Source organism: Serratia sp. 22278 (genome assembly GCF_052045405.1).
Classification (GTDB): domain Bacteria; phylum Pseudomonadota; class Gammaproteobacteria; order Enterobacterales; family Enterobacteriaceae; genus Serratia; species Serratia marcescens.
The window spans coordinates 171,054-278,602 of sequence record NZ_JBQEOW010000006.1; the positions used below are offsets into that span (position 1 = coordinate 171,054).

Annotated in this window: 98 protein-coding genes and 1 pseudogene (1 of these 99 only partly in view); 40 read left to right on the plus strand and 59 right to left on the minus strand. The window is 60.0% G+C overall.

All coding sequences use genetic code 11. From position 1 onward, the window contains the following. On the plus strand, nt 1–121 hold the 3' portion of the coding sequence (locus tag ACTJJ6_RS13720) for an MFS transporter (RefSeq protein WP_004934040.1). It extends 1,127 nt beyond the left edge of the window; the window shows 121 of its 1,248 coding nt (coding positions 1,128–1,248); its start codon lies off the left edge, out of view; it ends in the stop codon at nt 119–121. A 53-nt stretch (nt 122–174) separates the two neighbouring features. Here the strand turns inward: ACTJJ6_RS13720 and ACTJJ6_RS13725 are convergent, their stop codons facing one another. Continuing rightward, a complete protein-coding gene (locus tag ACTJJ6_RS13725) occupies nt 175–801 on the minus strand; it encodes a LysE family translocator (RefSeq protein WP_143778366.1) in 627 nt (208 codons plus the stop codon). Between the two features lie 121 nt (nt 802–922). Here ACTJJ6_RS13725 and ACTJJ6_RS13730 point away from each other — a divergent pair, with 121 nt between their 5' ends. Beyond that, nucleotides 923–1,834, plus strand: a complete 912-nt coding sequence (locus ACTJJ6_RS13730; protein ID WP_049299611.1) for a LysR family transcriptional regulator — start codon at nt 923–925, stop codon at nt 1,832–1,834. Here ACTJJ6_RS13730 and selB read toward each other — a convergent pair. The 8 genes from selB to fdnG all read right to left on the minus strand — a co-directional run bounded on the left by selB (nt 1,824) and on the right by fdnG (nt 12,068). Beyond that, on the minus strand, nt 1,824–3,680 hold the full coding sequence (selB, locus tag ACTJJ6_RS13735; protein WP_440804172.1) for a selenocysteine-specific translation elongation factor: 1,857 nt from the start codon (nt 3,678–3,680) through the stop codon (nt 1,824–1,826). The two genes, ACTJJ6_RS13730 and selB, sit on opposite strands and share 11 nt — an antisense overlap. Further along, nucleotides 3,677–5,071 (minus strand): L-seryl-tRNA(Sec) selenium transferase, encoded by a 1,395-nt coding sequence (gene selA / locus ACTJJ6_RS13740; RefSeq protein WP_016929563.1) that lies wholly within the window; start codon nt 5,069–5,071, stop codon nt 3,677–3,679. Before selA ends, selB begins: the two co-directional genes overlap by 4 nt. Nucleotides 5,072–5,138: 67 nt before the next feature. Then, nucleotides 5,139–5,744: a glutathione S-transferase gene (locus ACTJJ6_RS13745; protein ID WP_004934025.1), complete on the minus strand. Its 606-nt coding sequence runs from the start codon at nt 5,742–5,744 to the stop codon at nt 5,139–5,141. Nucleotides 5,745–5,779: 35 nt separating this feature from the next. Next, nucleotides 5,780–6,430: a DcrB-related protein gene (locus tag ACTJJ6_RS13750; protein ID WP_049299613.1), complete on the minus strand. Its 651-nt coding sequence runs from the start codon at nt 6,428–6,430 to the stop codon at nt 5,780–5,782. Between the two features lie 114 nt (nt 6,431–6,544). Continuing rightward, the gene (fdhE, locus tag ACTJJ6_RS13755; protein ID WP_033639080.1) at nt 6,545–7,474 is read right to left on the minus strand and encodes a formate dehydrogenase accessory protein FdhE; all 930 of its coding nucleotides are present in this window, start codon (nt 7,472–7,474) and stop codon (nt 6,545–6,547) included. Beyond that, nucleotides 7,474–8,109 carry a formate dehydrogenase cytochrome b556 subunit gene (gene fdoI, locus ACTJJ6_RS13760; RefSeq protein ID WP_004934017.1) on the minus strand — a complete coding sequence of 212 codons (636 nt, stop codon included), beginning with the start codon at nt 8,107–8,109 and terminating at the stop codon, nt 7,474–7,476. The genes fdhE and fdoI overlap by 1 nt, the downstream gene beginning before the upstream one ends. Continuing rightward, nucleotides 8,106–9,008: a formate dehydrogenase subunit beta gene (gene fdxH / locus ACTJJ6_RS13765; protein ID WP_004934014.1), complete on the minus strand. Its 903-nt coding sequence runs from the start codon at nt 9,006–9,008 to the stop codon at nt 8,106–8,108. Before fdxH ends, fdoI begins: the two co-directional genes overlap by 4 nt. Nucleotides 9,009–9,020: 12 nt before the next feature. Next, a complete protein-coding gene (gene fdnG, locus ACTJJ6_RS13770) occupies nt 9,021–12,068 on the minus strand; it encodes a formate dehydrogenase-N subunit alpha (RefSeq protein ID WP_086013585.1) in 3,048 nt (1,015 codons plus the stop codon). Nucleotides 12,069–12,484: 416 nt separating this feature from the next. On the opposite strand from fdnG, the gene sodA reads away from it, so the two are divergent. After that, entirely contained in the window at nt 12,485–13,105 is a 621-nt protein-coding gene (sodA, locus tag ACTJJ6_RS13775) for a superoxide dismutase [Mn] (RefSeq protein WP_004934003.1), read from the plus strand. 125 nt (nt 13,106–13,230) lie between these two features. Next, on the plus strand, nt 13,231–15,159 hold the full coding sequence (locus tag ACTJJ6_RS13780) for a methyl-accepting chemotaxis protein (protein ID WP_440804179.1): 1,929 nt from the start codon (nt 13,231–13,233) through the stop codon (nt 15,157–15,159). A 32-nt stretch (nt 15,160–15,191) separates the two neighbouring features. Here ACTJJ6_RS13780 and ACTJJ6_RS13785 read toward each other — a convergent pair whose 3' ends face one another. Next, the gene (locus ACTJJ6_RS13785; protein ID WP_028128060.1) at nt 15,192–15,806 is read right to left on the minus strand and encodes a histidine phosphatase family protein; all 615 of its coding nucleotides are present in this window, start codon (nt 15,804–15,806) and stop codon (nt 15,192–15,194) included. 131 nt (nt 15,807–15,937) lie between these two features. Between ACTJJ6_RS13785 and yiiM the strand changes: the two genes are divergently transcribed. Continuing rightward, nucleotides 15,938–16,609 (plus strand): 6-hydroxyaminopurine reductase, encoded by a 672-nt coding sequence (gene yiiM / locus ACTJJ6_RS13790; protein WP_016929571.1) that lies wholly within the window; start codon nt 15,938–15,940, stop codon nt 16,607–16,609. Nucleotides 16,610–16,712: 103 nt separating this feature from the next. Further along, on the plus strand, nt 16,713–17,492 hold the full coding sequence (locus ACTJJ6_RS13795) for a class I SAM-dependent methyltransferase (protein ID WP_049299615.1): 780 nt from the start codon (nt 16,713–16,715) through the stop codon (nt 17,490–17,492). Nucleotides 17,493–17,503: 11 nt separating this feature from the next. Here ACTJJ6_RS13795 and ACTJJ6_RS13800 read toward each other — a convergent pair whose 3' ends face one another. Both ACTJJ6_RS13800 and ACTJJ6_RS13805 read right to left on the minus strand, forming a co-directional pair. Then, complete coding sequence (locus ACTJJ6_RS13800; protein WP_004933989.1) at nt 17,504–17,866, minus strand: YibL family ribosome-associated protein; 363 nt, start codon at nt 17,864–17,866, stop codon at nt 17,504–17,506. Nucleotides 17,867–17,939: 73 nt separating this feature from the next. Continuing rightward, nucleotides 17,940–19,406 (minus strand): aminotransferase-like domain-containing protein, encoded by a 1,467-nt coding sequence (locus ACTJJ6_RS13805; protein WP_033639085.1) that lies wholly within the window; start codon nt 19,404–19,406, stop codon nt 17,940–17,942. 141 nt (nt 19,407–19,547) lie between these two features. Here ACTJJ6_RS13805 and ACTJJ6_RS13810 point away from each other — a divergent pair, with 141 nt between their 5' ends. Next, nucleotides 19,548–20,156 (plus strand): LysE family translocator, encoded by a 609-nt coding sequence (locus ACTJJ6_RS13810; RefSeq protein WP_016929574.1) that lies wholly within the window; start codon nt 19,548–19,550, stop codon nt 20,154–20,156. Here ACTJJ6_RS13810 and ACTJJ6_RS13815 read toward each other — a convergent pair. From ACTJJ6_RS13815 to ACTJJ6_RS13845, 7 genes are all read right to left on the minus strand, one after another. After that, complete coding sequence (locus tag ACTJJ6_RS13815; RefSeq protein WP_016929575.1) at nt 20,153–20,704, minus strand: MltR family transcriptional regulator; 552 nt, start codon at nt 20,702–20,704, stop codon at nt 20,153–20,155. The two genes, ACTJJ6_RS13810 and ACTJJ6_RS13815, sit on opposite strands and share 4 nt — an antisense overlap. A gap of 94 nt (nt 20,705–20,798) precedes the next feature. Next, nucleotides 20,799–21,944 (minus strand): mannitol-1-phosphate 5-dehydrogenase, encoded by a 1,146-nt coding sequence (locus ACTJJ6_RS13820; protein WP_049299616.1) that lies wholly within the window; start codon nt 21,942–21,944, stop codon nt 20,799–20,801. Between the two features lie 58 nt (nt 21,945–22,002). Beyond that, on the minus strand, nt 22,003–23,913 hold the full coding sequence (locus ACTJJ6_RS13825; protein WP_440804187.1) for a PTS mannitol transporter subunit IICBA: 1,911 nt from the start codon (nt 23,911–23,913) through the stop codon (nt 22,003–22,005). Nucleotides 23,914–24,454: 541 nt separating this feature from the next. Then, nucleotides 24,455–25,174, minus strand: coding sequence for a DUF3053 domain-containing protein (locus tag ACTJJ6_RS13830; RefSeq protein ID WP_016929578.1), 720 nt, complete (start codon nt 25,172–25,174; stop codon nt 24,455–24,457). A gap of 309 nt (nt 25,175–25,483) precedes the next feature. Further along, nucleotides 25,484–27,553, minus strand: coding sequence for a glycine--tRNA ligase subunit beta (glyS, locus tag ACTJJ6_RS13835; RefSeq protein ID WP_016929579.1), 2,070 nt, complete (start codon nt 27,551–27,553; stop codon nt 25,484–25,486). A 9-nt stretch (nt 27,554–27,562) separates the two neighbouring features. Continuing rightward, entirely contained in the window at nt 27,563–28,480 is a 918-nt protein-coding gene (gene glyQ / locus ACTJJ6_RS13840; protein ID WP_004933966.1) for a glycine--tRNA ligase subunit alpha, read from the minus strand. 723 nt (nt 28,481–29,203) lie between these two features. Then, nucleotides 29,204–31,192: an autotransporter outer membrane beta-barrel domain-containing protein gene (locus ACTJJ6_RS13845; RefSeq protein ID WP_143778361.1), complete on the minus strand. Its 1,989-nt coding sequence runs from the start codon at nt 31,190–31,192 to the stop codon at nt 29,204–29,206. A 196-nt stretch (nt 31,193–31,388) separates the two neighbouring features. On the opposite strand from ACTJJ6_RS13845, the gene ACTJJ6_RS13850 reads away from it, so the two are divergent. The 8 genes from ACTJJ6_RS13850 to ghrB all read left to right on the plus strand — a co-directional run bounded on the left by ACTJJ6_RS13850 (nt 31,389) and on the right by ghrB (nt 38,823). Then, nucleotides 31,389–31,955 carry a DNA-3-methyladenine glycosylase I gene (locus ACTJJ6_RS13850; RefSeq protein WP_016929581.1) on the plus strand — a complete coding sequence of 189 codons (567 nt, stop codon included), beginning with the start codon at nt 31,389–31,391 and terminating at the stop codon, nt 31,953–31,955. Beyond that, nucleotides 31,952–32,404: an N-acetyltransferase gene (locus ACTJJ6_RS13855; RefSeq protein ID WP_028128062.1), complete on the plus strand. Its 453-nt coding sequence runs from the start codon at nt 31,952–31,954 to the stop codon at nt 32,402–32,404. The genes ACTJJ6_RS13850 and ACTJJ6_RS13855 overlap by 4 nt, the downstream gene beginning before the upstream one ends. A gap of 246 nt (nt 32,405–32,650) precedes the next feature. Further along, a complete protein-coding gene (locus ACTJJ6_RS13860; protein ID WP_016929583.1) occupies nt 32,651–33,313 on the plus strand; it encodes an OmpA family lipoprotein in 663 nt (220 codons plus the stop codon). 124 nt (nt 33,314–33,437) lie between these two features. Next, on the plus strand, nt 33,438–34,472 hold the full coding sequence (locus tag ACTJJ6_RS13865) for a LacI family DNA-binding transcriptional regulator (RefSeq protein ID WP_016929584.1): 1,035 nt from the start codon (nt 33,438–33,440) through the stop codon (nt 34,470–34,472). 165 nt (nt 34,473–34,637) lie between these two features. Further along, nucleotides 34,638–35,390, plus strand: a complete 753-nt coding sequence (locus tag ACTJJ6_RS13870; RefSeq protein WP_440804195.1) for a sugar phosphate isomerase/epimerase family protein — start codon at nt 34,638–34,640, stop codon at nt 35,388–35,390. Nucleotides 35,391–35,397: 7 nt separating this feature from the next. Continuing rightward, complete coding sequence (locus ACTJJ6_RS13875; RefSeq protein ID WP_049299634.1) at nt 35,398–36,363, plus strand: sugar kinase; 966 nt, start codon at nt 35,398–35,400, stop codon at nt 36,361–36,363. 140 nt (nt 36,364–36,503) lie between these two features. Continuing rightward, nucleotides 36,504–37,772, plus strand: coding sequence for an MFS transporter (locus tag ACTJJ6_RS13880; RefSeq protein ID WP_049278444.1), 1,269 nt, complete (start codon nt 36,504–36,506; stop codon nt 37,770–37,772). Between the two features lie 73 nt (nt 37,773–37,845). After that, nucleotides 37,846–38,823, plus strand: coding sequence for a glyoxylate/hydroxypyruvate reductase GhrB (gene ghrB, locus ACTJJ6_RS13885; protein ID WP_016929588.1), 978 nt, complete (start codon nt 37,846–37,848; stop codon nt 38,821–38,823). 1 nt (nt 38,824) lies between these two features. Here ghrB and ACTJJ6_RS13890 read toward each other — a convergent pair whose 3' ends face one another. Continuing rightward, nucleotides 38,825–38,977: a hypothetical protein gene (locus ACTJJ6_RS13890; RefSeq protein ID WP_019455508.1), complete on the minus strand. Its 153-nt coding sequence runs from the start codon at nt 38,975–38,977 to the stop codon at nt 38,825–38,827. A gap of 195 nt (nt 38,978–39,172) precedes the next feature. Between ACTJJ6_RS13890 and ACTJJ6_RS13895 the strand changes: the two genes are divergently transcribed. Further along, nucleotides 39,173–41,236, plus strand: a complete 2,064-nt coding sequence (locus ACTJJ6_RS13895; protein ID WP_049299619.1) for an alpha-amylase — start codon at nt 39,173–39,175, stop codon at nt 41,234–41,236. Nucleotides 41,237–41,371: 135 nt separating this feature from the next. Then, nucleotides 41,372–42,625 (plus strand): valine--pyruvate transaminase, encoded by a 1,254-nt coding sequence (locus ACTJJ6_RS13900; protein ID WP_016929591.1) that lies wholly within the window; start codon nt 41,372–41,374, stop codon nt 42,623–42,625. Nucleotides 42,626–42,667: 42 nt separating this feature from the next. Here the strand turns inward: ACTJJ6_RS13900 and ACTJJ6_RS13905 are convergent, their stop codons facing one another. The 3 genes from ACTJJ6_RS13905 to ibpA all read right to left on the minus strand — a co-directional run bounded on the left by ACTJJ6_RS13905 (nt 42,668) and on the right by ibpA (nt 45,446). Continuing rightward, nucleotides 42,668–44,326 (minus strand): putative transporter, encoded by a 1,659-nt coding sequence (locus ACTJJ6_RS13905; protein WP_016929592.1) that lies wholly within the window; start codon nt 44,324–44,326, stop codon nt 42,668–42,670. Nucleotides 44,327–44,496: 170 nt separating this feature from the next. Continuing rightward, nucleotides 44,497–44,925 carry a small heat shock chaperone IbpB gene (ibpB, locus tag ACTJJ6_RS13910; protein ID WP_004933922.1) on the minus strand — a complete coding sequence of 143 codons (429 nt, stop codon included), beginning with the start codon at nt 44,923–44,925 and terminating at the stop codon, nt 44,497–44,499. A 107-nt stretch (nt 44,926–45,032) separates the two neighbouring features. Then, entirely contained in the window at nt 45,033–45,446 is a 414-nt protein-coding gene (gene ibpA / locus ACTJJ6_RS13915) for a small heat shock chaperone IbpA (RefSeq protein ID WP_004933919.1), read from the minus strand. A gap of 310 nt (nt 45,447–45,756) precedes the next feature. Between ibpA and ACTJJ6_RS13920 the strand changes: the two genes are divergently transcribed. Further along, nucleotides 45,757–46,104, plus strand: a complete 348-nt coding sequence (locus ACTJJ6_RS13920) for a YceK/YidQ family lipoprotein (protein WP_049299620.1) — start codon at nt 45,757–45,759, stop codon at nt 46,102–46,104. Between the two features lie 30 nt (nt 46,105–46,134). On the opposite strand, the gene ACTJJ6_RS13925 is transcribed toward ACTJJ6_RS13920, so the two are convergent. Further along, nucleotides 46,135–47,415 carry a DUF3748 domain-containing protein gene (locus ACTJJ6_RS13925; protein WP_440804202.1) on the minus strand — a complete coding sequence of 427 codons (1,281 nt, stop codon included), beginning with the start codon at nt 47,413–47,415 and terminating at the stop codon, nt 46,135–46,137. A gap of 489 nt (nt 47,416–47,904) precedes the next feature. On the opposite strand from ACTJJ6_RS13925, the gene ACTJJ6_RS13930 reads away from it, so the two are divergent. Continuing rightward, entirely contained in the window at nt 47,905–48,873 is a 969-nt protein-coding gene (locus tag ACTJJ6_RS13930; RefSeq protein ID WP_143778357.1) for a threonine/serine dehydratase, read from the plus strand. Next, nucleotides 48,860–49,801: an ornithine cyclodeaminase family protein gene (locus ACTJJ6_RS13935; RefSeq protein WP_440804205.1), complete on the plus strand. Its 942-nt coding sequence runs from the start codon at nt 48,860–48,862 to the stop codon at nt 49,799–49,801. Before ACTJJ6_RS13930 ends, ACTJJ6_RS13935 begins: the two co-directional genes overlap by 14 nt. 25 nt (nt 49,802–49,826) lie before the next feature. Here ACTJJ6_RS13935 and yidA read toward each other — a convergent pair whose 3' ends face one another. The 5 genes from yidA to dnaA all read right to left on the minus strand — a co-directional run bounded on the left by yidA (nt 49,827) and on the right by dnaA (nt 56,831). Then, the gene (gene yidA / locus ACTJJ6_RS13940) at nt 49,827–50,642 is read right to left on the minus strand and encodes a sugar-phosphatase (RefSeq protein ID WP_440804208.1); all 816 of its coding nucleotides are present in this window, start codon (nt 50,640–50,642) and stop codon (nt 49,827–49,829) included. A gap of 125 nt (nt 50,643–50,767) precedes the next feature. Next, complete coding sequence (gyrB, locus tag ACTJJ6_RS13945) at nt 50,768–53,182, minus strand: DNA topoisomerase (ATP-hydrolyzing) subunit B (RefSeq protein ID WP_019455494.1); 2,415 nt, start codon at nt 53,180–53,182, stop codon at nt 50,768–50,770. 18 nt (nt 53,183–53,200) lie between these two features. Further along, nucleotides 53,201–54,286, minus strand: a complete 1,086-nt coding sequence (recF, locus tag ACTJJ6_RS13950; RefSeq protein ID WP_004933895.1) for a DNA replication/repair protein RecF — start codon at nt 54,284–54,286, stop codon at nt 53,201–53,203. A gap of 45 nt (nt 54,287–54,331) precedes the next feature. Next, nucleotides 54,332–55,432 carry a DNA polymerase III subunit beta gene (dnaN, locus tag ACTJJ6_RS13955; protein ID WP_004933892.1) on the minus strand — a complete coding sequence of 367 codons (1,101 nt, stop codon included), beginning with the start codon at nt 55,430–55,432 and terminating at the stop codon, nt 54,332–54,334. 4 nt (nt 55,433–55,436) lie between these two features. Then, nucleotides 55,437–56,831, minus strand: coding sequence for a chromosomal replication initiator protein DnaA (dnaA, locus tag ACTJJ6_RS13960; RefSeq protein ID WP_004933889.1), 1,395 nt, complete (start codon nt 56,829–56,831; stop codon nt 55,437–55,439). Nucleotides 56,832–57,513: 682 nt separating this feature from the next. Here dnaA and rpmH point away from each other — a divergent pair. The 6 genes from rpmH (at nt 57,514) to ACTJJ6_RS13990 (ending at nt 62,301) form a co-directional block, all read left to right on the plus strand. Continuing rightward, on the plus strand, nt 57,514–57,654 hold the full coding sequence (gene rpmH, locus ACTJJ6_RS13965) for a 50S ribosomal protein L34 (RefSeq protein ID WP_000831330.1): 141 nt from the start codon (nt 57,514–57,516) through the stop codon (nt 57,652–57,654). Between the two features lie 17 nt (nt 57,655–57,671). Further along, entirely contained in the window at nt 57,672–58,031 is a 360-nt protein-coding gene (gene rnpA / locus ACTJJ6_RS13970) for a ribonuclease P protein component (RefSeq protein WP_004933883.1), read from the plus strand. Beyond that, the gene (gene yidD / locus ACTJJ6_RS13975; RefSeq protein ID WP_004933881.1) at nt 57,995–58,252 is read left to right on the plus strand and encodes a membrane protein insertion efficiency factor YidD; all 258 of its coding nucleotides are present in this window, start codon (nt 57,995–57,997) and stop codon (nt 58,250–58,252) included. The genes rnpA and yidD overlap by 37 nt, the downstream gene beginning before the upstream one ends. A gap of 2 nt (nt 58,253–58,254) precedes the next feature. After that, the gene (gene yidC / locus ACTJJ6_RS13980; protein ID WP_016929601.1) at nt 58,255–59,892 is read left to right on the plus strand and encodes a membrane protein insertase YidC; all 1,638 of its coding nucleotides are present in this window, start codon (nt 58,255–58,257) and stop codon (nt 59,890–59,892) included. Nucleotides 59,893–59,988: 96 nt separating this feature from the next. Continuing rightward, nucleotides 59,989–61,353: a tRNA uridine-5-carboxymethylaminomethyl(34) synthesis GTPase MnmE gene (gene mnmE / locus ACTJJ6_RS13985; RefSeq protein WP_016929602.1), complete on the plus strand. Its 1,365-nt coding sequence runs from the start codon at nt 59,989–59,991 to the stop codon at nt 61,351–61,353. A gap of 147 nt (nt 61,354–61,500) precedes the next feature. Then, complete coding sequence (locus ACTJJ6_RS13990; RefSeq protein WP_110147546.1) at nt 61,501–62,301, plus strand: MBL fold metallo-hydrolase; 801 nt, start codon at nt 61,501–61,503, stop codon at nt 62,299–62,301. A gap of 10 nt (nt 62,302–62,311) precedes the next feature. On the opposite strand, the gene ACTJJ6_RS13995 is transcribed toward ACTJJ6_RS13990, so the two are convergent. Next, the gene (locus ACTJJ6_RS13995) at nt 62,312–63,433 is read right to left on the minus strand and encodes a threonine/serine transporter (RefSeq protein ID WP_350024380.1); all 1,122 of its coding nucleotides are present in this window, start codon (nt 63,431–63,433) and stop codon (nt 62,312–62,314) included. Between the two features lie 56 nt (nt 63,434–63,489). Beyond that, a complete protein-coding gene (locus ACTJJ6_RS14000; protein WP_049299623.1) occupies nt 63,490–64,383 on the minus strand; it encodes a hypothetical protein in 894 nt (297 codons plus the stop codon). A gap of 193 nt (nt 64,384–64,576) precedes the next feature. Here ACTJJ6_RS14000 and ACTJJ6_RS14005 point away from each other — a divergent pair. The 4 genes and pseudogenes from ACTJJ6_RS14005 (at nt 64,577) to ACTJJ6_RS14020 (ending at nt 67,536) form a co-directional block, all read left to right on the plus strand. Next, nucleotides 64,577–64,678 (plus strand): annotated as a pseudogene (locus tag ACTJJ6_RS14005). 275 nt (nt 64,679–64,953) lie between these two features. Continuing rightward, nucleotides 64,954–65,679, plus strand: coding sequence for a 4'-phosphopantetheinyl transferase family protein (locus ACTJJ6_RS14010; protein ID WP_033639103.1), 726 nt, complete (start codon nt 64,954–64,956; stop codon nt 65,677–65,679). 161 nt (nt 65,680–65,840) lie between these two features. Further along, nucleotides 65,841–66,407: an NADPH-dependent FMN reductase gene (locus tag ACTJJ6_RS14015; protein ID WP_004933859.1), complete on the plus strand. Its 567-nt coding sequence runs from the start codon at nt 65,841–65,843 to the stop codon at nt 66,405–66,407. A gap of 76 nt (nt 66,408–66,483) precedes the next feature. Then, on the plus strand, nt 66,484–67,536 hold the full coding sequence (locus ACTJJ6_RS14020) for a hypothetical protein (protein ID WP_016929607.1): 1,053 nt from the start codon (nt 66,484–66,486) through the stop codon (nt 67,534–67,536). 35 nt (nt 67,537–67,571) lie between these two features. Here ACTJJ6_RS14020 and ACTJJ6_RS14025 read toward each other — a convergent pair whose 3' ends face one another. After that, nucleotides 67,572–68,909 (minus strand): NCS2 family permease, encoded by a 1,338-nt coding sequence (locus ACTJJ6_RS14025; RefSeq protein ID WP_004933851.1) that lies wholly within the window; start codon nt 68,907–68,909, stop codon nt 67,572–67,574. A gap of 231 nt (nt 68,910–69,140) precedes the next feature. On the opposite strand from ACTJJ6_RS14025, the gene ACTJJ6_RS14030 reads away from it, so the two are divergent. Together ACTJJ6_RS14030 and yieH are read left to right on the plus strand one after the other, a co-directional pair. Next, nucleotides 69,141–69,545, plus strand: a complete 405-nt coding sequence (locus tag ACTJJ6_RS14030) for an NUDIX hydrolase (RefSeq protein ID WP_079450354.1) — start codon at nt 69,141–69,143, stop codon at nt 69,543–69,545. Between the two features lie 46 nt (nt 69,546–69,591). Beyond that, complete coding sequence (yieH, locus tag ACTJJ6_RS14035) at nt 69,592–70,260, plus strand: 6-phosphogluconate phosphatase (protein ID WP_164053768.1); 669 nt, start codon at nt 69,592–69,594, stop codon at nt 70,258–70,260. Here the strand turns inward: yieH and ACTJJ6_RS14040 are convergent. From ACTJJ6_RS14040 to asnC, 23 genes are all read right to left on the minus strand, one after another. After that, complete coding sequence (locus tag ACTJJ6_RS14040) at nt 70,257–70,997, minus strand: amino acid ABC transporter permease (RefSeq protein WP_004933841.1); 741 nt, start codon at nt 70,995–70,997, stop codon at nt 70,257–70,259. The two genes, yieH and ACTJJ6_RS14040, sit on opposite strands and share 4 nt — an antisense overlap. A gap of 1 nt (nt 70,998) precedes the next feature. Further along, entirely contained in the window at nt 70,999–71,712 is a 714-nt protein-coding gene (locus ACTJJ6_RS14045) for an amino acid ABC transporter permease (RefSeq protein WP_016929611.1), read from the minus strand. An 81-nt stretch (nt 71,713–71,793) separates the two neighbouring features. Beyond that, nucleotides 71,794–72,633: an ABC transporter substrate-binding protein gene (locus tag ACTJJ6_RS14050; RefSeq protein ID WP_440804222.1), complete on the minus strand. Its 840-nt coding sequence runs from the start codon at nt 72,631–72,633 to the stop codon at nt 71,794–71,796. Between the two features lie 168 nt (nt 72,634–72,801). Then, a complete protein-coding gene (gene phoU / locus ACTJJ6_RS14055) occupies nt 72,802–73,536 on the minus strand; it encodes a phosphate signaling complex protein PhoU (protein ID WP_016929613.1) in 735 nt (244 codons plus the stop codon). A gap of 11 nt (nt 73,537–73,547) precedes the next feature. Continuing rightward, complete coding sequence (gene pstB / locus ACTJJ6_RS14060; RefSeq protein WP_016929614.1) at nt 73,548–74,318, minus strand: phosphate ABC transporter ATP-binding protein PstB; 771 nt, start codon at nt 74,316–74,318, stop codon at nt 73,548–73,550. A gap of 54 nt (nt 74,319–74,372) precedes the next feature. Beyond that, nucleotides 74,373–75,263, minus strand: coding sequence for a phosphate ABC transporter permease PstA (pstA, locus tag ACTJJ6_RS14065; protein ID WP_004933824.1), 891 nt, complete (start codon nt 75,261–75,263; stop codon nt 74,373–74,375). 1 nt (nt 75,264) lies between these two features. Further along, nucleotides 75,265–76,221 carry a phosphate ABC transporter permease PstC gene (gene pstC / locus ACTJJ6_RS14070; RefSeq protein ID WP_016929615.1) on the minus strand — a complete coding sequence of 319 codons (957 nt, stop codon included), beginning with the start codon at nt 76,219–76,221 and terminating at the stop codon, nt 75,265–75,267. 91 nt (nt 76,222–76,312) lie between these two features. Continuing rightward, complete coding sequence (gene pstS / locus ACTJJ6_RS14075) at nt 76,313–77,353, minus strand: phosphate ABC transporter substrate-binding protein PstS (protein ID WP_079450353.1); 1,041 nt, start codon at nt 77,351–77,353, stop codon at nt 76,313–76,315. A 335-nt stretch (nt 77,354–77,688) separates the two neighbouring features. Beyond that, nucleotides 77,689–79,518, minus strand: coding sequence for a glutamine--fructose-6-phosphate transaminase (isomerizing) (gene glmS / locus ACTJJ6_RS14080; RefSeq protein ID WP_028128067.1), 1,830 nt, complete (start codon nt 79,516–79,518; stop codon nt 77,689–77,691). A 152-nt stretch (nt 79,519–79,670) separates the two neighbouring features. Beyond that, a complete protein-coding gene (gene glmU / locus ACTJJ6_RS14085) occupies nt 79,671–81,044 on the minus strand; it encodes a bifunctional UDP-N-acetylglucosamine diphosphorylase/glucosamine-1-phosphate N-acetyltransferase GlmU (RefSeq protein ID WP_440804230.1) in 1,374 nt (457 codons plus the stop codon). A 290-nt stretch (nt 81,045–81,334) separates the two neighbouring features. Further along, nucleotides 81,335–81,754, minus strand: coding sequence for a F0F1 ATP synthase subunit epsilon (locus ACTJJ6_RS14090; protein ID WP_004933814.1), 420 nt, complete (start codon nt 81,752–81,754; stop codon nt 81,335–81,337). Between the two features lie 20 nt (nt 81,755–81,774). Continuing rightward, nucleotides 81,775–83,157, minus strand: a complete 1,383-nt coding sequence (atpD, locus tag ACTJJ6_RS14095) for a F0F1 ATP synthase subunit beta (RefSeq protein WP_004933813.1) — start codon at nt 83,155–83,157, stop codon at nt 81,775–81,777. Between the two features lie 32 nt (nt 83,158–83,189). After that, nucleotides 83,190–84,053, minus strand: a complete 864-nt coding sequence (atpG, locus tag ACTJJ6_RS14100) for a F0F1 ATP synthase subunit gamma (RefSeq protein WP_004933811.1) — start codon at nt 84,051–84,053, stop codon at nt 83,190–83,192. Between the two features lie 59 nt (nt 84,054–84,112). Then, nucleotides 84,113–85,654, minus strand: a complete 1,542-nt coding sequence (gene atpA / locus ACTJJ6_RS14105) for a F0F1 ATP synthase subunit alpha (RefSeq protein WP_016929618.1) — start codon at nt 85,652–85,654, stop codon at nt 84,113–84,115. 12 nt (nt 85,655–85,666) lie between these two features. After that, complete coding sequence (atpH, locus tag ACTJJ6_RS14110; RefSeq protein WP_015376133.1) at nt 85,667–86,200, minus strand: F0F1 ATP synthase subunit delta; 534 nt, start codon at nt 86,198–86,200, stop codon at nt 85,667–85,669. Between the two features lie 14 nt (nt 86,201–86,214). After that, nucleotides 86,215–86,685: a F0F1 ATP synthase subunit B gene (gene atpF / locus ACTJJ6_RS14115; protein WP_004933804.1), complete on the minus strand. Its 471-nt coding sequence runs from the start codon at nt 86,683–86,685 to the stop codon at nt 86,215–86,217. 57 nt (nt 86,686–86,742) lie between these two features. Next, nucleotides 86,743–86,982: a F0F1 ATP synthase subunit C gene (gene atpE, locus ACTJJ6_RS14120; RefSeq protein WP_004093904.1), complete on the minus strand. Its 240-nt coding sequence runs from the start codon at nt 86,980–86,982 to the stop codon at nt 86,743–86,745. Nucleotides 86,983–87,031: 49 nt separating this feature from the next. Further along, nucleotides 87,032–87,811 carry a F0F1 ATP synthase subunit A gene (gene atpB, locus ACTJJ6_RS14125; protein WP_015376132.1) on the minus strand — a complete coding sequence of 260 codons (780 nt, stop codon included), beginning with the start codon at nt 87,809–87,811 and terminating at the stop codon, nt 87,032–87,034. Nucleotides 87,812–87,833: 22 nt separating this feature from the next. Next, nucleotides 87,834–88,217, minus strand: coding sequence for a F0F1 ATP synthase subunit I (gene atpI, locus ACTJJ6_RS14130; protein ID WP_004933796.1), 384 nt, complete (start codon nt 88,215–88,217; stop codon nt 87,834–87,836). A gap of 639 nt (nt 88,218–88,856) precedes the next feature. Then, nucleotides 88,857–89,477: a 16S rRNA (guanine(527)-N(7))-methyltransferase RsmG gene (rsmG, locus tag ACTJJ6_RS14135; RefSeq protein ID WP_015379471.1), complete on the minus strand. Its 621-nt coding sequence runs from the start codon at nt 89,475–89,477 to the stop codon at nt 88,857–88,859. A 138-nt stretch (nt 89,478–89,615) separates the two neighbouring features. Further along, nucleotides 89,616–91,505 carry a tRNA uridine-5-carboxymethylaminomethyl(34) synthesis enzyme MnmG gene (mnmG, locus tag ACTJJ6_RS14140; protein ID WP_033639108.1) on the minus strand — a complete coding sequence of 630 codons (1,890 nt, stop codon included), beginning with the start codon at nt 91,503–91,505 and terminating at the stop codon, nt 89,616–89,618. Nucleotides 91,506–91,885: 380 nt separating this feature from the next. Further along, on the minus strand, nt 91,886–92,326 hold the full coding sequence (gene mioC, locus ACTJJ6_RS14145; protein ID WP_016929621.1) for an FMN-binding protein MioC: 441 nt from the start codon (nt 92,324–92,326) through the stop codon (nt 91,886–91,888). A gap of 100 nt (nt 92,327–92,426) precedes the next feature. Next, nucleotides 92,427–92,888 carry a transcriptional regulator AsnC gene (gene asnC / locus ACTJJ6_RS14150; protein ID WP_004933786.1) on the minus strand — a complete coding sequence of 154 codons (462 nt, stop codon included), beginning with the start codon at nt 92,886–92,888 and terminating at the stop codon, nt 92,427–92,429. Between the two features lie 155 nt (nt 92,889–93,043). Here asnC and asnA point away from each other — a divergent pair, with 155 nt between their 5' ends. Next, a complete protein-coding gene (gene asnA, locus ACTJJ6_RS14155; protein WP_016929623.1) occupies nt 93,044–94,036 on the plus strand; it encodes an aspartate--ammonia ligase in 993 nt (330 codons plus the stop codon). Nucleotides 94,037–94,040: 4 nt separating this feature from the next. Here asnA and viaA read toward each other — a convergent pair whose 3' ends face one another. Both viaA and ravA read right to left on the minus strand, forming a co-directional pair. Beyond that, on the minus strand, nt 94,041–95,504 hold the full coding sequence (viaA, locus tag ACTJJ6_RS14160) for an ATPase RavA stimulator ViaA (RefSeq protein WP_004933781.1): 1,464 nt from the start codon (nt 95,502–95,504) through the stop codon (nt 94,041–94,043). 2 nt (nt 95,505–95,506) lie between these two features. Continuing rightward, entirely contained in the window at nt 95,507–97,015 is a 1,509-nt protein-coding gene (gene ravA, locus ACTJJ6_RS14165) for an ATPase RavA (RefSeq protein ID WP_152903354.1), read from the minus strand. Nucleotides 97,016–97,298: 283 nt separating this feature from the next. On the opposite strand from ravA, the gene kup reads away from it, so the two are divergent. The 7 genes from kup to rbsR all read left to right on the plus strand — a co-directional run bounded on the left by kup (nt 97,299) and on the right by rbsR (nt 105,157). Further along, nucleotides 97,299–99,167, plus strand: a complete 1,869-nt coding sequence (gene kup, locus ACTJJ6_RS14170; RefSeq protein ID WP_015379467.1) for a low affinity potassium transporter Kup — start codon at nt 97,299–97,301, stop codon at nt 99,165–99,167. 170 nt (nt 99,168–99,337) lie between these two features. Further along, nucleotides 99,338–99,757 (plus strand): D-ribose pyranase, encoded by a 420-nt coding sequence (gene rbsD, locus ACTJJ6_RS14175; RefSeq protein ID WP_016929625.1) that lies wholly within the window; start codon nt 99,338–99,340, stop codon nt 99,755–99,757. Between the two features lie 7 nt (nt 99,758–99,764). Next, nucleotides 99,765–101,270: a ribose ABC transporter ATP-binding protein RbsA gene (gene rbsA / locus ACTJJ6_RS14180; protein ID WP_016929626.1), complete on the plus strand. Its 1,506-nt coding sequence runs from the start codon at nt 99,765–99,767 to the stop codon at nt 101,268–101,270. Between the two features lie 6 nt (nt 101,271–101,276). After that, nucleotides 101,277–102,245, plus strand: coding sequence for a ribose ABC transporter permease (gene rbsC, locus ACTJJ6_RS14185; protein ID WP_004933766.1), 969 nt, complete (start codon nt 101,277–101,279; stop codon nt 102,243–102,245). A 24-nt stretch (nt 102,246–102,269) separates the two neighbouring features. Beyond that, the gene (rbsB, locus tag ACTJJ6_RS14190; protein WP_049299635.1) at nt 102,270–103,157 is read left to right on the plus strand and encodes a ribose ABC transporter substrate-binding protein RbsB; all 888 of its coding nucleotides are present in this window, start codon (nt 102,270–102,272) and stop codon (nt 103,155–103,157) included. Between the two features lie 61 nt (nt 103,158–103,218). Further along, on the plus strand, nt 103,219–104,151 hold the full coding sequence (gene rbsK, locus ACTJJ6_RS14195; RefSeq protein ID WP_164053766.1) for a ribokinase: 933 nt from the start codon (nt 103,219–103,221) through the stop codon (nt 104,149–104,151). A 4-nt stretch (nt 104,152–104,155) separates the two neighbouring features. Continuing rightward, entirely contained in the window at nt 104,156–105,157 is a 1,002-nt protein-coding gene (rbsR, locus tag ACTJJ6_RS14200) for a ribose operon transcriptional repressor RbsR (protein ID WP_025160301.1), read from the plus strand. On the opposite strand, the gene mdtD is transcribed toward rbsR, so the two are convergent. Next, nucleotides 105,154–106,569, minus strand: coding sequence for a multidrug transporter subunit MdtD (gene mdtD / locus ACTJJ6_RS14205; protein WP_025160302.1), 1,416 nt, complete (start codon nt 106,567–106,569; stop codon nt 105,154–105,156). The genes rbsR and mdtD overlap by 4 nt on opposite strands. Nucleotides 106,570–106,636: 67 nt before the next feature. Next, nucleotides 106,637–107,326, minus strand: a complete 690-nt coding sequence (locus ACTJJ6_RS14210) for a FadR/GntR family transcriptional regulator (protein WP_004933751.1) — start codon at nt 107,324–107,326, stop codon at nt 106,637–106,639. Nucleotides 107,327–107,549: the final 223 nt, after the last annotated feature.

Below are 107,549 nucleotides of genomic sequence, written 5' to 3' on the forward strand. Positions count from 1 at the left end.
CAGCGGGCTGTTCAACCTGTTCAACCTCATCAGCGGCCTGTGCTGGCTGACGCTGGTGGCGCTGTTCCTCGGCAAACGCCGCAACGGCGACCCCACGCCGCAGCCGAACGGCGCGGCGTAAACGCGACGATAAAACGCCGGTCCGGTTTCCCGACCGGCGTTTTTTATGCGGCTTCAGCCGAGCAACCCCCACAGTGCATACCCCGCTCCCACCACCGCCACCGCCAACAACAGCAACGCCGACAGGACAGAGATCGCCCGCCGCGCGCGCTGCAGCGCCGTTCCCGACAGCAGGGTGATATAGGTCAGCAAAATGGCGAAGTCCGCCAGCACCCACAGCGCGGTCAGCAGCGTCAGGCTGGCGCCGATCGAGGGGGTGACGGCGATGAACTGCGGGAAAAAGGCGACGAAGAAGATAATGTCTTTGGGGTTGGCGATGCCCACCAGAAAACCGTTCAGGATCGCCGGGCGTTTTTGCGGCGGCGCAACGGGCTGCGCATCGGGGGCTCGCGCGGATAAATCCTCATACAGCGAGACGATCGCCATACGGCCAATAAACAGGCAACCCAGCAGGCCTATCCACTGCAGCAAGCGCATATCCACGGCGAACAGCCCGGTGATAATCAGCGCGGCGACGCCGATCAGCAACAAGGAGGCTCCGTTGCTGCCCAGCGCGGTCAACAGCGCACGCCGGGCGCCAAAGCGCGCCGCGGTGTTGGCCACCACCATCACCACCGGCCCCGGCGTGGCGATCAGCAACAAAATGGCGGCGAAATACGCCGCCAGCAACGACAGGTTCATCTTTATTTCACTCACATTCAGTCAGTTGGCGTCGCGCCATTATCATGCCGCCGCCCCCGCCTTGAAAAAGGAGTAATCCTGTCGTTTACTGTGAATCAGACTCATTATTAGAGACGCCGCGATGGCCAGTTCCCTTCCGCCGCTTTACGCCCTGCGCGCCTTCGAAAGCGCCGCCCGCACCGGCTCGTTCACGCTGGCCGCCGAGGAGCTGCATCTCACCCCGAGCGCGGTCAGCAAGCACATCAAAACGCTGGAGCAGCACTTCGGCTGCCGGCTGTTCCAGCGCAACGGCCCGCGTATCGAGGTCACGCCGCAGGGGAAAATCTTCGCCGCCGAGCTGCAGCAAGGGTTTGGCCGCATCGAGCAAGCCTGCGAGCTGTTCAGAAGCCACCGCGATCTGCTGCGGCTGAAGGCGCCCTCCACCCTGACCCTGCGCTGGCTGCTGGACTGCCTGAGCCGGTTCCGGCAAACGGCGCAGGCGTTCGAGGTGCAGGCAGCCAGCGTCTGGATGGACATCGACAGCGTGGATTTTTTCAGCGAACCCTACGACTGCGCCATCCTGCTCGGCAACGGCCATTTTGGCGCCAATACCGCCGCCGCCAAGCTGTTCGACGAATGGCTGATCCCGATTTGCGCCCCCGCGCTGCTCGCCGACGGGCAGCGGGATCTCGCCGCCTGCCCGCTGATCCACCCGTCGCCCGATCGGCGCGACTGGCGGCGCTGGCTGCAGAAAAGCGGCATCGCGGCCCCGATCGATCTCATGCGCGGCCAGGTATTTGATTCGCTGGAACAGGGCAACGCGGCGGCCATCGCCGGGCACGGCGTCTCGATCGGCGATCTGGCGCTGAGCCTGCGGACGATTGAGGAGGGATTATTGGCGCTGCCTTGTGACGTCGCCGTGCGCACCGGCGACGGTTACTATCTGGTTTGGCCGGAAGAATCGGCAAAACGGCCGCTGATCGAACGCTTACAGGCATTTCTCGCCGCCCAAACGCCCGACGTCAGCCGGGCCGCCGTCAGGTTTATCGGGTAGGGGACTCGCTACCGAACAGCCCGCCGTCGCGCAGCAGATGCTCGTTGCCCTTGCGGCGGGTAAAGCCGCTGCGATCGAAGAACTCCAGCACCTGGATCGCCAGCTTGCGCCCGACGCCGAGCCGATCGCGGAAATCGGCGGCGTTGGCGCCGCCGCGCTCCGCATCCAGCTCGCGGATCAGCGCCGCGAACTGATCGATGCGTCGGCTGAGGTAGTAGCGATCCACCACCACCGCCGTCACATGGCCCAACTGGGCCGCCTTGCGCAGCAGCGCGCGCACCCGGCTCTCTTCCTCGCCCAGTTCGCTCGCCAAATCGCGCACCCACCACGGCTCGTCGCCGAACAGCGGTTCGATGCGCGCCCACAGCGGCGCCTCTTCGGCGCTGAACGCCAGGCCGTGTTCCGGCAGGTGCAGCCAGCCGCGCGTATTGCGCAGCGCGCCGGCCTTCAGCAACCGATCGATCATCATAAACACCAACGCCTCCGGCTGCTGAGGCAGAGCCATGCGCCGCAGGCGGGCGCGCCCTAAGCCCAGCTGATCGGCGTGCTGTTGGTGGTACTCCGCCAGCACCTGCAGCAGGCGGCTTTCCGCCTGTTGCACCTGATCCTGCGCCAGCGCCCGGTCACCGACGATCAGCAGATCGCGGTTCGCCAGCAGCTCGTCCAGGCCATCGTCCGTCAATTGACGCGCCCAGGCGAACGCTGCCAGTGACAGCGCGCCGTGCGGCAATTCAAGCGCCAGCGTCTGCGCATCGTCCTGCGCCAGCGCCAGGGCCTGCAGCCATGCCAGATAGTCCGGCTGACGCTTGCCGCGCTTGGGCGCATTCAGCCTGAGCACCCGGGCCGCGCCCAGCGTTTGCCGCGCGCCGATATCGCGCAGCACCAGCCGATCGTTCTGTGCCAACCACAGCGGGCGATCGAGGATCAGTTCCGCCAGCCCGTCGTTCAGCAACGAAATACGCCCGGTGATGTGGCTGGCGGCATGGTGCAGATGCAGCGGCTGCCAATGGCGGATCGGCCGATCCGTCTCCAGCGCCACCAGAATGCGTTCCGCCGCTTCGGGCGGGCGCTGCGCCAGCAGCCAATCGCCGCGCGCGATCCGCTCTTTATCGACATCGCCGCTGATGTTAAGCGCGATGCGCTGCCCGGCCTGCGCGTGTTCCACGGTCTGATTCTGGGCATGCAGGCCGCGCACCCGCACCGGTGCATCGGCGCCGGTCAGCCACAGCGTATCCCCCACCTTCACCCGGCCGCCGAGCGCGGTGCCGGTCACCACCAGCCCCGCCCCTTTGACGCTGAACGCGCGGTCTACCGCCAGGCGAAAACGGCGCGTCAGCGCATGCTCGCCGGGCGACAACGCCAGCAAATGCGCGCGCAGCGCCTCGATGCCCACTCCCGCCGCCGCTGCGGTCACGAACAGCGGCGCATCGGGCCAGCCCTGACGCGCCAGCTCGTCACGCACCTGAACTCGCACCTCATCGATACGCGCCGCCTCCACCCGGTCGGCCTTGGTCAGCGCCACCGTCAGCGCCGGGCGCCCGCTCAGGCGCAGGATCGCCAAATGCTCGCGGGTCTGCGCCATCACGCCGTCGTCGCAGGCCACCACCAGCAGCGCATGGTCGATGCCGCCGACGCCCGCCAGCATATTGGCGAGGAATTTCTCGTGGCCGGGCACGTCGATAAAGCCCAGCACCCGGCCGTCCGGCTGCGGCCAGTAGGCGTAGCCCAGATCGATGGTCATGCCGCGGCGCTTTTCTTCCGGCAGGCGATCCGCGTTGATCCCGGAGATCGCCTGCAGCAGGGTGGTTTTGCCATGATCGACATGGCCGGCGGTGGCGATGATCATGATGCGCTCAGCGCGTCGATCAGCGCCCCTTCCTGTTCCAGACAGCGCAGATCCAGCCACAGCCGGCCGTCGCCGAGGCGGCCGATCACCGGCTGCGGCAGACGGCGCCAACGTTCAGCCAGCGCTTCCAGCGTGGCGCCGCGGCCGTCGCGCGGCGTGAAGGTCAGGGCATAGCTGGGCAGGCGATCCACCGGCAGCGAACCGCTGCCAATCTGCGACCAGCAAGGTTCGGCGCGCAGCTCGAAATCGGCGGTGAACCGCGGCGTCAGCGCCGCCAGCAGCCGCTCGGCCGCCTGTTGCATCTCCTGCTGCGGGCGGGTCAGCAACCGCAGCGTCGGCAATTGCTCTGCCAGTTTTTCCGGCTGCAGATAGAGCCGCAGCGTGGCCTCCAGAGCCGCCAGCGTCAGCTTGCCGACGCGCAGCGCGCGTTTGAGCGGGTGCTGCTGCAAACGGGCGATCAGCGCCTTTTTGCCGACGATGATGCCGGCCTGCGGGCCACCCAGCAGCTTATCGCCGGAGAATGTCACCAGATCGACGCCGGCGGCCAGCAGCCGCTGCGGCATCGGCTCGGCGGGCAGGCCGTACTGCGCCATATCGATCAGCGAACCGCTGCCCAGATCGGTGGCGGTCGGCACGCCCTGTTCGGCTCCGAGCTGCGCCAGTTCGGCCTCGTCGACCGCCGCGGTAAAGCCCTGAATGCTGTAGTTGCTGGTGTGCACTTTCATTAACAGGCCAGTCTGCTCATTGATGGCCTGGCGGTAATCCTTCAGATGGGTGCGGTTGGTGGTGCCGACCTCCACCAATTGACAGCCGGCCTGGCGCATCACGTCGGGAATGCGGAACGCGCCGCCGATTTCCACCAGCTCGCCGCGCGACACCACCACCTCTTTGCCGGGGGCGATCGCCGCCAGCATCAGCAGCACCGCCGCCGCGTTGTTATTGACGATGCAGGCGTCCTCCGCGCCGGTCAGCCGGCACAGCAGATCCGCCACCGCCCGATCGCGATGGCCGCGCCCGGCGCCGTCCAGATCGTACTCCAGCGTCACCGCCTCCCCCATCACCGCGCTCACCGCATCTTTCACCGGCTGCGCCAGCAGGGCGCGCCCGAGATTGGTGTGCAGCACGGTGCCGCTGAGGTTGAACACCGGCAATAACGCCGGGCGTTGCTGCCGGGCCAGCTCGGCCCGCAGCGCCTGCGGCCAGTCGCCGCACCAGGCCGGCAAGCGTTGCTGTTGCTTGATCGCGTCGCGCGCCTGGGCCTGCAGCCGGCGCAACAGTTCACCGATCAGCGTCTGGCCATGCTGCGCCACCAGCGGTTCAATCGCGGGTTCACGCAGCAGACGGTCGATGGCGGGCAGTTGACTGTAAAGAAGGTGGGATTCAGTGCTCATGGTCGCTCGGTTTTCAATTTAGACGTATCGGCATAGCAAAACCCCGCCGCGGCGGGGAGAAAAAAACTCAAGGCGGCGCCGTGCGGGCGAAACTTTCGCGGGCGAACAGGCGTTCGGCCAGCTTGACCAGCGTTGGGCGCTCGACGCACCAGTTGGGCAGGATGCGGCGGAAATTGAGGTAGCCCAGCGCGCAGCCGGTGGCGATATCCGCCAGCGTCAGCCGCTCGGCATTGAGCCACGTTTTTTCCCGCGCCAGCGCCTCCAGTGCGTCTAGGCCCTGCGTCAGCTTGTCACGCTGGCGCAACATCCAGTTTTCGTCCTGTTTTTCCGGCGCGCGCCGGCTTTCGCGAAACAGGGTCGCCGCCGCTTCGGTCACGCCGTCCGCCAACGCCGCCACCTGCCGAACGCGCAACGCGGCGGCGCGTTCGGCCGGCAAAAACGCCGGCTCCACCGCCAGCAGCTCGAGGTATTCGGCCACCACCGGCGAGTCGTAAAACACCTCGCCGTCATCGGCGATCAGCACCGGCACCTTGGCGAGCGGGTTCAGCTCCTTCACCCGGCTGCCGGGCTCATACGGCGGATCGTTGACGAATTCGAACGCAATCCCCTTCTCCAGCAGCATCACGGAAATCTTGCGCACAAAGGGGCTGGTGTAACTGCCGATAAGCTTCATCCGGTCTCCTCCGCTTCGTCCTGGCCGCGGCGTCCTTACTTCACCGCCAGGGTATCGATAATCCGCTGCACCAGCGCCTGATGCACTTCCGGCGTTTTGGCCGGCGACAGCATTTGCAGCGTTACCACCCGTTTGTTGAACACCGTCAACACCAGGGTGGAGACCACCTTTTGCCCGTTGACGGTCTGCTCGGTATCCACCCGGCGAAACTTCTGTTTGCCGACGGTGAAGTTCTCTTCTTTGGTGGTCTGGATATTCTGATAGCGCTCGGCCAGCACCGTGATGGCGCTCTGTGTCAGCTCTTTCAGCATTTTGTCGCTGGTATTGAGCTTCATGCCGTCAGGCGGGATCACTTCGGACGAAACCGCGCTCTGGCGCGACTTGCCGTCAAGAAAGCGCTGAATGGTGGAGGTGCTGTCGTTGATGATGCCGCTGTTCAGCGTTTGATCGCTAAAGCCCGGCGGCAGCTCGAAGGTGATCTTGCCCTTCTGCAGCGACACGTTCAGCCCCGGCGGCGCGGGCGGGGTTTCTACCGGCGCAGGCGGCGGCGGTGGCGCGGGCTGCGTCACGGTCGGTTTGGTGTCGGGTGGCGGCACCGCCGGTTTGGTGTCGTCCTTGTTGTCGCAGGCCGCCAGTCCGATCGCCAACACGGCGACCGCGGTCAGTTTTGCCAGGGTGTTTAACATCGTGGTTCCTTTCGCTTGGCGCGTTATGGCCTAAACGTAGCAACTCGCCCGGGCGATTGCCAGAAGCCCGTGCTGAAATTGCTGGTCCGGCCCCGCGCGAACGGGGCCGGGCGGTTACTCCGCCGGGAACAGGAACGGATTGATGCTGCTGCGGCCGAAGCCTTCTTCTTCCATACGAGCGTCCAGCACCAGCGAAGCCAGATCGTCGGCCACTGCTTCGACCTGCGGGTCTTTTTCCTGATAGAGGATTTTCAGGTAAGTGCCGCAGTCGCCGCAGCTTTCCGCCTTCACCGCCGCCTGTTCGCTGTCCAGCGACCAGTAGTTGAGATCGCGGGTCTGCTCGCAGTTGCTGCACTTCACCCGCACCACGTGCCATTCGCTTTCGCACAGGTTGCAGTGCAGATAGCGCAGGCCGTTGACCGTGCCGATGTGCACCATGCTGGAGACCGGGATGCTGCCGCACACCGGGCAGAACTGACGCTGCTCGCCGTATTCGGCGCGCGCCTTGCCAGGGATCAGGCTGGCCATCTGCGCCCAATAGAGCGACAGCGCGGCCCAGAGGAACGGCGCCTTTTCGCTGCCCACCTTGCCGAACTCGCGGTTGAGCAAGGCGTCGGCCATCAGCTCCAGCTCGTGCGCCGAGGCCTTCTCCAGGTTGTCCAGCACCGCCAGGATATGCTCCGGCGCCTGCGGGCGCAGCTCGGCGATCAGCGACGTCAGCAGCTTGCGCCAGTGCTCGCTGCGCGGGAACACGCTCAGATCGAGCGGCGGTTTGCCGCTGGCGGCGCCCTGCGCCAGCGCTTCGCTCAGATCGAGCTGCAGCGGGTTATCGTGCAGCGCATGCTGCTGCGCCTGCGCCAGCTCGGCGGCGAAGTTCAGGTAGTCGCCCAGCGGATTGTCGACCGCCAGCTGACGCAGACGATCGGCGCGGCGGCTGTACAGGCTTTTCAGGTTGGCGAAAAGTAACGGCGGGATGTTCTCCGCCGTTGTGGACTTCTCACGCTGTGCCCCTAACTGCTCTTTAGGAACGATGCGGATACTCATCAGGGTTTATCTTCCTGTCGTTTCTCGCGGACCTCACGGTACCAGCGCGGATGATGTTTCTTGGCCCAGGCCGCCGGCACCCAGCCTTCCACCATCGCGGTAATGGTGCCTTTTACCCACAATGCGGCGTAAATGTGCACCATAATCACGATGATAAGGCCGACCGCGGCCAGCGAATGCACCAGCAGCGCGATGCGGATCAGCGGGATGGAGAACGACGGCGCAAAATACGGCCGCCAGATCACCACGCCGCTGGCCAGCAGCAGCACCAGGCTGATAATCGCCGCCCAGAACACGCACTTCTGGCCGAAATTATAGCGCCCGGTATCACCCACTTCCTCGTTCATGGCGATTTTGTGGATGTTCTTGGCCCAGACGATATCTTCCCGGTTGATCAGGTTATGCTTCCAGTAGCGCAGGAACATCAGCAGGAACGCGGCAAACATGATCACCCCGACAAACGGGTGCAGAATGCGCGCCAGCTGCGGCGTCCCGAAGATGTTCATCAGCCAGTTGAAGGAGGGGAAGAAGAACCCCAGCCCGCTGATGGCGGCGAACACGAAACAGAACGCCACGATCCAGTGGTTGATGCGCTCCGGCGCGCTGTAACGCTGAATGGGCTTTTCCTTTCTCATTTGCGCGTCTCCTCGTCGTGCGACTCGTCGTGCTCGTCCTCATCCTCGACGCGGTTAGGCCCGACGCCGACATAGTGGAACACGCTGGCCGCGAAGGTGGCGGCAAAACCGATGGCCGCCAGGGGTTTCCACACGCCCTTCCAGAAGGTCACCGCCGGGCTGATGCTCGGGTTGTCCGGCAAACCGTGGTACAGCTGCGGTTTGTCGGCGTGGTGCAACACGTACATCACGTGCGTGCCGCCCACCCCCGCCGGATCGTACAGACCGGCGTTCTGGTAGCCGCGGGTGTTCAGCTCGCTGACGCGATCCGCCGCCACCTGCTTCATCGCTTCCTTGGTGCCGAAGTGAATCGCGCCGGTCGGGCAGGTTTTCACGCAGGCCGGTTCCTGGCCGACGTCCACGCGGTCGACGCACAGGGTGCACTTGTACACCCGGTTGTCGTCCTTGTTCATGCGCGGCACGTCGAACGGGCAGCCGGCGATGCAGTAGCCGCAGCCGATGCAGTGCTCGGACTGGAAGTCGACGATGCCGTTGGCGTACTGAATGATCGCGCCTTCCGACGGGCAGGCCTTCAGGCAGCCCGGATCGGCGCAGTGCATGCAGCCATCCTTGCGGATCAGCCATTCCAGCTTGCCGTTTTCCTCCACCTCGGAGAAGCGCATCACCGTCCACGACTTGGCGGTCAGATCGGCGGGGTTATCGTACACCCCGACGTTGTGCCCCACTTCGTCGCGGATGTCGTTCCATTCGGAACAGGCCACCTGACAGGCCTTGCAGCCGATACAGGTGGTGACATCGATCAGTTTGGCCACTTCTTCCTGGTGGTCACGGGCGCGCGGCGCCGGCGTGAAACCATTGGTGGCGGATTTACGAATGATGTCTTGAGATTGCATGGCCATAATTCGTCTCCGTTACACCTTTTCCACGTTGACCAGGAACGCCTTGAACTCCGGCGTTTGCGTATTGGCGTCGCCGACGAACGGCGTCAGCGTGTTGGCGATAAAGCCTTTCTTCGCCACCCCTTCGTAACCCCAGTGGATCGGGATGCCGATGGTGTCGACTTCCTGGCCGTGCACCTGCAGCGTGCGAATACGCTTGGTCACCACCGCCTTGGCCTTGATGTAGCCACGGTTGGAGCTGACTTTCACGGTATCGCCCTGCTTGATGCCTTTCTTCTCCGCCAGCTTCTCGCCGATTTCCACGAACTGTTCCGGCTGGGCGATGGCGTTCAGCCGCGCGTGCTTGGTCCAGTAGTGGAAGTGCTCGGTCAGACGATAGGTGGTGCCGACGTAAGGGAACTTGTCGGATTTGCCCATCGCCGCCAGATCGTCCTTGAACACGCGCGCCGCCGGGTTGGACACCACGTTCGGGTGCAGCGGGTTGGTGCCGAGCGGCGTTTCGAACGGCTCGTAGTGTTCAGGGAACGGCCCTTCCGCCATCTTGTCGGTGGCGAACAGGCGGCCCATGCCTTCCGGCTGCATGATGAACGGCCCGACGTCGCTGCCCGGCGCGGCGGTGCTGTAGTCCGGGATATCGGCCCCAACCCACTTGGCGCCGTCCCACTCCAGCAGTTGGCGTTTCGGATCCCACGGTTTGCCCTGCGGATCCGCCGAGGCGCGGTTGTACAGAATGCGGCGGTTGAGCGGCCATGCCCAGGCCCAGCCCAGCGTATTGCCGAGGCCGGACGGATCGGCGTTGTCGCGCCGCGCCATCTGGTTGCCGGCCGGCGTCCAGCTGCCGGCGAAGATCCAGCAACCGCTGGCGGTGGTGCCGTCGTCGCGCAACTGCGCGAACGAGCTGAGCAGCTCGCCTTTTTTCACCAGCACTTTGCCGTCGGCATCCAGCAGATCCGCCAGCGCCTTGCCGTTGTTCTCCTGCGCCACCTCTTCCGGCGCCGGGTTGTCCGGCGTCAGGTAGTCCCAGGTCATGTTCAGCACCTGCTCAGGCACCGCGCCGCCGTCGCGCGCATACATCTCGCGCAGGCGGCTGAAGATGCCCGCCAGGATCTCGCCGTCGTTCAGCGCTTCGCCCGGGGCGTCCGCGCCTTTCCAGTGCCACTGCAGCCAGCGGCCGGAGTTGACGATCGAGCCGTTCTCTTCGGCGAAGCAGGTGGACGGCAGGCGGAACACTTCGGTCTGGATCTGCGAAGGATCCACCTCGTTGAACTCGCCGTGGTTCTGCCAGAAGTTGGAAGTCTCGGTGTTCAACGGATCGATGGTCACCAGGAACTTCAGCTTGGACAGCGAAGCCACCACCTTGTTTTTGTTCGGGAACGACGCCACCGGGTTAAAGCCCTGGCAGAAGTAGCCGTTGACCTTGCCCTGCGCCATCATCTCGAAGTACTGCAGCACGTCGTAGCCTTTGTCCCACTTCGGCAGCCAGTCAAAGCCCCAGCTGTTGTCCTTCTGCGCCTTGTCGCCGTAGAAGGTCTTCATCATGCTGACGAAGAATTTCGGGTAGTTGCCCCAGTAGTTCACCTGGCCCGGCAGCAGCGCCTTCGGCGTGTTGGCCTTCAGGTAGGTGTCGAGATCGGTCTGTTTCTCCGACGGCAGCGTCAAGTAGCCCGGCAGGCTCTGCGACAGCAGGCCGAGATCGGTCAGCCCCTGGATGTTGGAGTGGCCGCGCAGCGCGTTGACGCCGCCGCCCGCCATGCCCATGTTGCCGAGCAGCAGCTGGATCATCGCCATGGTGCGAATGTTCTGCGCGCCGACCGAGTGCTGAGTCCAGCCCAGGGCGTACAGGAACGAAGCGGTTTTATCCGCGACGCAGGTTTCGGCGATGTATTCGCACACCTTGAGGAAATCGTCCTTCGGCGTGCCGCAGATGTTGGTCACCACGTCAGGCGTGTAGCGGCTCACGTGCTGTTTCAGCAGGTTCCACACGCAGCGCGGATCCTGCAGCGTGACGTCGCGCTTGGCGAAGCCGTTCTCGTCGAACTGGTAGTTCCAGGTGGTTTTGTCGTACTTGCGGTTTTCCGCGTCGTAGCCGCTGAACAGCCCGTCTTCGAAGGCAAAGTCTTCCCGCACCAGCAGGCTGGCGTTGGTGTAGGCCTCGACGTATTCGCGGTTGAACTTGTTGTTGGTCATCAGATACAGCAACACGCCCGACAGGAAAGCGATGTCGGTCCCGGAGCGGATCGGCGTGTAGAAGTCCGCCACCGACGCGGTTCGGGTAAAGCGCGGATCGATCACGATCAGCTTGGCATTGTTGTGTATTTTGGCTTCCATCGCCCAGCGGAACCCCACCGGATGCGCTTCCGCCGCATTACCGCCCATGACGATAATCAAATTCGCGTTCTTGATATCAACCCAGTGGTTGGTCATCGCACCGCGACCAAATGTTGGAGCAAGACTTGCTACCGTTGGTCCGTGTCAGACACGCGCCTGGTTGTCTACGGCAAGCATGCCGAGAGCGCGACTAAATTTTTGCGACAGAAAACCGGTTTCGTTGCTGGCGGCCGAGGCGCAAAGCATGCCGGTGGTCAGCCAGCGGTTGACGGTAACGCCCTGGTCGTTGGTTTTGATGAAGTTGGCGTCACGGTCTTCCTTCACCAGCTTGGCGATGCGGGTAAAGGCGTCGTCCCAGCTGATGCGCTGCCATTTGTCCGACCCTGGCGCCCGGTATTCCGGGTACTTGAGGCGGCTTTCGCTGTGGATGAAGTCAACCAGGCCGGCGCCTTTCGGGCAAAGCGCGCCGCGGTTTACCGGGTGATCCGGATCCCCTTCGATATGGAAAATGCTTTCTTTGGCGTTTTTGGCGCCATCACCAAGGCTGTACATCAACAGCCCACAGCCGACGGAACAATACGTACAGGTATTACGGGTCTCGCGGGCGCGCAGCAGTTTGTACTGCCGGGTTTCCGCCAACGCCACTTCGGGGGCAAAGCCCAGCGCGGCCACCGTCGTTCCTGCCATACCGCCAGCGCAGATCTTAAAGAACTGCCTTCTGCTGACCTGCATGGGGGTCTCCTTTACTCTCGATTGTCACATTGTTCAAATGCGCCTGCCCGCTAGCGCGGCAAACGCGAATGTCACTGTTGTTATGCTTGCTACGAACGCCGGCCATATTACCACAGCGTGCTTGTGGTTGTTACACACTCGTGCTCATTCAGTGAACGCATTGGCACATTTCGATACATTTCGACGTTGGCGCTCCCTACAGTATAGAGAGTAACCAACGCGCCGGGGCGACGGTTTGAACCGGCCACCCAGCGCCCTCTTCTATCAACATGTTAACGCAACGATTTGCTCATTAACCACACAATTCACAGGGCATTGATAATCATTTTCAATATCATTTAATTAACTATAATGATCCGACTGCTTACGCGGTGCTCGCCCTTTGCGCCGCCCATACACCACTGGAGATGATGATTATGAGTTATTCACTGCCATCCCTGCCGTACGCTTACGACGCACTGGAACCGCATTTTGACAAGCAGACGATGGAAATCCATCACACCAAACACCACCAGACCTACGTCAACAACGCCAACACCGTGCTGGAAGCCTACCCTGAGCTGGCCAAATACAGCGTTGAAGAACTGATCCAGGATCTGGACAAAGTGCCTGCCGACAAACGCACCTTCATGCGCAACAACGCCGGCGGTCACGCCAACCACAGCTTCTTCTGGAAAAACCTGAAAACCGGCACCACGCTGGGCGGCGATCTGAAAGCGGCCATCGAGCGCGATTTCGGCAGCGTTGAGAAATTCCAGGAAGAGTTCGAGAAAGCCGCAGCCACCCGCTTCGGTTCCGGTTGGGCCTGGCTGGTGCTGAAAGACGGCAAGCTGGCCGTAGTGTCTACCGCCAACCAGGACAGCCCGCTGATGGGCGAAGCCGTCGCCGGCGCTTCCGGTTTCCCAATCATCGGCCTGGACGTGTGGGAACACGCTTACTACCTGAAATATCAGAACAAACGCCCTGACTACATCAAGGCGTTCTGGAACGTGGTCAACTGGGATGAAGCCGCCGCACGCTTCGCCGCGAAGAAGTAACTCGCCCCCGTTGATAAAGATGCCCGCCACCGGCGGGTATTTTTTTGCCTGAAATCCGCTAAAGTTTGACCACTTCTTGCCGATGGTTTGTTCAATTGACGTTCGCCCGGAGAAGGAAAAACGCTATGGCGGCATTGCAAGCATTGGCAGGAAAGTTCACTCATCTCACCGTAGGTAAAAAGCTCGGTCTCGGCTTCGCGCTGTTGTTGCTGTTGGCGGTCGTCATCGCCGGCACCGGGGCGCAATATCTGCATATCATCGAATCCCGCGCCGATCGCATCGACTTCAGCAACCGGCTGAACGAGGAGATCAACCAGGCCAAATACAACCGCGCCATGTACGGCCAGACCTACCAGCCGGAGTATCTGCAGAACAACCGCGCCAATATTGAAAACGCCGTCAAGCTGATAGACCAGGGGCAGGCGCTGGACTGGGACGCCCAAAGCCGCAAGGATCTGCAGCGCCTGGTGACGCTGATCGGGGAATATCAACAGCAGCAAAAAGTCTTTGAGCAGGCGGTCACGGCAAAAGACGCGGTGCGCCAGAGCTGGAACATGTCGGAAGTGCAGGCCAGCCTGAGCCAGGTGGAGCGTCAGCTCACCAACGGCGATCTGCAGCTGGCCTTCATCCAGCTTAACCAGAAGCTGACCCAGGTGCGCTACGGCGCGCGCGGTCTGCTGCTGAGCCTGAACAAGGAAACCGAAGCGCCGCTGATGGCGGCCATCGACGACGCGCGCGACGCGGCCAACGCCCTGAGCCGCCGGGTCAGCGACGCGCAGCGCCCGCAGCTGCAACCGCTGCTGGCCGCGCTGGACGATTACAAAAACCGCATCGCAGCCTACCTGCCGGCCTATGAGCACGAACAGCAAATCAGCCGGCAGCTCGGCGAACGCGCGCACGCGATCGGCACGCTGGTGAACGCCTTTATGCAGGACGAACTGGTGCAGACGCGCAACAACATCAATCTGGCGCAGCTGCAGATGGGCGTCACCACCCTGATCGCCATCATCGCCGGGGTGCTTATCGCCTGGCGCATCACCCTGCAGATCACCCGTCCGCTGCACAGCACGCTGGCCATGGCGGAACGCATCGCCGGCGGCGACCTGCGCCAGGCGCAGACCAGCACCCGCCGCGACGAGCTGGGGCAACTGCTGAACGCGGTGGCGGCGATGAGCCAAAACCTGCGCACCATGATTGAGAAGATCCAGATGGGGGTCAGCCAGGTCTCCACCGCCTCGGCGGAAATCGCCGCCGGCAACACCGATCTCTCCTCCCGCACCGAACAGCAGGCGGCGGCGGTCGAGGAAACCGCGGCCAGCATGGAACAGCTGACCGCCACGGTGAAACAAAACGCCGACAATGCTCATCACGCCAACCAGCTGGCCACCGACGCCTCGCAGACCGCACAACAGGGCGGTAAGCTGGTGGAAAACGTGGTCAGCACCATGCGCGATATCTCCAGCAGTTCGCAGCGTATCGCCGAAATTACTACCCTGATTAACGGCATTGCCTTCCAGACCAACATCCTGGCGCTCAACGCCGCGGTGGAAGCGGCGCGCGCCGGCGAACAGGGCCGCGGCTTCTCGGTGGTCGCCAGTGAAGTGCGCAGCCTGGCGAGCCGCAGCGCCCAGGCGGCCAAGGAAATAGAAGGGCTGATCGCCGAATCGGTCAGCCGGGTGAAAACCGGCACTGAGTTGGTGGAAAGCACCGGCAATACCATGGAACAGATCGTCCGTTCGGTCACCCACGTGCGCGACATCATGGCCGAGATCGCCGCCGCCTCCGATGAGCAGACGCGCGGCATCGCCCAGATTGGCCAGGCGATCGTCGAAATGGACCACACCACCCAGCAGAACGCCGCGCTGGTGGAAGAGTCCGCCGCCGCCGCCGATTCGCTGGAAGAACAGGCCGATATGCTGCTGCAGAGCGTCTCGGTGTTCCGTTTGGCGGAGCAGACCGAGCCCCTCGCCGCCAAAGCCGCCGCGCCGAAAGCGCCGGCCGTCAAACCCGCGGCCGCCAACGCCGCAGCGGAAGAGAACTGGACCACCTTCTGACGCCCTCAGGCGAGGAATATCCGTTCCTCGCCCTATCTTTTTGGCAACAGGTGGGTCGCGACTCCCCAATTCAACAAATTAAAACCAGAGGCGGTCACATCAAGCATTGCATAGCCGCAATTGCGATGACCGTATCTGCGAAGGTCCTCCTGCGGGTCGGCCCCTTTAAGCCACCAAATCAGTGCCTGCAGAGCATGGCCGTGCGTAACAACACCAAGCGTTTGATTTTGTCCATCGACAGCCAGATCGGACAGACAAGCCATCAGGCGCCAGGCAACCTCATAAGCATTCTCCCCTCCCGGTGCCGACGCCTCTGCCTTACCGGCAAAGAGGCACTGCGTCGCTTCAGGATAATCGCGCATGGCCTGCGCATAAGATAATCCTTCCAGTCGGCCAAAATCTTGCTCCTGCAAACGCTCATCCATTTGCACAGTGCAGCCACATCGCTCAGCCAACGTCTCCGCTGTCGTAAAAGCCCGACCAGTCGGTGAACTGATCAACGAAGTGACCGATAACATTTGCAAGCGAGCGCCAAGCCCAGCGATTTGACGTCGCCCCTCTTCTGTCAGCGGACTGTCACTTCGCCCCTGAATAATCCCCGAGCGGTTCCATTCTGACTCCGCATGCCTCAATACAATGAAACGCATGGTTTTTTCTCGACGATAAAAGCCTAAATATAGACAGGAAAAACACATCCTTCCGTACAGGTAAACGCCGGGTAGTGTACGAGAACAACTCAGGCTATGCTGAGCCCTCGACGCGAGATACGGAGGCGCACATGCATCACCCAGACGTTTACATCGGCAGCATTCAACCCTATGAGGGCGGGCGCCCCAGCGCCATCGCCAAACGCCAGGTGGATGGCGCTGTCCGGCTCACGCCGCTCGGGCTGGAAGGCGACGAACAGGCGGAGAAAAGCTATCACGGCGGGCCGGATCGCGCGCTGTGCCACTACCCGCGCGAGCATTACGCCCATTGGCGCGAGCAGTTTCCGGCGCAGGCGGAGCAGTTTTGCGCCCCGGCCTTCGGCGAGAATATCTCCACCGAAGGGCTGACCGAACACAACGTGTTTATGGGCGACATCTTCCGCTGGGGCGAGGCGCTGATCCAAGTCACCCAGCCGCGCTCGCCGTGCTTCAAGCTCAATTATCACTTCGCCATCGAGGACATTTCGCTGCTGATGCAGCAAAGCGGCCGCTGCGGCTGGCTGTATCGGGTGGTGTCACCGGGCGCGGTCAGCGGCGATCGTCCGCTGGCGCTGGCGGCGCGCAACAGCGACGTGTCGGTCGCCGAAGCCATCGCCATCGCCTGGCATATGCCGTTCGACGCGGAACAGTACCGCCGCCTGTTGGCGGTGGCCGGCCTCTCCGCCAGCTGGAGCAAGACCATGCTCACGCGGCTCGCCGAAGGGCGCCTCGAGGACTTCAATCGCCGCCTGCTCGGCCGTTGAACGCGCGGGCGGAAAAGATGAAAAACGTGCGCCGGATGCCGCGCTAAACATTTTCTTCCGCCTATACTGTAGCCGCACGTTTTTTCAGCCAGGAGCCAGGTATATGACCACCCCGACCCATTCGATTCATCACGCCGCCGCCGAAGGCTATCAGGCCAATGCCGATCGCTATGTGAAAGGCCGGCCGGATTACCCGCCGGAAATCGCCGTCTGGCTGCGTGACGTCATCGGCCTGCACGCCGGCATGACGGTCATCGATCTCGGCGCCGGCACCGGCAAGTTCACCCCGCGCCTGCTGGAAACCGGCGCGCAGGTGATCGCCGTCGAACCGGTGCCGCAAATGCTGGAAAAACTGTCGGCGGCGCTGCCGCAGGTAAAAACGCTGGCGGGCACCGCCGACGCGATCCCGTTGCCGGACGAGTCGGTCGATGCCGTGGTCTGTGCCCAGTCCTTCCATTGGTTCGCCACGCCGCAGGCGCTGGCGGAAATCCAGCGCATTCTCAAGCCCGGCGGCAAACTCGGTCTGGTGTGGAACATGCGCGATGCGCGCGTCGGCTGGGTGCGCAAACTGAATCAGATCGTCGATAGCCACGAAGGCGATGCGCCGCGTTTCTATACCGGCGAATGGCGCAAGTTCTTCCCGTTCAAAGGCTTTGAACCGCTGCAGGAGCAGGTGTTTATGCTGGGCCACCGCGGCGCGGTGGAGGACGTGATCTACAACCGCGTGCGTTCAACCAGCTTTATCGCCGCGCTGCCGCAGCCGCAACAGGAGCAGGTTATCGATCGGTTGCGCCAACTGGTGGCGGAAGAAGAGGAGCTGCGGGGCCAGGACACGGTCACCGTGCCCTATCAGACCAAGGCGTATTACACCACCAAGGTCTGACGCCCAGGGGTTCAGAACGCTTTCTTGGCGTAGCCGGTGACCGCTTTCAGGCCCATCTCGCGGCCCAGCGCGGTCATCGGGTGCACCACGATCAACCCGCGCGCGCTTTTCTTCAGCGCGCCCATATCGGCCTGCTCTTTCTTGGTGATCTCGCGGCTGAACGGCAGCTTGCTCAGCTTCTGCGCTTCGGCGCTCAGCTTCTCGCCGCGCACGTTTTTCAGGCGCTCGATCTCCGTCGCCAGTTTCTCTTTCTCTTTGGTGTGTTGCGCGATCAACTCAGGGTTGCCCTGTTGGATCACGGTGGCGTCTTTGTGGTTCAAGGCGTCCAGCAGGTCGCTCAGGCGCTTGATCTCTGCCTTTTCTTTCTCTTTCATGGTCTCTGGCCCGTTGTGCCCAAAATGGCACGCTAATCAATGATACCGGCATTGTAGCAAAAGGCGCGCGCCGTTACCCGTCCTGCGCAATGCCGGGCGGCAAGCCGCTCATCTCGCAGGCCCTGGCGCCGAGCCGGGCCAACGCCTGGGTGTAGCGCGCGTTGAACGGGTAGCAGCAGGAGAGCCGCAGCGCGTTGCGGTAACGCCCGCTGGGCGAATACAGGGTGCCCGGCGTTAAACAGATCTGCTCCTCCAGCAGCTGATGGAACAGCGCCACACTGTCCACGCCAGGGGGGAATTCGACCCAGAACACGAAGCCGCCCGCCGGCTGCGTGGCCAGCGTGCCGCGCGGGAAATGCCGGGCGATCAGCGCCCGCGCCTCGTCGACCTGCGCCGCATAGCGCTTGCGCAGGTTGCGCAAATGGTGATCGTAACCGCCGCTCTCCAGGAAGGTCGCCAGCGTTTCCGACAGCAGCTGCGACTCTGACATCGACGACACCGCCTTCAGCTTGCGCAACGCCTCGTGGAAGCGGCCGCCGCAGACCCAGCCGACGCGAAAATCCGGCGCCAGCGTTTTGGTAAAGCTGGAGCAAAACAGCACCCAGCCGTCGCGATCGAACGCCTTCACCGCCGGCGACAGCGCGCCGCCGAACTGGATCTCGGCATACAGCCCATCTTCAATCAACGGCACCTGATGATCGTTCATCAGCCGCGCCAGCCGCTTTTTCGCCGCCAGCGGCATGGTGCAGCCCAGCGGGTTTTGCACCGTCGGCATGGCGATCACCGCATTCAGCCGCTTCTCGTTCAACAGCAGCTCCAGCGCGTCCAACGACAGTCCCAACTGCGGATCGGTAGGGATTTCCAACGCTTTCAGCCCCAGGCTGGCCAGCAGCGGCAGCAGGTAGAAATAGGTCGGCGACTCCAGCCCGACGCAGTCGCCCGGTTTGGTGGTGACGCGCAGCGCCAGCTGCAGCGCTTCCATGCAGCCGTGGGTCAGCACCACGTCGCCCGGCTCCAGCAGCATGCCCAGCGTCATCGAGCGGCGGGCGATCTGCTGACGCAGCCGCAGGCTGCCGGGCGGCAACGGATACTGCCCGATCAGATCCGGCTGGCGGCGCAGCTGAGAGGACAGCATGCGCCCCAACTTGCCGCCGGGATAAAAGTCGCTGGTCTGCGGGCAAGCCAACGCAATGTTGGTGAAGGCCGGGTTTTGCTGGGCGGCAAACACGGTGTCGATCAGCGCCAGCACGTCGTCCGCCGGCGGTTCGATGCGCCCGCAGGGCGCCGAGGCCATCTTCAGCGCCGGCAGCGTGCTGCGGACATAAAACCCCGACTGCGGTCGCGCCTCGATCAACCCGCGATCCTCCAGCGTGCGGTAAGCCGACACCACGGTATTGATACTGACACGATGGGTTTGCGCACAGCGCCGCACCGAAGGCAAGCGGTCGCCGGGCTGCAGCGTGCCGCGGCGAATGGCTTCGGCCAACGTGTCCGCCAGCTGCAGGTAACGGGTATCCGGGGTTTCATCGAGCAGGGTCACAGTTTCTCTCCAGGCAATGGGTACAGTTTACATTCTGTACAACTGTAACCATGACAATATCCGATTTGTGGTTCTGTCACCATCCCATTGCAGCGATTATGCTGATCTCTCGTCATCACCGTCATTTTCAAGGAACCTGCCATGCTGGACTCTGCCTTTGTCAGCTACGTCACCGTCATGTCGATCACCCCCGGCCCCAACAACCTGCTGCTGGCCTCGTCGGGCGTCAACTTCGGCCTGCGCCGCACCCTGCCGATGCTGTTTGGCATCTGCGTCGGTTGTGCGGTACAGCTGGCGATCATTATCCCGCTGCTGGCGCTGGCGCTGAGCTGGGCCGGCGTCATCCGCCTGCCGCTGGCGGTGATCGGCTGCGCTTATCTGCTGTGGCTGTCATGGAAACTGTTCCAGGCGGCCTCGCCGGACGCCAAAGAGCAGGCGCAGCCGATGAGCCTGCTCAACGGCGCGCTGTTTCAGGCGGTCAACCCCAAGGCCTGGCTGATGGTGATCAACGTGGCGATCCTGTTCACCCCGCGCGAAGGCGCCACCTTTGTCCATACGCTGTCGGTCATCGCCGGTTTCGCGCTGCTGAACTTGCCTTGCGTGCTGCTGTGGGCGGTGCTGGGCGACCGTTTGCGCAACGCGCTGCGGGTCACCTGGAAGCTGCGGGTGTTCAACGGCGCGATGTCCGGGCTGATGGCCGCCACCGCGCTGTGGTTGTTGTTCGACGAGTGGCGCGCGGCCTTTGCCTAGCCGCGGCCGAGAGGAGAGAGCCGGGAGGGTTGCTTGGCGCCGATGCCGGCGATCAGATCGGTAATGGACAGCACCATGGTGGAGCGCACCATCTGCTGATAGCGCTGGCGCTGCATGGCAATCAGCGCTTCATCCGCCTCGCCCGGCTGCAGGAAAGTCGGCACCGGCGGCAGCGCGGCCACACAGTGCAGCTCGCCGAACGGCCCGAGTATTTCGTCGTCGACGAAGCGGTATTCCGACCCGTCGTGGTTCAGCTCTTCGCGCATCGCCATCAGCAGTTCGGCGTCTTCATATTCGTGGCGGGAAATCACCCCCAGGCCGTACATCAGCTTCAGGCGCACCGACAGCTCCCCCAGAGGGCCGCTGCCGGACAATAGCGGTTCGACGGCATATTTCACCGCGTAGTCATCCTTGCGGAATACCTGCACCACCAGCACGTTGAGCGCTTCCGCCAGCAGCTCTACCGCCGCGATCAGGAAGCTGCGCACCGTTTTGCCCGCGTTCAGCTTTTCCAGAACCTGGTTTTCAAATGCCTGTGCTTCTTCCATCGTCGCTTTTCGAAAGGCGTGGGGAGGGCCGTCGATGCCGAACTCGGGTTCCAGGAGCGCAGCAAGCTGCGCTCGGGTGTTCATCATCACGATTCTACTTGTGCATGGCGTTATACACAGCAACGGCCTCTTCTACAACCTCGCTTTCCGCCGGCAGGCCGGAAATTTGCGCCAGCGCGGCTTTCGGCCCGAGCGTATTCAGCAATTCCGCCAACTCCAACGCCTGCGGATCCTGTTCGCTGCGGTAACTCATGGCGGCGGCGATGCCCTGGATCAGGTTGGCATGCGGCAGGCCGTATTCCAGCGTGCCCAGCAGCGGTTTGATCAGGCGATCGCCGGCGCTCAGTTTGCGCAGCGGCTGGCGCCCCACGCGCTCGACGTCATCGTGCAGATACGGGTTTTCGAAGCGGCCGAGAATTTTGTTGATGTAGGCGGCGTGCTTGTCGGCGTCGAAGCCGTAGCGTTTGATCAGCACCGCGCCGCTCTCTTCCATCGCCCCTTTCACCACCCGGCGGATCGCCGGATCGAGAATGGCGTCGCGAATGGTTTGCAGCCCGGCCCGTTGGCCGAGGTAGGCGGTGATCGCGTGGCCGGTGTTGAGGGTGAACAGCTTGCGCTCGACGAAGGCCATCAGGTTGTCGGTCAGCTCCATGCCGGCGATCGCCGGAGGCTGGCCTTTAAACTGCGTCTGATCGACGATCCATTCGCTGAAGGTTTCCACCGTCACTTCCAGCGGATCGCTGCTGTCCGCCGGCGGCACGATGCGATCGACCGCCGAATCGACGAAGCCGACATGCTGCTCAACCCATGTCTGCTCGTCCTGCGGCAGCGCGGCGAACACGTGCTGCTTCAGCTGGCTGGTGCCGCGCACCATGTTCTCGCAGGCGATGATGTTCAGCGGCTGCACATTGCCCTGCTGATGACGCAGCACCAGTCCTTTGGCGATCGTGCCGGCGATTTTGGCGAGAATTTGCGGACCCACGGCGGTGGTCACCAGATCCGCCTCGGCGATCAGCGCCACCGCGGCTTCGCCGCCGCTGTTGACGGCGCTGACGTTGGTGACGTTCTCCACGCGCTCTTGCTCGCCCACCACGTGCACCGAGTAGCTTTTTCGGCTGTTCAGCAGATCCAGCACCGTTTGATTGACGTCGGCGAAGGTCAGCTCAACGCCCGCGTCCGCCAGCAGCTTGCCGATAAAACCGCGGCCGATGTTCCCTGCGCCAAAATGTAATGCTTTCATAACTCTACCTTCTTAATGTCGAAGGGTGCAGCAAGCTGCACCCTTTAAAATGATTCTGTTATCCGGCTTTTTTGCCGCCGAGCAGGTCCAGCACTTCCTGGACGCTGGTGGTATTCGCCAGCCGCTCGATCACGCTCTCGTCATCCAGCGCGTTGGTCAGGCTGGTGATCACCTGAATATGCTCGTTGTTGCGCGCGGCGATGCCGATCACCAGGCGCGCCACTTCGTCCTCTTCATCGCCGAAGCGCACGCCCTGCGGGTACTGGCAGAACACCACGCCGGTGCGCAGCACCCGGTCTTTAGCCTCGATGGTGCCGTGCGGCACGGCGATCGACTCGCCCAGGTAGGTGGACGTGAGCTTTTCGCGCTCCAGCATCGCCGGCACGTATTCCGGCTCAACGTAGCCGCCCTTCACCAGCTGCTCGCCGGCGAAGCGGATCGCCTGCTCTTTGTCACTGGCCTGCAGGTTGAGGAACACGTTGCTTTCGCTCAGCTTGAACAGGTTCGGCTCACCGGTTTTGACGCTGTCATCCAGCACCTTCTGCTGGTTGTCGCTGGTTTGGTTGGCCGCCAGCAAACGCTCGACCAGATCACTGTACAGCTTGCTGTCGAGGAAGTTGGTCAGCGAGATGTGCTGGGCCTGCGGCGCGTGGCGCATCGCGCGCTCGGTCAGATCGCGGTGCGTGATGACCAGATCCACATCGTCCGGCAGGCTGTTGATGGCGCTGTTGGTCACCGAGATGTTCTTCAGCCCGGCGTCCGCCACTTTCTTGCGCAACACCCCGGCGCCCATGGCGCTGGAACCCATGCCCGCATCGCAGGCGACGATGATTTTGCGCACGGTGCTCAGATCGCCGTCGACCGACGCTGGCGCCGCTGCGCCGCCTTTGGACTGCGATTTCATCTCTTGCATGCGGCGGGTCGCGGCTTCCAGATCGTCATCCTCTTTCACTTTGGAGGTTTTCAGCAGGAAAGCAGACACCACGAAGGAGACGGCAAAGGCTGCGCACACCGCCGCAGTGTTGGCGAAGTAGGCGCCTTTCGGAGTCATCGCCAGCACCGCCAGGATCGAACCCGGGGAAGCCGGAGAAACCAGGCCGCCGTTCAGCATCGTCAGGGTGAATACGCCGGTCATGCCGCCCAGGATCACCGCCAGCAGCAGACGTGGATTCATCAGCACGTAAGGGAAGTAGATTTCGTGAATGCCGCCCAGGAAGTGAATGATCGCCGCACCGCCGGCGGATTGCTTGGCGCTGCCGCGGCCGAAGAACATGTAGGCCATCAGCACGCCCATGCCCGGGCCTGGGTTGGCTTCAATCAGGAAGAATACCGACTTACCGACTTCCGTGGCCTGCTGGATACCCAGCGGCGAGAAGATGCCGTGGTTGATGGCGTTGTTCAGGAACAGGATTTTCGCCGGTTCAACGAAGATGGACGCCAGTGGCAACAGGTTGTTCTTCACCATCACGTGCACGCCCGCCGCCAGCAGCTTGGAGAGCACCTCCACCAGCGGCCCGATGCCCAGGAAAGCCAGGATTGCCAGCAGCATGCCGATGATGCCGGCGGAGAAGTTGTTCACCAGCATTTCAAAGCCGCTTTTGATCTTGCCGTCCACCCAGCGGTCGAAATGCTTGATAGCCCAGCCACCCAGCGGGCCGGCGATCATCGAGCCGAGGAACATCGGCATGTCGGCGCCGACGATGACGCCCATGGTGGTGATGGCGCCGACCACGCCGCCGCGCTCGCCGCCCACCAGCCGCCCGCCGGTGTAGCCGATCAGCAGCGGCAGCAGATAGGTGATCATCGGGCCGACCAGCTTGGCTAAGGTTTCATTCGGCAGCCAGCCGGTTGGAATGAATAGCGCGGTGATAATCCCCCAGGCGATAAAGGCGCCGATGTTGGGCATCACCATGTTGCTCAGGAAGCGGCCAAAGTTTTGCACTTTAACCTTGATGTCTGGTGAAAACATAAAACACACCCCTATTGTTACGCGCTGACAATAGAGCGCGTGATTATTGTTGTGACGATCCAGCCGTGTTGCCGCTGTATGCGAAACGGACTCTATCACGCTGTTTTTGTCACGCGAACTTCACGAATTTTTTGTGATACAAGTCACACACAACACCCCAACAAACCCTCATTTATAGTGATAAAGATCACACTTATGACGTGTAAAAAAAGCACAGTGAGAAAAAAACCGCCCAAAAATCGACAATAAAGTGATAACGGTCACATTTTTAACTTGGTTATTTGTTTTTAAATTGTGATAAATATCACAATTTATTTTTGGCTGCAGCGCCCGATCGCGACGCTCTGTTTGATCTTCCCTGTGAGCACTCATCCCGCCGGGAACTAGCGAAGTGATGAATGAAAGAAAACTACATTGCCGAATGAATGGATTAATTGAAGTGTAGTACAGAAGCCTGCGCAATAAACCAGCAAGCTATTGGAAACGCTGAGGGGAAATAAAGCAGGCCGGCAATGCCGGCCTGTAGATCGTCGCAGGCGCGTTATTGCGTCACGCTTTGAATGGCTTTCTGCGCATTCACCAGGTTCTGCTGTTTGGCCACCAGATTCGACATCATGGTGTTGTACTGCGCCACCTGCTGCGCAGTGCGGAACTGCACGCCATTGTTGTTGAAGCTGACCTGATTGCCCTGGCTCTGCAGGAAATCGCCAACCTGCACCAGATCCTGCACAAAGCTGGCGGTGGTCGGGATCGCCGGCATCAGGGCGTTGGCCGGCGCGGTGACGATTTTGTCATAGGCCTGGTTGTACACCGCCTTCAGATCGTCGGGCTGTTTCAACGCCGCGCGGGCGGTATCCGCCTGCGACTTGGCGGACTGGATCTGCTGGCCCAGCAGGTTCAACGCCCCAACCGATTGCTGCAGCGCATCGCGTTTGTTCAGATAGTCCTGTGCGGTGCGGATCTGGTTAATCTGATCCAGCGCCGGGGTCAGGCTGGCGCCGACCGACTTGGACAGCTGCTGTGAAAAGCCGACCAAAATCGCGTAATCGCCGGCATAGTTGCCGAACTTCTGCTTCTGGTCTTCGCTCAGCGTGGGGATATTCGCCCCGCTGCGCATCACGGTATTCTGTAAGTAATCGATAAATGCTTTGCGCTGTTCCGGCTCTTTATCGCCGCAGGCGGTCAATTGCATGACCACCAACAATGCCAATACCGGTGCCAACCAACGCGCGAAACCTCTGCTCTGGATCCCTACCGCCATGTGACATAACTCCTGTTATAAACCTGCTTTTTCATTGGACTCCGCCCCTTTTTCCGCACTCCGTGCGCCTATAAGAATAGATCAACTGGCGGCGTTCCGATACGCGATTCCGTTTGCGGTGAACATTGTCTCGGCCGGTGGCGGTTGAACATCGTGCGCAAAACGCACTGAGGTTCATTGCCGTCGGCGAGCGGAGGCTGCAATTCTCCCAAGTCAGTCACCCCAAGCCGCCGGGCGAGCTTACCTTCACAGCCCAGCTTCGGAAATAAAAAAGGCGCCCGCAGGCGCCTTTTCACAGCAAAGAACCGCTTACTGCAGCACGGAGATATCCGCCACCTGCAGGAACAGCTCACGCAATTTGCTCAGCAGCGTCAGACGATTCACGCGCACTTCCGCATCGTCCGCCATTACCATCACGTTGTCGAAGAACGCATCCACCGGTTCACGCAGCGCAGCCAGTTCCACCAGCGCTTCCTGGTAATTGCCCGCCGCGAAGTACGGCTGCAGCTTGTCGCGCAGCACCACCAGGTGGGTCGCCAACTGGATCTCCGCCGCGTCCTTCAGCACCGAGGCGCGCACGCTGTCGTTCAGCGTTTCGGTAGATTTGGCCAGAATGTTGGAGACGCGTTTGTTGGCCGCAGCCAACGCCGCCGCTTCGTCCAGCGTGCGGAAGTGGGATACCGCCTTGACGCGCGCGTCGAAGTCGGCCGGTTTGGTCGGACGGCGCGCCAGCACCGCCTGAATGGTATCGACCGCGTGGCCTTCTTCCTGATACCAGGCGCGGAAGCGGCCCAGCATGAATTCCACCACCTCGTCGACCACCTTGGCGTTGGTCAGCTTGCTGCCGTACAGGCGCACGGCCTCTTCGGTCAGGGTCTGCAGATCCAGCGGCAGGTTTTTCTCGACGATGATGCGCAACACGCCCAGCGCGGCGCGGCGCAGCGCGAATGGGTCTTTATCGCCTTTCGGATGCTGCCCGATGCCGAAAATGCCGGCCAGGGTATCCATCTTGTCGGCGATCGCCAGCGAGCAGGCCACCAGCGACTGCGGCAGCGCATCACCGGCGTAGCGCGGCTGATACTGCTCGTTCAGCGCAACGGCGACGTCTTCCGCCTCACCGTCGTGGCGCGCGTAGTGCATGCCCATCACGCCCTGGGTGTCGGTGAATTCGAACACCATGTTGGTCATCAGGTCGCACTTCGACAGCAGGCCCGCGCGGGTGGCGTGGTTGACGTCGGCGCCGATCTGGCCGGCAACCCAGCCCGCCAGCGCCTGAATGCGATCGGTCTTGTCGCGCAGGGTGCCCAGCTGCTGTTGGAACAGCACGGTTTCCAGGCGCGGCAGATTGTCTTCCAGGCGTTTCTTGCGATCGGTGTTGAAGAAGAACTCGGCATCGGCCAGGCGCGGACGCACCACCTTCTCGTTGCCGGAAATGATCTGCTGCGGGTCTTTCGACTCGATGTTGGCCACAAAGATAAAGTTCGGCAGCAGTTTGCCCGCGGCGTCGTACACCGGGAAATACTTCTGGTCACCCTTCATGGTGTACACCAGCGCTTCCGCCGGCACCGCCAGGAATTTTTCTTCGAATTTGGCGGTCAGCACCACTGGCCATTCCACCAGCGAGGCCACTTCTTCCAACAGGCTGTCGCTCAGATCGGCCTTGCCGCCAATCTTCTGCGCCGCCAGTTCGGCATCGCGTTTGATGAGGGCTTTACGCGCTTCGTAGTCGGCGACCACTTTGCCGCGCTCCAGCAGGATCTGCGGGTATTGGTCGGCGTTATCGAGGGTGAACTCGGCTTCGCCCATGAAGCGGTGGCCGCGCACGGTGCGCGCAGAGTCGATGCCCAGCACGGTGCCCGGGATCAGATCGGCGCCCAGCAGCATCGTAACGGTGTGCACCGGACGCACGAACTGCACGTCAGAGTCGCCCCAACGCATCAGTTTCGGGATCGGCAGTTTAGCCAGCGCGGTGCTGACCATGCCGGCCAGCAGTTGTTGCGCCGACTGGCCTTTGACGTGGGCGCGGTACATCAACCACTCGCCCTTGTCGGTCACCAGGCGTTCAGCCTGATCGACGGTGATGCCGCAGCCGCGCGCCCAGCCTTCGGCCGCTTTGCTCGGCTTGCCTTCGGCGTCGAACGCCTGGGCGATCGCCGGGCCGCGTTTTTCAATTTCGCGATCGGCCTGCGCCGCGCTCAGGTTGGCCACTTTCAGCGCCAGGCGGCGCGGTGCGGCGAACCAGTTCACTTCACCGTGTTCCAGGCCGGCGTTGTCCAGTTCGGCGGTGAAGTTGGCGGCGAAAGATTCCGCCAGGGAACGAAGAGCCTTCGGCGGCAGCTCTTCCGTGCCGATTTCCACCAGGAAAGTCTGTTGAGTCATGGCTGCCTCTTAGTTCTCGTTCTTCTTGTTGCACATCGGGAAGCCCAGCGCTTCGCGGGAAGCGTAGTAGGCTTCGGCAACGGCTTTGGTCAGCGTGCGGATGCGCAGAATGTAGCGTTGACGCTCGGTTACCGAAATCGCCTTGCGCGCGTCCAGCAGGTTGAAGGTATGGCCCGCCTTCAGGATGCGTTCGTAGGCCGGCAGCGGCAGCGGTTTTTCCAGCGCCAGCAGCGATTGGGCTTCTTTCTCGTACTGCTCGAAGCAGGAGAACAGGAAGTCGACGTCGGCGTATTCGAAGTTGTAGGTGGACTGCTCCACTTCATTCTGATGGAACACGTCGCCGTAGGTGGTGACGCCCAGCGGGCCGTTGCTCCACACCAGATCGTACACGCTGTCCACGCCCTGGATGTACATCGCCAGACGCTCCAGACCGTAGGTGATCTCGCCGGTCACCGGCTTGCACTCCAGGCCGCCGACCTGCTGGAAGTAAGTGAACTGCGTCACTTCCATGCCGTTCAGCCACACTTCCCAACCCAGGCCCCAGGCGCCGAGCGTCGGGTTTTCCCAGTTGTCTTCCACGAAGCGAATGTCGTGGATGGTCGGATCCAGACCCAGCTCTTTCAACGAGCCCAGGTAGAGTTCCTGAATGTTGTCCGGCGATGGCTTAATCACCACCTGGAACTGGTAGTAGTGCTGCAGACGGTTCGGGTTTTCACCGTAGCGGCCGTCGGTCGGGCGGCGAGATGGCTGCACATAGGCGGCGGCCATCGGCTCCGGCCCCAGTGCGCGCAGGCACGTCATCGGGTGTGAGGTTCCCGCGCCGACTTCCATGTCCAATGGTTGAACGATGGTGCAGCCCTGGCGCGCCCAATAATCCTGCAGTGTCAGGATCAGGCCCTGGAAGGTCTTGGTATCAAACTTTTGCATGTTGAATTCGCACGCGATACAAGTGGATTTAGATGGAATGCGCCAGTATACCCTTTGACCGTAAGATATACAGCCAGAATCCGGCAACAAGTGCGAATCGGGGTGAGAAACGCTGGATTTTCACGCATCGGGCACAGCGGGAAAAACAACGCGTCTGCCGGTCCCCTCGCCGTCCAGAAAAACACACCCGGCACACACATTAGAAACATTTAACAAAAACATCACTCACCGCCGTTTAAATAATCAATTGGCTGAACGCTATTTCCCCCTTCACCGATTAAATTTATGCTGATTTACGTGCGCATATCCTTATATTTCCCACGAGATAAAGTTGCGCCGATGTTATTTTTGTTAATTTTATCAACTAAAAAACTCCCCTCATCGAGAGATAATGTGATCAAGTGCCGGATTATTTCTTATTATCGTGAAAAATAAGGTGATATCGCGCGGCGTGCCGACGCGCAGGGCATGGGAGGAACGGCCAGGGATGAAATACGGCGATAACGGGCCACAGAAACAAATTGACAGTTAATCTTTGGTTATACAATAATAAATAAAATTTTCCCTGGTGTTGGCCAAGTGGCTACCTGATCCTTTCATAGGATCAGTTTTTTTTTGTCTTTCCGCCAACCTCATTGCGGCCCGCATAATTTCCCCAGGCCGCCTTCCGCATAAATCCCTTATCAGACCTTATGGCTTATCTTGAGCGCGCCGATAGCCAATTCAAAAACGCGCACTGACGCCGACGTTATACATAAACTGCTCACCGCTGCTCAGCCCGCCGGTTTGCGAGACGGTGGCGAAGGCCGATACCCGGTCCGTCAACGGCATGTTGGCCCCCAACGTGACATCCACCCAATTTTTGTCCTGGCCCGCACTGTCGCGGGTGAACGAGGTTTGCGTCGATTTCAGGCCGCCGCCGGCGCGGTAGACGTCGTCACCGAACTGGTGCTGATAACTCACCTCCGCATAAGGGTTAAACACGCCGAATTGCGTATCCAGCCGCCAACCCAACGCACCGATCTGCGAGTGGTAGGTTTGATCGTTGAAGCGCATGGCGGTGCTGTCATCGCTGTCTTCGCTGTAGCCGGAAACGCGGCTGTAGTCCCAGGCGAACTGCGCCACCGGCCCGGTAGTCAGGTAAGAGGCGATCGGGAAGTCATAGCCGGCGGTCACGCGCGCGCCCCACTGCCTGCCGGTGGTCGAACCGGTTTCGGTGCGCGTCAGCGGCCCCAGCCGCATGCTGCGGCGGATGTCGTCATAATCCATCGTCGCATAGTGCAGATCGGCGTTGACCCAGCCGTGCTCGAAGATCGCCAGTGAACTGAAAGCCGACAGCAGCAGCCCGCGCGCCTTGTAATCAAAGCGGCTGGAAGGATGCTGATCGTCGTTGGAACCGGCGATCAACGCGCCGATCAACCAGCTGTCGGTCAGCTGATAGTCCACGCCGACGGTCAGGTTGTGGGTGGTGGCGTTGCCTTCCCCCGCGGCCCGGTTATCGGCATAGTCGTAGTGCTGGCCGGCGTAACCGCCGAACACCCCCAGCGAACCCTGCGGGTTGTCGCCGTTGCGCAGCTGCTGGAAGCGGCTGTCGAGCGTGGCGCGGCTGTCGCGCGCCATCGCCGCCGTCGCCTGATTCAGCGCCACCACCTGCGCCGGACCATCCAATACCGCCTGGATATAATCCGCAATCAGCAGGTGCGCCTGTGGGCTGGGGTGGAAATGGTCGGAGAACAGATAGGACTGGCCGGCGTCGAAGCCGGGCATGTCGGAACGGCAGACCGCCGAGGAAACGCCCGGCGGGCAAGCCATGCCGGCGGTGTTGGCGAAGCCGAACTGCGCCGGATTGGCGATCGCTTCGGCGAACAGCTTGTTGACGTCCACCCGCACGATATTGCCGCTCCCCTGCGCCAGCAAACGGTCTTCGCTTTGATTATAGAAATCGGTCAGTTGAGCGGCCTGCGCGCTCAGGCCGTCATACGCCGCGATAAGCTGCGCGGCGATCGCCTGCTGCACCTGAGGAATGGCGCTGCCCTGCTTCGCCGCAGCGGTCAACGCCGCGTGGATCGCCTGCGTGCGTGAAGCGTTGTCCGGCGTCGCCACCGAACTAAGCGTGGCATAGGCCGCCTGGATCGCCGCCCCCTGCACCGGTGACAGCGCCTGTTGAATGATCAATTCCATCAGCTGCGGCGTGGAGCCGATGTTCGGCACCGTCGGCACGATCACCGTGCCGGCGCCGGCGTTCAGCAGCGAATGCACTTGCGCCGCCGCCGCCGCGGCGCTGTTATAGGCCACGCCGGGCGCGGTAGCGGCATTCAGCGCTGCCGCCGCCAGGTCGTTGCCGCCGATCCAATGAATATACAAACCGTCGCCGTCGGCCTGGCCATTGACCCGGTTCAGGTAACGCTGCACCTGCTCCTGGGTGTTGTCGGCCGGGTTCAGGCCCGGCACCGCCACCGCGCCGCCGGCGGCGTAGTTCTCACCGCCGTTGTCCGAAGCCACCAGCGCCGCCCCGATGCGTTGCGCCAATGCTTCGTCGTACAGCAGGTGCTGGCTGCCATCATAGGTGAACCGGCCGTTGTTGCCGGTATCGCTCAGGCTGTCGCCAAAGACGTAGAGTTGATCGTACGCCTGAGCCGGAAGGGTCACACTGCAAAGTAACGCCACTGCAAGCGCCGCCGGGCGGGGCATGCACGTTATTTTTAGAGGCATGGATCGACTCCTGAGAGCCTGCAAATGAAGGCCATGTCGTTTTTATCGTTGGTCAGTTTTCCACCGACCATGTAGTAACTATTGTCGGCTTTTTCGTCACGTCAAGCGGGCCGATGACAAAACAATCAGAGGCTTGCCAAGTTCGGCGCTTCGAGCGATGATTACTGTTCATAAACACAGCATAAGGGCATTCAGGATGGCAGACGAACGTTGCGGTTGGGTGACGGCCGATCCGTTGTATCTCGAGTATCACGACAAGGAATGGGGCGCGCCCACCACCGACGCGCGCGAGCTGTTTGAAATGTTGTGCCTCGAGGGGCAGCAAGCCGGCCTTTCCTGGATCACCGTCCTGAAAAAGCGCGAGAACTACCGCCGCGCTTTCCACGATTTCGATCCGCGGCGTGTCGCCGCCATGACCGAACAAGACGTGGAAAACCTGCTGCAGGACAGCGGCATCATCCGCCACCGCGGCAAGATAGAAGCCATCATCACCAACGCCAAGGCCTATCTGGCGATGGAGGCGGCCGGGGAGAATTTCGTTACCTTCATTTGGGACTTCGTCGGCGGCCGGCCGCAGCTTAACCGCTGGCAAGCGCTGAATCAGGTGCCGGCCAAAACCGAGCAGTCCGACGCCATGTCCAAGGCGCTGAAAAAGCGCGGCTTCAAGTTTATCGGCTCCACCATCTGTTACGCCTTCATGCAGGCCAGCGGGCTGGTGAACGATCATCTCACGGGGTGCATGTGTTACCCAAAGCCACGGTGATCCGCCCCTGTGGCCCGGAGGATATCGAACGGCTGATGGCGCTGTGGCTGCCCAGCACCATCGCCGCCCATCCGTTCGTGGCGGAAAAATACTGGCGTGAGAGCGCCGCGTTGGTGCGGGAAAACTATCTGCCGCGCGCGCAAAGCTGGGCCTGCTGGCATGACGACGAAATCGTCGGCTTTATCAGCGTGCTGGACGAGCAGTTCATCGGCGCGCTGTTTGTCGATCGGGCGTTTCACGGCCGCGGCGTCGCCCAGGCGTTGATGACGCACGTACAGCAGCGCTACCGTCGGCTCAGCCTGGAGGTGTATCAGCAAAACCTGCGCGCCTGCGCGTTTTACCACAAGCACGGTTTTCAGGTAACGCAACGCCTGTTTAACGACGAAACCCAGGCCTATACGCTGATCATGAACTGGCCGGCAATCGAGAATTCAACCGGTTACGGTTAAAAAAGGCGCATTCGCGCCCTGGCGGCGCGCAATTAGGAATCCGCTGCATGGCGCCGCCCGGCGTTTTGTCGCATAACTCCCCCAGCACTTACCCGCGCTCATCATTTGTCACGTTTTTCTCCGGAACTGCCGGCGAGCCAACGCGTCATAGTAGCGCGGTGATGCGGGCCCCACCTGCGTCGCCTACTTTTTGCGCCCCCGTGTTGGGCCGGCGCGTACAGAATTGATGCCATTAAGGACAAGAACATGAAAAAACGCATTGCAATTATTGCCGGCGCAGTGAGCGTCGCGCTCACGCTGTCAGCCTGTACCACCAACCCTTACACCGGCGAATCCGAAGTCGGCAAATCCGGCATCGGCGCGGGCCTCGGCGCCGCACTGGGCGCCGGCGTCGGCGTGCTGTCCTCTTCCAAGAAAGATCGCGGCAAGGGCGCGCTGATCGGCGCAGCGGCCGGCGCAGCCCTCGGCGGCGGCGCAGGCTATTACATGGACGTGCAGGAAGCCAAGCTGCGCGACAAGATGAAAGGCACCGGCGTCAGCGTCACCCGTCAGGGCGACAACATCGTGCTGAACATGCCGAACAACGTGACCTTCGACAGCAGCAGCGCCACGTTGAAACCGGCGGGCGCCAACACCCTGACCGGCGTCGCCATGGTGCTGAAAGAGTATCCGAAAACCGCGGTCAACGTGGTCGGCTACACCGACAGCACCGGTTCCCGCTCGCTCAACATGAACCTGTCGCAGCAGCGCGCCGACGGCGTAGCCAGCGCGCTGATCACCCAGGGCGTGGCGGCAAACCGTATCCGCACCACCGGCGCCGGCCCGGACAACCCGATCGCCTCCAACAGCACCGCGGAAGGCAAGGCGCAAAACCGCCGCGTCGAGATCACCCTCAGCCCGCTGCAGTAATCCCGTGCGGGGCGCCACCTGCGCCCCGCCGCTTCCTCCCGACTTTCTCCTTATCCTTCAATATTCCCGCTCGCACATCGGGTATGGTAGTCTCCTTGGCAATTAACCGCAGGAGGGATCGGCTGTGAGCACAGGCAAGGCAACGCGCGCCTCAGGACGCGCCACCATCAGCGATGTGGCCAGCATCGCCAAAACCGGCAAGACCAGCGTGTCGCGCTATCTGAATGGTGAACAGCACCTGCTTTCCGACGATCTCAAACAGCGCATCGAACAGGCTATCCAGCAACTCGACTACCGGCCAAGCCAGATGGCGCGTAGCCTGAAGGGCGGCCAGACCCGCCTGATCGGCCTGATCCTCGCCGATATCACCAACCCCTATTCAGTGGACGTGATGCGCGGCATCGAGGCCGCCTGCCGTCAACACGGTTTTACCCTGCTGGTGTGTAACACCAACAACGAAGTCAATCAGGAACAGCACTACCTGCAGCTGCTCAGCAGTTACCGGGTGGAAGGCATTGTGGTCAACGCGGTCGGCATGCGCGAGGAAGCGTTATCCACGCTGCAACAGTCGATGCTGCCGATGGTGCTGATCGACCGCAAAATCCCCGACTTCGCCTGCGACGTGGTGGGTCTGAACAACCGCGAAGCGGCCACCGTCGCCACCGAACACCTGTTGCAACAAGGTTTCGAAGCGATCCTGTTCCTCAGCGAGCCGCTCGGTACGGTCAATACCCGCCTGGAGCGCCTGCACGCCTTCAGGCATACCATGGCGCAGCACCCCGCGCTGTTGGCGGAGCAGGCCGAAACGCCGCTCAACGATCGGCAGAAACTGGAGCAGGTGCTGAGCGATTTCAGCGGCCGCCACCGCGGCATGCGCAAGGCGGTGATCTCCGCCAACGGCGCCCTGACGCTGCAGGTGGCGCGCGCCATGCGTCGGCTCGGCATCCAGTGGGGCAACGACATCGGCCTGCTGGGCTTTGACGAACTGGAGTGGGCGGAACTGGCGGGCGTCGGCATCACCACGCTGAAGCAGCCCACCTACCAAATGGGGCACGCGGCACTGGAGCGGCTGGTGCAGCGCATTCAGGGCCTGGCCGCCCCCAGCGGCGAGCAGATGTTCTCCGGCGAGCTGATCGTCCGCGGCTCCACCACCCGCTAACCCGCCTTTTCCGGGGCGTTAACCGCCCCGCCCTCACCGGCTGTTTTTTGCTCAGCTTCGTGATTGCGATCATATTTTTACACTCTGCCGCTTTTCGCTGGAACCGGTTCCATTTAACGTACCGGTAACAGCAGCGGCGGCGACAATGCCGCCTCAGGAGTCAAAATGAAAACAGAAATCATCGTGGTCACCGGCGCCTACGGCACCGATACCGTCAAACAACACGGCGGCCAGCGCGCGCTGTTGCCCCTCATCGCCGGCGCTGGCGCCGACGGGGTGGAGATCCGCCGCGAACTGTTCGCCGCCGGCGAGCTGGACAGCCTGCCGGCGCTGGCGCAAGAGATCGATCGCCAGCAGCTGTTCGCCGTCTACTCCGCCCCTGAGGCGCTGTTCACCCCGCAACATACGCTGAACCCCAACCTGCCGGCGCTGCTGGCGGAAGCGCAGGCGCTGAACGCGCGCCAGCTGAAGCTGTCCCTCGGTCATTTCCGCCCCGGCTTCGATTTTACCGAGCTGAAAGTGGCGCTGGAGCAACACCCGGTCAAGCTGGTGGTCGAGAACGACCAAACGCCGGACTGCGGCATTTTGTCGATGCTGAACGCCTTTTTCCACGCCGCGGAAGATAGCCACCTGCCGGTCAGCATGACCTTCGATATGGCCAACTGGCTGTGGGTGGGGCAAGACGCCTTCGCCGCCGCCGAGCGCCTGGCCCGCCACGTCGGTTACGTGCACGTCAAAGCCGCCACTCAAGGCCCGCGCGGCTGGCGCGCCATCGCGCTGGACGATACCGACGGCAGCTGGCGCGACCTGCTGGCCCGCCTGCCGCACGATGTGCCGCGCGGTATCGAATTCCCGTTGCAGGGCGATGACCTGGAAGCCGTCACCCGCCATTACGTCAATATCTTGCGTGCGGAGTAACCCCATGATGACAACGTTAACGGCAACGACGGCGCAGCAGGCGCCCCTGGATGTGGTCACGCTGGGTGAAGCCATGGCGATGTTCGTAGCGGCGCAGACCGGCGACTTGGCGGAGGTGGAAACCTTCACCAAACGCATCGCCGGCGCCGAACTGAACGTGGCGATCGGCCTGGCGCGTCTGGGCATGAACGTCGGCTGGGTCAGCCGCGTCGGCAACGATTCGTTCGGCCGCTTCACCCTGCAGCAGCTGAAAAAAGAAGGCATCAATTACCGGCAGGTGACGGTCGACGGCCACTACCCCACCGGTTTTCAGGTGAAATCCAAAACCACCGATGGTACCGATCCCAGCGTGGAATACTTCCGCAAGGGCTCGGCGGCCAGCCACCTGTCGATTGCCGATTTTAACCGCGAGTATTTCGGTTCCGCGCGCCACCTGCACCTGAGCGGCGTGGCGGCGGCGCTGTCCGGCGAATCGCTGGCGCTGTGCCACCATGCGGCGCGCGAGATGCGCGCCATGGGCAAAACCATTTCGTTCGATCCCAATCTGCGCCCGGTGCTGTGGCCCAGCCGCGAGGTGATGATCGAGCAGCTGAACCAGCTGGCGTTCGCCGCCGACTGGGTGCTGCCGGGGCTGAAAGAAGGGCAGATCCTCACCGGCCAATCGACGCCGGAAGGCATCGCCGATTTCTATCTGGAACGCGGCGTGCAGGCGGTGATCATCAAAACCGGCCCGGATGGCGCCTGGTTTAAAACCGCCGCCGGCGATAAGGCGGCGGTAGCCGCAGTCAAGGTCGACAACGTAGTGGATACCGTCGGCGCCGGGGACGGCTTTGCCGTCGGCACCCTCAGCGCCCTGCTGGAAGGCAAAACGCTGATACAGGCGGTGCAGCGCGGCAACAAAATCGGCTCGCTGGCGATCCAGGCCATCGGCGACAGCGAAGGCCTGCCGACCCGTGCGGCGCTGGCCGAATAACAATAAAAAAAACGACTTCTCCGCATGACGTCAGCCTCTGGCCCTACAACCGGGACGCGTCGGGAGAGCATCTGCCCCTTCGTCTTTCACGCCCAGCGTGCCGTGCGAAGGGGATGCAACACCACTGAAGGATACTGAACATGAACAAAGCGACTGTCGCGGCCAAACGCTGGTGGTACATCATGCCCATCGTGTTTATCACCTACAGCCTGGCCTATCTCGATCGCGCCAACTTCAGCTTCGCCTCCGCCGCCGGCATCAATGAAGATCTCGGCATCACCAAGGGCATGGCCTCGCTGTTGGGCGCGCTGTTTTTCCTCGGTTATTTCTTCTTCCAAATTCCCGGCGCCATCTACGCCGAACGCCGCAGCGTCAAAAAATTGATCTTCTGGTGCCTGATCCTGTGGGGCGGTTGCGCCTCGCTGACCGGCGTGGTCAGCAATATCCCGATGCTGGCCGCCATCCGCTTTATTCTCGGCGTGGTGGAAGCGGCGGTGATGCCGGCGATGCTGATCTACATCAGCAACTGGTTCACCAAATCGGAACGGTCACGCGCCAATACCTTCCTGATCCTCGGCAACCCGGTGACGGTGCTGTGGATGTCGGTGGTGTCAGGCTACCTGATCCACGCCTTCGGCTGGCGCGAAATGTTTATCATCGAGGGCATTCCGGCGGTTATCTGGGCGTTCTGCTGGTGGGTGCTGGCGAAAGACAAACCGGCGCAGGCCGGTTGGTTGAGCGCCGATGAGAAACAGGCGCTGCAACAGCAGCTGGACGAAGAGCAGAAAGGCATCAAGGCCGTGCGCAACTACGGCGAAGCCTTCCGCTCACGCAACGTGATCCTGTTGTGCGTGCAGTACTTCGCCTGGAGCATCGGCGTGTATGGCTTCGTGCTGTGGCTGCCTTCCATCCTGCGCAGCGGCATGCAGATGGGCATGGTGGAAGCCGGCTGGCTGTCGGCGGTGCCTTACCTGGCGGCAACCATCGCCATGGTCGTCGTCTCCTGGGCGTCGGACAAAATGCAAAACCGCAAGCTGTTCGTCTGGCCGCTGCTGCTGATCGGCGCGCTGGCGTTCTTCGGATCTTACGCCGTCGGCGCCAACCACTTCTGGATCTCCTACGGCCTGCTGGTGGTCGCCGGCGCTGCGATGTATGCCCCTTATGGGCCGTTCTTCGCCATCATTCCGGAAATGCTGCCGAAAAACGTCGCCGGCGGCGCCATGGCGCTGATCAACAGCATGGGCGCGCTGGGTTCGTTCTTCGGTTCGTGGTTCGTCGGCTATCTGAATGGCGCCACCGGCAGCCCGGCGGCCTCTTACATGTTTATGGCCATCGCACTGGTGGTGGCGGTGGTGCTGACGCTGATCGTCAAGCCCGCCCGCAACGAGATCCAGCCGCAATTGGCTTGATCCGGTTATACTTTTTCTCTGTTAACCCAACCGGGGGGGCGCCATGCCCCCTTTGGCTCAGCTGGAGTTCGTGATGAAGCCTTCTATCGTATTGTACAAAAGCCTGCCCGCCGATCTGCGTGAACGTCTGGAACAGCACTTCACCGTGCACGCCTTCAACGGCCTGCAGCCGGAGAACCGCGACGAACTGCGCCAGGCGCTGCAGCAGGCCGAAGGGATCATCGGTTCCGGCGGTAAAATTGACGAAGCCTTCCTGCAGCAGGCGCCCAAACTGCGCGCGGCCTCGACCGTTTCCGTCGGCTACGACAACTTCGACGTCGAGGCGCTCAACGCCCATAACGTGCTGCTGATGCATACCCCGACGGTGCTGACCGAAACCGTCGCCGACACCATCATGAGCCTGGTGCTGGCGACCGCGCGCCGGGTGGTGGAAGTGGCGGAGCGGGTGAAGGCCGGCGAATGGCGCGGCAGCATCGGGCCGGACTGGTTCGGCGTCGACGTGCACCACAAAACCATCGGCATCCTCGGCATGGGGCGCATCGGCCTGGCGCTGGCGCAGCGCGCGCACTTCGGCTTCGGCATGCCGGTGCTCTACAACGCCCGCCGCACGCACGAAGAGGCGGAACAGCGCTTCAACGCGCGCCGCTGCGATCTGGATACCCTGCTGGCCGAATCGGATTTCGTTTGCATCACGCTGCCGCTGACCGAACAAACCTTCCACATGATCGGCCGCGATCAGCTGGCGAAGATGAAGAAAAGCGGCATTCTGATCAACGCCGGCCGCGGGCCGGTGGTGGATGAGCAGGCGCTGATCGAAGCGCTGCAAAACGGCGTGATCCACGCCGCCGGGTTGGACGTGTTCGAGAAAGAGCCGCTGCCGGCCAATTCGCCGCTGCTCAGCATGCCGAACGTGGTGGCGCTGCCGCACATCGGTTCCGCCACCCATGAAACGCGCTACGGCATGGCCGCCTGCGCGGTGGATAATTTGATCGCCGCGTTGACCGGCACGGTGAAAGAAAACTGCGTCAACCCGCAGCTGTTGCGGAAATAACTCAGCGCGGCCGGTGGTCTGCGGATAACCGGCCGTGTTGCTCTTCCTGCTGCGGCGCGAACAGCGCCTGCAGCTGATGTTCTTCGGCGAAGTGCTGCAATTCGGCATCCTGAATTGCCTGAACGATCTCTTCTCGCCAGTTTTTGTCCGTCATCGCTAACCTCCTTTGATGTTCATCGTTTAATCTGCCGCAGCGCACGCGCAAAGCCAAGCCGAATCAATCCGAAAACGCTCCGCCCTTCCTCTCCTCCCCGAAAAACCCTCTCAGGGAGGAGGCCATTTTTCCGCCGTTTGCCACACTGGCGCTACCCAGCGGAAAAAACGCTTCCTGCCGCGCGTAAGGAGAGCCATGAAACTGTTACCCCTGCCCTTGTTGATGCTGCTGTCGCCTTCGGCGCTGGCCGGCTGGACGTTGCCGGGATTCCCGGCCTTCGACGAAACGGCCGCCGGGCTGTTCGCCAGCCAGGCCGCGCTGCCCAAGGGCCAGTTGCCGCTGCGCCTGTATCAGGATAACCACTGCTGGCAGCCGGCCGAGGCGGTAAAACTTAACCAGGCGCTGTCACTGCAGCCCTGCGGCGCCCATCCGCAGGTCAGCTGGCGGCAGTTCCGCGCAGGCGACTATCAGGTGCGCATCGACACGCGCAGCGGCACGCCGACGCTGCAGCTCAGCCTGAGCCGCGCGCCGGAAAACGCCGCCGTTGCCGTGCGCAGTTGCCCGCGCTGGGACGGCAAGCCGGTCACGGTCGACGTCGCCTCCACCTTCGCCGAAGGCGAAACGCTGCGCGATTTCTATTCCGGTCAAACGGCGCAGGTGAGCCAGGGGAAAATCACGCTGCAGCCCGCCGCCGCCAGCGGCGGCCTGTTGCTGCTGGAATCCGCCGCCACGGCGAAACCGGCGGCGTTCAGTTGGCATAACGCCACGGTCTACTTCGTGCTGACCGATCGCTTTGAGAACGGCAATCCGGCCAATGACCACAGCTACGGGCGCCGCAGCGACGGCCTGCAGGAAATAGGCACCTTTCACGGCGGCGATCTGGCCGGCCTGACGCAGAAGCTGGATTATCTGCAGCAGCTCGGCGTCAACGCCTTGTGGATCAGCTCGCCGCTGGAGCAGATCCACGGCTGGGTCGGCGGCGGTACCCAAGGCGATTTCCCGCATTACGCCTATCACGGCTATTACGCGCTGGACTGGACGCGCCTCGACGCCAACATGGGCACCGAACAGGAGCTGCGCACGCTGGTCGAGCAGGCGCATCGCCGCGGTATTCGCATTCTGTTCGACGTGGTGGTGAACCACGTCGGCTACGCCACGCTGGCGGATATGCAGACGTTCCACTTCGGCTCGCTGTATCTGCAAGGCGCGGAGGTGGAGAAAACCCTGGGGAAAAACTGGAGCGACTGGCGCCCCGGGCCAGGGCAAAACTGGCACAGCTTCAACGACTACATCAACTTCAGCGACAAGGCGGGCTGGCGCCCATGGTGGGGGAAAAATTGGATCCGCACCGACATCGGCGACTATGACGCGCCGGGCTATGACGATTTGACTATGTCGCTGGCCTTCCTGCCGGACATCAAAACCGAAGCGCCCGGCGCCAGCGGCCTGCCGCTGTTCTATCGCCACAAACCCGACACCGCCGCGCGCGACATGCCCGGCGCCGCCACCCGCGATTACCTGACCGTCTGGCTCAGCCAGTGGGTGCGCGATTACGGCATCGACGGTTTCCGCGTCGACACCGCCAAGCACGTGGAAAAACCGACGCTGGCGCTGTTGAAACAGCGCGCCACGGCGGCATTGGCGGCGTGGAAAGCGGAGCATCCGCAGCAGGCGCTGGATGATGCGCCGTTTTGGATGACCGGCGAGGCCTGGGGCCACGGGGTGATGAAAAGCGATTATTACCAAAACGGTTTCGACGCGATGATCAACTTCGATTTCCAGGACCAGGCGTCGCAGGCGCTGGGCTGCTTCGCCGATATCGACGCCACCTACCGGCAGATGGCCGAACGGCTGCAGGACTTCAACGTGCTGAGCTACCTCTCTTCACACGACACCCGGCTGTTCTTCGCCAGCGACGCCAAAGGCTCGCAGGTGCGCCAACAGCGGGCGGCGAACCTGCTGTTGCTGGCGCCGGGCGCGGTGCAGATTTACTACGGCGATGAAAGCGGCCGCCCGCTCGGCCCAACCGGCTCCGATCCGCTGCAGGGCACCCGCTCCGACATGAACTGGCCTGATCTGCAGGGGGAAAAAGCCCCGCTGCTGGCCCACTGGCAACGGTTGGGGCAGTTCCGCGCTCGCCACCCGGCGATCGGCGGCGGCGTGCAAAACCCGCAGCCGCACGCCGCCTACTATGCTTTCAGCCGTCGGCTCGGCGACGATAAGGTGATGGTGGTATGGGCCGGCGAACGGTCACAATAATCCAGCGTAATATGCTAACAATAGGCCAATGAGCGAAGCTTTTGCCCATTGGTCGATTTGTCGGCCGCATTGCAGCGGGATTTGTCTGGCGGTATGGTGGGGGATTACCTGCTAAGAAACAGTACTGCTACACCTATGACTTTCTCACTTTTCGGCGAAAAATTTACCCGTTATGCGGGCATTACCCGTTTGATGGACGACCTGAACGAAGGCCTGCGCACCCCCGGTGCCATCATGCTCGGCGGCGGCAACCCGGCGCAGATCCCAGAGATGGAAGCCTACTTCAAACAGCTGTGCCAGGAGATGCTCGACCAGGGCAAACTGACCGAAGCGTTGTGCAACTACGACGGCCCGCAAGGCAAGGACGCGCTGCTGAAAGCGCTGGCCAATCTGCTGCGCGACGAGCTTGGCTGGGAGATTTCGCCACAGAATATTGCACTGACTAACGGCAGCCAAAGCGCGTTTTTCTACTTGTTCAACCTGTTCGCCGGCCGCTACGCCGACGGTTCGCGCCGCCGCGTGCTGTTCCCATTGGCGCCGGAATATATCGGCTATGCCGACGCCGGGCTGGACGAAGGGCTGTTCGTCTCCGCCAAACCGAACATTGAGCTGCTGCCGGACGGCCAGTTCAAATATCACGTTGATTTCGAACACCTCACCCTTGGCGACGACATCGGCATGATCTGCGTTTCACGGCCGACCAACCCGACCGGCAACGTGATCACCGACGAAGAGCTGATGAAGCTCGACCTGCTGGCGCAGCAACGCGATATTCCGCTGGTGATCGATAACGCCTACGGCGTGCCGTTCCCCGGTATTATCTTCAGCGACGCCACGCCGCTGTGGAACCCGAACACCATTCTGTGCATGAGCCTGTCCAAACTCGGCCTGCCGGGCTCGCGCTGCGGCATCGTGATCGCCGACGAGAAGGTGATCACCGCGTTGACCAACATGAACGGCATCATCAGCCTGTCGCCGGGCAGCATGGGGCCGGCGATGGCGACGGAAATGATCGCGCGCGGCGATCTGCTGCGACTGTCGAACGAGGTGATTCGCCCGTTCTACAAACAGCGCGTCGAGCACACCATCGAGATTATTCGCCGCTACCTGTCGCCGGAGCGCTGCCTGATCCACAAACCGGAAGGGGCTATCTTCCTCTGGCTGTGGTTCAAGGATCTGCCGATCACCACCGAAGTGCTGTATCAGCGCCTGAAAAAGCGCGGCGTGCTGATGGTGCCGGGCCACTACTTCTTCCCGGGGCTGGAGCACGACTGGCCGCACACTCACCAGTGCATGCGCATGAACTACGTGCCCGATCCGGAGAAAATCGAGCGCGGCGTGGCGATCCTGGCGGAAGAGATCGAACGCGCGCATCAGGAAGCGAACTGAGCTCAACCCATCGGGGCGCCACCACGGCGCCCTTTTTTTGGATTACAGCGTCCAGAACAGCACCGCCAGCAGCTGCGGCGACATGATGCGCAGGAACATCGCCAACGGATATACGGTGGCGTAAGACAGCGCGGCGGCGCCGCTGGTGGGATGCAGACCGTTGGCGAAGGCCAGCGCCGGCGGATCGGTCATCGATCCCGCCAGCATGCCGGACAGCGTCAGATAGTTCATCTTGCCCACCGTGCGCGCCAGAATGCCGACGCTCAGCAGCGGAATGGCGGTGATCAAGGCGCCGTACCCGACCCACGTCAGCCCCTCGCCGTGCAGCAACGTATCGATGAAGTTGCCGCCCGACTTCAATCCGACCACCGCCAGAAACAGCACGATGCCCAGTTCGCGCAGCGCCAGGTTGGCGCTCGGCGGCATAAACCAGTACAGCTTGCCGATGCTGCCGATGCGCCCCAGGATCAGCGCCGCCACCAGCGGCCCGCCGGCCAGCCCCAGCCGCAATGCCGCCGGGAAGCCGGGCACGAACAGCGGAATGGAACCGAGCAATACCCCGAGACCAATACCGATAAAGACCGGCAGCATCTGCACCTGCTGCAGTTTTTGTTGGGCGTTGCCGACAATCGCCGTCACCGCGTCGATGGCCTCCGGCCGGCCGACCAGGTTGAGAATGTCGCCAAACTGCAGCGTCACGTTGCTGCCGGCCACCAGCTCCACGCCGGCGCGGTTGAGGCGTGAAATCACCACGTCATACTTTTGCTTCAGATTCAGATCGCGGATTTTCTTGCCCAGCACCTGCTCGTTGGTCACCACCGCCCTCACCACCTGCAGCGCAGTGCCGCGCGTCGACAGCGAGGCATCCACCTCTTCGCCGATCACCAACCGGGCGTTCTCCAGATCTTCGCGTTTGCCAACCAGGTGCAGGTAGTCGCCAAGCTCCAGCCGCTCGTGCGGCGCCGGCACCATCAGCAGCTCCCCGCGCTTGAGGCGCGAACAGACGATCGCTTCACCGTTGAGCAGCGGCACGCTTTTGATCGCCATGCCCTGCAGATTGGGGTTGCGCACCGCCACGTTGATGGCGTGCAGCAGCTCGCGCTGATTGCCCAGACGGCTTTCAAACGCCTGCGCCTCACGCTCGATGTTGATGCGGAAAAACAGCCGGATCAGCCACATCACCAGCAGGATGCCGCATATGCCGAACGGATAGGCCATGGCGTAGCCCATCCCCATGCCGTCCACCAGCGCCGGATCGGAACCGAGATCGGTCAGGATTTGTTGACCGGCGCCCAGCGCCGGGGTGTTGGTGACCGCGCCGGAGAACACGCCGAGGATGATCGGCAGCGGCACGTCGAACAGCTTGTGTACCGCCGCCGCCACTATGCCGCCGGTCACCACCAGCAGCACCGCGAAGGCGTTGAGCCGCAGACCGGAGACGCGCAGCGAAGAGAAGAAACCGGGGCCGACCTGGATGCCGATGGTGTAGACGAACAGGATCAGGCCAAACTCCTGGATAAAGTGCAGCATGTCCCCGTTCAGGCTGATTTGCCCGCTCTGGGCAAAGTGGCCAACCAGGATACCGCCGAACAGCACGCCGCCGATGCCCAGCCCGACGCCATACAGCTTCCAGTTCCCCATCCACAGCCCAATGACGGCCGCCAACGCCAACATGCTGACGGTCAGGGCGATATCGCTCATAGGTCACATCCTTGCCAAAAAAGTTGAACACGGGATTTGCGGCCAAAGACACACAATTAACAAGGATTATGGCATCGGGCAGAAGGGGGGACTGTGGCACGCGCCACATAACGCAGCGAGGGAGATCCGTTGGGATCTCCCTCGCATGATGATGACCGCTTTTCAGTCGGTTATTTCGCTTCCAGCTCCGGCGTCGCACCGATGGCGATACGCTGCGGCTGCAAGGCTTCCGGCACCTGACGCACCAGATCGATGTGCAACAGGCCGTTTTCAAATTTGGCTTCGGACACCTGCAGATGCTCCGCCAGGGTGAAAGTCAGCTGGAACTCTTTGCACACCAGACCTTGATGCAGGTATTCAACCTGTTTTTCCGGCGGCGTGGGTTTACCGCTGACGGTCAACCGCGGCCCTTCCACTTCGATATTCAGTTCGCTTTGCCGGAAACCGGCCAGCGCCAGAGAAATGCGGTAGTGATTGTCATCACTTTTCTCGATGTTATACGGCGGGAACCCCTGAGGTTCCTGGCCGCCCATTGAACTGGCCAATTTATCAAAACCAATCCACTGACGCAGAAGCGGGGATAAATCGTAATTACGCATAGGAACAACTCCTTTCATTAAGCGAGATGTGTTTATTCAGCCCCCTGACGGCAGGCTAATCATGACTTCATATTTACCGGCAGCGTACCTGCCGGCGAAACGGAAATTTATTTAATTTCGATGCGGCGCGGTTTTAATGTTTCCGGCACGATGCGTTGCATGTCGATATACAACAGGCCATTCTCCAGTTTGGCGCCTTTAATTTGAATATGTTCGGCCAGCTGGAATTTACGCTCGAAATTACGCTCGGCGATGCCCTGGTATAAATAGGTTTTTTCTGCCGGTTCATTGTTGTGCGCCCCGCGCACGATCAGCAGATTATCCTGCGTGGTGATCTCCAGCTCCTGCTCGGCAAACCCGGCTACCGCGATGGCGATCCGATAATGATTTTCATCCACCAGTTCGACATTATAAGGGGGATAACCGCCGTTGCCCTGACTCTGGCCAGCCTCCAGCGCGTTGAACAGGCGATCGAAACCAATGGCGGAACGGTATAGCGGGGAAAGATCAAAATTACGCATAAAACAGCCTCCTAAGGCACTTCAGCGAGGTTGAAATAAATACGCCTTCCACTCTGGACAGGCTAATTAAGCCAGAATTCCCTTACGGCGAATTCTCAATGCGGCTCTGATGATAAAATGGGGGTTGCTTTCATCAATTCAACAGGCGAGGATCAAAAAAAATTTGCATCAATAAGGTAAAAGTTTTTTTTACCACTTACACTAAAGTGAGAGAGCCGCCACAGAGCGGGATTTTGCTTCTTTTAAAGCAGCAACAGGATGTTATAAATCAGCTTAATTTAGGGGAACAGCAACCCTGCAGGATGGATTAATGACGACGATGAAAGCGATAGCGACGGGCTGCATGTTGTTGGCGACCAGCGGTTGCTCCAGCGTAATGAGCCATACCGGCCCGAATCAGGGTTACTATCCCGGCACCCGCGCCAGCGTGGACATGCTGAAGGACGACAACACCAGCTGGGCGATGATGCCGCTGGTGGCGCTGGATCTGCCGTTCTCCGCGGTGATGGATACCGTGCTGCTGCCTTACGACTATCTGCGCTCCGGCAACGACGCCACCACAGACTCGCCAAAAGCGCGTATCCTGCGCAGCGAGCAGCAGAATCTGGCGGCGACCGGCAATCCCGGTCAGGGCGACGACAGCACCGCCACGCACTAATCGCACACGCAGCGGGTCATCAGGCCCGCCTTACGCCTCAACCACAAAGATCTGGTTGAACCCCGCTATCTCGCGCATAAACGCCACTTTCTTGCCATCCGGCGAAAACACCACGGCATCCCCCGACGGCGGCTGCACGCTGCGCGGCGTCAATCGCTGCAGGCGGCCGCTGGCCACCTCGCACAGCATCACGCTGTTGTCGCACACCAAGGCTATCGTCCCGCCCTGCGGGTGCCAGCTGAACGCCGACTGGACGTCATGCTCGCTGCGGCTGACCTGGCGCGGCTCACCGCCGTTCGGCGACACCGTCCACAGCTGCACCACGCCGCCGTCGTCCTTCATCAGAAAAGCTATCTGGCTGCCGTCCGGCGAACTGCGCAGCCAGTGGCGCGGCGCACTAGCCACGCCAGGAAAACGGCGATCCCCGGTAAAGGTTACCCGCCGCTGCCTGACGCCAAGCGGCGGCGCCGGCAGCTCGCTTTCCGTCCCCTGCAGCGGCAGAGCGCCCGCCCGGGCGTAGTCGACGTCGTTCTCCGGCAGATCGACGATAAACACCTCAGACAGCTTCTCTCCGGCGGCGGACAACGTATCGCCGATAAATGCCAGCGCCCAGCGCTGCCGGCTGCCGTCGGCCTTACGGTAGCCTTCGCGGCCGATCCAGCCTTCTTCGTAAGCGCGATTAATCTGATCGCTGCCCGGCCGCGGCTGCGGCACCGTCTCGCTGACCAACACGCAATAGTGGCTGCCGTCGTACTCGCGCGGGTGCTGTTTTGGCGGGTTAACCCCGTGCAGCGGCACGGCCACGCCGACGTTGCGCAGATCGCGCGCCGGATCGCGTTCATGCATCACGTGATCGTTGTAGGTAAAGCTGAGGCGGCTGCCGTCCGGACTGAAAACGTGCACATGGCTGCCGCCGCGCAGCGCGCCGGGCGTATAGGGCGCGGTGATATCCAGCGCGTCGAGGGTGATGGCCAACTCGCGATCCGGTTCGCTGACGATCACTCCGCGGCGGTGGTGAAAATCATACTGCCAGGCGCTGTCCGGGTGCTCAGGTCCGTGAATAAAGGCATAGCGCGCCGGCGCATCGGGGCTGACCGTGACCACGCCGACGTGGGCGCCGTGCTGGGCGCGATAAATCACCTCCACCGCGCCGCTGGCGACGTTGACACGCTCGATGCTGAGGCCGGTGAAAGAGGCGCCGCGCGGACGCACGTCATAAGCCAGCCATTGGCTGTCCGGCGTCCAGACGTTGATATTGGTTAACTGATGCCCGCGTGGGTCGAAAGTCAGTTGTTTTTCCCGATGGCTCATGGCGGCTCTCCTGCACATGCTGGCGCTGAGCCATCATCTTACCGGATCGCCCGCAGCGTTTCATATGGCCTGTGAGGGTGAGGCGGGAGGAATTTTTCGGTTCGAAATCACGCAATTATTTTTCAGCGTCTTATCATTTAAGCCGATCGACGGCGTCGGCAGGAAATAAGCGGCCGACTAGGCAATTGTATTCCTGCCGGCGAAACTCAACGGCGCCAATGTAATAGGGTGGGTGATGAAAACGCTATTTTTTCATTCTCATCTTCCTTATAAGAATAAGGCAGCGGCGGCGCCTTACTTAACGCAAATAAATAAAAAATCGTGCCACTAGACGACCGGTTTATGATTATTTTCACCGAAAACGCAATGTTCCTTCCGACCGTTGCCGTTTTCTGATCGGTGTGCCCGAGGGTCAGGCTGCGGGGTTTACAATTAATACAAAAAAGTACAAACTGGATTTTTAGTCCAAACAAATCTTCTGGAGCCGGTATGAACACCCTCTTCGATGCCATTGTTTCCGCTCATCAGCAACTGCGCCCTCAGGTGCGGGTCACGCCGCTGGAGCGCAGCGTGCTGCTTTCTCAGCAATTGGGCTGCGAGCTGTATCTGAAATGCGATCACCTGCAGCACACCGGTTCCTTTAAATTTCGCGGCGCCAGCAACAAGCTGCGGCTGTTGGATAACGAGCAACGCCGGCGCGGCGTGATCGCCGCCTCAACCGGCAACCACGGCCAGGCGGTCGCTCTGGCGGGGCAGCGTATGGGCGTTGGCGTCACGGTTTATGCGCCGGAGACGGCGGCGAGCATCAAGCTCGACACCATCCGGGCGCTGGGCGGCATCGTGGAATTGGTGCCGGGTGATGCGCTGAACGCCGAACTGGCGGGGGAACTGGCCGCACGCGAACAGGGGAAAACCTATATCTCGCCGTATAACGACGAACAGGTGATCGCCGGCCAGGGCACCTGCGGCATGGAGCTGGTTGAACAACTCGCCGATCTGGACGCGGTATTCGTGGCGGTGGGCGGCGGTGGCTATATCGCCGGCATCGGCACCGTTCTGCGGCAACTGTCGCCAAACACGCAGCTTATCGCCTGCTGGCCGGAAAACGCCACCAGCCTGTACAGCGCGTTGGAAGCCGGCCATATCTTCCCGGTGGAAGAACAAGAAACCTTGTCCGACGGCACCGCCGGCGGCGTCGAGCCGGGCGCCGTGACCTTCCCGCTGTGCCAGCAGCTGATTGACCGCAAAGTGCTGGTCAGCGAGGCGGAGATCAAACTCGCGATGCGCCTGATCGCCGCCAGCGATCGCTGGATTATCGAAGGCGCAGCAGGCGTGGCGCTGGCGGCGGCGATCAAACTGGCGCCGGAATACCGAGGTAAAAAGGTGGCGGTGGTGCTGTGCGGTAAAAACATCGTGCTGGAGAAATACCTCAAGGCCATCGCCGATGCGCATCCTTAATCGGCAGCAAATTCTCGCCGCGTTCGACGCCGAGGCCATAACGCCGCTGCTGAAGCAGGGTTTTATCGCCTACTCGCAACAGCGGGTGCAACAGCCGCCGGCGCAGCATTTCCTGTTCGAGCAGGCCGCCGGCGACTGCTGCATCAAATCCGCCTGGTTGGAAGGCGACGAACTGTTCGTGGTCAAGATCTCTACCGGTTTCTATCGCAATGCCGAACACGGCCTGCCGAGCAATCAGGGGCTGATGATGGCGTTCTCCGCCCAAACCGGCGAGCCCCGCGCACTGTTGCAGGATGAGGGTTGGCTGACCGCGCTGCGCACCGCACTGGCCGGCCGCATCGCCGCCGATCTGTGCGCGCCGCCGCATATTCAGGCGATAGGCATGGTCGGCACCGGCCTGCAGGCGCGGCTGCAGCTGCAATGTCTGAAACCGGTGACCGATTGCCGCGAGGTATGGGTGTGGGGCCGCAACGAACAGGCGCTGGCGGCGTATCGACGCGATGTCGAGGCCGAGGGTTTTCGGGTGCGGGTCACGCAGAATGCGGCGGAGCTGGCGGCGCACTGTCAGCTGATCGTCACCACCACGCCCAGCCGCGAACCGATTTTGCAGGCGGCGGATATTCGGCCCGGCACGCACATTACCGCGGTGGGCGCCGACGCGCCCGGTAAGCAGGAGCTGGCGACCGAGCTGGTGGCCCGCGCGGACGCGCTGCTGGTCGATGCGCTGGCTCAGTGTACAGACTATGGCGAGATCGCAACGGCTTATCGGCAGCACAAGCTGATTTCAACGCCAATCGTCGAAATGGGCGCCGCATTGGCGCAGGGCGGACGGGTGCGACGCGAGCCGCATCACATCACCATCGCCGATCTCACCGGGCTGGCGATTCAGGATCTGCAGATCGCCAAAGGGGTGTTGGCGAAAGTATAAAGAGGCGCCGCAGCGCCCCGCGTTATCAGGCGTTGAGCACGAACTTCTCGATAGCGCGCGCCACGCCGTCTTCGGTATTGGCGCTGGTGACAAACTGCGCCACCGCTTTCAGTTCGGGAATGGCGTTGCCCATCGCCACGCCGACGCCGGCATATTCGATCATCGCCGTATCGTTAGCCTGATCCCCCAGCGTCATGATGTTTTCCCGCGCCACGCCGAGGTGCTCGGCCAGCATTTTCACCCCGGCGCCCTTATCGACGTTTTTATGTAAGATCTCGAGGTAGTAAGGCGCACTTTTCAAGATAGTGTAACGCGCGCGCGTTTCCTCCGGGATGCGCGCGATGGCGCTGTCCAGCAGCGCCGGTTCGTCGATCATCATCACTTTAGGGAAACGCATCTGGCGATCCATCTCTTCCACGCTGCGGTATTTCAGCGGAATGCCGGTCATTTCCGCTTCGTGTATGGTGTACTTGCCGATATCCTTGTTCGGGGTATACAGGGTATCGAAATCAAACGCCTGGTAGTGAACGCCGAACTCGCGCGCCATCTGCTCAAAGTGCAGATAATCCTCAAAGCCCAGCGTTTCTTGCAGAATGCAGGCGCCGTCAGCCGCACGCAGCACCAGCGCGCCGTTATAGGTGATACAGAAATCGCCAGGGCCCTGAATGTCCAACTGGCGCAGATAGTCCTGCACGCCGACATATGGCCGCCCGGTGGCCAGCACCACGTGCACCCCTTTGCGCCGCGCCGCCGCGATAGCCTGCTTTACCGCCGGCGTGATTTGGTGCTGCGGATCCAGCAACGTGCCGTCCATGTCGATCGCAATCAGTTCAATAGCCATTCAACGCTTCTCCCAGTGGTTTTTTCCCATGCTAACGCGTTTCAGCCACGGCTGTCAGCGCCAAAAAAGGCGCAAAAAAAATCCGCGCGGGTCGCCCGGCGCGGATTTTTACAACCATTAACGCATCAGATATCGATGTTCGCCGCTTTCAGGGCGTTTTCTTCGATAAAGGCGCGACGCGGTTCAACCGCATCGCCCATCAGCGTGGTGAACAGCTGATCGGCAGCGATGGCGTCCTTGACGGTCACGCGCAGCATGCGGCGACTTTCCGGATCCATGGTGGTTTCCCACAGTTGCTCAGGGTTCATCTCGCCCAGACCTTTATAACGCTGCACCGACAGGCCGCGGCGCGACTCTTTCACCAGCCACTCCAGCGCCTGCTCGAAGCTGTCTACCGGTTGACGGCGTTCGCCGCGCTCGATGAACGCGCCCTCTTCGATCAGCCCGCGCAGCTGCTCGCCCAGCAGGCAGATCTTGCGGTATTCGCCGCCGTGGATGAAGTCGAAGTCCAGCTTGTAGTCGGTATCCACGCCGTGGGTGCGGATGCGCAGCGCCGGCTCGAACATCTGGCGCTCACGGTTCTCGAAGATCACGAAATCATAGCTGCTGCCGTGCTGCTCTTTGTCGTTCAGCGCCTGCACCAGCGACGCGATCCAGGTCTTCACCTTGGCTTCATCGCTGAGATCGCCTTCGTTCAGCGTCGGCTGATAGATCAGGCTGTTCAACAGCGCGCGCGGGTAGCGGCGCTCCATGCGGCCGATTAGCTTCTGCACGCCATAGTGCTCGGCCACCAGTTTTTCCAACTGCTCGCCGCCGAGCGCCGGTGCGCTGGCGTTGGTATGCAGCGTGGCGCCGTCCATCGCGATGGCGATCTGGTACTGATCCATCGCCTCGTCATCTTTGATGTACTGCTCCTGCTTGCCTTTCTTCACCTTGTACAGCGGCGGCTGTGCGATGAACACGTGGCCACGCTCGATGATTTCCGGCATTTGGCGGTAGAAGAAGGTCAACAGCAGCGTACGGATGTGCGAACCGTCGACGTCGGCATCGGTCATGATGATGATGCTGTGGTAACGCAGCTTGTCCGGGCTGTACTCGTCACGGCCGATGCCGCAGCCCAGCGCGGTGATCAGCGTCGCCACTTCCTGTGAAGAGAGCATTTTGTCGAAACGCGCCTTCTCGACGTTGAGGATTTTCCCCTTCAGCGGCAAGATAGCCTGGTTCTTGCGGTTGCGCCCCTGCTTGGCAGAGCCGCCCGCGGAGTCCCCTTCCACCAGGTACAGTTCGGACAGCGCCGGATCGCGTTCCTGGCAGTCCGCCAGCTTGCCCGGCAGGCCGGCCAGATCCAGCGCGCCTTTGCGGCGGGTCATCTCACGCGCTTTACGCGCCGCTTCGCGCGCGCGCGCCGCGTCGATGATTTTGCCGACCACGATTTTCGCGTCGCCCGGATTTTCCATCAGGTAATCCACCAGCTTCTCGTTCATCAGCGTTTCAACCGCGGTTTTCACCTCGGAAGAGACCAGCTTGTCCTTGGTCTGAGAGGAGAACTTGGGATCCGGCACCTTCACCGACACCACGGCGATCAGGCCTTCACGCGCGTCATCGCCGGTGGCGCTGACCTTGGCCTTCTTGCTGTAGCCTTCCTTCTCCATGTAGCTGTTCAGCGTACGGGTCATCGCGGTACGGAAACCGACCAGGTGCGTGCCGCCGTCGCGCTGCGGAATGTTGTTGGTGAAGCAGTAGATGTTTTCCTGGAAACCGTCGTTCCACTGCAGCGCCACTTCCACGCCGATGTCGTCTTTCACGGTGGAGAAGTAGAACACGTTCGGGTGGATCGGCGTTTTGTTCTTGTTCAGGTACTCGACAAACGCCTTGATGCCGCCTTCGTAATGGAAGTGGTCTTCACGGTCAGTGCGCTTGTCCTTCAGGCGGATAGACACGCCGGAGTTGAGGAAGGACAGCTCGCGCAGGCGCTTGGCCAGAATGTCGTACTCGAAATCGGTCACATTGGTAAAGGTCTGGTGGCTTGGCCAGAAACGCACCATAGTGCCGGTCTGCTCGGTTTCGCCCACCACGGTCAGCGGCGCCTGCGGCTCGCCGTGGCTGTAAGTTTGTTCGTGCACTTTGCCTTCGCGGCGGATCACCAGCTCCAGTTTCTCCGACAGGGCATTAACCACCGAGACGCCCACGCCGTGCAGGCCGCCGGAAACTTTATAGGAGTTGTCGTCGAATTTACCGCCGGCGTGCAGCACGGTCATGATGACCTCTGCGGCTGAAACCCCTTCTTCCGGGTGAATGCCGGTCGGAATGCCGCGGCCGTCATCCTGCACCGATACCGAGTTGTCGGCATGGATGGTGACCTGAATGTCGCTACAGTGGCCCGCGAGCGCTTCGTCGATAGCGTTGTCCACAACCTCGAATACCATGTGGTGCAGACCGGTGCCGTCATCGGTATCGCCGATATACATGCCCGGGCGCTTGCGCACCGCATCCAGCCCTTTTAATACCTTGATACTTGAGGAGTCATAAGAATTCGACATCAACGTTTCTCGCTCATTTTAGTCCTGTGGTTGAACCTCTATTTTACCCTGTTCCACGCGGAACATCTTGCCCTTTTCACCGGCCATGTCGGTCACTTGCTCAGCGCTGACCGCGCTGACAAAAACCTGGGCCTGGGTGGCTTTCAGGCGATCGGCCAGCAACCGGCGACGGCCGGTGTCCAGCTCGGAGGCAAAATCATCAATCAGATACAGGCAACGCCGCCCGCTCTGCCGGGTGAGAAACTCACCCTGCGCCAAGCGCAACGCGCACATCAGCAGCTTAAGCTGACCGCGCGATAACAAATCCTCTACCGGCGTGCCGTCGGCACGAATGCGAAAGTCCGCTTTATGCGGCCCCACCGCGGTATAGGTCAACGCCCTGTCGCGCTCAAACTGGCGCTCCAGCAGCTCGCCGTAATCGCTCTCTTTATCCCAGCCGCGCTGGAAGGAGAAGCTCAGGGCGAATTCAGGCAGAAACTGCGCGCAGGTCGCGGTGATATCCGCGGCGATCGCGTCGCTGTATTCCGCCCGCCATTCGCTGATGCGCTCCGCGAGCGGGATCAGTTCCTGATCCCAGGCGCGGATCTGCGCATAGCGACTCACCTGGCGCAGCGCGGCATTGCGCTGCTTCAGTAACCGTTTCAGGTTGCTCCAGGCGGTGAAAAAACCGGGTTCGTTATGAAAACAGCCCCAGTCCAGGAAAGCGCGCCGGAATTTCGGCCCGCCGTTCAGCAGGGTAAAACCTTCGGGGGTGATCAGCTGCATGGGCAGCAGCTGCGCCAGCTCGGCCACCTTGTGGCCGTCGCTGCCATCGATGCGTACTTTGCTGTCACCCTGACGGCTCTTGCTCAATCCTACCGACAGCTCGCGCTCCGCGCCTTCGATGCGGCCGTGCAGCACGAACTCCGGTTGGTCGTGGCGAATGACCCGACCGGCCTGCAGGCTGCGAAAGGCTCGGCCATGGCCGAGCGTATACACCGCCTCCAGCACGCTGGTCTTGCCGCTGCCGTTGGCGCCGACCAGGAAGTTGAATCCCGGCGCCAGCGCCAAATCCGCCGCCTCGATATTGCGGAAGTCTTTAATCAATAAACGCGTCAGAGCCATGCAATCTCTTTACCGATGACGGTGCTGTAATTCAAGGTAACGAGACTACAACCGCATTGGCATGACAACGTAGGCCGCCGCCTGGCTGGCGCCGTCTTCGATCTGCACGCTGGAGACCGAGTCGGTCAACAGCAGGCGCACGTCTTCACACTTGAGCGCGTTCAACACGTCCAGCACGTAGCTGACGTTGAAGCCGATCTCCATCTCCGCGCCGTCGTAGCTGACGTCGAGGATCTCTTCCGCCTCTTCCTGCTCCGGGTTGTTGGCGGTGATCTTCAGCTGGTTCTGGCTGACGTACAGCCGCACGCCGCGGAATTTCTCGTTCGAGAGAATGGCCGCGCGGGCGAACGCCTGCTTGAGCAGATCGCAGCCGGCTTCCAGCGTTTTGTCCGGGTTCTTCGGCAAGACGCGGCGATAGTCCGGGAAACGGCCGTCAACCAGCTTGGACGTGAAGATGAAATCGCCGACGTGGGCGCGAATGTTGTTGCTGCCGATCTGCAGCTGCAACAACGAATCGCCGCCGTCCAGCAAGCGCACCAGCTCCATCACCCCTTTACGCGGCACGATCACCGAATGCGACGGCAGCTGCTGGCCGATCGGCATCGAGCACACCGCCAGGCGGTGGCCGTCGGTCGCGACGGTGCGCAGCTCTTCGCCTTCGGTTTCAAACAGCATGCCGTTCAAGTAGTAACGCACGTCCTGGTGGGCCATCGAGAACTGGGTGGCTTCGATCAGGCGCTTCAGCGTCGCCTGCGGCAAGGTGAATTCCACCTCGCTCTGCCAGTCGTCCAGGTTCGGGAAGTCCGCCGCGGGCAGCGTGGACAGCGAGAAGCGGCTGCGGCCGGACCGCACCAGCATGCGCTCGCTCTCCAGCGTGACGGCAATCTCCGCCCCTTCCGGCAGGCCACGGCAGATATCAAAGAATTTGCGCGCGGGCACGGTGGTCGCGCCCGGCTCGTGCGGCTGGGACAGGGCGACGCGCGCCACCATCTCCATCTCCAGATCGGTGCCGGTCAGCAGCAGGGAGCCTTCCGTCACCTGCAGCAGCAGGTTGCCCAGGATCGGCAAGGTCGGGCGGCCGCCCAGCGGGCTGCTCACCTGTTGCAGCGGTTTTAGCAGATGCTCACGTTCAACGATAAATTTCATAGCGCTATGAAGATAATGTTCTGATTAAATTGGAGAAATCTTCTTTGATGTCGTGACTTTCCTCACGCAACTGCTCGATCTTCCGGCAGGCGTGCAACACCGTGGTATGGTCGCGGCCACCAAACGCATCGCCGATTTCCGGCAGGCTGTGGTTGGTGAGTTCCTTCGCCAGCGCCATCGCCATCTGGCGCGGGCGGGCAACGGATCGCGAACGCCGCTTGGACAGCAAATCCGCGACTTTAATCTTGTAATACTCCGCCACCGTCTTTTGGATATTGTCGATGGTGACCAGCTTTTCCTGCAGCGCCAGCAGATCGCGCAGCGCTTCGCGCACGAAATCGATGGTGATGGCCCGGCCGGTAAAGTTGGCGTTGGCGATCACGCGGTTCAGCGCCCCTTCGAGCTCACGCACGTTGGAACGCAGGCGCTTGGCGATGAAGAACGCCACTTCGCCCGGCAGGCGAATGTCGTTTTCGTCGGCCTTTTTCATCAGGATCGCCACGCGGGTTTCCAGCTCCGGCGGCTCGATCGCCACCGTCAGCCCCCAGCCGAAGCGGGACTTCAGACGATCTTCCACCCCGTTGATCTCTTTAGGGTAGCGATCCGAAGTCAGGATGATCTGCTGATTGCCTTCCAACAGGGCGTTAAAGGTATGGAAGAACTCTTCCTGCGAACGCTCCTTGTTGGCAAAGAATTGGATGTCATCGATCAGCAACGCGTCGACCGAACGGTAGTAGCGCTTAAACTCTTCGATGGCATTGTTCTGCAACGCTTTGACCATGTCCTGCACAAAGCGTTCCGAGTGCATGTAGACCACTTTGGCGTTGGCCTTGCGCGCCATGATACCGTTGCCGACCGCGTGCAGCAGGTGAGTTTTACCCAGGCCGGTGCCGCCATACAGGAACAAAGGGTTGTAGGCGCCGCCCGGATTGTCCGCCACCTGGCGAGCCGCCGCGCGCGCCAGTTGGTTGGACTTACCCTCGACGAAGTTGTCGAAGGTGTGTTTGGGGTTGACGTTGGAGCGATAAGAGAGCTCGGGTTGCGCCGCCGCGTTGTCCCAGCTCGGGCGCGAAGGCGCGGCCGTGCGCGCCGCCGGAGCCGCAGGGGCGCTGCTGACGCTGGCGGTCACGGTCTGGCTGATCACCTGCGTGATCGGCTTGCTGCCGACTTCAAAACGCAGCAAAGGCGCGTCCGTGCCGCAGAAATCATTCAGCAGACCATTGATGTTGTTTAAGTACTTATCGCGAACCCAATCCAGCACAAAACGGTTAGGCGCGTACAGCGCCAGGGTGTTGTCACTCAGTTCCGCCTGCAATGGGCGAATCCACATACTAAATTCTGTGGCAGGTAACTCATCCTGCAATCGGGCAAGACACTGCTGCCAAAGCGAAAGTGACACGGCGGACTCCACTCGAACAAGATCAATAAAGAAAAGAAACGGGCAACTTTTTTATAACTCATGATTTTTGACACATACCCGGCATCGGCTGTTTGCCTGTGGGGGATGCGAACCGCCTTTCACGGTTTGTGTCCCTCACGATCCCGGCATGAGGGATCGCGATCGGAATGACGGATCATAGCGCAATCCGAGCAAGAGATCCTCCCCTTCCTCACAGATTAGATCCATTTTATCCACAGGCCGCGGCCGGCGGCGATCTTTTCACCGCCAGCGCCGAATGACCGCGCAGATCCCGGCCGCTGCGCCGCGTTTTTTACATTGTCAACCGGTTATACCCTGTTATCCACGCCGGATCCTGCGATCGCGCGCAAAGGATCTCACGGGGATCCTTGCGATTTCACCCCGAGTCCGTATAATCTTCGCCCTACGTGTGATACCTGGTTCCTTATGGTGCGTCATTAGCCAGACAGGATTCTGCGGTGACCACGGGCCAAGACCGGATTTTGTTCCGTTATTGGCAGACAACCAGGTAGGCTGGCGCGATGCGAATTGACTCAGGACTGTACAATTATTACAATCCCGCTTCTTTATGTATTGCGATTGAGGCGTCGGTCATCTTCACGCCGAGTAGCCAAACGCGTTTACTGATCAGTAATTATTTTAAGTTTAGGTAGAAATCGCTATGAAACGCACTTTCCAACCGTCCGTATTGAAGCGCAACCGTAGCCACGGTTTCCGTGCTCGTATGGCCACCAAAAATGGTCGTCAAGTTCTGGCCCGCCGTCGTGCGAAAGGCCGTGCTCGTCTGACTGTTTCTAAGTAATAAAGCTAACCCGCTGAGTGGTTAAGCTCGCTTTTCCCAGGGAGTTACGTTTGTTAACTCCCACTCATTTCACTTTCGTCTTCCAGCAGCCACAACGGGCTGGCACGCCGCAAATCACCATCCTCGGCCGCCTGAACCAGCTGGGGCATCCCCGCATCGGTCTTACCGTCGCCAAAAAACACGTCAAACGCGCGCACGAGCGTAATCGGATCAAACGCCTAACCCGCGAGAGCTTCCGCCTGCGCCAGCACGAATTACCGGCGATGGATTTTGTCGTGGTGGCCAAAAAGGGGATAGCGGATTTGGATAACCGCGCGCTGACGGAAGCTTTGGATAAATTATGGCGTCGCCACTGTCGCCAGGCTCCCGCATCCTGATCGGGCTGGTGCGGGCCTATCAGCTCGTCATCAGCCCGCTGCTAGGGCCTCGTTGTCGCTTCCAGCCGACATGCTCTCATTACGCAATTGAGGCATTAAGCAGGTTTGGCATGATAAAAGGCAGTTGGTTAGCATTGAAACGCGTATTAAAATGCCACCCTTTGAACCCAGGTGGCGATGATCCGGTGCCGCCAAAAACCGACGATAACAGAGAACACTAACGATGGATTCGCAACGCAATCTTCTTCTCATCGCTCTGCTGTTCGTGTCTTTCATGATCTGGCAGGCATGGCAAACGGACAACGCTCCGCAGCCGGCCGCACAGACCACGCAACAGACTTCGAACGCAGTAGCCGGTGATGCCGCCAGCCAGGCCGTGCCAGCCAGTGGTCAGGGTAAGCTGATTACCGTGAACACCGACGTGCTGTCACTGACCATCAACACCCGTGGTGGCGATATCGAGCAGGCTAAACTGTTGGCCTACCCGGATACTCTGGGTTCATCGACTCCGTTCCAACTGCTGGAAACCACCCCGTCGTTCGTCTATCAGGCGCAAAGCGGCCTGACCGGTAAAAACGGCCCGGACAACCCGGCCAACGGCGAACGCCCGCTGTATCAGGCGGCGCAGGACAGCTACACCCTGCCAGAAGGCCAGGACGAGCTGCGCATCCCGCTGACCTACACCGATAAAGACGGCGCGGTCTACACCAAGACCTTCGTGCTTAAACGCAACCACTATGCGGTCGGCGTGGATTACAGCATCGACAACAAAGGCGCGACGCCGCTGGAGCTGACCCTGTTCGGCCAGCTGAAGCAGACCACCGAATTGCCTAAGCACCGTGACACCGGCAGCAGCAACTTTGCGCTGCACACCTTCCGCGGCGCGGCGTACTCGTCCAGCGAGGACAAGTACCAGAAATACGCGTTCGACAAAGATGAAAACCTGAGCGTCACCACCAAAGACGGTTGGGTCGCCATGCTGCAGCAGTACTTCGCCACCGCGTGGGTGCCGGCGACCAAGGGTGACAACACCTTCTACACCGCCAAACCGGGCGACAACCTGTCCACCATCGGCTTCAAATCTACGCCGGTCGTGGTGCAGCCGGGCGCTCAGCAGCAGCTGAACGCGACCCTGTGGGTCGGCCCGGAGCTGCAGGACCAGATGGCCCAGTTGGCGCCGCACCTGGATCTGACCGTGGATTACGGTTGGCTGTGGTTCATCTCCCAGCCGCTGTTCAAACTGCTGAAGTTCATCCACGGCTTTATCGGCAACTGGGGCTTCTCCATCATCATCATCACCTTCATCGTGCGCGGCATCATGTACCCGCTGACCAAGGCGCAGTACACCTCGATGGCGAAAATGCGCATGCTGCAGCCGAAGCTGCAGGCGATGCGCGAGCGCATCGGCGATGACAAACAGCGCATGAGCCAAGAGATGATGGCGCTGTACAAGGCGGAGAAAGTGAACCCGCTCGGCGGCTGCCTGCCGCTGATCATTCAGATGCCGATCTTCCTGGCGCTGTACTACATGCTGATGGGTTCGGTCGAGCTGCGCCACGCGCCGTTCGCCCTGTGGATCCATGACCTGTCGGCGCAAGACCCGTACTACATCCTGCCAATCCTGATGGGCGTGACGATGTTCTTCATTCAGAAGATGTCGCCGACCACCGTGACTGATCCGATGCAGCAGAAAATCATGACCTTCATGCCGGTGATCTTCACAGTGTTCTTCCTGTGGTTCCCGTCCGGTCTGGTGCTGTACTACATCGTCAGCAACCTGGTGACCATCCTGCAGCAGCAGCTGATTTACCGTGGTCTGGAAAAACGCGGTCTGCACAGCCGCGACAAGAAAAAAAGCTAAGCGTAGTGTAGGGGTTCGGCGCGCCGACCCTTGCAGTAACACCAAAGGCGGTCATTAGACCGCCTTTTTGCATCTTAATCGTCAGAGAGAACCGTTATGAGCACCACCGATACCATCGTAGCCCAAGCCACCCCGCCGGGACGCGGCGGCGTCGGCATTCTGCGCATTTCCGGAAGCAAGGCCAAAGACGTCGCCCAGGCGTTGCTCGGCAAGCTGCCGAAGCCGCGCTACGCTGACTATCTGCCGTTCCGCGACGCCACGGGCGCCACCCTCGATCAGGGCATCGCGCTGTGGTTCCCGGGGCCGAACTCCTTTACCGGCGAAGACGTGCTGGAACTGCAGGGCCACGGCGGGCCGGTGATCCTCGATCTGCTGCTCAAGCGCGTGCTGGCGCTGCCCGACGTGCGCATCGCGCGGCCGGGCGAGTTCTCCGAGCGCGCGTTTCTCAACGACAAACTCGATCTGGCGCAGGCCGAAGCGATTGCCGATCTGATCGACGCCAGCTCAGAGCAGGCGGCGCGTTCGGCGATGAACTCGCTCCAGGGCGCGTTCTCCACCCGCATCCACCAGCTCGTGGAAGCGCTCACTCACCTGCGAATCTACGTGGAAGCGGCGATCGACTTCCCGGACGAGGAAATTGACTTCCTGTCCGACGGTAAAATCGAGGCGCAGCTCAACGACGTCATGGCGGATCTGGACAGCGTGCGAGGCGAAGCGCGCCAGGGCAGCCTGCTGCGTGAAGGGATGAAGGTGGTGATCGCCGGGCGCCCCAACGCCGGCAAATCGAGCCTGCTCAATGCGTTGGCCGGGCGCGAGGCGGCGATCGTCACCGATATCGCCGGCACCACCCGCGACGTCTTGCGCGAACATATCCATATCGACGGCATGCCGCTGCACATCATCGACACCGCCGGCCTGCGCGACGCCAGCGACGAAGTGGAGCGCATCGGCATCGAACGTGCATGGAACGAAATCGAACAGGCCGACAGGGTGCTGTTTATGGTTGACGGCACCACCACCGCCGCCACCGAGCCGGCGGAGATCTGGCCGGAGTTTATGGCGCGCCTGCCAGGCACGTTGCCGATCACCGTGGTGCGCAATAAGGCCGACATCACCGGTGAAACGCTGGGTCTGACGGAAGTGAATAACCACTCACTTATTCGCCTGTCGGCCCGCACCGGTGAAGGCGTCGATGTGCTGCGCGATCATCTTAAACAGAGCATGGGCTTCACCAGCAACATGGAAGGCGGCTTCCTGGCGCGCCGCCGCCACCTGCAGGCGCTGGAACTGGCGGCGCAGCACCTGGTGCAGGGCAAAGAACAGTTAGTGAGCGCTTACGCGGGGGAGCTGTTGGCCGAAGAACTGCGCCAGGCACAGCTGGCCTTGAGTGAAATCACCGGTGAATTCACCTCCGACGACCTGCTGGGCCGCATTTTCTCCAGCTTCTGTATCGGCAAGTAACACCGCCAGACACCTTCACGGCCGGGACAAGCCCTTGTTCCGGCCGTTTTTCTTTTCCGCTCTCGCTCTGCGCGCCGGCTCACAGAGCCGCCGCAGCGTCCCGCGCTATACTGGCCAGTCAGGAATCTCTCTCAGGAACGAGTCAACATGGCATTGACCCTCAGGGTACTGCTGGAAAACCGCCGCGCCGCCGGCGCCAACCCGCTATTGCAGGCCAAGGCCGGGTTAAGCCTGCTGATTGAGGATGATACGACGTCCATACTGTTCGATACCGGCCCCGACGACAGCTTTCTGCGCAATGCGGCGCTGATGGGTGTCGATCTCTCCCGTATCACCGCGACGGTGCTCTCCCACGGCCACTATGACCACTGCGGCGGCGTCGCCTGGCTGCCAGACAACAGCCGTATCATCTGCCACCCGCAGGTCGGCGATGAGCGCTATGCGGCGCTGAAGGTGCTGGGCCACACTCGGAAAATCAAAAAGCTCTCTTTGGATATCGACTACTCGCGCCACCGCATGCAATACAGCCGCGAACCGCTGGCGATCGGCGATCGCTTTATGTGGTCAGGCGAAATCGTGGTGCCCGCACCCCGCGCCTACGGGGTGATCGCCGGGGAGAACGCAGCGGTAGATTACGTTATTGACGAAGGGGTGCTGATTTACAAATCGGATCGCGGTCTGGTGATCGTGACCGGCTGTGGGCACCGCGGGATCGTGAATATCGTGCGCCATTGCCAGCAAATCACCGGGATCGATCGGATCCACGCCTTGATCGGCGGTTTTCATCTACGCTGCGCTTCCCCGCGCACGCTCTGGCGCGTCCGCCGTTTTTTGCGCCAGCATCAGCCGGAAAAGATTATGGGCTGCCACTGTACCGGCGCCTGGGGCCGGCTATGGCTGCCGGAAGGGATCGCGCCGGCCACCGGCGATAGGCTGGTTCTGGATTAAGCGTGCCGCTTTACACCAACAACGTTGCGATTACCGCGATCCCGCAGCCCAGCACGACGACGCCGATCCCCTTTTGCCAGCCGCCGCCCCGTAGCAAAAAATACAGTGATGGGATGAAAAAGACGGTCATCACGATAACGGGTATCGACCAGCCCGAGATGATCTTGATAATGCTCGGGTTGATCGCGCCAATAAACGTACAGACAACGATATTCCCTGCGATGATTCTCTTTTTGCCCGCCACGCCGAAGGACGTAATGCCATCGATCACGCCGGTCAACGTGCCGATATAGGCGCCGCCGGTCAGTAAACACAGCAACAGGGCAGCGCCTAACCACGCCGTGGCGTTGCCGGTCAAACCGGCGGTATAAAACAGCGCATCCACATTGCGGCTGTTAATGATTGAGATGTCATCCAGCGTCAGCAAGCGGCTGATGGCGATAACGATCATGACGATAAACGCCATGATCAGTACCTTGCCAAACAGAATACTGCGCGCCTGCGGTCGTAAGGCGCTTTTCGCAAAGCGTTGGATGCACGGGGTAAAGTTAAATGTAAAAAGAAAAATCGGCAGCAGCAGCCACGTCTGCAATGAAATGCCAGGCGGCGCCTGCACCGCCTGCTGCCCCCCCGCAGGTTGTAACAGGAAAAACACCGCCAGGATCGCCACCAGTACGATAGAAACCAGTGCCATTCTGGAAATCAGGTGCTCGATTCGCTGACTAAACGCCAACCATGCCGCCGACAGCGCGGCACTCAGCAACAGCGAAATGCCGCCCCTGACCCAGAATCCGTTGTGGAAAAAAGACGCGACGACGTTGACCAAGGTGATGAAATTTATCAGCACGATAATAATCATCGACAAAATAAACAGCACACAGACGATTGCCGCTGCCCGCTCGCCGATAAATGTCGATGATGCCGCCAGGAAATCTTTCTCCGGGTGCGAAATGATGAATTTGAAAAAAAGATAGTGCGCCATCATCGATACCGACATGGCGATAACGATAAACAGCATGAACACTTTCATCCCCAGCACGCCCGGCCCCACCGCCTGTGGCAAAAAGAAAATCCCGGCGCCAAATGCCGTGGAGAAGAAAGTGACAGGCCAATACAGGTGTGAGATTTTCATGATGATGCTCGACCATCATGGCTATGCGTGACGCATAGCCAGCTGGCACAAAAATGTCATTCGAAACAGGATTTGCCGAAGAAGACCAGTAAAGAAGGCAAAGCGAAGTTATCGTAAAAAGTCGCGGCCGCACGATAGCCGTTAAGCACGTTGACGCGTGAACACAGCGGAAAAACGCCAATATGCGACGTGTAATTATCAAAGATTTTATTGGGGGAAATGCGATACCGAATAGCCCTGAACGTCGCAGCATTTCCCGCCGCGCAGGTCGGTTTATTTTCCTTGATGATATCGAACGTGTGTTCACCCACCGTCATCTTCACATTTCCGTCTTGGCGCTGAAAATACGCCTCTTTATCCATACGGTTTTTAATGTGGCGTTTAAAGCGATCCGCCATGTTTTTTTCACTGACATAAAATGCATTGATATCAATGCCATGACGTTGATTCGACGCCAGAATGTAGTCGTTTATTTTTTCCGGAATAATGTACGGCGATGTCGCCATCTTCCTGAATTCGTTAGCGCCGTCTATCTCGCTGCCATCGCTTTTTTCCATATAGAAATCATTTATTTCCATCAAGAAGTCAGGCTGAACACTGAGCCGTCTGATGGATTCGGCAATGTAGTCAATGCAGAAGCGCGCAGACTTTTCCACTTCACTGCTGACAGAAAAACGATCGTCCAAATTAACCACGGTATGCCCGCCGGAAATCACCACCTTATCCGTCAAAAAAGACGATGCCAGCGCGATGAGGTCTTCAACGTTGTTATTTGAAACCTCATTGTTGATAACCTCAGCGATCCTATTCTGATCGGCTTTGTAGACGATAAAGCGATCTTCACCCTTCCAACCTTTTTTGCAGTTACATTTATATTCTTTAAAAACAACACGTTCAGCTGTCTTATAAAAATCGGCGCTTTGCAGCGGCATTAATTCGAGATCTGGCATACCCTTCTTCCCTATTCGTAGCCAATGACGCCAACTTTTTATAACAATAGCTAATGTAAATTTAGTGACCTGACTCTGATAATTAATAAACACACACAATAAATAGGGTTTTTGTGGGTTTGCTCACATTTTCAAGTTCAGGTTATTTTAACCATTTTAATTATGTGGTTTTATATTTCCAACAAACGAACGCGGAGAGGTGGGCGAGTGGTTTAAGCCAGATTTAAGAAACTAACCGTTTCTTAAATCCACACGAGTCATCGTGTCGTAGGTTCGAATCCTGCTCTCTCCGCCAACTTTTTCTTATCAGGCGATATTTTATGGGTTCATTGGACGCCGTCGATTCGAAAGCGGCTGGCTTCGGAACTGATTAATTTTATGCACGACCCCGTTACGCAACGCGATTTGAGGTCTGAATAACCTTCGCCTTGCATGCCCCCATGCCCTCCTGCACAGCGCAAAAGCCAACAAATCGGATAATCCGCATAGTGTTTTTTGATGATAAATCCTCAACTTAGTCTTAATCTAACACCCCTGCGTTCTTAGCGACCCTCTGTCATGGAGTGAACAATGGCGTGTCATTTTGCCCGATGGACCCCGGCCTCCGCTGTCCTGGATACCCAGAGACTCTCCGACGAAGTGATAGCCGCCACCCGCACCTTTTCCGTTAAGCGCCGCACGCGTTACCTGCAAGGGCGCATTCTGCTCGCCGAAATGATGTTCTACCTGTACGGCCTGCCGACGCTGCCCCCCATCGCCACCACGCCGACCGGCCGCCCCTGCTTCGCCGATCATCAGTTGCCCGATTTTAGCCTCGCCTATGCCAGCAACACCGTGGGCGTGCTGCTTAGCGACGAGGGCAAAGTCGGACTGGATATCGAAGTGATGCGGGCGCGCGGCAGCCGGCAAAGCGCGCTGCAGAACGCGCATCAGACGCCGGCGGAAAGTGCCTGGATCGGCGCGCAGGACGATCGGCTGGAGGCGGAGACTCAGCTGTGGAGCATTCGGCAAAGCGTGCTGAAAATTTCCGGTCTCGGCAACAGCGGCCAATCCACGCTACGTCTGCATCCCTTCTCCGGTCACCTGCGCTCCAGCGCCACGCCGGACGTTCAGGTGATGAGCGACGCCGACGAATATCTGAGCTGGGCCTGCGCCGGCAGCCCCGAGCTGGATCGCCTGCTGTGCTGGCGCTACGAAGAGCGCGGCGGCCTGCACAAAGACGGGGAAATCTCGCCGCGCAGCCCGGCGGCATCCTCACGCTTCGTTAAACTGACGGGCCTGAAGACGCCAGGTTGACGCGGCGCAAAGCGGATAACGCGGTCTTTACCGCACGAGTTACTGGATTAAATTGTAAAGACAGCTAAATGTTGAGCAATCGCCTATTCTCGACCCGCGCTTTAGCCTACTATTCGCCCATGTTGTACGCTGAATCTGCTCATTCGAAAGGGAGAATCACCATGTCAGACCAAGCCTTAAAAATCGTCACTCTACTCGGCAGCCTGCGCAAAGGCTCCTACAACGCCATGGTGGCCCGCGCCCTGCCTGGCCTGGCTCCGCAGGGCGTCACCATTGAAGCGCTGCCCTCCATCCGCGATATCCCGCTGTACGACGCCGACATGCAACAGGGTGAAGGCTTCCCTGCCGCAGTCGAAGCGATAGCAGAGCAGATCCGCCAGGCCGACGGCGTGATCATCGTCACCCCCGAATACAACTATTCCGTGCCCGGCGGGTTGAAAAACGCCATCGATTGGCTGTCTCGCGTACCGAATCAGCCGCTGGCCGGCAAGCCGGTGGCCATTCAAACCAGCTCAATGGGGCCGATCGGCGGCGCGCGCTGCCAATACCATCTGCGTCAGATCCTGGTGTTCCTCGATGCGATGGTAATGAACAAGCCTGAGTTTATGGGCGGCGTGATCCAAAGCAAGGTCGATGAACAGGCCGGTGAACTGAGCGATCAGGGAACGCTGGATTTCCTGACCGGCCAGCTGTCCGCGTTCAGCGATTTTATTCGCCGCGTGGAGTGAAGGTCTCGCGGCGCCCGCGGGGCGCCGCAACAGGACATGACGTCCGTCAATTTATTGAAATTAAAGCCATAGCATCATGTATTTTTTCATTTTAGCGTTATTTTTCGTTTCCATCACCAGTCCCGCTTTCGCCGCAGACATGCGTTATCCCGCCGGTGAAGAACCGCTGGAGCTGCCTGCGCACAGCGCGCTCAACGCCCAGCTGTCGCGATCCGCGCAAAACCAGGAAGATAAAAAACTGGGCGCCATGTCGCTGTACCTGACGCTGATGCGCGAAGACGGCCGCAATGTCTGGGCGCCCTACCAGCTGGCGGTGTCGTCGGCGGAGAAAGGGCAAACCGAGCTGGCGGAGCGCTACCTGCAGCTGAGCGCCGACCGCGGCCTGTGGTACTACTACAACCTGCTGGAGGACGACGCCTTCAACAGCATCCAGCACTCCGCCACCTACCAATCTATCCTGGCCGCCACCAAAGCGCGCTATCTGCAGCACGCTCGCCGCTATGAAGGCAAGGCCAGCTACGCGATACCGGACGGCGAAACGCCACCCGAAGGGTGGCCAACGGTGATCTTCCTGCATACCTACGGCAAAGCCGCCGCCATCAGCCCCGAGGAGCGGCTGCTGTTCGGCGAAATGGGCGTGGCCTACATCGAGCTCAACGGCACGCAGATGCTGTCGGAAAACAGCTTCCGCTGGTCGAATTACAGCGACGAGAGCACCCAAACCGCCATTCAGCGTACGCTGCAACAGCTGGCTCCGCAGCTAAAGCTGGATCCCCGGCGGATTTACCTCAGCGCCCGCGGCCAGGGCGCGTTGCACGCCGCCAACCTGATCGCCAAGTACCCGCAGTTTTATGCCGGCGCGCTCTTGATCGCCCCCAACGGCGAGATCAAGCCGGCCCAGCAGTCGCTGGCGGCGCAAAAGAAAATCGTGATGGCGTATTACGATCGACAGAATTTCAGCGAACAGGCGCTGGCATTGCACTTCGCCAATCTGTTCGGGGAGGATAATCAGGTGCAAACGCTGCACTTCGCCCAGGGAGAGGATGCCGCCGGCAGTTGGCAGGCGCGCTTCAGGCGGCCGTTGCAGTGGGTGTTGGATCAGGCGCCGGATGCGACGCCGGGCGTCTAGGGTTTCAGGGCCGACGGGCGTCGGCCCTTTGGCTGTCAATGGCCGTCGACGAAGACGATCTTCAGCACGAACAGCAGCGCCACGACCACCACGCACGGGCTGATTTCACGCCAGCGGCCGGTGCCGAGCTTCATCACGCAGTAGGAGATAAAGCCGAGCGCGATGCCTTCGGTGATCGAGAAACTGAACGGCATCATCACCGCGGTGACAAACGCCGGTACCGCTTCGGTCAGATCGTCCCACTTCACCCGCGCCAGGCTGGAGGTCATCAGCACGCCGACATAGATCAGCGCGCCGGCGGCGGCATAAGCCGGCACCATGCCCGCCAACGGCGACAGGAAGATCACCAGCAGGAACAGCAGGCCGGTGACCACCGCCGTCAGACCGGTGCGGCCGCCGACGGCGACGCCGGACGAGCTTTCGATGTAAGCGGTCACGGAAGAGGTCCCCGCCAGCGAACCGGCCACTGAGCTGATGCTGTCAACGTACAGCGCCTGCTTCATGCGCGGGAACTTGCCCTGGTTGTCGGTCAGGCCGGCTTTATCGGTGACGCCGATCAGGGTGCCGGAAGAGTCGAACAGGTTCACCAGCATAAACGAGAAGATGACCCCGGCCAGCCCGATGTTCAGCGCGCCGGCCACGTCGACCTGGCCCACCACCGAGGTGATGCTCGGCGGCAGGGAGAACAGGCCGCCGTATTTCACGTCGCCCAGCATCCAGCCGATCAGGGTGGTGACCACGATCGACACCAGCACCGCCGCATGGAAGTTGCGCGAAGAGAGCACGGCGATGATGAAGAAGCCGAGCGCCCCCAGCAGCACGTTGTGCGAGGTCAGGCTGCCGATGGTCACCAGCGTGTCCGGGTTGGCCACCACGATGCCGGCGTTTTTCAGCCCCATCATGCCGATGAACAGGCCGATGCCGCTGGTGATGCCGACGCGCAGGCTGACCGGAATGTTGGCGATCATCCAGTAACGGATGCGGAAAATGGTCAGCAACAGCAGGCCGACCGCGCCCCAGAAGATGGCGCCCATGCCCACCTGCCAGGAAATGCCCATCGCCCCGACCACCACGAAGGCGAAGAAGGCGTTCAGGCCCATCGCCGGCGCCAGCGCCACCGGCAGGTTTGCCAGCAGGCCCATAAAGATGCTGCCGAAGGCGGCGATCAAACAGGTGGTGACAAATACTGCCTGGGTATCCATGCCCGCTGCGCCCAAAATTTGCGGGTTAACGAACACGATATACACCATGGTGAGGAAGGTGGTGATACCGGCAATCGTTTCCGTACGCGCCGTCGTGCCATGTTGCTTGAGTTTAAACACGCGCCCAAGCAAGCCTTGCTCAGCGTCAAGGCCAGATACTGGTTTGGTCATTATCAGAATTCCGAAAATGGGAATGGACAGTCGCCGGCTATCCTATAACAAAAAGTGGGGCTTTTGACGCCGGTCACAGGTTTTTTTCGCCGTCTTTACGGCTAAACGCGTCAACGGCTTGTATTTACAGGCATTCATCCCCCTTGCCGCCCGCTGCGTTGCCGTTTGCCGGCACGGCCGATAAAATGGCCTATCGCCCCTCTATCCCTATCCGTTAAAACAGGAATCCGCATGTCTTCGACCTTTATCGATAAGCTGGCGTTGATCGCGCTGAAAGATGACAAAGTGGCGCTGGTGCGCTCGCACAACAAGACGCTGTTTTATATGCCGGGCGGAAAGCGCGAAGCGGACGAAACCGACGAACAGGCGCTGTGCCGCGAAATCGACGAAGAGCTGACCGTTGCGCTGCTGTCGCAATCCATCGCGTTTTACGGCGAGTTCACCGGCCCGGCGGACGGCAAGCAGGACGGTACCCAAGTGCGCATTCGCTGCTACCAGGCCGACTTTACCGGGCAGTTGCAGCCCGCCGCCGAAATCGCCGAGCTGAAGTGGTGCGACAGCCGCGATCTGCCGCAGTGCTCACACGTCGCCGCGCTGATTTTGCACGATCTCAAGGCGCGTAACCTGATCAAGTGATCGCTGAGTCGCCTCAGCGGCGTTAACCCGAAGGAACCTGTCCCGCATGAATCAGATTGACTGCATTTTGTTCGACTGCGACGGCACGCTGGTGGACAGCGAAGTGCTGTGCAGCAAAGCCTATGTCCATATGTTCGCCCACTACGGCATTCATCTGTCGCTGGAAGAGGTATTCAAGAAATACAAAGGGGTGAAGCTGTACGAGATTATCGATCGGGTCAATGCCGAGCAGGGCACTGACCTGGAAAAAGAGACGCTGGAGCCGCTGTATCGGCAGGAAGTTGCGCGGCTGTTCGACAGCGAGCTGCAACAGATTGCCGGCGCCCGCGAGCTGCTGGCGCAGGTGACGGTGCCTGTCTGCACCGTCTCCAACGGGCCGGTCAGCAAGATGCAGCACTCGCTCGGCCTGACCGGCATGCTGCCTTATTTTGATGACCGGTTGTTCAGCGGCTATGACATTCAGCGCTGGAAGCCGGATCCGGCGATCGTGTTTCACGCCGCCGAACAGATGCGGGTGTCGGTGACGCGCTGCATCCTGGTGGACGATTCGCCCGCCGGCGCGCAGGCCGGCATCAATGCCGGCATTCCGGTCTTTTACTTCTGCGCCGATCCGCATAATCCGCCGATCGATCACCCGCTGGTGACCACGTTTGACGACCTGGCTCAATTGCCCGCGCTGTGGCGCGAACGCGGCTGGCGGCTGACGGCCGATTAACTGGCCGGCAACGGCGGCTTGTTGCGCCACCAGCGCCAGGACCGCTTCAGCGCGCGGGTTTGCGCGCCGAAGCGGCGGTTGACCGCGTTGGCCAGCAGATCGAGCGCCAGGCAGAATACGAAATAGACCAGCGCCACAAACAGGAACACTTCCATCGGATAGACCATGCTGCGGTTGTTAACCTGGGTCGCCAGGAAGGTCAATTCGCCAACGCCGACGATATAAGCCAACGAGGTGTCTTTGATCAGAGAAATCCACTGGTTGATGAACGACGGCACCATCATGCGCAGCGCCTGCGGCAGCACGATCATGCGCAGCGTCTGCCAGCGCGTCAGCCCCAGAGAAAGCCCGGCCTGCCACTGGCCGGGACCGATCGCGGCGATGCCGGCCTTCACCGCATGAGCCAGATAGGCCGAGGCGATCAGCGCCAGCGCACACACCACGGTGGTAATTTCCGGGATCTCGACGCCAAACACCATCGGCAGCAGGAAATAGGTCCAGAAGATCAGCATGATGACCGGAATGGCGCGGAAAAAGCCCAACACCGCCGCCAGCAGCCCGGCGGCGACGCCGCGCGACATCGCCAGCGCCACGCCGAGCAGGGTGCCGAGCACCGCCGAGGCCACGCCGGCCATCAGGCTGATCGCCAACGTCAGCGCCGCGCCGCCCAGCGGCCCATCCGGCCAGGTGCCCCACAGCAGGTAACCCAGGTTGTCGTGAATCACGCTGAAATCCATCTCAATGTCCTCCCAGCGGTTTACGCTGTTGTCGCCACATGCCCCAACCTTCCAGCAGCGCGATGATGGCGATATACAGTACCGTCGCCACGCCGAACGCCTGGAAGGTGCGCAGGGTTTCGGTTTCGACCTGACGCGAGGCGTAAGAGAGTTCGGCAACGCCGATCGCCATGGTCAGCGACGAGTTCTTGATCACGTTCATGTATTGCCCCAGCAGCGGCGGCAGCGCGATTTTCAGCGCCTGCGGCAGCACCACGTAGCGCATCGCCTGCCAGCCGGTCAGCCCCAGCGCCTGAGCGGCATATTTCTGCCCGCCGGCGACGCCGCGAATGCCGGAGCGGATCTCTTCGGCGATAAAGGCGGTGGAGTACAGCGTCAGGCCGAAGAAACCGGCGAGAAACTCGAACGACGGCCACTCAAGCGGGCCGACCTGATGTGCGCTGTTCAGCCACTGCATGGCGGCGGACGGCAGGATTTGCCCGGCGGCGAAGTACCAGAAGAACAGCTGCACCAGCAGCGGCGTATTGCGAAACAACGAGCTGTACCCCATCGCCAGCCAACGCAACGGCCGCAGGCTGCTGTCGCGCATCGCCGCCAGCACGAAGCCCAACAGCGTGGCCGCCAGGCCCGCGCAGGCGGAAAGCCACAGCGTCAGCAGAAAGCCGTGCCACAGCCAGTTCAGGTATTGCGGCGCCAGCAGCCAGTCCAGGTTCATGTTCAATCCTTGTCTTGCAGAATGCATCAGGGGCGCAGCAAGCTGCGCCCCTCCGTACCGATCTCACCGCGAGCGGTTAAATCAGGCTTTCGGTTGCTGATCCAAAGGCGCGATTTTGAAATCGCCGCGCGGCTGGGCGGATTTGGTTTCCGGCCCGAACCAGCGATCGTAAATCTTAACCGCTTCGCCGTCGTTTTCCAGCTTGATCAGCGTCTCATTCACCGCGGCGGTCAGGCGATCCTCGCCCTTGGGAATGCCCACGCCCTGATACTCTTTGGTCAGGCTGAACGGCGAAATTTCAAATTCCGCCTTCTGCGCCGCCGGCAGGTTGCCGAGCAGGCCGACCAGCTTGGCGTCGTCCTGAGTGATCGCCTGCACGTTGCCGTTGCGCAGCGCCACGAACGCCAGCGGGGTATCATCGTAAGAGATCACTTTCGCCGTCGGGAAACGCTCGCGCAGGGTGATTTCCTGCACCGTGCCCTTGTCCGCGCCGATGCGCAGCTTCTTGATGTCTTCCGGGGTTTTCAATACGCCTTTGCGGGCGATGAATTTCTGGCCGGTGGCGAAATACGGCACGCTGAAGTTCACTTCCTTGGCGCGCTCGTCGGTAATGGTGAAGTTGGCGGCAATCAGGTCAACCTTCTTCGACACCAGCAGCGGAATGCGGTTGGCCGGGTTGGTGGCGCGCAGCTCCACTTTCACCCCCAGCGTTTTGCCGATCGCGTCGGCGACGTCCACATCGTAGCCCACCAGCTTTTTGCTTTGCGGATCGATGTAGCCGAACGGCGGATTGCTGTCGAACACCGCGATACGCACCACGCCGGCTTGCTTGATATCGTCAAGTTTGTCCGCGTGCGCGGCGCCGGCGGCGAGGCCGGTCAGACTGGCTAACAACGTTAAGGCCAAAGCGCGATGTTTCATAGAAAGCTCCTAAGTGGTTGATGTCCTGCTGGCGAATAAGCTAGCAAGCGCCACATAGGTCAGGAAATAATATAAAAAGCTATATTTATAACCTTTTTATCTTTACGCGCTTAAGATGGAATAAAGGCGCGGGAAACCGCGCCTTTGAAGGATATTACCCGGAAAGAGTTAGTCGGCCTTTTCGTCTTTACCGCCCGGAGAGAGCAGCTTTTCCAGGGCATCGCCGCCCAAATGACGGAAATCCTGCCCCTTGACGAAATAGAAGATAAATTCGCAGATGTTCTGACAGCGGTCGCCGATACGCTCGATAGAGCGGGCGCAGAACAGCGCGGTCAGCACGCTCGGAATGGTGCGCGAGTCTTCCATCATGTAGGTCATCAGCTGACGCACGATGCCTTCGTATTCCTGGTCGACCTTTTTATCTTCGCGGTAAATACGGATCGCTTCGTCCAGATCCATGCGCGCGAACGCGTCCAGCACGTCGTGCAGCATCTGCACGGTGTGGCGCCCCAGCGATTCCAGACTGACCAGCAGCGGCTGATGCTGGTGCGAGAACTTTTCCAGCGCGGTGCGGCAGATCTTGTCCGCCACGTCGCCGATGCGCTCCAGCTCGGAAATGGTTTTGATGATCGCCATCACCAGGCGCAGATCGCTGGCGGTCGGCTGGCGCTTGGCGATGATGCGCACGCACGCTTCGTCGATCGCCACTTCCATCATGTTGACCTTGGCGTCGCCTTCAATTACGCGCTTGGCCAACTCGCCATCCTGATTGTGCATCGCAGTGATGGCGTCGGTCAGCTGTTGCTCCACCAGCCCGCCCATGGTCAGCACCTGGGTGCGGATATGCTCGAGCTCTGCGTTGAACTGGCCGGAAATGTGTTTGTTTAAATTCAGGTTATCCATGATGCTTCCTATCAACCATAACGGCCAGTGATGTAGTCTTCAGTCTGCTTTTTCTGCGGCGCAGTGAACAGGTTATCAGTATCACTGAACTCGATCAGCTCGCCCAGATACATAAATGCGGTAGAGTCGGAGCAGCGCGCTGCCTGCTGCATGTTGTGCGTCACGATCACCACGGTGTAATCGGCCTTCAGTTCACTGATCAGCTCTTCAATCTTGCCGGTAGAGATCGGATCCAGCGCCGAGCAAGGCTCATCCAGCAACAGCACTTCCGGACGAATGGCGATGCCGCGGGCGATGCACAGACGCTGCTGCTGGCCGCCGGAGAGGCTGTAGCCGCTCTGGTGCAGCTTGTCCTTGGTTTCGTTCCACAACGCGGCCTTGGTCAGCGCCCACTGCACGCGCTCGTCCATATCGGCGCGCGACAGCTTTTCAAACAGGCGAACGCCGAAAGCGATGTTGTCGTAAATCGACATCGGGAACGGCGTCGGCTTCTGGAACACCATGCCGACCTTGGCGCGCAGCAACGCGATATCCGAGTTGTCGGTCAGGATGTTCTGGCCGTCCAGCAGAATGCCGCCTTCCGCACGCTGTTCCGGGTACAGCTGGTACATCTTGTTAAAGGTGCGCAGCAGGGTGGATTTGCCGCAGCCGGATGGGCCGATAAACGCGGTGACCTTGTTCTTGGCGATATCCAGCGTGATGTTCTTCAGCGCATGGAATTTGCCGTAGTAGAAGTTCAGATCGCGTACCTGAATTTTGCTGCTGGAAGCGTCAGTAACCATACTCATCAAGACTTCTCTCTTTTCATCAGCGCCGCCAAAGCGGCGCTCAAAATTTTACGAATGCTTTTTCTTGGCGAAAATTACGCGCGCCAGGATATTCAGTAACAGTACGCACAGGGTGATCAACAGCACCCCGGCCCAGGCCAACTGTTGCCATTCGGCGAACGGGCTCATGGCGAATTTGAAGATGGTCACCGGCAGGTTGGCGATCGGCTGCATCAGGTCGGTGCTCCAGAACTGGTTCGACAGCGAGGTGAACAGCAGCGGCGCGGTTTCCCCCGCGATGCGCGCAATCGCCAGCAGCACGCCGGTGATGATGCCGGACACCGACGCCTTCAGCGTGATGGCGGAAATCATGCGCCATTTCGGCGTGCCCAGGGCATAGGCGGCCTCGCGCAGCGTATCCGGCACCAGCTTCAGCATGTTCTCGGTGGTGCGAATGACGATCGGCACCTGCAGCAACGCCAGCGCCACGATGCCGGCCCAACCGGAGAAGTGTTCCATCTTCGCCACCACGATGGTGTAAACGAACAGGCCCACCACGATCGACGGTGCGGACAGCAGGATGTCGTTGATAAAGCGGATCACTTCCGCCAGCCAAGATTTACGGCCGTATTCCGCCAGGTAGATGCCGGCCATGATGCCCAGCGGCGTACCGAAGAGGGTCGCCCACAGGATCAACAGGCCGCTGCCGGCGATGGCGTTGGCCAGGCCGCCGCCCGCGGTATTCGGCGGCGGGGTCATCTCGGTGAACAGCGCCAGCGACATGCCGTCGAAGCCTTTGGTGACGGTAGCGATCAGGATCCAGATCAGCCAGAACAGCCCGAACGCCATGGTCGCCATCGACAGGAACAGCGCGAGGCGATTTTTCTGCCGGCGCCAGGCCTGCATTTTGCGGCGGCTTTCCGCCAGAACGACTGCGTTTTGCATATCCATCGTCGCCATGTTAACGCCCCTCATTCTTGGCCAGACGCATGATCATCAGTTTCGACAGCGCCAGCACGATAAAGGTGATAACAAACAGAATCAGGCCCAGCTCCATCAGTGCGGCGGTGTGCACGCCGGACTCGGCTTCGGCGAATTCGTTGGCCAGCGCCGAGGTGATGCTGTTGCCCGGCATGTACAGCGAAGCGCTGTCGAGCTGGTAAGTGTTGCCGATGATAAAGGTCACCGCCATGGTCTCCCCCAGCGCACGGCCCAGGCCCAGCATCACCCCGCCGATGACGCCGTTTTTGGTGAACGGCAGCACGATGCGCCAGATGACTTCCCAGGTGGTGCAGCCGATGCCGTAGGCCGACTCTTTCATCATCACCGGGGTCTGTTCGAACACGTCGCGCATCACTGCGGCGATGTAAGGAATGATCATGATCGCCAGGATCACCCCGGCGGCCAGGATGCCGATGCCGAAGGCCGGGCCGGAGAACAGCTCGCCGACGATTGGAATGCCCGACAGCACGTCGCCCACCGGCGTCTGGAAGTATTCGGCGAACAGCGGGGCGAACACGAACAGTCCCCACATGCCGTAGACGATGCTCGGAATGGCCGCCAGCAGCTCAATGGCGATGCCCAGCGGCCGCTTCAGCCAGTTCGGCGCCAGTTCGGTCAGGAACAGCGCGATGCCGAAGCTCACCGGCACGGCGATGATCAACGCGATAAGCGAGGTGACCACGGTGCCGTAGATCGGCACCAGCGCGCCGAACTGCTCCGCCGGCGCGTCCCACTCTTTGGTCCACAGGAACGCAAAGCCGAATTTCTGCATGCTTGGCCAGGAGGCGAAGATCAGCGAAACGATGATGCCGCCCAGCAACAATAGGGTAATCAGCGCAGCCAGTCTCACCAGCGCGCTGAAAATGATGTCACCGTTTTTGCCCGGTGCTTTGATGGTCGGCTTGTACTCAGCCATAGATTACTCTCTGTTTGAACCCTGGCAGCCCCAACCGGGATCGGAGCCTGAAGAACTGTGTGGGGCGCGGCGAACCCGCGCCCCTGCGTTGTTAGTACAGCGCTTTACCTGAACTGTCTTTTACGTTGGTTTTCCAGGCCGCACGCACCTGCTCAACCACTTCTGCCGGCAGGGTGGCGTAATCCAGCTCGTTAGCTTGTTTTGCACCGGTTTTGTAGGCCCAGTCGAAGAACTTCAGCACTTCGGCGCCCTGAACAGGGTTTTTCTGCTCTTTGTGCACCAGGATGAAGGTGGTGGAGGTGATTGGCCACACGTTGTCGCCTTTCTGGTCAGTCAGATCCTGAGCAAAGGTTTTGCTCCAATCTGCACCTTTGGCGGCGTTGCTGAAGCTCTCTTCGGTCGGGCTGACCGGTTTGCCGTCAGCGGACACCAGCTTGGTGTAAGCCAGGTTGTTCTGCTTGGCGTAAGCGTATTCTACGTAGCCGATAGAGCCTGGCAGACGCTGAACGAAGGCGGCGATGCCGTCGTTGCCTTTACCGCCCAGACCGGTCGGCCAGTTAACGGTAGAACCGGCGCCAATCTTTTCTTTCCACTGCGCATTGGCTTTGGACAGGTAGCTGGTGAACACGAACGAAGTGCCGGAACCGTCGGCGCGGCGCACTACGGCGATGTTTTGGTCAGGCAGTTTCACGCCTGGGTTCAGCTTGGTGATAGCCGGATCGTTCCATTTTTTGACGTTGCCCAGGTAGATATCGCCCAGGGTTTTGCCGTCCAGCGTCAGTTCGCCGGATTTGATGCCCGGGATATTCACCGCCAGCACCACGCCGCCGATCACGGTCGGGAACTGGAACAGGCCGTCGGCCGCCAGCTTGTCGTCAGACAGCGGGGCGTCGGAAGCGCCAAAGTCAACGGTGTTGGCCACGATTTGCTTTACGCCGCCAGAGGAGCCGATGCCCTGATAGTTAACTTTGTTGCCGGTTTCTTTCTGATAAGAATCTGCCCACTTGGCGTAAACCGGAGCGGGGAATGTCGCACCTGCACCGGTCAGGCTGGCAGCAGCGAACGCGGACACGGCGGTCAGGGAGAAGGTCGCTGCCACAATACTGGCGACGGTGGTACGCATCAGTTTCATAATCCCTCCTAATGGGATACTTAAAATCGACTTCGAGTCGTTTTAATCAGAGTAAGTATTGCTGCAGGAGGGAAAATAGGACAGTTTGGTGACAGAAAAATGTACGCAATATGACAGTTATATTACAGTGCATTTAATGAGTGTTTGTTTGTATTTAAATCAGAAGGTTAGCCGTGAAACAGCACATTTCCCAAGCAATAAAAAACCGGCTTGGCGCGGCCTATCCGCTTGAATATGACAACGTTTATCACCGAAACGGCAGCGCTGTCATCTTTAAGGTCACTCATGAAAAAAGCCGGCGCTAAGGCCGGCTTTTGCAGTTTACCTGCGGCAAATTACTCTACGGTGACAGACTTCGCCAGGTTGCGCGGCTGGTCAACGTCGGTGCCTTTGATCAGCGCCACATGGTAAGACAGCAGCTGCAACGGCACGGTGTAGAAGATCGGCGCGACGATTTCCTCGACGTGCGGCAGAGGAATGATGGTCATGCCTTCGCTGCTGACGAAGCCGGCGTCCTGATCGGCGAACACGTACAGCTGGCCGCCGCGCGCGCGCACTTCTTCAATGTTGGACTTCAGCTTTTCCAGCAGTTCGTTGTTCGGCGCCACCACAATCACCGGCATATCGGCGTCGATCAGCGCCAGCGGGCCGTGTTTCAACTCGCCCGCCGCATAAGCTTCGGCGTGAATATAGGAGATCTCTTTCAGCTTCAGCGCCCCTTCCATGGCGATCGGATACTGATCGCCACGGCCGAGGAACAGCGCATGGTGCTTGTCGGAGAAGCCTTCCGCCAGCGCTTCGATCTCTTTATCCATCGACAGCATCTGCTCGATACGCGCCGGCAACGCCTGCAGACCATGCACGATCTCGTGCTCCACGCTTTCCGCCATGCCTTTCAGACGGCCCAGGCGCGCCACCAGCATCAACAGCACGGTGAGCTGCGTGGTGAAGGCTTTGGTCGAGGCTACGCCGATTTCCGTGCCCGCTTTGGTCATCAACGCCAGATCGGATTCACGCACCAGCGAAGAGCCGGCAACGTTACAAACGGCCAGCGAACCGAGATAACCCAGTTCTTTGGACAGGCGCAGCGCCGCCAGAGTGTCGGCGGTTTCGCCGGACTGCGACAGAGTGATGATCAGGCTGCCCGGACGCACCGCCGATTTGCGGTAACGGAATTCGGACGCGATCTCGACATCGCACGGCACGCCGGCCAGCGCTTCGAACCAGTAACGCGCCACCATACCGGAGTGGTAAGAAGTGCCACAGGCGATAATCTGCACGTGCTGCACCTTGGCGAGCAGCTCGTCGGCGTGCGGCCCCAGCTCACTCAGGTTGATTTGGCCATGACTGAAACGCCCTTCCAGGGTGTTTTTCAGCGCCAGCGGCTGTTCGTAAATCTCTTTTTGCATGTAGTGGCGGTAAGCGCCCTTGTCGCCGGCGTCATACTGCACCTGGGACTCGATCTCAGGGCGCTCGATGGCGTTGCCCTGTTTGTCGAAAATGTTGACGGTGCGGCGAGTCACTTCCACCACGTCGCCTTCTTCCAGGAAGATGAAGCGGCGGGTGACCGGTAGCAGCGCCAGCTGATCGGAAGCGATAAAGTTTTCCCCAACGCCGCGGCCGATAACCAGCGGGCTACCGGAACGCGCCGCGACCAGCACGCTCGGATCGCGGCTGTCCATCACCACGGTGCCATAAGCGCCGCGCAGCTGCGGGATCACGCGCTGAACCACTTCCAGCAGCGTACCGCCTTGCAGTTGTTCCCAGTGCACCAGGTGCGCAATCACTTCGGTATCGGTTTCAGAGCTGAAACGGTAACCGCGTTCAATCAGCAGTTCGCGCAGCGGCTCGTGGTTTTCGATGATGCCGTTATGCACCACGGTAATGTAGTCGGAAACATGCGGGTGCGCGTTCGCTTCGGTCGGTTCACCGTGCGTAGCCCAACGGGTGTGAGCGATGCCGGTACCGCCGTGCAGATCGGTTTGTTCCGCCGCTTCGGCCAGCTTTTGTACCTTGCCAACGCGACGCAGGCGACTGACGTTGCCTTTTTCATCGACCACCGCCAGACCGGCGGAGTCATAACCGCGGTACTCGAGACGACGTAAACCTTCCAACAGGATTTCTGCGATATCACGTTGCGCTACTGCGCCTACAATTCCACACATTCAGTTATATTCCTAATGAACGCCCTTCATGGGCGCTTTCGATGCCTTGACCTGATTTTTGCCGGTTTTTACCGTGCGCCCCCGAGCCTGTAGATGGTGGGGATTATTATGTTTTGTATTGGGCTCGTGAACGGAGCCCAACGCAAAACACACTATGACTTCTTCTTCACCGGACGTTGCCAGCCCTGAATGTGCACCTGCTTGACGCGGCTCAACACCAGTTCGTTCTCGGCGATATCGCGCGTCACCGTGGTGCCGGCGGCGATGGTGGAGCCTTTGCCGACCGACACCGGCGCCACCAGCTGAGTATCGGAACCGACGAACACGCCGTCGCCGATCAGCGTCTTGTGCTTGTTGGCGCCATCGTAGTTGCAGGTGATGGTGCCGGCGCCGATATTCACGTCATCGCCGATTTCAGCATCGCCCAGGTAGCTGAGGTGACCGGCCTTGGAGCCTTTGCCCAGGCGCGCCTTTTTCATTTCCACGAAGTTGCCGACGTGAGCCCCTGCCGCCAGCTCCGCGCCTGGGCGCAAGCGGGCGAACGGCCCCACCGTGCAGTCTGCTTCCAGCACGCTGTCTTCCAGCACGCTGTAAGGGCTGATCTCGCAGTCATCACCGATCACGCAGTTTTTCAGCACGCAGCCGGCGCCGATTCTCACCCGATCGCCCAGCTTGACGTGACCTTCGATAATCACATTCGCATCAATAGTGATGTCACGGCCGTGAACAAGTTCCCCGCGCAGATCGAAACGCGCCGGATCCAGCAGCATCACGCCGGCCAACAGCAGCTTTTCAGACTGTTCCGACTGGAATACGCGCTCCAGAGTCGCCAACTGCAGACGGTTGTTCACACCTTCAACTTCACTTAAACGCGACGGGTGCACGGCTTCGATTTTCTTGCCGTCGGCATGGGCCAACGCAATGATATCGGTGATGTAAAACTCGCCCTGTGCGTTGTCGTTATTCAACATTCCCAGCCAGCGTTTCAGATCGCGCCCGTTCGCCACCAGGATGCCGGTATTGATCTCGTTGATCTGCCGCTGCGCTTCACTGGCGTCTTTATGCTCGACGATGCCCACCACGTCGCCGTTCTCACGCACGATGCGGCCATAGCCGCTCGGATCGTCCAGCTTGACCGTCAGCAGGCCGATGCCGCCCTGCGGTTTAGCCGCCAACAGGCGTTGCAGCGTATCGACGGAGATCAGCGGCACGTCGCCGTACAGCATCAGCACGTCTTCATCATCGGCAAAATGCAGCGCGGCCTGCTGCATTGCGTGACCGGTACCCAGTTGCTCGGCCTGCAGCACCCAGTTCAGCGCGCCGTCAGTCAACGTGCTTTTCAGCAAATCGCCGCCGTGGCCGTATACCAGGTGAACATGTTGCGCACCCAGCTTCATCGCGGCATCAATGACGTGTTGCACCATCGGCTTGCCGGCCAACGGGTGCAACACTTTGGGAAGATCGGAATACATGCGCGTACCCTTGCCTGCGGCGAGGATAACTACGCTCATTGCGCTGTTCGACATAAGCAACCTGATAACTCCATTTTGATAGACGAAAGTAAAACCGTTTAGCGACGATATTACTACATATTTCTCATCACGAACCCGGCGCAGGCCGCGCGGCGCGTGGTCTGTCACCACCATGCCCAATTCAGCTCCAGGGCAAAAAAACTGTCGGCGTTCGGCGACGTTTCTTGCCCGATATCAGGGGTTATACACCACTCCGCCAGCCGGGCCGAAATGCTTATTTTAAAGTAAAAAAAAAGCGACCCTATGGGCCGCTTTCTTAAAGTTGGGTGCAGAGCACCCAAACATTACATCGCTTTTCTGGTGAGCTCGATAACGCGCAGTTTTGCGATCGCTTTCGCCAGTTCAGCGGATGCCTGAGCATAGTCGACATCGCCATGAGAGCTGCGAATGTGTTCTTCAGCTTTACGCTTAGCTTCCAACGCTCTCGCTTCGTCGAGGTCAGTACCACGGATAGCAGTGTCCGCCAGCACGGTAACCACGCTCGGCTGCACCTCGAGGATGCCGCCGGACAGGTAGATGAACTCTTCTTCACCGTGCTGCTTAACAATACGCACCATGCCAGGCTTGATGGCAGTCAGCAGCGGCGCATGGCCAGGGAAGATCCCCAGTTCACCTTCGCTGCCTGTCACCTGGATCTTCTGCACCAGGCCGGAAAACATCTGTTTTTCCGCGCTGACTACATCCAGATGGTAAGTCATAGCCATATCACCCTCCTCTCAAGGCGTTACAGTTTCTTGGCTTTTTCCACTGCTTCTTCAATGGTGCCAACCATGTAGAACGCCTGCTCCGGCAGGTGGTCATAGTCGCCGTCCATAATGCCTTTGAAACCACGGATGGTGTCTTTCAGCGATACGAACTTGCCCGGAGAACCGGTGAAGACTTCTGCCACGAAGAACGGCTGAGACAGGAAGCGTTGGATCTTACGCGCACGGGATACGACCAGCTTGTCTTCTTCAGACAGCTCGTCCATACCCAGGATCGCGATGATATCTTTCAGTTCCTGGTAGCGTTGCAGAATGGACTGCACGCCACGCGCTACGTCGTAGTGCTCCTGGCCAACGACCAGCGGATCCAGCTGACGGCTGGTGGAATCCAGCGGGTCAACGGCCGGGTAGATACCCAGAGAAGCGATGTTACGGCTCAGTACCACGGTTGCGTCCAAGTGCGCAAAGGTGGTGGCTGGAGACGGGTCAGTCAAGTCATCCGCAGGAACGTAAACGGCCTGTACGGAAGTGATGGAACCGGTCTTGGTCGAGGTGATACGTTCTTGCAGAACGCCCATCTCTTCCGCCAGCGTTGGCTGATAACCTACCGCGGATGGCATACGGCCCAGAAGTGCGGACACTTCGGTACCGGCCAGGGTGTAACGGTAGATGTTGTCAACGAACAGCAGAACGTCACGGCCTTCGTCACGGAATTTCTCCGCCATGGTCAGACCGGTCAGCGCAACGCGCAGACGGTTACCTGGTGGCTCGTTCATCTGGCCGTAAACCAGGGATACTTTGTCCAGAACGTTGGAGTCGGTCATTTCGTGGTAGAAGTCGTTACCCTCACGAGTACGCTCGCCCACGCCCGCAAACACGGAATAACCGGAGTGCTCGATCGCGATGTTACGGATCAGCTCCATCATGTTTACGGTTTTACCTACGCCCGCACCGCCGAACAGACCGACTTTACCGCCCTTGGCGAACGGACAAATCAGGTCCATTACCTTGATACCGGTTTCCAGCAGTTCCTGAGAGCTGGACAGCTCTTCGTAGCTTGGCGCCGCGCGGTGAATCGCCCAACGCTCTTCTTCGCCGATGTCGCCTTTCATGTCGATCGGTTGACCCAATACGTTCATGATACGACCCAGGGTAGCTTTACCCACCGGCACTTCAATCGGGTGGTCCAGGTTGTTCACTTTCAGACCGCGACGCAGACCGTCGGAGGTCCCCATTGCGATACAGCGAACCACGCCACCGCCCAGCTGTTGCTGAACTTCCAACACCAGTTTTTCGGTGCCGTTTTCTACCTCAAGGGCGTCGTACACTTTCGGTACGGCATCCTGAGGGAACTCGACGTCCACCACGGCGCCGATTACCTGGATAATCTTTCCAGTAGCCATCTTGAATCCTCTACGTAATTCGTAAACCTAGCTTAAACCGCGGAGGCTCCCGAAACGATCTCGGTGAGTTCCTGAGTGATGCTGGCCTGACGCGCCTTGTTGTATACCAACTGCAGCTCTTTGATCAGGCTACCGCCGTTATCGGTTGCGGCTTTCATCGCGACCATTCGTGCGGCCTGCTCGCTGGCCAGGTTTTCCACGACGCCCTGATAAACCTGCGACTCCACATAGCGGCGCAGCAAGGTATCAAGCAGCACTTTTGGATCGGGTTCATACAGGTAATCCCAAGGCGTTTTCTTCAGCTCTTCGTCATCGGCTGGCGGTAACGGCAGCAGCTGAAGCACTTGCGGCTCTTGGGACATCGTATTAACAAATTTGTTGCTGACAATGTACAGCTTGTCCAAACGACCTTCGTCGTAGGCCTGCAGCATCACTTTCACCGGCCCGATCAGATCCGACAGGGAAGGTTTGTCCCCCATGCCGGTCACCTGGGCAACCACGTTGCCGCCCACGGAACCAAAGAAAGAGGCCGCTTTAGAGCCAATCAGCGCCAAGTCGGTTTCGACGCCTTTTTCGGACCAGGCTTTCATCTCCGCCAGCAGCTTTTTGAACAGGTTGATGTTCAAGCCGCCGCAGAGACCACGGTCAGTAGACACCACCAGATACCCGACGCGCTTAACGTCACGCTCATCCAGGTACGGGTGCTTGTACTCCAGATTCCCTAACGCAAGGTGACCAATCACTTTGCGCATGGTCTCTGCATAAGGACGGCTGGCCGCCATGCGATCCTGCGATTTACGCATTTTGGAGGCGGCGACCATTTCCATCGCTTTAGTGATCTTTTGCGTGTTTTGCACGCTAGCGATCTTACTACGTATCTCTTTTGCGCCGGCCATCTCTGCTTCTCCTCAGTGCCAGACGGCCTGCTGTCTTTCAACAGCAGGACCGTTCGGCGTTACCAGGACTGGGTTTTCTTGAAGGTCTCGAGGACGTCTTTCAACTTGCCCTCGATCTCATCATTGAAGTTGCCAGTTTGGTTGATGTGGTTCAGCAGTTCGGCGTGCTCGCGATCCGCATAGGCTACCAGCGCGGCTTCGAAGCTCACCACTTTGGCGACTTCGACGTCGTTCAGGTAACCGCGTTCTGCGGCAAACAGCACCAGAGACTGTTGTGCAACCGACATCGGCGCATACTGTTTCTGTTTCAGCAGTTCGGTCACTTTCTGACCGTGGCTCAGCTGTTTGCGGGTCGCGTCGTCCAGATCGGAGGCGAACTGGGAGAACGCAGCCAATTCACGATACTGCGCCAGCGCGGTACGGATACCGCCGGACAGTTTCTTCATGATCTTGGTCTGCGCGGCGCCACCAACACGGGATACGGAGATACCCGGGTTAACTGCCGGACGAATACCGGAGTTGAACAGGTTGGATTCCAGGAAGATCTGACCATCGGTAATCGAGATTACGTTGGTCGGAACGAACGCGGAAACGTCACCCGCCTGGGTTTCAATGATCGGCAGAGCGGTCAGTGAACCGGTTTGGCCTTTAACTTCACCTTTGGTGAAGGCTTCAACGTATTCGGCGTTGACGCGCGCTGCGCGCTCCAGCAAGCGGGAGTGCAGGTAGAATACGTCGCCTGGGTAAGCTTCACGACCTGGCGGACGACGAAGCAGCAGGGAAATCTGGCGGTAAGCAACGGCCTGTTTGGACAGGTCATCGTACACGATCAGCGCGTCTTCACCGCGGTCACGGAAGTATTCGCCCATTGCGCAACCGGCGTATGGCGCCAGGTATTGCAGTGCGGCGGATTCGGAAGCGGTCGCCACCACCACGATGGTGTTGGCCAGTGCGCCGTGCTCTTCCAGTTTGCGCACCACGTTAGCGATGGTGGACGCTTTCTGGCCGATAGCCACGTAAACGCATTTGATGCCGGAGTCGCGTTGGTTGATGATCGCATCGATCGCCAGCGCGGTTTTACCGGTCTGACGGTCACCGATCACCAGCTCACGCTGGCCACGGCCGATTGGAATCATGGCGTCAACGGATTTGTAGCCAGTCTGAACCGGCTGATCAACGGACTGACGCTCGATAACGCCTGGCGCGATAGCTTCTACCGGAGAGAAGCCGTCGTTCTCAATCGGGCCTTTGCCGTCGATTGGCGCGCCCAGGGTGTTAACTACGCGGCCCAGCAGACCACGACCGACTGGAACTTCCAGGATACGGCCGGTGCATTTAACCTTCATGCCTTCGGCCAGATCCGCGTACGGCCCCATGACCACGGCACCGACGGAGTCGCGCTCCAGGTTCAATGCGATTGCGTAACGGTTGCCAGGCAGCGCGATCATTTCGCCCTGCATAACTTCGGCCAGGCCGTGTACGCGGATGATCCCGTCGCTGACGGAAACGATAGTACCTTCATTGTGAGCTTCGCTCACTACATTGAACTGAGCAATGCGCTGCTTGATCAGTTCGCTGATTTCGGTGGAATTCAGTTGCATGCTCCAGTCCCCTTAAGACTGCAAGACGTCTGTCAGGCGTTCAAGACGACCGCGAACGCTGCCATCAATCACCATATCGCCGGCGCGAACAACGATGCCGGCCAGTACAGACTTGTCAATTTTGCAATTCAGCTTAACTTTGCGTGACAGACGTTTTTCCATCGCAGCGGCGATTTTCGCCTGCTGTTCGTCGTTCAGCGCGCTCGCAGAGAGCACTTCGACTTCGACGGTGGATTCCAGCGAGGCGCGCAGTTCGATGAACTGCTGCAGCACGGCAGGAAGAACCAGTAAACGTCCATTTTCGGCCATTACACGGATAAAGTTCTGGCCATGTTCGTCGAGCCGATCGCCACAAACCGCGATGAACGTCTTGGACAGCGTTTCTGGCGCAACCGCGCCAGACAGCAGTTCAGAAATCTGTTCATTGCGAGTGACTTCAGCCGCAAACGCCAGCATGTCCTGCCAGCGCTCTACGCTTTGGTGCTCAACGGCAAAGTCAAAAGCTGCTTTGGCGTAGGGGCGAGCTACAGTTACAAATTCAGACATCAGCCCCTCCCTCCTTACAGTTCAGCGACCAGTTTATCAACGATGTCGCTGTTAGCAGCTTCATCCACGGAACGTTCGATGATCTTCTCGGCGCCGGCAATTGCCAGCATCGCGACTTGCTTACGCAACTCTTCACGAGCGCGCTTACGTTCGGCTTCGATCTCAGCCTGAGCCTGCGCCACGATTTTGTTACGTTCCTGCTCGGCTTCGGCTTTCGCTTCATCCATGATCTGAGCTTTGCGTTTGTTCGCTTGCTCGATGATCACCTGAGCTTCTGCTTTGGCAGTTTTCAGCTGGTCGGTCGCATTGGCTTGCGCTAAGTCCAGATCTTTTTTGGCACGCTCTGCAGAAGCGAGGCCGTCAGCGATTTCTTTCTGACGTTTCTCGATGGCAGCCATGATCGGCGGCCATACGTACTTCATGCAGAACCAGACAAACAGAACGAACGCGATGGCCTGGCCGAGGATTGTTGCGTTAAGATTCACAGCACAATGCCTCTTTAAAAGTTAATAGTTTGGTTACGTCGTAGAGGGTTGCTCTACTTACGCGACGGCGAACATCACGTACAGACCCAGACCTACAGCGATCATCGGGATGGCGTCGACCAGACCCATAACGATAAAGAACTGTGTACGCAGCAGAGGAATCAGGTCAGGCTGACGAGCAGCGCCTTCCAAGAATTTACCACCCAGGATGCCGATACCGATCGCAGCACCGATTGCCGCTAAACCCATCATCACAGCGGCAGCCATGTACAGCAGATCCATACTCAGGTTTTCCATGACAGTCTCCAGTTTGTTTCAGTTTAAAAGTGCAAGTGTTTTAAGAAAATCAGTGCTCTTCAGACGCCATCGACAGATAGACGATCGTCAGAACCATGAAAATAAAGGCTTGAAGCGTAATGATCAGGATGTGGAAGATAGCCCAAGGCAAGCTCAGGACCCACTGTGACCACCACGGCAACAGGCCGGCAATCAGGATGAAGATCAACTCACCCGCATACATGTTGCCGAACAGTCGCAGACCCAGTGAAACAGGTTTGGACAGCAGGCTGACACCTTCAAGAATCAGGTTGATAGGAATGAATACAGGGTGGTTGAACGGCTGCATGGTCAACTCTTTAACAAACCCGCCAACGCCTTTCATTTTGATGCTATAGAACAGAATCAGGATAAACACGCCCAGCGCCATCGACAGCGTGACGTTCACATCGGCGGTAGGCACGACGCGCAGCGCAGGCAGGCCGAGGATGTGTTCGCCAACGTAAGGCAGGAAGTCGATGGGCAGCAGGTCCATCAAGTTCATCAGGAACACCCAGACGAACACGGTCAGCGCCAGCGGCGCAATCACCTTGCTCTTGCCGTGGTACATGTCGCGCACGCTGCTGTCGACGAAACCGACCACCAGCTCCACGGCGGTTTGCAGTTTACCCGGCACGCCGCTGGTGGCGTTTTTGGCCACTTTGCGGAAGATCACCAGGAAAAGCGCCCCGAGGACGACGGAGAAAAACATCGAGTCGATGTTGATCGACCAGAACCCAGTCCCGACCTGAAGCTGCGTCAGGTGGTGACCGATATACTCCTGTGGAGTCAAGACTTCTCCTGCAGACATGATGCCTCTTACCCTTATTTAGTTAAGTTCGGTAACTGTTAATCACGGCCGGTGCCACTATCTGCACCACTAACACCGCTAAATAGGTCAGGCCAAGCGGTATAAACTCCGCCTTGAACACCCCCAGCGCCACGATCAGCAAAACGATGGTGATCACGACCTTTAGCCCCTCGCCGATGGCGAACGACCAGGCAACCCTACCGGGCGCCGGCGTTTGCGCCTGATGGCGCAAGGCAAACAGCATAAACATTGCACTCGGCAACCAGGCGGCGAGACCGCCTGCCAGCGCCGAAGCGCTCCATTCCGGGCTTTTCAGCCAGAAAGCAACGCTGATCAGAACAAAAGTCATTAACTGCAAAAACAGCAGTTTGCGTGCGACTTTCCCGCTGTAAAGGGACACAGACATGACGTTTGTTCTCTCCGTACCCCAGAGGGGGTATGCTGAGTGACGTATACAACTGTTTTTGCTGTCCTGAGTCAAGCAGCAAAAAACGAGCAAATTATACGGGGCATACCAACGAATTCAATCGATAAGTAGCGAAAAGGTGAACAATTATTTAAATTTCCCTATTCCAGCCTATTTTCACAAGAAAACGGTCGGAATAATAGGGCGCATTTAATTGTCTGATTATTCCAGCGTTGCGTTTAGAAACGCGAAGCCGATCACAGTAATGTCCCTTCCTGATTTATAGCCGATGGTCAACCAAACCGTCTTTAGCAATTTGAGCGATCAAAAAATTATATAAATCAAAACATTACCAGTTAACTGTTCAAAAACAATCCGTATACCCGATGAAAACCTTTTATTGACAAGCAGCGGGGCAATATTCCAACAGCCAATTAACATTAGCAGCAAACGCCAATCTTTCGCACATGATTGCTAACGTGACTATTTCCAAATGCAATTACTCTATTGTCGCTAATTAGCCGCGTTTTTTGTGTTAATAGAAAGTAAATTAACTAAAAAAAGCGACCAACTAATTAGCCTGCTTACCTTTCTGCTTGGTACGACCTTTAATTCACGCTTGTTTGATCAAAAGCAAACTCAGTTTGCCTTAAGAATCACCAGATGACGTTCGCCTTCCAGTTCAGGCACCTGCAGCCGCACGATGGACTCCAGGCTAACGCCAGCCGGCAGCTGCGTCAGTTCTTCATCCGGACGCACGCCTTTCAACGCGTAAAAACGCCCCTGCCCTTTCGCCGGCAGGTGATGGCACCAGGACAGCATATCCTGCAGCGAAGCGAATGCCCGGCTGATCACGCCATCGAACGGCGGCTCGGCCGGAAACGCTTCGACGCGGCTCTGCACCGGCTCGATATTGTTCAGGCCCAGCTCATGCTGCACCTGACGCAGAAAACGCACGCGCTTGCCCAGGCTGTCGAGCAGCGTGAAATGCGCGTCCGGGCGCACGATCGCCAGCGGAATGCCCGGTAAACCGGGGCCGGTGCCGACATCGATAAAACGCGAGCCCTGCAGATGCGGATTGACCACAATGCTGTCGAGGATGTGGCGCACCAGCATTTGTTGCGGATCGCGCACCGACGTGAGGTTATAAGCCTTGTTCCACTTATCCAGCATGCCGACATAGCCCAGCAGCTGCTGTTTCTGCTGATCGGGCAGCTCAATGCCTGCTGCCGCGAGCAGCGAGTCTAATTTTTTTTGCACAACGGATCCTCTGGCAGGCGCGGAACGACCAGCGGATGGTTAGCTGGCGCAATGAGGCGACTATGATAATTCAGGGCGCAAGTGATGTCAGCGGCCGTTTGGCTACGGGTTGAGCAAACGGCCGCCTGGATGCGGGATTTATGCGCTGCGGCGCAGCAGTCCCTGCTTTTTCAGCCAAATCAGCAAAATCGAGATCGCCGCTGGCGTAATGCCGGAGATGCGCGAAGCCTGGCCGATGGAGTTCGGTTTGTGATCGTTCAGCTTGGCGATCACTTCGTTCGACAGTCCCGAAACCTGACGGTAGTCAAGATCCAGCGGCAGCACGGTATTCTCGTTGCGCTGCTGTTTTTCGATCTCTTCCTGTTGGCGAGCGATGTAGCCTTCGTATTTGACCTGGATCTCGACCTGCTCGGCGGCTTGGACGTCGTCCAGCGGCGGCGCGAAGGCGTCGGTGCCGGTCAACTGCGCGTAATCCATCTCCGGGCGACGCAGCAGTTCTTCGCCGTTCGCTTCACGCGACAGCGGCGCTTTCAGCAGCACATTGACCTGTTCGACGTTCTCGGCGTGCGGATGCATCCAGATGTCGCGCAGGCGCTGACGTTCGCGTTCGATTCGCTCCAGCTTCTCGCTGTAACGCGCCCAACGCACGTCGTCCACCAGGCCCAGCTCGCGGCCTTTTTCCGTCAGGCGGAGATCGGCGTTGTCTTCGCGCAGCATCAGACGATACTCGGCGCGAGAGGTAAACATGCGGTACGGCTCTTTGGTACCAAGGGTGCTGAGATCGTCCACCAGCACGCCGAGGTAGGCCTGATCGCGACGTGGCGCCCAGCCCTCTTGTTCATCGGCGAAACGCCCGGCATTCAGACCGGCCAGCAAGCCCTGCGCGGCGGCTTCTTCATACCCGGTGGTGCCGTTGATCTGGCCGGCGAAGAACAGGCCCTGAATGAATTTGCTTTCCAGCGTAGGTTTCAGATCGCGCGGATCGAAGAAATCGTACTCGATGGCATAACCAGGGCGAATAATACGCGCGTTCTGCATTCCTTCCATCGAACGGACGATCTGCATCTGCACATCGAAAGGCAAGCTGGTGGAAATCCCGTTAGGGTAAATCTCGTTGCTGGTCAGCCCTTCCGGCTCAAGGAAGATCTGGTGCGCGTTGCGATCGGCAAAACGCATGACCTTGTCTTCGATCGACGGGCAGTAACGTGGGCCGATCCCTTCGATGATCCCGGCATACATCGGGCTGCGATCGAGGTTATTGCGGATCACGTCATGGGTTTTTTCATTGGTGTGGGTGATGTAGCACGCCATTTGTTCCGGGTGCTGGCTGGCATCGCCCAAGAAAGAGAATACCGGCACCGGCGTATCACCGTGTTGCGGCGCCAGTACGCTGAAATCGATAGTGCGGGCGTCGATGCGCGGCGGCGTACCGGTTTTCAAGCGGTTAACGCGCAGCGGCAGTTCACGCAAACGCTGCGACAGTGAGATCGAAGGAGGATCCCCGGCGCGGCCGCCGCTGTAATTCTCCAAGCCGATATGGATCTTGCCGTCCAGGAAGGTGCCTACGGTCAATACCACCGCCTTGGCGCGGAATTTCAGGCCCATTTGGGTGACGGCGCCGACTACGCGATCGTTTTCGACGATCAGATCCTCAACCGGCTGTTGGAAGATCATCAGGTTGGGCTGGTTCTCCAACGCGGTACGGATCGCCTGGCGATACAAGACGCGATCCGCCTGAGCGCGAGTAGCGCGAACGGCAGGGCCTTTGCTGGCGTTTAGTATCCTAAACTGGATGCCGGCATGGTCGATCGCCGTCGCCATCAAGCCGCCGAGCGCATCAATTTCCTTAACCAGATGCCCTTTACCAATACCGCCAATCGCCGGGTTACAGGACATCTGTCCCAGCGTATCGATATTGTGTGTCAATAATAAAGTCTGACGTCCCATGCGCGCCGCGGCCATGGCGGCCTCGGTACCTGCATGGCCACCACCGATGATGATGACGTCAAATTGATCTGGATAAAACATGGAACTGCACCTCGCCGTATTGCGAACGATCGTATTTGCCCTGGGGTCGGGGATTCTACTCAAGTTTAGACGATCGACCAAGTGGTCCGGATCGTCGGTAATTAAAAGAAGATCTTTTTTATTTAAAGATCTCTTTATTAGATCTCTTATTAGGATCGCGATCCTCTGTGGATAAGTGACTATTCACGATGAAGATCAGCAGATTAAGGAGGATCGTTTGCTGTGAATGATCGGTGATCCCGACGCAGATAAGCTGGGATCTAAAAGGCTTGTTATGCACAGGACAAAAAGCGCTCTACGGTTTTTATTGGGATAACTACGGCTTTTACCCTGCTTTTAAGCTTAGTTATCCACAATCGTTCGCGCGATCTTTAGACGAATTAGAGTAAATTAATCCAGTTTTTTACCCATTCCTCGGCCGGATCCTCGGGAATTTCATGCTCGGTCACGTCGATCTCGAGACGATCGCCGATCCTTTTAGCGCCTCTGGCGATCAACAGATCGTCGATCTGTTTGATCGCGCCGCAGAAGGTGTCGTATTCCGAACTGCCCAAACCGACGGCGCCGAACTGCACCTCGGAAAGATCCGGCTGCTGCTCAGCGATCTGTTCCAGCAGCGGTTGAAGGTTATCCGGCAGTTCGCCGGCGCCGTGCGTGGAAGAGACCACCAGCCAGCGGCCGGTCAACGGCAGTTCATCCAGTTCAGGGCCGTGCAGCATCTCGGTAGAGAAACCCGCGTCTTCCAGCTTTTCAGCCAAATGTTCAGCCACGTATTCGGCGCTGCCAAGCGTACTGCCACTGATCAGAGTAATGTCTGCCATGAACCAACGATCCCAACCTTCTCACTCAAAGTGGCTGCATTGTACGCTGTGAATCGGCTGGGATCTACCTGTGGATAATGTGGGTATGCAATTTGGCGGGTTACGGCACGATGGTGCGCATAATGGGGTTCTGCAGCGAGATCAGCGTTTCGGTAGACTGGATCTCGTCGATGGTCTGGATCTTGTTGATAAGTACCTGTTGCAACGCGTCGATCGATCGGCACATTACCTTAATAAAGACGCTGTAGTGGCCGGTGGTGTAATAGGCTTCCACCACTTCTTCCAGGCTTTCCAGCTTCTTCAGCGCCGAAGGGTAATCCTTGGCGCTCTTTAAGATGATGCCGATAAAGCAGCACACGTCGTAGCCCAGCTGTTTGGGGCTGACGTCGATGCGCGCGCCGGTGATGATCCCGGCCTGCTTCATCTTCTCCACCCGCACATGAATAGTGCCTGGGCTGACGGCGAAGTTTTTCGCCAGTTCGGCGTACGGTGTGCGCGCATTGTCCATCAGGGCGTTGAGAATGCCGCGATCGAGATTATCGATCTGATAAATTTCCGCCATTTAATCCCCCATTAATTAACGATTGTTGAATTCTGTCCGGGTAAAAATGAACGATTAAAAGTGAAAAGGCAATATTGATTAATGGATATTGAATAGTCGTGTCATTTTGTTGCTTAATCGATGGCAACAGAGACAGGTTTACAAGAGATACGGCAATGAAAAAACAGTTTATCCAAAAACAACAACAAATCAGCCAGGTCAAATCCTTCTTCTCCCGCCAGCTGGAGCAACAGCTCGGTCTGATCGAAGTGCAGGCCCCGATCCTTAGCCGCCTGGGCGACGGCACGCAGGATAACCTTTCCGGCAGCGAGAAAGCGGTGCAGGTCAAAGTCAAAACCTTGCCGGACGCCACCTTCGAAGTGGTGCATTCGCTGGCGAAATGGAAACGCAAAACCCTGGGCAGCTACGATTTCGGTGCCGGCGAAGGCCTGTATACCCATATGAAGGCGCTGCGCCCGGATGAAGACCGTCTGACGCCAATCCACTCGGTGTACGTCGATCAGTGGGACTGGGAGCGGGTGATGGGCGACGGTGAGCGCAGCCTGGACTACCTGAAAAACACCGTGCGCAGCATTTACGCTGCGATCAAGGCGACGGAGGCGGAAGTCAGCCGTGAGCATGGCCTGACCCCATTCCTGCCGGAACAGATCCACTTCGTGCACAGCGAAACCCTGCTGCAGCGCTATCCGGATCTGGACGCCAAAGGGCGTGAGCGAGCGATTGCCAAAGAATTGGGCGCGGTGTTCCTGATCGGCATCGGTGGCAAGCTGTCGCACGGCAAATCGCACGATGTGCGTGCGCCGGATTATGATGACTGGACTACGCCGACGGCGGATGGACTGGCGGGCCTGAACGGCGATATCGTGGTGTGGAACCCGGTGCTGCAGGACGCTTTCGAGCTGTCTTCCATGGGCATTCGCGTCGACGCCGCGGCGCTGAAACATCAGCTGGCGCTGACCGGCGACGAAGAGCGCATGAAGCTGGAATGGCACCAGTCGCTGCTGCGCGGCGATATGCCGCAGACCATCGGCGGCGGCATCGGTCAGTCGCGTTTGGTGATGCTACTGTTGCAGCTGTCGCATATCGGCCAGGTGCAGTGCGGTGTGTGGTCGCCGGAAGTGCGCGGCGCGGTCGAAGGCCTGCTCTAACCGCCTAGCGCCGCCAGCGGCGCATCAAACGGCTTTTCAACCCGGTATCAAAGCGCCAGATATGATCGAAGATGCGCATGATGCCGGGTTTGCCGTAAGCGGACATCGCCACCGCGTGGAAACGTTGCTGGTGGCTTTGTTGCTGCTGTTTCACCTTCTTTATTACCTCCTCCGGCAATCGCTGGGCGATAAAATCGGAAATGATCACCGCATCGGCGTCGAACCAGCCGCTCTCCGCCATTTTGGTGACGGTGGCGTTCAGGCAGGCCGCCAGATCGGTGCCGCCGCGAAACTGCTGGCCGAGAAAGCGCACCGCTTGTTCGATGCCGCTGGCGGCGGTGAGTTCGTAATGCACGATCTGGTTGGCGAACAGCATGATATAGCAGCGGCGGTTGTCCGCCAGCGCAATGCGCAGCAGCGCCAGACAGAAGGCCTTGGCGCACTGTTCGTTAAAACCGCCCATCGATCCGGATGTGTCCACGCAGACGATAAACGGCCCGCGCGGCTGTTGATCCTGCTGCTGGTGAGTGACCTGGCGGATCAGGATCTGTTCCTGCCAGACGTCGCCTTGCAGACGGTAGCTCAGCAGCCGCTTTTCCAACAGGCGGCGGTAGAACTCGAATTCCAGCTCTTCTATCCCCAGCGTCGCCAGCTCCGGCGGCAGCAGGCGCAGGATGTCGTCGCTCTGATGAATGCCGCTCACTTCTTCCGGCAGCGTGGCCGGCACCTGCACCATGACCCTGAACGGCTCCGGCTGCGCGTCCTGTTGCTGCACCGCCTTGGCCTGATAGCTGCGGCCCAGCTGTTGCGCCAGCTTTTTCAGCTCCGGCTGCTGCTGCAAAAAGTTGCCGTACTCCACCAGCCGCTGGTAATCGCCACGCTGCAGCTGGCCTTTGCTCATGTCCCACAGCCTGCCGGCGGCGGTGTCATTTTCCGACAGCAGCGGCTCCAGCGCGCCGCTCAGCGCCAGGCGCTCCTGCAGCTCCGCCATCAGCTGCTCGCGCTCTTGTTCCAGCAACTGGTGGTGCAGCATGGTGGCCTGCAGCGTCAGGCTGATGCGCCAGCGCTGCAGAAACAGGGTTTGAAAGCTGTCGTCAAGCGGGTGATTGGGCAGATCGGCGGCGTCCACCAGCGCGCGCGCCTGTTCATAAAACGGTGAGACCAGCTGGCGCAGCAGTTCCATCGTGTCGTTGAGGTTGTGATAAAACTGGGTGTTGTTCTCCAACTGGCACTGTTGGTAGCGGTAAAATTCCTGCGCCAGCGCCGGCGGCACCATCGCCTCCTGCAGACGTTCCTTAAGCTGCAGCTTCCAACGCGGCAGATCGCGATCCAGCGCCCGGCGAAGGGCCGGAAACTTTTTAAAGAATACCGACAGCTGCGGCGCCGCCAGCATGCCGACGATCATCTCCTCGATCATCTCGCCTTCGGTGATCGCCAGCAGCAGATCGAGCGTCTCCAGACTGAGCATGGTTACTGGCCGCGCATTTGCTGCAGTTGTTGTTTAACCTGTTCCGCGACCTGCAGCAGACTGGCTTCGATCTTGGCCAGGCCGGCGGCGGGCGTGAACAGACAGGGCTGATGTTGGCTGAAGGCGCGGCGTTGCTCCGCCAGGCGCTGGGCCAATCCGTCCATTTCATCCAGCAGCGCTTGCGGCGTGGCGGTGGCCTGTTTGCCCGGCAGCGCCAGCAATGACGGCTGGCGGCTGACGTCCAACACCGTGAGGTGCAGTTGATCGTCCACGTCCAAATCGATCGGCTGCGCGAAGCCGATGCCATTTAGCTTGGCGCGCACGTCACCGCCTTTTTGCAGCCAGTTGTCCAGCGCGCTGCTTTCGATGCTCAGATGATTGACCTGAATGTCATGCAGCTGCAGCGGTTTTTGCAGCAGCAGGGTGAGGGGGCCGCCGGGGAACGGCGTGGCCGGCGCGTATTGCGGTTTACGGCTGAACATGCCGCCCTTTTTCACCAGGCTGATGGCCTGCCGATCGCTTTGCTGTTGCTGGTCCTGCAGCCAGCGGGTGTGGATCTGTTGCAACTGGATCAGCATCGATTGTTGCTGATAGGCCGACTCGGTCAGCAACTGATCGATCTGCTGTTGCAGCAGCTTCAGCGAGGTGAGATCGTGCCACAGGCAGTCTTTCAATAGCATCAGGTCGAGCGGGGCGATGGCGTCGCGCCCGCTGAAGAAGGCGCAGGCTTGCAGCAGGCGCAGGGCTTTTTTCCAGCGCCGATCGGAGACGTAAGGCGCCTGCTCCAGCGCATCCAGCCGCTGGCGCAGCTGGAAGATCAGCTCAAAACAGGCTTCCGGCAGCGCAACTTTGTCGATCTGCGGTTGCCACTGCAGAAACTCTTCGTCGCTGATGCTCAGCGCTGCCGGCACCGGGTTTTGGCTTTCGCTCTGGCGGTTGACCAGCAGCGAGCGGAAATTCTGTTTATCCTGCACCTTGTCCAGCCACAGACGGATCAGCATGCGGTCATATAAGGCTTCGAGGCTGTTGTCCGCTTCGGGCAGTTCGTTGGAGGCGGTGACCAGCAGGCGCAGCGGGATCGGTTCTTCGCTGTTGCCGTTGCGAAAACGGCGTTCGTTGATCGCCGTCAGCAGGGTGTTAAGGATCGCCGGGCCGGCCTTCCAGATCTCGTCCAGAAACACGATCTCCGCTTCCGGCAGATAGCCGGCGGTCAGACGCTGATAGCGCCCCTCATCTTTCAGCGCCTGAATCGAGAGCGGGCCGAAGACCTCCTCCGGCGTGGAAAAACGCGTCATCAGGTATTCAAAGGAGCGGGCGTTGCGGAAGGCAAACTTCAGCCGGCGCGCGATCAGGCTCTTGGCGATGCCGGGCGGGCCGAGCAGGAATACGCTTTCGCCGCTCAGCGCCGCCAGCAGGCACAGACGGATTGCCTCTTGCCGCTCATAAAGACCGCTCTCCAGCGCGTTGCTGAGGCGGGAAATTCGTTCTGCCAGAAGGGATGATGGCGTCATATAATTGTCGCATTGTCCGAGAGTTAGCCAATCTTGGTCGATAATCCGATGATAAACCACCATTATTTTTAGTGGTATAGCCTGTTGATTAGTAATATTTTTCTAAGTTAAGCCGGATATTCGGTTCACATTTTGTTTATTTTTCGGCTCTGATATAAGGGTAGGCAAGCGGTATAAATGGTGCATACTGTGCGGCTTTCTGGTGGGCGTGACGGATCTTTGAGCCCGTATTTTGCCTGATGCGGATGCATCGCTAACGGATGTTCTGATAAAGAAACGAATTATGAGCGCAGAGCATAAGCAGTCCTTATCGGCGGTAACCTTGGCTGCCATCGGCGTGGTCTACGGTGATATCGGCACCAGCCCTCTCTATACGTTGAGAGAGTGTTTCTCCGGCCATTACGGCTTCGATGTTCGTCCAGACGTGGTTTTCGGCTTCCTGTCGCTGATTTTCTGGATGCTGATCGTGATCGTTTCCCTCAAATATCTCACCTACGTGATGCGCGCGGACAACGCCGGCGAGGGCGGCATTCTGACGCTGATGTCGCTGGCCGGGCGCAATACCTCGGCGCGCACCACTGCGGTGTTGGTGATACTGGGCCTGATCGGCGGCAGCTTCTTCTATGGCGAGGTGGTGATCACCCCGGCGATCTCGGTGATGTCGGCGATAGAGGGGTTGGAAATCGCCGCGCCTGCGCTTGACGCCTATATCGTGCCGCTCTCCATTCTGGTGCTGACGCTGCTGTTCGTTATCCAAAAGCACGGCACCGGCAGCGTCGGCAAGCTGTTCGCCCCGGTAATGCTGCTGTGGTTCATCGTGTTGGCGGTGCTGGGCGCGCGCAGCATCATTTCGAACCCGGAAGTGCTGCAGGCGCTGAACCCCAAATGGGCGCTCAACTTCTTCATGGAATATAAGAAGGTGTCGTTCTTCGCGCTGGGGGCAGTGGTGCTGTCCATCACCGGCGTCGAGGCGCTGTATGCCGATATGGGGCACTTCGGCAAGTTCCCTATTCGCCTGGCCTGGTTCACCGTGGTGCTGCCTTCGCTGGTGCTCAACTACTTCGGCCAGGGCGCGCTGCTGCTAAAAAACCCTGAGGCGATCAAAAACCCGTTCTTCCTGTTGGCGCCCGACTGGGCGCTGATCCCGCTGCTGATTCTGGCGACCCTGGCGACGGTTATCGCCTCGCAGGCGGTGATTTCCGGCGTCTTCTCGCTGACCCGCCAGGCGGTGCGTCTGGGTTACCTGTCGCCGATGCGCATCATTCACACCTCGGAAATGGAATCCGGCCAGATCTACATTCCGGTGATCAACTGGACGCTGTATATCTCGGTGGTGCTGGTGATCATCGGCTTCGAACACTCCAGCAACCTGGCGGCGGCGTACGGCATCGCCGTTACCGGCACCATGGTGCTGACCAGCATTCTGGTCACTTCGGTGGCGATTAATAACTGGCATTGGAACCGCTTCCTGGCGATCGGCATCGTAACCATCTTGCTGATCATCGACGTGCCGATGTTCTCCGCCAACGCCCTGAAGCTGTTCTCCGGCGGCTGGCTGCCGCTGACCTTGGCGCTGGTGATGTTCATCATTATGACTACCTGGAAGAGCGAGCGTTTCCGCCTGCTGCGCCGCCTGCATGAGCACGGCAACTCGCTGGAGGCGATGATCGCCTCGCTGGAGAAATCGCCGCCGGTACGGGTGCCGGGCACCGCGGTCTTCTTGTCGCGCGCCACCAACGTCATTCCTTTTGCGCTGTTGCATAACCTGAAACACAATAAGGTGCTGCATGAGCGCGTGGTGCTGCTGACGCTGCGCACCGAGGATGCGCCTTACGTGCACAACGTGCGTCGGGTGACCATCGAGCAGCTGTCGCCGACCTTCTGGCGGGTGGTGGCCAGCTACGGCTGGCGCGAAACGCCGAACGTGGAGGAAGTGTTCCACCGCTGCGGGCTGGAAGGGTTGCCGTGCCGCATGTCGGAGACGTCGTTCTTCATGTCCCATGAATCGCTGATCCTCACCAAGCGGCCATGGTACCTCTACCTGCGCGGCAAACTGTTCGTCGCTCTGAGCCGCAATGCGCTGCGCGCGCCGGATCAGTTCGAAATTCCGCCGAACCGGGTCATCGAACTCGGCACGCAGGTCGAGATCTAATCCGCCTGACAGGGGCTCAGCATGGCTGAGCCCCTTTTGTTTGCGCTTTGTCCGTGTGCGAACGAAACGTTTCGATAACGATCACACTTCTGCATTGTCCTGGTTGCCTTCCCCTGCCGTTTTTTTAAACTCCCCCAAAGAGCGAAACGTTTCGCTAGCGGAGTGAGAAGATGAAAAAAGGCGTATTACTGAATTCCGACGTGTCTGCCGTGATTGCCCGGCTGGGGCATACCGACCAGCTCACTCTGTGCGACGCGGGCCTGCCGATACCGGCGGAAACGCAGCGCATCGATCTGGCGCTGACGCAGGGCGTGCCGACCTTCATGCAGGTGTTCGCGGCGGTCACGCAAGAGATGCAGGTAGAAAGCGCCATCCTGGCGGAAGAGATCGTGAAACAGAATCCGTCGCTCCACGAGGCGCTGCTGGCGGAACTGACCGCACTGGGCCAACGCCAGGGTAACACCATCAGCGTGCGCTATATCAGCCATCAGGCGTTTAAAGCGCAAACCGAGCACAGCCGGGCGGTGATTCGCAGCGGGGAGTGTTCGCCTTACGCGAACGTGATCCTGTGCGCCGGCGTAACTTTCTGAGGCGCGTATGCAACCTTTACTGCAACTGAAAGGGATTGATAAAGCCTTTCCCGGCGTGAAGGCGCTTTCTGGCGCCGCCCTCAGCGTCTATCCCGGCAAGGTGATGGCGCTGGTGGGGGAAAACGGCGCCGGGAAGTCCACCATGATGAAAGTGTTGACCGGCATCTACCAGAAAGACGCCGGCAGTCAGTATTTTCTCGGTAAAGAGGTGGTATTCAACGGGCCCAAGGATTCGCAGGAAGCGGGCATCGGCATTATCCATCAGGAGCTGAACCTGATCCCGCAACTGACGATTGCGGAAAACATCTTCCTCGGCCGCGAGTTCGTCAACCGTTTCGGCCGCATTGACTGGAAGCGCATGTACGCCGAGGCCGATCGCTTGCTGGCGCGCCTCAACCTGCGCTACAGCAGCCACCGACTGGTGGGCGAGCTGTCGATTGGCGATCAGCAGATGGTGGAGATCGCCAAGGTGCTGAGCTTCGAATCGAAAGTGATCATCATGGACGAACCGACCGATGCGCTGACCGATACCGAAACCGCCTCGCTGTTCAAGGTGATCAACGAGCTGAAGGCCGAAGGGCGCGGCATCGTGTATATCTCGCACCGCCTGAAAGAGATTTTTGAAATCTGCGACGACGTGACCGTGTTTCGCGATGGGCAGTTTATCGCCGAGCGGCCGGTGAGCGAGCTGCAGGAAGATTCGCTGATTGAGATGATGGTCGGCCGCAAGCTGGAAGAACAATACCCGCGCCTTGATTTGCCGCGCGGGGAAAAGCGGCTGGACGTCAGCCACCTTTCCGGCCCCGGCGTTGAAGACGTCAGCTTTACGCTGTATCGCGGCGAGATCCTCGGCGTGGCCGGGCTGATGGGCGCCGGGCGCACCGAATTGATGAAGATCCTGTATGGCGCCGCCCCGCGCAAGGCCGGCACCGTCAGCCTGGACGGCCGCGAGGTGGTCACCCATTCGCCGCAGGATGGGTTGGCGAACGGCATCGTCTATATCTCGGAAGACCGCAAGCGCGACGGCCTGGTGCTGGGCATGTCGGTGAAGGAAAACATGTCGCTGACCGCGCTGCGCTACTTCAGCCGCGCCGACGGCAGCCTGAAGCAGGCCGACGAGCGGCAGGCGGTGGGGGACTTCATCCGCCTGTTCAATATCAAAACGCCGTCGATGGAGCAACCGATCGGTCTGCTTTCCGGCGGCAATCAGCAGAAAGTGGCGATCGCCCGCGGCCTGATGACTCGGCCGAAGGTGCTGATCCTCGATGAGCCGACGCGCGGCGTCGACGTCGGCGCCAAAAAAGAGATCTATCAGTTAATCAACCAGTTCAAACAGGAAGGGCTGAGCATCATTCTGGTGTCTTCGGAAATGCCGGAGGTGATGGGCATGAGCGATCGCATTCTGGTGATGCACGAAGGGCATCTCAGCGGCGAGTTCCCGATTGAACAGGCCACCCAGGAAGCGTTGATGGCGGCAGCCGTCGGCAAGCAATACGGCGTAAAGCAGGAGTAATCAGATATGAGTTCCCAGACTATCGCAGCTAAGCGCTGGTTCAGTAAAGAGTGGCTGTTAGAGCAGAAGTCGTTGATTGCGCTGCTGGTGCTGATCGCCGTGGTCTCTTCCATGAGCCCGAACTTCTTCACCCTGAACAACCTGTTCAATATTCTGCAGCAGACCTCGGTGAACGCCATCATGGCGGTGGGGATGACGCTGGTGATCCTCACGTCCGGCATCGATCTGTCGGTGGGATCGCTACTGGCGCTGACCGGCGCGGTGGCGGCGTCGATCGTCGGCTTTGAGGTCAACGCGCTGGTGGCGGTGGCGGCGGCACTGGCGCTGGGCGCCGCGGTTGGCGCCTGCACCGGAGTGATCGTCGCCAAAGGCAAAGTGCAGGCCTTTATCGCCACGCTGGTGATGATGCTGTTGCTGCGCGGCGTCACCATGGTGTACACCAACGGCAGCCCGATCAACACCGGTTTCACCGATGTGGCCGACACTTTCGGCTGGTTCGGCATCGGCCGTCCGCTGGGCGTGCCTACGCCGATCTGGATCATGGCGATCGTGTTCATCGCCGCCTGGTATATGCTGCACCATACGCGCCTGGGCCGCTATATTTATGCCCTGGGCGGCAACGAAGCGGCGACCCGTCTGTCCGGCATCAGCGTCGATAAAGTGAAGATTATCGTCTACTCGCTGTGCGGCCTGCTGGCGGCGTTGGCTGGGGTAATCGAAGTGGCGCGCCTGTCGTCGGCGCAGCCAACCGCCGGCACCGGCTATGAGCTGGACGCCATCGCCGCCGTGGTGCTGGGCGGCACCAGCCTGGCCGGCGGCAAGGGGCGCATCGTCGGCACGCTGATCGGGGCACTGATCCTCGGCTTCCTGAACAACGGCCTGAATTTATTGGGTGTTTCTTCCTACTACCAAATGATCGTGAAGGCAGTGGTGATACTGCTGGCGGTTCTGGTAGATAACAAAAGCAACAAGTAACCTCCCCCTACAGGAATCACGATGATGAAAATGAAAAAACTGGCAACCTTAGCCTCCGCCATCGCGCTGAGCGCCACCCTGAGCGCCAATGCCATGGCCAAAGACACCATCGCGCTGGTGGTGTCCACCCTCAACAACCCGTTCTTCGTTTCGATGAAGGATGGTGCGCAGCAAGAGGCCAACAAGTTGGGCTACAACCTGGTGGTGCTAGACTCCCAGAACAACCCGGCGAAAGAGCTGGCCAACGTGCAGGATCTGATGGTGCGGGCGCCCAAGCTGCTGTTGATCAACCCGACCGACTCCGACGCGGTGGGTAACGCCATCAAGATGGCCAACCAGGCTAAGATCCCGGTCATCACGCTGGACCGCGTGGCGAGCAAGGGCGACGTGGTGAGCCACATCGCTTCGGATAACCGCGTGGGCGGCAAAATGGCCGGCGACTTCATCGCCAAGAAAGCGGGCACCGATGCCAAGGTGATTCAGCTGGAAGGCATTGCCGGCACCTCCGCCGCGCGTGAACGCGGCGAAGGCTTCAAACAGTCGCTGGATCAGAATAAATTCACACTGTTGGCCAGCCAGCCGGCCGATTTCGATCGCACCAAGGGTCTGAACGTGATGCAGAACCTGCTGACCGCTCACCCGGATGTGCAGGCGGTATTTGCCCAGAACGATGAAATGGCGTTGGGCGCGCTGCGTGCGCTGCAAACTGCCGGTAAAACCGACGTGATCGTGGTAGGCTTCGACGGCACCGCCGACGGCGTGAAAGCGGTCGAAGGCGGCAAGCTGGCGGCGACCGTGGCGCAGCGCCCCGATCAGATCGGCGTGATCGGTGTGGAAACCGCCGATAAGGTGCTGAAAGGCGAAAAAGTGCCGGCGACCATCCCGGTGGATTTGAAGCTGGTCACTCAGTAAGTCATACCAGCGCCATCGGAACGGGGCGTTTACGATGGCGCGCAATTCAGGAATCAATGCGATGGAAACAGGTAAGCTGGTGGTTCTTGGCAGCATCAATGCCGACCATATCCTCAATATTGAACAGTTCCCCCACCCGGGCGAAACGGTGATCGGGAAACAGTATAAGGTGGCGTTTGGCGGCAAGGGCGCGAATCAGGCGGTGGCGGCCGGGCGCAGCGGGGCGGAGATCGCCTTTATCGCCTGCGTAGGCGCCGATGATATCGGTGAGCGTATCCGCCGGCAGCTGGCGAGCGATCGCATTGATACTCAACCGATTGAAGCCATCGCCGACAGCACCACCGGCGTGGCGCTGATCTTCGTCAACGCCGAAGGCGAGAACGTGATCGGCATTGATGCCGGCGCCAACGCCGCGGTGACGCCGGATTACCTGGCGCGCTACCAACAAAAAGTGATCGACGCCGATGCCCTGCTGATGCAGCTGGAGTCGCCGCTGGAGACGGTGATCGCCGCCGCCCACCTGGCGAAACAACATCAAACGCAGGTGATCCTCAACCCGGCCCCGGCGCGCGAGCTGCCGGACGAGCTGTTGGCCATGATCGATATCATCACCCCGAATGAAACCGAAGCCCAGCGCCTGACCGGCATCGCCGTGGACAACGACGACGATGCGGCGCGTGCGGCGCAGGCGCTGCACGACAAGGGCATCGCGACGGTGATCATCACCCTCGGTAGCCGCGGCGTGTGGCTGAGCGAAAACGGCAACGGCAGCGGCAAACGGGTGCCCGGCTTCAAGGTGCAAGCGGTGGATACCATCGCCGCCGGCGATACCTTTAACGGTGCGCTGGTGACCGCCCTGTTGGAAGGCAAGGTCATGGCCGACGCGGTGCGTTTCGCCCATGCGGCGGCGGCGATCGCCGTGACCCGCCCAGGCGCGCAGCCTTCGGTGCCGTGGCGTGAAGAGATCGACGCCTTCTTGCAGCAGCAGGGGTGATCCTTTGGCCACCATGAAAGATGTCGCCCGCCTGGCGGGCGTTTCAACTTCTACCGTTTCGCATGTGGTCAACAACAATCGCTTTGTCAGCGACAGCGTGCGCGACAAGGTCATGGCGGCCGTGGAACAGCTGAACTATGCGCCTTCCGCGCTGGCGCGCAGCCTGAAGCTCAATCAGACGCGCACCATCGGCATGCTGGTGACCGCCAGCAACAACCCGTTTTATGCCGAAGTGGTGCGCGGCGTGGAGCGCAGCTGCTATGAACGCGGCTACAGTTTAATTCTGTGCAATACCGAAGAAGACGCCGCGCGCATGAACCGCAGCATGGAGACGCTGCTGCAAAAGCGCGTCGACGGTTTGCTGTTGATGTGCACCGAAAACCACCGGCCATCGCAAGATGCCCTGAGCCGCTACCCGTCATTGCCGATCGTGATGATGGACTGGGCGCCGTTCGAGGGCGCCAACGACATTATTCAGGATAACTCGCTGCTGGGCGGCGAGATGGCGACCGACCATCTGATCGCCCGCGGCTACCGCAAGATCGCCTGCATCGCCGGCCCGCAGGATAAAACCACCGCCCGTCACCGACTGGAAGGTTATCGCAACGCGATGCGTCGCGCCGGATTGCCGGTTCCGCCAGGGTATGAAGTGCATTGCGACTTTGAGTTTGAGGGCGGGGTAAACGCCATGCGCCAACTGCTGGCGCTGGACGAGCCGCCGCATGCGGTGTTCGCCGGCAACGACGCGGTGGCGGTAGGCGTTTATCAGGCGCTGTATCAGGCCGGGCTTTCCGTGCCGCAGGATATGGCGGTGATGGGTTACGATGACATTGAGCTGGCGCGTTATTTGGCGCCACCGCTGAGCACCATTCACCAACCGAAGGATTCGCTGGGCGAATTGGCGATCGATGCGCTGATCAACCGCCTGCAGAACCCGGAGCGCGCACCCCAGGTGCTGGTGCTGACGCCCGAGCTGGTGGAACGCGCCTCGGTGGGGCGCCGTTAACTGGCCGCCTTCGCTTCTTTCTTGCTTTCCTGGCCGCTGATCAAATTGCGGCCATCTTTCCTTCTCAGCAACATAAACACCAGCGCCGACGCCACGGTGACGATCCCCATGGTGATAAAGGTGTAATGGAAGTGGTCGATCATGGTGCCTAACGACAGGGATTCGTAAAAACGCAGCACCGCCGCGCTGATCGCCACGCCGAAGCTGATGGACAGCTGTTGGGTGACCGCCAGGACGCTGTTGCCGGCGCTGGCGTTGGCGTCGTTCAAATCCGCCAGGCTGATGGTGTTCATGGCGGTGAACTGGGTGGACATCGCCATGCCCAGCACGAACAGCGGCAGGATCATCAGCCACAGCGGCATGCCCGGGCTTTGCAGGGCGAACTGGGCGATCAGCACCCCGATGATAACGGTGATGCCGACCAGCGTTTTACGGTAGCCGAACCAGCGCAGTACCTGAGTGACGGTGGATTTCGCCATCAGCGAGCCGATGGCGGTTGGCGCCATCATGCAACCGGCGACGATCGCCGTGTAGCCGAATCCCACCTGCAGCATGAGCGGCATTAAAAACGGCACGCAGCCGGTGCCCAGTCTGGAGGCGACGTTGCCGGCGATGCCGACCGAGAAGGTGCGGGTTTTGAACAGGTCGAGACCGATCAGTGGCTGAGGATGGCGGCGTGCGTGCGCGATGTAGCCGAACAGCATTACGAAGCCGCTGAGCAGAATGCCCAGCGAAACGTAGCTGGCCAGCACCCGCTCGCCAAACAGCTCCAGCCCGGTGGAGATCAGCACCAGGCTCAGGCCGAACAGCATAAAGCCAAGGAAATCGAAGCGGCGTTTGGGCGTGGTGAAGTCCGGCATGTATTTGCGTGCATAGAAGATGCCGAGCAGACCGATAGGGATATTGATCAGGAAAATCCAGTGCCAGGTGGCGTAGGTTACCAGCCAGCCGCCCAGCAGCGGCCCCAGAATCGGCCCGACCAGGCCGGGCATGGTGACGAAGTTCAGCACCGGCAGCAGTTCGCTGCGCGGGTAGGCGCGCAGCAGCGCCAAGCGCGCGACCGGCATCATCATCGCGCCGCCGATGCCCTGCAGCACGCGAGAGGCAACCAGCGCGCTCAACGTAGGAGACAAGGCGCACAGCAGCGAACCGAGGGTGAATAACGTGACGGCGAAGATGAATACCCGTCGAGTGCCGAAGCGATCCGCCAGCCAGCCGCTGACCGGGATCAGCATTGCCACCGTCAGCGTGTAGCTGATGACGGCCGATTGCATCGCCAGCGGCGAACGCCCCAGGCTTTGGGCGATCGCCGGCAGCGCGGTGTTGAGGATAGTGGCGTCCAGCGCCTGCATAAAGAACGCCATTGCGGCGATCCACGGTAGTCCTGCCATACTGCGCGCGGATTGGGTCATGGTCGGTCCTGGTTAAATGGTCGTCTGTCCCTCGTCTCTTTCTTCTATATATAAGCGGGGAGCGTGTCTAGTCTTTCTCTTTCAGCAATACCTGGCAGGCGACGAGGGCGCCTGCGCTGTCTCCGGCGAGTATCGCATCGACGATAGCCTGATGATGGCGCAGCTTGATCACTTCATTGCCGGTGATGGCGCGGAAGTAGCTTTGGTACACCGAACTGAACAGGTTGGCGAACGAGGTCAGGAACGGGTTGCCGCTGGCCTCGTAGATGAGCTGGTGGAATTGGGTATCGACCTGGATCCAACGCTCGCGATCAAACTGGGTATGCAGCGCGCGCATTTCCGCCATCAGCCCCGCCAGCAACTTGGTTTGCTGCGGGCTGGCGTGGTTTGCCGCCAACGCGCAGGCCTGCGGCTCCAGCGAGGTGCGCAAGATAAGGAAGTGTTGCATCACCTGATCGAAGTTTTCCCGCGTCATCCACCAGGTCAGTAAATCTTGATCGAGGAAATTCCATTGGCTTTGCGGCATCACGCGGGTGCCAATGCGCGGGCGCGGCAATAACATGCCTTTGGCGGCTAACATCTTCACCGCTTCGCGCACTGCGGTACGGCTGACGCCGAATTGCTCGCCCAGTTCCATTTCACCAGGCAGGATGCTGCCGGCCTGATAATCGCCTGCCAGAATTTGTTGGCCGAGTTTTTCTGCAAGCAGATAAGAAAGATTGCGTTGGGCGGCCTGTTGTTGTGCATTTAACGGCATGGCTGCGGATCCTTACTGACATCGTTATTTCTATTTTACTCCAGTGATCGCCAGCTTTTATGGCTGTTTGCCTGAAAAAGTGACATAAATTCGCCGCTTTTTCGCCCTTTTGTTGAAAAAAAACGCGCTTGAAAAGTTTTTTGCAATTAGGGGTTGCGGCCTGCCGAGAACTCCCTATAATGCGCCTCCACTGACCGGGAACAACGACTGACAAGCCGCCGGG

Bases quoted from the DNA above. Each gene is read 5' to 3' on its own strand.
- gyrB (WP_019455494.1), bottom strand. From the start codon at position 53,182: ATGTCGAATTCTTATGACTCCTCAAGTATCAAGGTATTAAAAGGGCTG.
- ACTJJ6_RS13860 (WP_016929583.1), top strand. From the start codon at position 32,651: ATGAAAAAACGCATTGCAATTATTGCCGGCGCAGTGAGCGTCGCGCTC.
- phoU (WP_016929613.1), bottom strand. From the start codon at position 73,536: ATGGATAACCTGAATTTAAACAAACACATTTCCGGCCAGTTCAACGCA.
- pstC (WP_016929615.1), bottom strand. From the start codon at position 76,221: ATGGCTGAGTACAAGCCGACCATCAAAGCACCGGGCAAAAACGGTGAC.
- rbsC (WP_004933766.1), top strand. From the start codon at position 101,277: ATGAGTTCCCAGACTATCGCAGCTAAGCGCTGGTTCAGTAAAGAGTGG.
- ACTJJ6_RS14010 (WP_033639103.1), top strand. From the start codon at position 64,954: ATGGCGTGTCATTTTGCCCGATGGACCCCGGCCTCCGCTGTCCTGGAT.
- glyS (WP_016929579.1), bottom strand. From the start codon at position 27,553: ATGACTCAACAGACTTTCCTGGTGGAAATCGGCACGGAAGAGCTGCCG.
- viaA (WP_004933781.1), bottom strand. From the start codon at position 95,504: ATGCTCAGTCTGGAGACGCTCGATCTGCTGCTGGCGATCACCGAAGGC.
- ACTJJ6_RS13845 (WP_143778361.1), bottom strand. From the start codon at position 31,192: ATGCCTCTAAAAATAACGTGCATGCCCCGCCCGGCGGCGCTTGCAGTG.
- mioC (WP_016929621.1), bottom strand. From the start codon at position 92,326: ATGGCAGACATTACTCTGATCAGTGGCAGTACGCTTGGCAGCGCCGAA.
- atpH (WP_015376133.1), bottom strand. From the start codon at position 86,200: ATGTCTGAATTTGTAACTGTAGCTCGCCCCTACGCCAAAGCAGCTTTT.
- pstB (WP_016929614.1), bottom strand. From the start codon at position 74,318: ATGGTTACTGACGCTTCCAGCAGCAAAATTCAGGTACGCGATCTGAAC.
- glmS (WP_028128067.1), bottom strand. From the start codon at position 79,518: ATGTGTGGAATTGTAGGCGCAGTAGCGCAACGTGATATCGCAGAAATC.
- ACTJJ6_RS14210 (WP_004933751.1), bottom strand. From the start codon at position 107,326: ATGCCGTTAAATGCACAACAACAGGCCGCCCAACGCAATCTTTCTTAT.
- mnmG (WP_033639108.1), bottom strand. From the start codon at position 91,505: ATGTTTTATCCAGATCAATTTGACGTCATCATCATCGGTGGTGGCCAT.
- dnaN (WP_004933892.1), bottom strand. From the start codon at position 55,432: ATGAAATTTATCGTTGAACGTGAGCATCTGCTAAAACCGCTGCAACAG.
- ACTJJ6_RS13850 (WP_016929581.1), top strand. From the start codon at position 31,389: ATGGCAGACGAACGTTGCGGTTGGGTGACGGCCGATCCGTTGTATCTC.
- ACTJJ6_RS13935 (WP_440804205.1), top strand. From the start codon at position 48,860: ATGCGCATCCTTAATCGGCAGCAAATTCTCGCCGCGTTCGACGCCGAG.
- pstA (WP_004933824.1), bottom strand. From the start codon at position 75,263: ATGGCGACGATGGATATGCAAAACGCAGTCGTTCTGGCGGAAAGCCGC.
- ACTJJ6_RS13875 (WP_049299634.1), top strand. From the start codon at position 35,398: ATGACAACGTTAACGGCAACGACGGCGCAGCAGGCGCCCCTGGATGTG.
- yidA (WP_440804208.1), bottom strand. From the start codon at position 50,642: ATGGCTATTGAACTGATTGCGATCGACATGGACGGCACGTTGCTGGAT.
- ACTJJ6_RS14015 (WP_004933859.1), top strand. From the start codon at position 65,841: ATGTCAGACCAAGCCTTAAAAATCGTCACTCTACTCGGCAGCCTGCGC.
- ACTJJ6_RS13830 (WP_016929578.1), bottom strand. From the start codon at position 25,174: ATGGCGGTAGGGATCCAGAGCAGAGGTTTCGCGCGTTGGTTGGCACCG.
- ACTJJ6_RS13890 (WP_019455508.1), bottom strand. From the start codon at position 38,977: ATGACGGACAAAAACTGGCGAGAAGAGATCGTTCAGGCAATTCAGGAT.
- ibpB (WP_004933922.1), bottom strand. From the start codon at position 44,925: ATGCGTAATTACGATTTATCCCCGCTTCTGCGTCAGTGGATTGGTTTT.
- ACTJJ6_RS13815 (WP_016929575.1), bottom strand. From the start codon at position 20,704: ATGGAAGAAGCACAGGCATTTGAAAACCAGGTTCTGGAAAAGCTGAAC.
- sodA (WP_004934003.1), top strand. From the start codon at position 12,485: ATGAGTTATTCACTGCCATCCCTGCCGTACGCTTACGACGCACTGGAA.
- ACTJJ6_RS13930 (WP_143778357.1), top strand. From the start codon at position 47,905: ATGAACACCCTCTTCGATGCCATTGTTTCCGCTCATCAGCAACTGCGC.
- ACTJJ6_RS13780 (WP_440804179.1), top strand. From the start codon at position 13,231: ATGGCGGCATTGCAAGCATTGGCAGGAAAGTTCACTCATCTCACCGTA.
- atpA (WP_016929618.1), bottom strand. From the start codon at position 85,654: ATGCAACTGAATTCCACCGAAATCAGCGAACTGATCAAGCAGCGCATT.
- ibpA (WP_004933919.1), bottom strand. From the start codon at position 45,446: ATGCGTAATTTTGATCTTTCCCCGCTATACCGTTCCGCCATTGGTTTC.
- ACTJJ6_RS13795 (WP_049299615.1), top strand. From the start codon at position 16,713: ATGACCACCCCGACCCATTCGATTCATCACGCCGCCGCCGAAGGCTAT.
- atpI (WP_004933796.1), bottom strand. From the start codon at position 88,217: ATGTCTGTGTCCCTTTACAGCGGGAAAGTCGCACGCAAACTGCTGTTT.
- kup (WP_015379467.1), top strand. From the start codon at position 97,299: ATGAGCGCAGAGCATAAGCAGTCCTTATCGGCGGTAACCTTGGCTGCC.
- glmU (WP_440804230.1), bottom strand. From the start codon at position 81,044: ATGTCGAACAGCGCAATGAGCGTAGTTATCCTCGCCGCAGGCAAGGGT.
- rbsB (WP_049299635.1), top strand. From the start codon at position 102,270: ATGAAAATGAAAAAACTGGCAACCTTAGCCTCCGCCATCGCGCTGAGC.
- asnC (WP_004933786.1), bottom strand. From the start codon at position 92,888: ATGGCGGAAATTTATCAGATCGATAATCTCGATCGCGGCATTCTCAAC.
- selA (WP_016929563.1), bottom strand. From the start codon at position 5,071: ATGAGCACTGAATCCCACCTTCTTTACAGTCAACTGCCCGCCATCGAC.
- ghrB (WP_016929588.1), top strand. From the start codon at position 37,846: ATGAAGCCTTCTATCGTATTGTACAAAAGCCTGCCCGCCGATCTGCGT.
- fdxH (WP_004934014.1), bottom strand. From the start codon at position 9,008: ATGGCCATGCAATCTCAAGACATCATTCGTAAATCCGCCACCAATGGT.
- ACTJJ6_RS13905 (WP_016929592.1), bottom strand. From the start codon at position 44,326: ATGAGCGATATCGCCCTGACCGTCAGCATGTTGGCGTTGGCGGCCGTC.
- rbsD (WP_016929625.1), top strand. From the start codon at position 99,338: ATGAAAAAAGGCGTATTACTGAATTCCGACGTGTCTGCCGTGATTGCC.
- ACTJJ6_RS14040 (WP_004933841.1), bottom strand. From the start codon at position 70,997: ATGGATTTCAGCGTGATTCACGACAACCTGGGTTACCTGCTGTGGGGC.
- ACTJJ6_RS13995 (WP_350024380.1), bottom strand. From the start codon at position 63,433: ATGAAAATCTCACACCTGTATTGGCCTGTCACTTTCTTCTCCACGGCA.
- ACTJJ6_RS14020 (WP_016929607.1), top strand. From the start codon at position 66,484: ATGTATTTTTTCATTTTAGCGTTATTTTTCGTTTCCATCACCAGTCCC.
- ACTJJ6_RS13925 (WP_440804202.1), bottom strand. From the start codon at position 47,415: ATGAGCCATCGGGAAAAACAACTGACTTTCGACCCACGCGGGCATCAG.
- fdhE (WP_033639080.1), bottom strand. From the start codon at position 7,474: ATGAGTATCCGCATCGTTCCTAAAGAGCAGTTAGGGGCACAGCGTGAG.
- yiiM (WP_016929571.1), top strand. From the start codon at position 15,938: ATGCATCACCCAGACGTTTACATCGGCAGCATTCAACCCTATGAGGGC.
- mnmE (WP_016929602.1), top strand. From the start codon at position 59,989: ATGAGCACCACCGATACCATCGTAGCCCAAGCCACCCCGCCGGGACGC.
- atpE (WP_004093904.1), bottom strand. From the start codon at position 86,982: ATGGAAAACCTGAGTATGGATCTGCTGTACATGGCTGCCGCTGTGATG.
- ACTJJ6_RS14025 (WP_004933851.1), bottom strand. From the start codon at position 68,909: ATGACCAAACCAGTATCTGGCCTTGACGCTGAGCAAGGCTTGCTTGGG.
- ACTJJ6_RS13920 (WP_049299620.1), top strand. From the start codon at position 45,757: ATGACGACGATGAAAGCGATAGCGACGGGCTGCATGTTGTTGGCGACC.
- ACTJJ6_RS14050 (WP_440804222.1), bottom strand. From the start codon at position 72,633: ATGAAACATCGCGCTTTGGCCTTAACGTTGTTAGCCAGTCTGACCGGC.
- selB (WP_440804172.1), bottom strand. From the start codon at position 3,680: ATGATCATCGCCACCGCCGGCCATGTCGATCATGGCAAAACCACCCTG.
- yieH (WP_164053768.1), top strand. From the start codon at position 69,592: ATGAATCAGATTGACTGCATTTTGTTCGACTGCGACGGCACGCTGGTG.
- ravA (WP_152903354.1), bottom strand. From the start codon at position 97,015: ATGACGCCATCATCCCTTCTGGCAGAACGAATTTCCCGCCTCAGCAAC.
- ACTJJ6_RS14045 (WP_016929611.1), bottom strand. From the start codon at position 71,712: ATGAACCTGGACTGGCTGCTGGCGCCGCAATACCTGAACTGGCTGTGG.
- rbsA (WP_016929626.1), top strand. From the start codon at position 99,765: ATGCAACCTTTACTGCAACTGAAAGGGATTGATAAAGCCTTTCCCGGC.
- mdtD (WP_025160302.1), bottom strand. From the start codon at position 106,569: ATGACCCAATCCGCGCGCAGTATGGCAGGACTACCGTGGATCGCCGCA.
- fdoI (WP_004934017.1), bottom strand. From the start codon at position 8,109: ATGAGAAAGGAAAAGCCCATTCAGCGTTACAGCGCGCCGGAGCGCATC.
- ACTJJ6_RS13810 (WP_016929574.1), top strand. From the start codon at position 19,548: ATGCTGGACTCTGCCTTTGTCAGCTACGTCACCGTCATGTCGATCACC.
- ACTJJ6_RS13900 (WP_016929591.1), top strand. From the start codon at position 41,372: ATGACTTTCTCACTTTTCGGCGAAAAATTTACCCGTTATGCGGGCATT.
- pstS (WP_079450353.1), bottom strand. From the start codon at position 77,353: ATGAAACTGATGCGTACCACCGTCGCCAGTATTGTGGCAGCGACCTTC.
- glyQ (WP_004933966.1), bottom strand. From the start codon at position 28,480: ATGCAAAAGTTTGATACCAAGACCTTCCAGGGCCTGATCCTGACACTG.
- ACTJJ6_RS13990 (WP_110147546.1), top strand. From the start codon at position 61,501: ATGGCATTGACCCTCAGGGTACTGCTGGAAAACCGCCGCGCCGCCGGC.
- ACTJJ6_RS14000 (WP_049299623.1), bottom strand. From the start codon at position 64,383: ATGCCAGATCTCGAATTAATGCCGCTGCAAAGCGCCGATTTTTATAAG.
- rbsK (WP_164053766.1), top strand. From the start codon at position 103,219: ATGGAAACAGGTAAGCTGGTGGTTCTTGGCAGCATCAATGCCGACCAT.
- atpG (WP_004933811.1), bottom strand. From the start codon at position 84,053: ATGGCCGGCGCAAAAGAGATACGTAGTAAGATCGCTAGCGTGCAAAAC.
- atpB (WP_015376132.1), bottom strand. From the start codon at position 87,811: ATGTCTGCAGGAGAAGTCTTGACTCCACAGGAGTATATCGGTCACCAC.
- ACTJJ6_RS13825 (WP_440804187.1), bottom strand. From the start codon at position 23,913: ATGTTTTCACCAGACATCAAGGTTAAAGTGCAAAACTTTGGCCGCTTC.
- ACTJJ6_RS13785 (WP_028128060.1), bottom strand. From the start codon at position 15,806: ATGCGTTTCATTGTATTGAGGCATGCGGAGTCAGAATGGAACCGCTCG.
- ACTJJ6_RS13725 (WP_143778366.1), bottom strand. From the start codon at position 801: ATGAACCTGTCGTTGCTGGCGGCGTATTTCGCCGCCATTTTGTTGCTG.
- ACTJJ6_RS14030 (WP_079450354.1), top strand. From the start codon at position 69,141: ATGTCTTCGACCTTTATCGATAAGCTGGCGTTGATCGCGCTGAAAGAT.
- ACTJJ6_RS13870 (WP_440804195.1), top strand. From the start codon at position 34,638: ATGAAAACAGAAATCATCGTGGTCACCGGCGCCTACGGCACCGATACC.
- ACTJJ6_RS13800 (WP_004933989.1), bottom strand. From the start codon at position 17,866: ATGAAAGAGAAAGAAAAGGCAGAGATCAAGCGCCTGAGCGACCTGCTG.
- rpmH (WP_000831330.1), top strand. From the start codon at position 57,514: ATGAAACGCACTTTCCAACCGTCCGTATTGAAGCGCAACCGTAGCCAC.
- recF (WP_004933895.1), bottom strand. From the start codon at position 54,286: ATGGCTCTGACGCGTTTATTGATTAAAGACTTCCGCAATATCGAGGCG.
- ACTJJ6_RS13745 (WP_004934025.1), bottom strand. From the start codon at position 5,744: ATGAAGCTTATCGGCAGTTACACCAGCCCCTTTGTGCGCAAGATTTCC.
- ACTJJ6_RS14090 (WP_004933814.1), bottom strand. From the start codon at position 81,754: ATGGCTATGACTTACCATCTGGATGTAGTCAGCGCGGAAAAACAGATG.
- ACTJJ6_RS13730 (WP_049299611.1), top strand. From the start codon at position 923: ATGGCCAGTTCCCTTCCGCCGCTTTACGCCCTGCGCGCCTTCGAAAGC.
- yidD (WP_004933881.1), top strand. From the start codon at position 57,995: ATGGCGTCGCCACTGTCGCCAGGCTCCCGCATCCTGATCGGGCTGGTG.
- atpD (WP_004933813.1), bottom strand. From the start codon at position 83,157: ATGGCTACTGGAAAGATTATCCAGGTAATCGGCGCCGTGGTGGACGTC.
- asnA (WP_016929623.1), top strand. From the start codon at position 93,044: ATGAAAAAACAGTTTATCCAAAAACAACAACAAATCAGCCAGGTCAAA.
- yidC (WP_016929601.1), top strand. From the start codon at position 58,255: ATGGATTCGCAACGCAATCTTCTTCTCATCGCTCTGCTGTTCGTGTCT.
- ACTJJ6_RS13895 (WP_049299619.1), top strand. From the start codon at position 39,173: ATGAAACTGTTACCCCTGCCCTTGTTGATGCTGCTGTCGCCTTCGGCG.
- ACTJJ6_RS13880 (WP_049278444.1), top strand. From the start codon at position 36,504: ATGAACAAAGCGACTGTCGCGGCCAAACGCTGGTGGTACATCATGCCC.
- ACTJJ6_RS13820 (WP_049299616.1), bottom strand. From the start codon at position 21,944: ATGAAAGCATTACATTTTGGCGCAGGGAACATCGGCCGCGGTTTTATC.
- ACTJJ6_RS13750 (WP_049299613.1), bottom strand. From the start codon at position 6,430: ATGTTAAACACCCTGGCAAAACTGACCGCGGTCGCCGTGTTGGCGATC.